This window comes from Streptomyces sp. NPDC086519, assembly GCF_040686075.1.
Taxonomy (GTDB): domain Bacteria; phylum Actinomycetota; class Actinomycetes; order Streptomycetales; family Streptomycetaceae; genus Streptomyces; species Streptomyces shenzhenensis.
Map to the genome: position 1 here is coordinate 1 of NZ_JBFBJL010000033.1, position 106,924 is coordinate 106,924.

General features: G+C 70.8%; 88 protein-coding genes and 9 pseudogenes. 46 read left to right on the forward strand and 51 right to left on the reverse strand.

From position 1 onward, the window contains the following. Together AB0P24_RS28185 and AB0P24_RS28190 are read left to right on the forward strand one after the other, a co-directional pair. Positions 1-345: pseudogene (locus AB0P24_RS28185) on the forward strand (5,10-methylene tetrahydromethanopterin reductase); the annotation flags it as partial. After that, positions 342-962 (forward strand): FMN reductase, encoded by a 621-nt coding sequence (locus tag AB0P24_RS28190; protein ID WP_365798744.1) that lies wholly within the window; start codon positions 342-344, stop codon positions 960-962. The pseudogene AB0P24_RS28185 and the gene AB0P24_RS28190, both read left to right, overlap by 4 nt. Positions 963-1,368: 406 nt before the next feature. Here AB0P24_RS28190 and AB0P24_RS28195 read toward each other — a convergent pair whose 3' ends face one another. From AB0P24_RS28195 to AB0P24_RS28210, 4 genes and pseudogenes are all read right to left on the reverse strand, one after another. Beyond that, positions 1,369-3,204 carry an FAD-dependent oxidoreductase gene (locus AB0P24_RS28195; RefSeq protein ID WP_365798746.1) on the reverse strand — a complete coding sequence of 612 codons (1,836 nt, stop codon included), beginning with the start codon at positions 3,202-3,204 and terminating at the stop codon, positions 1,369-1,371. 128 nt (positions 3,205-3,332) lie between these two features. Continuing rightward, positions 3,333-3,611, reverse strand: a pseudogene (locus AB0P24_RS28200) (transposase); the annotation flags it as partial. A 115-nt stretch (positions 3,612-3,726) separates the two neighbouring features. Beyond that, the gene (locus AB0P24_RS28205) at positions 3,727-6,711 is read right to left on the reverse strand and encodes a toll/interleukin-1 receptor domain-containing protein (protein ID WP_365798748.1); all 2,985 of its coding nucleotides are present in this window, start codon (positions 6,709-6,711) and stop codon (positions 3,727-3,729) included. A gap of 37 nt (positions 6,712-6,748) precedes the next feature. Further along, positions 6,749-9,091, reverse strand: a complete 2,343-nt coding sequence (locus AB0P24_RS28210; protein WP_365798750.1) for a tetratricopeptide repeat protein — start codon at positions 9,089-9,091, stop codon at positions 6,749-6,751. A gap of 177 nt (positions 9,092-9,268) precedes the next feature. Between AB0P24_RS28210 and AB0P24_RS28215 the strand changes: the two genes are divergently transcribed. The 10 genes from AB0P24_RS28215 (at position 9,269) to AB0P24_RS28260 (ending at position 18,918) form a co-directional block, all read left to right on the forward strand. After that, positions 9,269-9,925, forward strand: coding sequence for a hypothetical protein (locus AB0P24_RS28215; protein ID WP_365798752.1), 657 nt, complete (start codon positions 9,269-9,271; stop codon positions 9,923-9,925). Beyond that, complete coding sequence (locus tag AB0P24_RS28220) at positions 9,922-11,421, forward strand: nucleotidyltransferase family protein (RefSeq protein ID WP_365798754.1); 1,500 nt, start codon at positions 9,922-9,924, stop codon at positions 11,419-11,421. The genes AB0P24_RS28215 and AB0P24_RS28220 overlap by 4 nt, the downstream gene beginning before the upstream one ends. Beyond that, positions 11,414-12,613 (forward strand): aminotransferase class V-fold PLP-dependent enzyme, encoded by a 1,200-nt coding sequence (locus tag AB0P24_RS28225; RefSeq protein WP_365798756.1) that lies wholly within the window; start codon positions 11,414-11,416, stop codon positions 12,611-12,613. The genes AB0P24_RS28220 and AB0P24_RS28225 overlap by 8 nt, the downstream gene beginning before the upstream one ends. Beyond that, complete coding sequence (locus AB0P24_RS28230) at positions 12,610-13,173, forward strand: adenylyltransferase/cytidyltransferase family protein (protein WP_365798758.1); 564 nt, start codon at positions 12,610-12,612, stop codon at positions 13,171-13,173. The genes AB0P24_RS28225 and AB0P24_RS28230 overlap by 4 nt, the downstream gene beginning before the upstream one ends. Further along, the gene (locus tag AB0P24_RS28235) at positions 13,170-13,856 is read left to right on the forward strand and encodes a class I SAM-dependent methyltransferase (protein ID WP_365798760.1); all 687 of its coding nucleotides are present in this window, start codon (positions 13,170-13,172) and stop codon (positions 13,854-13,856) included. Before AB0P24_RS28230 ends, AB0P24_RS28235 begins: the two co-directional genes overlap by 4 nt. A 9-nt stretch (positions 13,857-13,865) precedes the next feature. Continuing rightward, positions 13,866-14,402: an NUDIX hydrolase gene (locus AB0P24_RS28240; RefSeq protein ID WP_365798762.1), complete on the forward strand. Its 537-nt coding sequence runs from the start codon at positions 13,866-13,868 to the stop codon at positions 14,400-14,402. A 39-nt stretch (positions 14,403-14,441) separates the two neighbouring features. Then, entirely contained in the window at positions 14,442-15,233 is a 792-nt protein-coding gene (locus AB0P24_RS28245; RefSeq protein WP_365798764.1) for a hypothetical protein, read from the forward strand. Positions 15,234-15,297: 64 nt separating this feature from the next. Further along, positions 15,298-17,268, forward strand: a complete 1,971-nt coding sequence (locus AB0P24_RS28250) for a PEP/pyruvate-binding domain-containing protein (protein WP_365798766.1) — start codon at positions 15,298-15,300, stop codon at positions 17,266-17,268. Further along, complete coding sequence (dcd, locus tag AB0P24_RS28255) at positions 17,265-17,924, forward strand: dCTP deaminase (protein WP_365798768.1); 660 nt, start codon at positions 17,265-17,267, stop codon at positions 17,922-17,924. Before AB0P24_RS28250 ends, dcd begins: the two co-directional genes overlap by 4 nt. 454 nt (positions 17,925-18,378) lie before the next feature. Beyond that, positions 18,379-18,918 (forward strand): helix-turn-helix domain-containing protein, encoded by a 540-nt coding sequence (locus AB0P24_RS28260; RefSeq protein ID WP_365798770.1) that lies wholly within the window; start codon positions 18,379-18,381, stop codon positions 18,916-18,918. Positions 18,919-19,783: 865 nt separating this feature from the next. Here AB0P24_RS28260 and AB0P24_RS28265 read toward each other — a convergent pair. Continuing rightward, on the reverse strand, positions 19,784-21,715 hold the full coding sequence (locus AB0P24_RS28265) for an alpha-L-fucosidase (RefSeq protein ID WP_365798772.1): 1,932 nt from the start codon (positions 21,713-21,715) through the stop codon (positions 19,784-19,786). Between the two features lie 316 nt (positions 21,716-22,031). Between AB0P24_RS28265 and AB0P24_RS28270 the strand changes: the two genes are divergently transcribed. Continuing rightward, on the forward strand, positions 22,032-22,754 hold the full coding sequence (locus tag AB0P24_RS28270) for a FadR/GntR family transcriptional regulator (protein WP_365798774.1): 723 nt from the start codon (positions 22,032-22,034) through the stop codon (positions 22,752-22,754). 239 nt (positions 22,755-22,993) lie between these two features. Then, positions 22,994-23,617: a hypothetical protein gene (locus tag AB0P24_RS28275; protein ID WP_365798776.1), complete on the forward strand. Its 624-nt coding sequence runs from the start codon at positions 22,994-22,996 to the stop codon at positions 23,615-23,617. Positions 23,618-23,713: 96 nt separating this feature from the next. Here AB0P24_RS28275 and AB0P24_RS28280 read toward each other — a convergent pair whose 3' ends face one another. Continuing rightward, positions 23,714-24,040, reverse strand: a complete 327-nt coding sequence (locus tag AB0P24_RS28280) for a hypothetical protein (protein ID WP_365798778.1) — start codon at positions 24,038-24,040, stop codon at positions 23,714-23,716. 396 nt (positions 24,041-24,436) lie between these two features. Here AB0P24_RS28280 and ligA point away from each other — a divergent pair, with 396 nt between their 5' ends. Both ligA and AB0P24_RS28290 read left to right on the forward strand, forming a co-directional pair. Continuing rightward, positions 24,437-26,536, forward strand: a complete 2,100-nt coding sequence (gene ligA, locus AB0P24_RS28285) for an NAD-dependent DNA ligase LigA (protein ID WP_365798780.1) — start codon at positions 24,437-24,439, stop codon at positions 26,534-26,536. A gap of 421 nt (positions 26,537-26,957) precedes the next feature. Then, complete coding sequence (locus AB0P24_RS28290; RefSeq protein WP_365798914.1) at positions 26,958-27,266, forward strand: hypothetical protein; 309 nt, start codon at positions 26,958-26,960, stop codon at positions 27,264-27,266. A gap of 53 nt (positions 27,267-27,319) precedes the next feature. Here AB0P24_RS28290 and AB0P24_RS28295 read toward each other — a convergent pair. Beyond that, positions 27,320-27,529: pseudogene (locus tag AB0P24_RS28295) on the reverse strand (ATP-binding protein); the annotation flags it as partial. A gap of 505 nt (positions 27,530-28,034) precedes the next feature. Between AB0P24_RS28295 and AB0P24_RS28300 the strand changes: the two are divergent. From AB0P24_RS28300 to AB0P24_RS28325, 6 genes are all read left to right on the forward strand, one after another. Further along, the gene (locus AB0P24_RS28300; RefSeq protein ID WP_365798782.1) at positions 28,035-29,135 is read left to right on the forward strand and encodes an NADH:flavin oxidoreductase/NADH oxidase; all 1,101 of its coding nucleotides are present in this window, start codon (positions 28,035-28,037) and stop codon (positions 29,133-29,135) included. 240 nt (positions 29,136-29,375) lie between these two features. Further along, the gene (locus AB0P24_RS28305; protein ID WP_365798784.1) at positions 29,376-30,848 is read left to right on the forward strand and encodes an NAD(P)/FAD-dependent oxidoreductase; all 1,473 of its coding nucleotides are present in this window, start codon (positions 29,376-29,378) and stop codon (positions 30,846-30,848) included. A gap of 306 nt (positions 30,849-31,154) precedes the next feature. After that, the gene (locus AB0P24_RS28310; protein ID WP_365798786.1) at positions 31,155-31,346 is read left to right on the forward strand and encodes a hypothetical protein; all 192 of its coding nucleotides are present in this window, start codon (positions 31,155-31,157) and stop codon (positions 31,344-31,346) included. A 250-nt stretch (positions 31,347-31,596) separates the two neighbouring features. Continuing rightward, positions 31,597-31,992: a hemerythrin domain-containing protein gene (locus AB0P24_RS28315; RefSeq protein ID WP_365798904.1), complete on the forward strand. Its 396-nt coding sequence runs from the start codon at positions 31,597-31,599 to the stop codon at positions 31,990-31,992. Further along, positions 31,938-32,186 (forward strand): hypothetical protein, encoded by a 249-nt coding sequence (locus AB0P24_RS28320; RefSeq protein WP_365798788.1) that lies wholly within the window; start codon positions 31,938-31,940, stop codon positions 32,184-32,186. Before AB0P24_RS28315 ends, AB0P24_RS28320 begins: the two co-directional genes overlap by 55 nt. Positions 32,187-32,265: 79 nt before the next feature. Next, positions 32,266-32,487 carry a hypothetical protein gene (locus tag AB0P24_RS28325; protein WP_365798790.1) on the forward strand — a complete coding sequence of 74 codons (222 nt, stop codon included), beginning with the start codon at positions 32,266-32,268 and terminating at the stop codon, positions 32,485-32,487. Positions 32,488-33,292: 805 nt separating this feature from the next. Here AB0P24_RS28325 and AB0P24_RS28330 read toward each other — a convergent pair. Continuing rightward, the gene (locus AB0P24_RS28330) at positions 33,293-33,886 is read right to left on the reverse strand and encodes a TetR family transcriptional regulator (RefSeq protein WP_365798792.1); all 594 of its coding nucleotides are present in this window, start codon (positions 33,884-33,886) and stop codon (positions 33,293-33,295) included. 328 nt (positions 33,887-34,214) lie between these two features. Between AB0P24_RS28330 and AB0P24_RS28335 the strand changes: the two are divergent. Next, positions 34,215-34,416: pseudogene (locus AB0P24_RS28335) on the forward strand (alpha/beta hydrolase fold domain-containing protein); the annotation flags it as partial. A 113-nt stretch (positions 34,417-34,529) separates the two neighbouring features. Here AB0P24_RS28335 and AB0P24_RS28340 read toward each other — a convergent pair. Then, a complete protein-coding gene (locus AB0P24_RS28340) occupies positions 34,530-35,531 on the reverse strand; it encodes an AraC family transcriptional regulator (RefSeq protein ID WP_365798794.1) in 1,002 nt (333 codons plus the stop codon). A gap of 72 nt (positions 35,532-35,603) precedes the next feature. Here AB0P24_RS28340 and AB0P24_RS28345 point away from each other — a divergent pair, with 72 nt between their 5' ends. The 5 genes from AB0P24_RS28345 to AB0P24_RS28365 all read left to right on the forward strand — a co-directional run bounded on the left by AB0P24_RS28345 (position 35,604) and on the right by AB0P24_RS28365 (position 42,073). Beyond that, positions 35,604-36,980: an FAD-dependent oxidoreductase gene (locus AB0P24_RS28345; RefSeq protein ID WP_365798796.1), complete on the forward strand. Its 1,377-nt coding sequence runs from the start codon at positions 35,604-35,606 to the stop codon at positions 36,978-36,980. Between the two features lie 388 nt (positions 36,981-37,368). Beyond that, positions 37,369-38,583 (forward strand): pyridoxal phosphate-dependent aminotransferase, encoded by a 1,215-nt coding sequence (locus tag AB0P24_RS28350; RefSeq protein WP_365798798.1) that lies wholly within the window; start codon positions 37,369-37,371, stop codon positions 38,581-38,583. Between the two features lie 577 nt (positions 38,584-39,160). Beyond that, positions 39,161-40,669 (forward strand): FAD-dependent monooxygenase, encoded by a 1,509-nt coding sequence (locus AB0P24_RS28355; RefSeq protein ID WP_365798800.1) that lies wholly within the window; start codon positions 39,161-39,163, stop codon positions 40,667-40,669. Positions 40,670-40,935: 266 nt separating this feature from the next. Then, on the forward strand, positions 40,936-41,259 hold the full coding sequence (locus AB0P24_RS28360) for an alpha/beta hydrolase fold domain-containing protein (RefSeq protein ID WP_365798802.1): 324 nt from the start codon (positions 40,936-40,938) through the stop codon (positions 41,257-41,259). Between the two features lie 232 nt (positions 41,260-41,491). Then, on the forward strand, positions 41,492-42,073 hold the full coding sequence (locus AB0P24_RS28365; protein WP_365798804.1) for a phosphotransferase: 582 nt from the start codon (positions 41,492-41,494) through the stop codon (positions 42,071-42,073). Between the two features lie 393 nt (positions 42,074-42,466). Here AB0P24_RS28365 and AB0P24_RS28370 read toward each other — a convergent pair whose 3' ends face one another. The 4 genes from AB0P24_RS28370 to mhpD all read right to left on the reverse strand — a co-directional run bounded on the left by AB0P24_RS28370 (position 42,467) and on the right by mhpD (position 46,247). Next, a complete protein-coding gene (locus AB0P24_RS28370) occupies positions 42,467-43,051 on the reverse strand; it encodes a hypothetical protein (protein ID WP_365798806.1) in 585 nt (194 codons plus the stop codon). Positions 43,052-43,483: 432 nt separating this feature from the next. Next, positions 43,484-44,461 (reverse strand): 4-hydroxy-2-oxovalerate aldolase, encoded by a 978-nt coding sequence (gene dmpG / locus AB0P24_RS28375; protein WP_365798906.1) that lies wholly within the window; start codon positions 44,459-44,461, stop codon positions 43,484-43,486. Positions 44,462-44,502: 41 nt separating this feature from the next. Continuing rightward, entirely contained in the window at positions 44,503-45,450 is a 948-nt protein-coding gene (locus AB0P24_RS28380; protein WP_365798808.1) for an acetaldehyde dehydrogenase (acetylating), read from the reverse strand. After that, on the reverse strand, positions 45,447-46,247 hold the full coding sequence (mhpD, locus tag AB0P24_RS28385; protein WP_365798810.1) for a 2-keto-4-pentenoate hydratase: 801 nt from the start codon (positions 46,245-46,247) through the stop codon (positions 45,447-45,449). The genes AB0P24_RS28380 and mhpD overlap by 4 nt, the downstream gene beginning before the upstream one ends. A gap of 183 nt (positions 46,248-46,430) precedes the next feature. Between mhpD and AB0P24_RS28390 the strand changes: the two genes are divergently transcribed. Next, positions 46,431-47,147 (forward strand): IclR family transcriptional regulator, encoded by a 717-nt coding sequence (locus tag AB0P24_RS28390; RefSeq protein ID WP_365798908.1) that lies wholly within the window; start codon positions 46,431-46,433, stop codon positions 47,145-47,147. Between the two features lie 61 nt (positions 47,148-47,208). Here AB0P24_RS28390 and AB0P24_RS28395 read toward each other — a convergent pair whose 3' ends face one another. From AB0P24_RS28395 to AB0P24_RS28425, 7 genes are all read right to left on the reverse strand, one after another. Then, positions 47,209-48,153 (reverse strand): 3-carboxyethylcatechol 2,3-dioxygenase, encoded by a 945-nt coding sequence (locus tag AB0P24_RS28395; RefSeq protein ID WP_365798812.1) that lies wholly within the window; start codon positions 48,151-48,153, stop codon positions 47,209-47,211. Beyond that, a complete protein-coding gene (locus AB0P24_RS28400; protein ID WP_365798814.1) occupies positions 48,150-49,856 on the reverse strand; it encodes a bifunctional 3-(3-hydroxy-phenyl)propionate/3-hydroxycinnamic acid hydroxylase in 1,707 nt (568 codons plus the stop codon). Before AB0P24_RS28400 ends, AB0P24_RS28395 begins: the two co-directional genes overlap by 4 nt. Positions 49,857-49,869: 13 nt before the next feature. Beyond that, complete coding sequence (locus AB0P24_RS28405; RefSeq protein ID WP_365798816.1) at positions 49,870-50,730, reverse strand: alpha/beta hydrolase; 861 nt, start codon at positions 50,728-50,730, stop codon at positions 49,870-49,872. A gap of 136 nt (positions 50,731-50,866) precedes the next feature. Continuing rightward, on the reverse strand, positions 50,867-51,550 hold the full coding sequence (locus AB0P24_RS28410; RefSeq protein WP_365798818.1) for a helix-turn-helix domain-containing protein: 684 nt from the start codon (positions 51,548-51,550) through the stop codon (positions 50,867-50,869). A gap of 78 nt (positions 51,551-51,628) precedes the next feature. Continuing rightward, positions 51,629-51,862 carry a sulfotransferase gene (locus tag AB0P24_RS28415; RefSeq protein WP_365798910.1) on the reverse strand — a complete coding sequence of 78 codons (234 nt, stop codon included), beginning with the start codon at positions 51,860-51,862 and terminating at the stop codon, positions 51,629-51,631. A gap of 381 nt (positions 51,863-52,243) precedes the next feature. Continuing rightward, positions 52,244-52,681 carry a hypothetical protein gene (locus AB0P24_RS28420; RefSeq protein ID WP_365798820.1) on the reverse strand — a complete coding sequence of 146 codons (438 nt, stop codon included), beginning with the start codon at positions 52,679-52,681 and terminating at the stop codon, positions 52,244-52,246. A gap of 40 nt (positions 52,682-52,721) precedes the next feature. Further along, on the reverse strand, positions 52,722-53,900 hold the full coding sequence (locus AB0P24_RS28425) for an ISAs1 family transposase (protein WP_365798822.1): 1,179 nt from the start codon (positions 53,898-53,900) through the stop codon (positions 52,722-52,724). 830 nt (positions 53,901-54,730) lie between these two features. On the opposite strand from AB0P24_RS28425, the pseudogene AB0P24_RS28430 reads away from it, so the two are divergent. Together AB0P24_RS28430 and AB0P24_RS28435 are read left to right on the forward strand one after the other, a co-directional pair. Further along, positions 54,731-55,321: pseudogene (locus tag AB0P24_RS28430) on the forward strand (helix-turn-helix domain-containing protein); the annotation flags it as partial. Between the two features lie 136 nt (positions 55,322-55,457). After that, positions 55,458-55,592, forward strand: a pseudogene (locus tag AB0P24_RS28435) (integrase core domain-containing protein); the annotation flags it as partial. A gap of 190 nt (positions 55,593-55,782) precedes the next feature. Here the strand turns inward: AB0P24_RS28435 and AB0P24_RS28440 are convergent. The 5 genes and pseudogenes from AB0P24_RS28440 to AB0P24_RS28460 all read right to left on the reverse strand — a co-directional run bounded on the left by AB0P24_RS28440 (position 55,783) and on the right by AB0P24_RS28460 (position 59,932). Further along, positions 55,783-55,995, reverse strand: coding sequence for a hypothetical protein (locus AB0P24_RS28440; RefSeq protein WP_365798824.1), 213 nt, complete (start codon positions 55,993-55,995; stop codon positions 55,783-55,785). Positions 55,996-56,304: 309 nt separating this feature from the next. After that, a pseudogene (locus AB0P24_RS28445) lies at positions 56,305-57,697 on the reverse strand (IS1380 family transposase). A 322-nt stretch (positions 57,698-58,019) separates the two neighbouring features. Then, complete coding sequence (locus tag AB0P24_RS28450) at positions 58,020-58,463, reverse strand: SMI1/KNR4 family protein (RefSeq protein ID WP_365798826.1); 444 nt, start codon at positions 58,461-58,463, stop codon at positions 58,020-58,022. Positions 58,464-58,761: 298 nt separating this feature from the next. Then, the gene (locus AB0P24_RS28455) at positions 58,762-59,106 is read right to left on the reverse strand and encodes a hypothetical protein (protein ID WP_365798828.1); all 345 of its coding nucleotides are present in this window, start codon (positions 59,104-59,106) and stop codon (positions 58,762-58,764) included. A gap of 1 nt (position 59,107) precedes the next feature. Next, positions 59,108-59,932: an AAC(3) family N-acetyltransferase gene (locus AB0P24_RS28460; protein WP_365798830.1), complete on the reverse strand. Its 825-nt coding sequence runs from the start codon at positions 59,930-59,932 to the stop codon at positions 59,108-59,110. Positions 59,933-60,550: 618 nt separating this feature from the next. Between AB0P24_RS28460 and AB0P24_RS28465 the strand changes: the two genes are divergently transcribed. Then, positions 60,551-60,727, forward strand: a complete 177-nt coding sequence (locus AB0P24_RS28465; RefSeq protein WP_365798832.1) for a hypothetical protein — start codon at positions 60,551-60,553, stop codon at positions 60,725-60,727. A gap of 377 nt (positions 60,728-61,104) precedes the next feature. Here the strand turns inward: AB0P24_RS28465 and AB0P24_RS28470 are convergent, their stop codons facing one another. Further along, on the reverse strand, positions 61,105-61,785 hold the full coding sequence (locus AB0P24_RS28470; RefSeq protein WP_365798834.1) for a hypothetical protein: 681 nt from the start codon (positions 61,783-61,785) through the stop codon (positions 61,105-61,107). A gap of 469 nt (positions 61,786-62,254) precedes the next feature. On the opposite strand from AB0P24_RS28470, the pseudogene AB0P24_RS28475 reads away from it, so the two are divergent. Then, positions 62,255-62,353: pseudogene (locus AB0P24_RS28475) on the forward strand (IS5/IS1182 family transposase); the annotation flags it as partial. Between the two features lie 295 nt (positions 62,354-62,648). Here the strand turns inward: AB0P24_RS28475 and AB0P24_RS28480 are convergent. Further along, positions 62,649-62,948 carry a hypothetical protein gene (locus AB0P24_RS28480; protein ID WP_365798836.1) on the reverse strand — a complete coding sequence of 100 codons (300 nt, stop codon included), beginning with the start codon at positions 62,946-62,948 and terminating at the stop codon, positions 62,649-62,651. Between the two features lie 161 nt (positions 62,949-63,109). Between AB0P24_RS28480 and AB0P24_RS28485 the strand changes: the two genes are divergently transcribed. Further along, the gene (locus tag AB0P24_RS28485; protein ID WP_365798838.1) at positions 63,110-63,712 is read left to right on the forward strand and encodes an isochorismatase family protein; all 603 of its coding nucleotides are present in this window, start codon (positions 63,110-63,112) and stop codon (positions 63,710-63,712) included. A gap of 7 nt (positions 63,713-63,719) precedes the next feature. Beyond that, positions 63,720-64,631 carry a DJ-1/PfpI family protein gene (locus AB0P24_RS28490; protein ID WP_365798840.1) on the forward strand — a complete coding sequence of 304 codons (912 nt, stop codon included), beginning with the start codon at positions 63,720-63,722 and terminating at the stop codon, positions 64,629-64,631. Between the two features lie 275 nt (positions 64,632-64,906). Here AB0P24_RS28490 and AB0P24_RS28495 read toward each other — a convergent pair whose 3' ends face one another. Both AB0P24_RS28495 and AB0P24_RS28500 read right to left on the reverse strand, forming a co-directional pair. Further along, positions 64,907-65,287: a toxin Doc gene (locus AB0P24_RS28495; protein ID WP_234534668.1), complete on the reverse strand. Its 381-nt coding sequence runs from the start codon at positions 65,285-65,287 to the stop codon at positions 64,907-64,909. After that, positions 65,287-65,526 (reverse strand): hypothetical protein, encoded by a 240-nt coding sequence (locus AB0P24_RS28500; RefSeq protein WP_365798842.1) that lies wholly within the window; start codon positions 65,524-65,526, stop codon positions 65,287-65,289. Before AB0P24_RS28500 ends, AB0P24_RS28495 begins: the two co-directional genes overlap by 1 nt. Before the next feature lie 517 nt (positions 65,527-66,043). Between AB0P24_RS28500 and AB0P24_RS28505 the strand changes: the two genes are divergently transcribed. Next, on the forward strand, positions 66,044-67,408 hold the full coding sequence (locus AB0P24_RS28505; RefSeq protein ID WP_365798844.1) for a glutamate decarboxylase: 1,365 nt from the start codon (positions 66,044-66,046) through the stop codon (positions 67,406-67,408). A gap of 72 nt (positions 67,409-67,480) precedes the next feature. Here the strand turns inward: AB0P24_RS28505 and AB0P24_RS28510 are convergent, their stop codons facing one another. The 5 genes from AB0P24_RS28510 to AB0P24_RS28530 all read right to left on the reverse strand — a co-directional run bounded on the left by AB0P24_RS28510 (position 67,481) and on the right by AB0P24_RS28530 (position 75,355). After that, complete coding sequence (locus AB0P24_RS28510; RefSeq protein WP_365798846.1) at positions 67,481-71,758, reverse strand: discoidin domain-containing protein; 4,278 nt, start codon at positions 71,756-71,758, stop codon at positions 67,481-67,483. Positions 71,759-72,249: 491 nt separating this feature from the next. Next, complete coding sequence (locus AB0P24_RS28515; RefSeq protein ID WP_089106991.1) at positions 72,250-72,465, reverse strand: DUF4177 domain-containing protein; 216 nt, start codon at positions 72,463-72,465, stop codon at positions 72,250-72,252. Positions 72,466-72,571: 106 nt separating this feature from the next. After that, entirely contained in the window at positions 72,572-73,078 is a 507-nt protein-coding gene (locus AB0P24_RS28520; protein WP_365798848.1) for a DUF1203 domain-containing protein, read from the reverse strand. Positions 73,079-73,131: 53 nt separating this feature from the next. Further along, complete coding sequence (locus tag AB0P24_RS28525; protein ID WP_365798850.1) at positions 73,132-74,049, reverse strand: aminoglycoside phosphotransferase family protein; 918 nt, start codon at positions 74,047-74,049, stop codon at positions 73,132-73,134. Positions 74,050-74,752: 703 nt separating this feature from the next. Then, positions 74,753-75,355 (reverse strand): helix-turn-helix domain-containing protein, encoded by a 603-nt coding sequence (locus AB0P24_RS28530; protein ID WP_365798852.1) that lies wholly within the window; start codon positions 75,353-75,355, stop codon positions 74,753-74,755. A gap of 213 nt (positions 75,356-75,568) precedes the next feature. Here AB0P24_RS28530 and AB0P24_RS28535 point away from each other — a divergent pair, with 213 nt between their 5' ends. After that, entirely contained in the window at positions 75,569-77,704 is a 2,136-nt protein-coding gene (locus AB0P24_RS28535; RefSeq protein ID WP_365798854.1) for a SpoIIE family protein phosphatase, read from the forward strand. A gap of 435 nt (positions 77,705-78,139) precedes the next feature. After that, a pseudogene (locus tag AB0P24_RS28540) lies at positions 78,140-78,376 on the forward strand (IS5/IS1182 family transposase); the annotation flags it as partial. Here AB0P24_RS28540 and AB0P24_RS28545 read toward each other — a convergent pair. Then, positions 78,376-78,792: a nuclear transport factor 2 family protein gene (locus tag AB0P24_RS28545; protein ID WP_365798856.1), complete on the reverse strand. Its 417-nt coding sequence runs from the start codon at positions 78,790-78,792 to the stop codon at positions 78,376-78,378. The pseudogene AB0P24_RS28540 and the gene AB0P24_RS28545 sit on opposite strands and share 1 nt — an antisense overlap. A 548-nt stretch (positions 78,793-79,340) precedes the next feature. Here AB0P24_RS28545 and AB0P24_RS28550 point away from each other — a divergent pair. Further along, on the forward strand, positions 79,341-79,625 hold the full coding sequence (locus tag AB0P24_RS28550; protein WP_365798858.1) for a transposase: 285 nt from the start codon (positions 79,341-79,343) through the stop codon (positions 79,623-79,625). A gap of 84 nt (positions 79,626-79,709) precedes the next feature. Here the strand turns inward: AB0P24_RS28550 and AB0P24_RS28555 are convergent, their stop codons facing one another. Beyond that, complete coding sequence (locus AB0P24_RS28555) at positions 79,710-81,131, reverse strand: MFS transporter (RefSeq protein WP_365798860.1); 1,422 nt, start codon at positions 81,129-81,131, stop codon at positions 79,710-79,712. A 233-nt stretch (positions 81,132-81,364) separates the two neighbouring features. On the opposite strand from AB0P24_RS28555, the gene AB0P24_RS28560 reads away from it, so the two are divergent. Then, positions 81,365-82,510, forward strand: a complete 1,146-nt coding sequence (locus AB0P24_RS28560) for an aminotransferase class I/II-fold pyridoxal phosphate-dependent enzyme (RefSeq protein WP_365798862.1) — start codon at positions 81,365-81,367, stop codon at positions 82,508-82,510. 206 nt (positions 82,511-82,716) lie between these two features. Beyond that, positions 82,717-83,211: a TetR/AcrR family transcriptional regulator gene (locus AB0P24_RS28565; RefSeq protein ID WP_365798864.1), complete on the forward strand. Its 495-nt coding sequence runs from the start codon at positions 82,717-82,719 to the stop codon at positions 83,209-83,211. A gap of 801 nt (positions 83,212-84,012) precedes the next feature. Here AB0P24_RS28565 and AB0P24_RS28570 read toward each other — a convergent pair. Next, positions 84,013-85,197: a type III polyketide synthase gene (locus AB0P24_RS28570; protein ID WP_365798866.1), complete on the reverse strand. Its 1,185-nt coding sequence runs from the start codon at positions 85,195-85,197 to the stop codon at positions 84,013-84,015. A gap of 671 nt (positions 85,198-85,868) precedes the next feature. On the opposite strand from AB0P24_RS28570, the gene AB0P24_RS28575 reads away from it, so the two are divergent. The 3 genes from AB0P24_RS28575 to AB0P24_RS28585 all read left to right on the forward strand — a co-directional run bounded on the left by AB0P24_RS28575 (position 85,869) and on the right by AB0P24_RS28585 (position 90,089). Next, on the forward strand, positions 85,869-86,288 hold the full coding sequence (locus AB0P24_RS28575) for a DUF485 domain-containing protein (RefSeq protein WP_365798868.1): 420 nt from the start codon (positions 85,869-85,871) through the stop codon (positions 86,286-86,288). Next, positions 86,285-87,901, forward strand: coding sequence for a cation acetate symporter (locus AB0P24_RS28580; protein WP_365798870.1), 1,617 nt, complete (start codon positions 86,285-86,287; stop codon positions 87,899-87,901). The genes AB0P24_RS28575 and AB0P24_RS28580 overlap by 4 nt, the downstream gene beginning before the upstream one ends. Before the next feature lie 334 nt (positions 87,902-88,235). Next, positions 88,236-90,089 (forward strand): arabinofuranosidase catalytic domain-containing protein, encoded by a 1,854-nt coding sequence (locus tag AB0P24_RS28585; protein ID WP_365798872.1) that lies wholly within the window; start codon positions 88,236-88,238, stop codon positions 90,087-90,089. 173 nt (positions 90,090-90,262) lie between these two features. Here the strand turns inward: AB0P24_RS28585 and AB0P24_RS28590 are convergent, their stop codons facing one another. Further along, positions 90,263-90,787 (reverse strand): MarR family transcriptional regulator, encoded by a 525-nt coding sequence (locus AB0P24_RS28590; protein ID WP_365798874.1) that lies wholly within the window; start codon positions 90,785-90,787, stop codon positions 90,263-90,265. Positions 90,788-90,826: 39 nt separating this feature from the next. On the opposite strand from AB0P24_RS28590, the gene AB0P24_RS28595 reads away from it, so the two are divergent. Next, positions 90,827-91,750: an EamA family transporter gene (locus tag AB0P24_RS28595; RefSeq protein ID WP_365798876.1), complete on the forward strand. Its 924-nt coding sequence runs from the start codon at positions 90,827-90,829 to the stop codon at positions 91,748-91,750. On the opposite strand, the gene AB0P24_RS28600 is transcribed toward AB0P24_RS28595, so the two are convergent. The 9 genes from AB0P24_RS28600 to AB0P24_RS28640 all read right to left on the reverse strand — a co-directional run bounded on the left by AB0P24_RS28600 (position 91,721) and on the right by AB0P24_RS28640 (position 98,958). After that, on the reverse strand, positions 91,721-92,659 hold the full coding sequence (locus AB0P24_RS28600; RefSeq protein WP_365798912.1) for a L,D-transpeptidase: 939 nt from the start codon (positions 92,657-92,659) through the stop codon (positions 91,721-91,723). The two genes, AB0P24_RS28595 and AB0P24_RS28600, sit on opposite strands and share 30 nt — an antisense overlap. 490 nt (positions 92,660-93,149) lie before the next feature. Beyond that, on the reverse strand, positions 93,150-93,923 hold the full coding sequence (locus tag AB0P24_RS28605) for an IclR family transcriptional regulator (protein WP_365798878.1): 774 nt from the start codon (positions 93,921-93,923) through the stop codon (positions 93,150-93,152). Positions 93,924-94,028: 105 nt separating this feature from the next. After that, positions 94,029-94,547 carry an FAD-binding protein gene (locus AB0P24_RS28610; RefSeq protein WP_365798880.1) on the reverse strand — a complete coding sequence of 173 codons (519 nt, stop codon included), beginning with the start codon at positions 94,545-94,547 and terminating at the stop codon, positions 94,029-94,031. Between the two features lie 91 nt (positions 94,548-94,638). Further along, a complete protein-coding gene (locus tag AB0P24_RS28615) occupies positions 94,639-95,259 on the reverse strand; it encodes a TetR/AcrR family transcriptional regulator (protein ID WP_365798882.1) in 621 nt (206 codons plus the stop codon). A 38-nt stretch (positions 95,260-95,297) separates the two neighbouring features. Continuing rightward, complete coding sequence (locus AB0P24_RS28620) at positions 95,298-95,468, reverse strand: hypothetical protein (protein ID WP_365798884.1); 171 nt, start codon at positions 95,466-95,468, stop codon at positions 95,298-95,300. A gap of 655 nt (positions 95,469-96,123) precedes the next feature. Next, the gene (locus tag AB0P24_RS28625; RefSeq protein WP_365798886.1) at positions 96,124-96,960 is read right to left on the reverse strand and encodes a mycofactocin-coupled SDR family oxidoreductase; all 837 of its coding nucleotides are present in this window, start codon (positions 96,958-96,960) and stop codon (positions 96,124-96,126) included. A 444-nt stretch (positions 96,961-97,404) separates the two neighbouring features. Beyond that, positions 97,405-97,917: a flavin reductase family protein gene (locus tag AB0P24_RS28630; protein ID WP_365798888.1), complete on the reverse strand. Its 513-nt coding sequence runs from the start codon at positions 97,915-97,917 to the stop codon at positions 97,405-97,407. Beyond that, complete coding sequence (locus AB0P24_RS28635; protein ID WP_365798890.1) at positions 97,917-98,102, reverse strand: hypothetical protein; 186 nt, start codon at positions 98,100-98,102, stop codon at positions 97,917-97,919. The genes AB0P24_RS28630 and AB0P24_RS28635 overlap by 1 nt, the downstream gene beginning before the upstream one ends. 226 nt (positions 98,103-98,328) lie before the next feature. After that, complete coding sequence (locus AB0P24_RS28640) at positions 98,329-98,958, reverse strand: TetR family transcriptional regulator (RefSeq protein ID WP_365798892.1); 630 nt, start codon at positions 98,956-98,958, stop codon at positions 98,329-98,331. A gap of 295 nt (positions 98,959-99,253) precedes the next feature. Here AB0P24_RS28640 and AB0P24_RS28645 point away from each other — a divergent pair, with 295 nt between their 5' ends. Further along, positions 99,254-100,906, forward strand: a complete 1,653-nt coding sequence (locus AB0P24_RS28645) for a GMC oxidoreductase (RefSeq protein ID WP_365798894.1) — start codon at positions 99,254-99,256, stop codon at positions 100,904-100,906. A gap of 155 nt (positions 100,907-101,061) precedes the next feature. Here AB0P24_RS28645 and AB0P24_RS28650 read toward each other — a convergent pair whose 3' ends face one another. From AB0P24_RS28650 to AB0P24_RS28665, 4 genes are all read right to left on the reverse strand, one after another. Next, positions 101,062-102,270 (reverse strand): glycosyltransferase, encoded by a 1,209-nt coding sequence (locus AB0P24_RS28650; RefSeq protein ID WP_365798896.1) that lies wholly within the window; start codon positions 102,268-102,270, stop codon positions 101,062-101,064. After that, complete coding sequence (locus tag AB0P24_RS28655; protein ID WP_365798898.1) at positions 102,267-103,136, reverse strand: alpha/beta hydrolase; 870 nt, start codon at positions 103,134-103,136, stop codon at positions 102,267-102,269. The genes AB0P24_RS28650 and AB0P24_RS28655 overlap by 4 nt, the downstream gene beginning before the upstream one ends. A 3-nt stretch (positions 103,137-103,139) precedes the next feature. After that, a complete protein-coding gene (locus AB0P24_RS28660; RefSeq protein WP_365798900.1) occupies positions 103,140-103,463 on the reverse strand; it encodes an acyl carrier protein in 324 nt (107 codons plus the stop codon). Beyond that, a partial coding sequence (locus AB0P24_RS28665; protein WP_365798902.1) for an acyltransferase domain-containing protein occupies positions 103,460-106,924 on the reverse strand: 3,465 nt, incomplete at its 5' end. The genes AB0P24_RS28660 and AB0P24_RS28665, both read right to left, overlap by 4 nt.

A 106,924-nucleotide genomic window follows, 5' to 3' on the forward strand; every position in this document is an offset into this window, starting at 1 on the left:
CCGTACTTCGACAACGCGCCGGTCTACGGCCACGGGCCCTCCCTGGAGGACTTCACCGAGCAGACCCCGCTGACGGTGGGCTCGCCGCAGCAGGTCATCGAGAAGACGCTGGCCTTCCGCGAGTACGCGGGCGACTACCAGCGTCAGCTGTTCCTGATGGACCACGCGGGGCTGCCGCTGAAGACCGTGCTGGAGCAGCTCGACATGCTCGGCGAGGAGGTCGTCCCGGTCCTGCGCAAGGAGTTCGCGAAGGGCCGTCCGGCGGACGTGCCGGAGGCACCGACCCACCAGTCCCTGCTCGCCGCCGCTTCGGAAGCCTCCGGGGAAGGGGCGACCGCCGTATGAGACTCATCGCTGTATCCGCAGGTCTGAGTACCCCCTCGTCCACACGTCTGCTGGCGGACCGTCTCACCGACACGGTCGGCGAGGAACTCGCCGATCAAGGCCACAAGGCGGAAGTCGATGTCGTCGAGATGCGCGCCCTGGCTGTCGCCATCGCCAACAACCTCGTGACCGGCTTCCCCCCACCGCAGCTGGCCGATGCGATCGAAGCGGTGACGGGGGCCGACGGCCTGGTCGCCGTGACACCCGTGTTCGCCGCCTCGTACAGCGGGCTGTTCAAGTCCTTCTTCGATCTGATCGATCCGGACGCCCTCACGGGCAAACCGGTCCTGATCGCGGCTACGGGTGGTACACCCCGCCACTCGCTGGTCCTGGAACACGCGGTGCGCCCGCTCTTCACCTACCTGCGGGCCGTGGTCGTCCCGACCGGCGTGTACGCGGCGTCGGAGGACTGGGGATCCGGCAGCGACGCGCACACGGAAGGCCTGCCCGCACGCATACGGCGGGCAAGTCGGGAGATGGCCTCAGTCCTGGCCGCCAGAGCAGCCGATCCCCGGCTCGAAGACGACGTCACCCTGTCCGAGAAGAGACTCTCTGGGGTCTGTTGCCGGCGAAACTGACCGGCCAGAGTGACCGCTGCGCCGTTGGTTTCGCCGGCGGCGGGCCGGTGGCGGCGATGGAGTCGTCCGGCAACCGGAACTCGGTGTGCTGGGGGTTGGAGTTCCAGTGCAGTGCTGGTCGGTAGAAGGCGGCGGCATGCGCGCAGTGGTCGGTGAGAAGGCTGATGCCGGCGAAGGTACCCGGTTCGTGGTTCAGCTGCATGCCGTCATGGGTACCGGGCTGCCAGAGTGACAGTGGTGCGTCGACGGGGTCGAGCGTGACGGCGGCGTGGCCGAGCGTCCCGACCCGGGTGGGTGCCACGATGATCCGGGCGTTTTGCGCGAACGGCGGTTGAGCTGGTCGGCGACGGCGGCCAGGTGCTCGGGACAGCGGCCTTTCCGATCCGACACCCCTCGGTACCGGGTGCTACCCCAGGTCGAAGGTGTTGGGCAGCCCCAGCCGATAGCGCACCTCGTCGACCCGCTTCAGGGGCTCCATCTCCGGCGGCCGGAACAACTCCCAGACGTGACACCGCTCGGCGCCCGAACTGTCCGCGTCCAGGAGTGCGTTGACGGCGCGTCGCGCGGACTCGTTGGCGCCTTCCATGGTCGCCAGGTCCACATCCGTGCGGACGTAGTCGCCCGCGAGGAAGAAGTTCGGCACCGCCGTCCTCGCCGACGGGCGATGATAGAGGGTGCCGGTGGGGTGGATGAGGAGCTGTTCACGGTTCTGCGGATCGGGGCCGCCGAGGCCCGTCACCGCCGGGTCCATGAACCAGCCGAGCCGGTCCCCGTCCCTGAGTGTCGTCTTGCCGGAGTCGTTCAGCCCGTCCTTCAGCTGGGCCCACAGTTCGGCGACGATCTCGTCCTTGGTGCACTCGCGGGCCGTCTTGCCGTACAGGATGCCGGGCTTGTCCCACTCGGAGATGATCGTGGACAGGCACTCGTGTGCCTGCCCGTCTCCGTAGTCGCGTGAAAAGTCCCGCCCGTCCCAGAACTGCGTCTGGCCGATTCCGGTGACCGCCCACGGTGAGTCGAGGCAGTTGATGTGGCCGTGCACCACGGGGGTGGGCGTGCGCAGGTAGAACATCACGCCGGTCATCCAGTCCGTCTTCAGCGCGTCGCACCGCCCGAGTTGCGGGTCGGCGGCACGCAGGGCCGGGCCCCAGGTCACACGCGCGTGCTCGACCGGGAGGGCGGAGACGTAGTGGTCGGCGGTGATGGTGCGCTGCCGGCTGCCGTCGCGCGCCGCCACCCGTACGCCGGTCACCCGGCCGCCGCCATAGACCACCTCCCGGACCTCGGTGCCGAGCACGAACTCGACGCCCAGGGAGCGCAGATGCGTCTCCCAGGGGTCGATCCACGCCTCGCTGGTCGGGGCGTTCAGCACCCGGTCGACGTCCGCGTCGCCGTCCATGCCGCGGCCGAGCAGGCCCCACAGGATGAGGGCCTCGATGATGACGCGGCCGACGGTGCGGGTGGAGGCGATCTCGGCGCGGGTGGCGACGAGGTTGCGGGTCTGGCCGATGCCGAGCAGCACCTGGTATTCGCGGCTCATCTCGCCGGCCCGGATGAAGTCCCACCATGCGACCTTCTCCCACTCGTCCTCGCGGCGGGCGTCGCAACTGGTGAGGTGGACCAGGAGGCGGTCGGCGAAGTAGGCGGCCTCGTGGGCCGGCAGGTGAGTGCCGAGGTCCAGCACCGACAGGATCTGGTCGCGGATCCAGGTCGGGGTCAGGTCGCCGGGGGCGGGCGGGGTGGTGACCCGGCGGAGTGGGAAGTGCAGGTCCGGGCGGCCCGAGCCGCGTGCGAACAACTCCTCTGTGCCACTTCGGAGATTGCCGTGGACGCCGTTCGCCTTGCCGGGGAAGGGGATGCGGCGCATGGTGTCCGGCAGATTCCGGTAGAAGCCGGGGAAGAAGCGGAAGCCGTGCTCGCCGGGAAGCGGCTTGCGGCCGCCGGTTCCGGTCCCGGGGACGTGCATCGAGCGGGCCTTGCCACCGAGGGCGTCGTAGTACTCGTAGACCGTGACCTCGTAGCCCCGTTCGGCGAGTTCCTGAGCGGCGCTGAGGCCGGAGACTCCGCCGCCGAGGACGGCGACGCGTTTGCCGGAAGAAGCTGCGGCAGCCCTGCCGGCAGCCCCTGAGGCGCCGACCGCTCCCCCGCCGACGACTCCGGCGACCGCTCCGCCGGTCGCCGTCAGGAAGCGCCTGCGGCTGTGTCCACCGTGCCCCTGAGACTGCTGCGCGTGTTCTGTGGTCATGAGTACCGGAGGTTAGGGAGGGTCTTTGGAAGCCGAAAGCCCTATCTCCTGTCACCTACAGCATCCTCACAATCACAAGGAGACAGTGATTTCCGATGTGGATCGTCAAGCCTGATGCAGTCGAACGCACGCTCAAGAGCCGGAAAGTACTCCAGCAGTTGGGCGCGAAGCCGGTTGATGGCGCGGGTGCGGCCCGCGGACAGGTCGTAGCGGCGGGCGGTGAGGATCCGCAGATCGACCGCGATCTCGTCCCGCTCCTGCAGGGGCTGCAGGTCACGGCGCATGCGCGCCTGGTCGGCGATGACGAAGGCGGCCTTCGCGTCCGTCTTCCCGTCTCCGCGGCAGGAACTCGGCGCGGGGTGCCCGGTCCGGCCGGGGACGTAGATGATCTGCTGGCCGTGCGCCAGGTGGGGCCGCGTTCCCCTTCGGCGCCCGGACGGGCATCCCTGGCGATGCCTGGTCGGGGACAGCCACCGGTCCCCGGCCGGCCACTGGTCGCCCCCTGTCGTCACCGGCACGCCGTCAGTCGACGGAGGTCCGTCCTTCCCCCGGCCACTCCACCGCCGCGTCGACCAACTCCTCGATCCACCGGCACAGGGACGTCGCGGTCCGGGTGAGGGGATGGTCACGTCCGAGCTCCCGGGCCAGACCCGCCTCGGTGTCCTCCGCGACGGCGAGGGCGACGTCGCGCTGCCCGTCCATCTGGTCCATCAGGGCGGTGGCATGCGCCAGCCAGAGCTGCGTCATCAGCGCCCGCACCTCGTCGTCCTCGCCGCTGTCTGCCATCAATTCCTGTGCGGAGCAGGCCAGTTCGAAGGTCTCGATCCTGCGGTCCATGTCGTCGGCCTCCAGGCGGACACCGCCGGACGCCACCCTGTGCGGAAGCGTCTGCACAGGCTCCATCCGGGGCGTCGGCAGGGGCGGACCCTCGTCGCCGGCCGGGCCGTCGGCGGCTGTCCCGCCGCGGCAGGCGACGAGGCAGTGGCGCAGGGTCGTGACCGTCGCCGGGTGGGACGGCCCCTGGAGGTCGAGCCTGCACCGGTACACCTCGCGGAAGCCCTCCTCCTCGTGGTCCGGGCCCGCCGTCCCGTCCCGGTCGGCCGACGCGGCGATCAGGCGGTTCTCCAGCGCGTCGAGGGTGTCGCCGTGCTGCTCCCCGTACAGGTCCCGGCGCAGCCGGTACGCCCGGTCGAACCAGTCGGCCGCCTCCGCGTGGTGCCCGAGCGCGTACGCGGTGGTGCCCATGCCGTTCAGCGCGTCCGCGTACTGCGGGTGCCGGGTGCCCAGCACCCGGGCCGTGCGGGCGAGCAAGGAGGTGCGCAGCCGCAGGGCCAACGCGTGGCGGCCCTCCAGGGAGGCGGCGACCGCGGCGTTGGCCAGCGCCAGCAGGGTGTCCGGGTGCTGCGCGCTGTTCCTGCGGGACCTCGCCCGGTACACCTGCCCGAACACCCGCCATGCCGTGCGGTACTCGCCGCGGTCGAGCTCGGTCACTCCGACGTTGTTGAGCGCCGTCAGGGTGTCGGGGTGGTGCGGTCCCAGGAGGGCGGCGAGCCCTTCGTACGCCTGGTGCTTGAGGCGCACCGCCGTGTCGTGGTCTCCGCACATCCCGTGGGCGACCGCCAGTCCGGCCAGTACACGCAGGGTGGTGATGTCGGACGGACCGAGAGCCGCGACGCACCCGTCGTGGAGCACGCGCAGTAGTCCGAGCCCGGTCGCGGAGTCACCGCTCTCGGAACGCGCCCGGCCCGCCTCGTTCAGGAGATGCTGGTCGTCCTGCTCCGCCAGCGCGACGGCGACCGTCCGCACGTGCGGAAGCGCCTCGAAGGTCCTGAGCCGGGCGGCGGCACCCGCCGCGGGTCCTTCCAGCCTCTCCCCGAGCACCCGGACGGCGGCCCGGCGAGCGCGTTCGCGCGCGGTGTCGTCGTGGTCGGCGAGCCGGACGGTTCGGCTGACGAGGGCGTGCACGCTCCAGCTCCCCGTGCCCTCGGGGCGGGCCAGCGCCAGCCGCTCGGCCTCGGCGAGACCGCGGCGGACCGACTCCCGGAACTCCCGCCGGTCCCGCTCCTCCCGGTCCGGCCGGTCCCGGTCCGACCGGTCCCGGTCCGCCTTCGACTCCGACTCCGACTCCGCGAGGATGTCCGTGAGCAGGTCTGGTGAGAACGGCGCCGGCGCCAGCAGGGACGCCAGCCGCATGACGGTGAGGCCGTCGGGCGTCAGCCGGTCGATCCCGCGCAGCAGGGTGGCGCAGATGCTGACGCCGTGGGCCGTCGGCAGATGGACGCCGAGCCGCTCCGCGGTCTCCAGGACGTCCGGGCTGGGCTCGGCGAAGGAGGCGAGGAGACCTGCGAAGCCGCCGGTCTCCGGCAGCGCGACGAGTTCCGCCGCGACAGCCATCGCCAGCGGATGGCGCCCCAGAGCTTGCGCCAGCCTCCGGCGTGCCTGGCGCTCCGCACCGGGGGACGGCGACAGTCTGCTCGACAGCAGCGCCAGGGAGTCCAGTTCACCCAGTTCCCCGACGTCGATGCGCGCCCCCTGACCCCCGGGTCCCGGGGCGCGGGACGTCACGAGCGTTCTACCCAGCGCCGTGGGAGCGACCAGGGTGCGGAAGACGGCCGTGTCCACCCCGGCCGGCAGGTCGTCGAGGATCCACAGGTAAGGCATGCCGGTGCCACTCAGACGCGTGCTCAGCGCCGCGCGGGCCGCCGCGGCCGGCGCATCGGGTCCGACGAGTTCCAGAAGGCGGGCGATGGCCGTGATCCGGTCGTCCACCAGGGCTGCCACCCGCAGCGGGTCCCGGGAGCCGTCCAGGTGGGAGCCGAGCCCCCCGAGGACGAACACGCCGCCCGGATGGTCCTCGGCGAACAGCCGCCCGTACTGTTCCGCGAGCATCGTCTTGCCGGTGCCGCCGCCCCCGACCAGGAACACCACGGGCGGGAGGTCGCTGCCCGCCCCGTCGTCGCCGTCGAAGGCGTCCCGGATCTGCCACAGCTCCTGTAGTCGGCCGCGGAAGTGCCGACTGCCGACGGCCGGTTCCGGATACCAGGACGGCACCGGTGGTTCGGGAGCGTCGCCGAAGGTTCGGTGGTCCATGCCGTCGACCAGCTGTTGCACGGAGTCCGACACGTCGGCCAGCGCGGCCGTGACGGCGGGCAGGCGCAGGTACTTCAGCCGGGAGGACAGCACCTGGGAGAACTCCATGCCACGCACGACCGCCATCACCCGGCGGGTCTGCCCGGACAGGTGGTAGGAGCGGGTCAGCGCCGTGTACATCTCCCAGCGGCAGTACTGGCTCTCCGGGAAACTGGGCGTGTAGAGGGCCACCAGGGTCCGTGAGCCGTCGAGGGCGGCGCGGATGACGGTCGGGATGTCGTCGTAGTCCCGCATGCCGGTGACGTCCCTGAAGACCGACAGGCCGCGGGCCTCCAGGAGTTCCTGGAGGCGCACCGCCAGGTCGATGTCCTCCCAGGCGTAACTGAGGAACACGTCGTACCTGTGCCCGGAACGCACCGCACCCTCCGCTCCCGCCGAACCCACGGCCTCCCCCTCACCCGTCCTGCCGGATCTCCCGGTCGGTGTGCGGCACCGCGCCGGACAACTCCGCCGTTGCCAGGGCGAGATGGTGCAGCGCCCTCGTCTCCTCGTGGCGGCTGCCGCACATGCGGCTGACGGCGACGGCACGCTCCAGCCGCACGGCGCCCTCCCGCGGCCGGCCGCTGCGCAGGTAGGCCTCGCCGAGGCAGTTCAGTGCCATGGCCGTGTCCAGTTGCAGGCCCAGGTCGTCCAGGGTGGCGAGCGCGGTCTTCAAATGCCCGATGGCGGCGTCGAACTGGCGCAGCTCCACCTCGGTCAGGCCGATGCCGCGCAGCGTGATGGCGACATTGCGGCGGGCACCGCTGCGCGTGTAATAGGCCAGTGCTGTGCTGAACTCCCCCAGGGCCTCGGCGTGTTCGCCCCGGTAGAAGTGCACCCAGGCCCGGTTGCCTACGGCGTTGGCCGCACCGTGCTCGTCGCCGATGTCGCGGAAGATGCGGTGGGCGCGTTCGTAGTGCGCAGCGGCGCCGTCGAGGTCACCGGTCTCGATCAGGGCCAGGCCGAGGTTGTTCGCGGTGACCGCCTCGGCGGCGGGATCGGCGGCTCGGTGCGCGGCGAGCAGGGCCTCACGGTGGCTGGCGACCCAGGCGTCCCATCGCTTGGTGAGGAAGAAGAAGTCCCGCAGGACGTACGCCAGTCGCCAGCACTCGGTGTCCATGCCGAGCCGGGCGCTCTCCCGGACCAGGGCCACGACGGTCTCCTGCTCCGCGGCGAACCACGCCAGCGACTCGTCGTGTCCGGTGACAGGCGGCAGCAGCGCGGCGGTCACGTCCAGGCCGTCGGTGACCGGGATGCGGTAGCGGTGCGGTGCCAGCACGCGCCCCATCGCGTCGGCCGCGGCGACGTAGTACCCGGCCAGCCGTGCGGTCACCGCCGCCCGAGTGCCCTGCGCGAACCTGCGGTCCGCGACCTGCCGGGCGAACACCCTCAGCAGGTCGTGCAGTCGGAAGCGGCCGGGACGGGTCCGCACCAGCAGGTGGGCGTCGGCCAGCCGGTCCAGTGCCCGCTCCGCGGCGGGCAGGTCCCAGCCGGCCATGACGGCGGCCGACACAGCGTTGCAGTCGTCGCCCGGCAACAGGCCGAGCAGCGCGAACAGGTGCTGTTCGGAGGGGCCGAGCGCGTCGAAGGAGACGGTGAGCGGCGCAACCACACTGCGCTCCCCGTCGTCCAGTTCGGCCAGTCCCCAGCGCCGATCGGCCAGCCGCAGCGCGAAGTCCGCCACCGTCCGCGGTCCGCCGGGCCGGCACCGGGTGGCCGCGATGCGCAGCGCGAGCGGCAGCCGGCCGCACAGTTCGACGACGTCGCGTACCCCCGCCGGGGGCGGGCCCCCGCCGGAAGTGCCCCGGTCGCCCGTGCCGATCCCGGAGACGCTGCTGAACAGTGCCACCGCGTCGAGTGCCGGCAGCGGACCCAGCGGGACGTGGTGGCCCTCGTCCAGGGAGGGCAGGGCACTCCGGCTGGTCACGAGGACGGGGCAGCCCGGTTCGCGGGGCAGCAGCGGCCTGATCTGGTGGGAGTCGACGGCGTTGTCCAGGACCACCAGAGCCCGTCGGCCGGTCATGGCCCCCCGGTAGACGGCGGCCCGGTCCTCCACGTGGTGGGGAATGGTCTCGGCGGGCATGCCCAGCATGCGCAGCAACCGGTCCAGGGCGTCCGCGACCGTGACAGCGGGCAGGTCCTGCGAGTAGCCGTGCAGGTCGAGGTAGAGACAGCCGTCGGCGAAGTGGGCCTCCGCTCGGTGGGCGATCCGCAGCGCCAGCGCCGTCTTGCCCACGCCGGCCATCCCGGTGATCGCGCACAGCACCGTCCCGGCACGCCGGCGGGGTCCGGGATCCAGGACGAGCGACTCGATCAGCTTCGTCTCGTCCTCTCGGCCGACGAAGTGCCCGCTCGGCTCGGGGAGGGCGTAACGCTGCCCCGGAACCTGCCGGGCCGCGTCCGCGGGCGCCCGCGCGGCGGGGGACAGATCGTCGGGGCCGAGCACGTCGCCGCACAGGCGCGCGAGCTCGGCGCTCGGTAAGACCAGTCCCCTCTCGACCTTGCTGAGGTAGCCCTTGCTGTAGTGCACGAGGCGGGAGAGGTCGGCCAGGGACAATCCCGCGGCGGTCCGCCGCCTGCGCAGTGACGGACCGAATCCGGCCGCCGCGCCCGCGCCTTGGCCGGTCCCCTCCCTTCCATACAACTCCCGGCCGGTCATGCCGAACGTGCTCCTGCCCGGCTTGTCGGCGTGCCGCTCGCGGCGGATCGCCGCCGCTGTCCCCCACGCGCCCTGCTTCCGGGTGACGGGGGGTTGCACAACTCCTGCGTCCGCTCGCGGTTTTCCGGCCGCTGAGCTGCGGCGATCCGGCCGCCAGTGTTTCCCCGGGTTTCCTGTGGCAGGAAACCCGTCGGCAGTGCGCCGCTGCGGGGCGCATGGTGGGTGCCGTGCGGTCGGCAGTGCGCGGGATCGAGCGCGTGAGGGCGAGGAGAAGACATGGACAGCGCCACCAGAGGACTCTTCATCGTGCTGCTCGGGATCGACGGAAGCGGCAAGACCAGTCTCCTCTCTGCTCTGCGCGGCGGCACGTTCGCCACCGTCGGCTGGCGCGACCTCCGCAACCACGAACTACCCGCCGTCATGGCACCAGACGCACCCAGCGCCATCAAGGACCGGCTCTCCGACATGCCGCGCGCGATGTTCATCGGGGGTCACATTGTGGCCCAGTACGAGTACTTGGTGCGACCGGAAGTCGTCGAAGGCCGGAACGTCCTGCTGGACTCGTACTGGTACAAGGTGCTGGCGAAGGAGCGTGCCCTCGGCCGCCTGAGCCCGGCGCTCGACGAGTTGCGCCAACTGCTGCCGGTGCCGGACGCGGTGGTGCTGCTCGACGTGGACCCGCGCACGGCCTGGGCGCGCAGGGGCGGGACCTGCGCACCGTACGAGAGGTTCGACGATCCGGGCGGGCAGGCGGCCGGCTTCGTCCGCTTCCAGGAGTGCATGCTCGCCCAGTGGGAGGCCGACTTGAGGGGTCATCCCGCGGTGTACCGACTCGACGGCGAGCGGCCCTTCGACGAGGTGCTCATGTCGCTGCGGGACACCCTGGAGCTCTGCGCTGTACCGCGCCTGCCCGAACTGGAGGCACTGTCGTGAGCGGGCGGGCGAGGGGCGGCAACCGGTTCGCGTCGTCGGTGCTCGACACCTGGGCGACGATGTTCGTCGACCCGGAACGGACCGAGCACGCGGCGGCGGGACTTCACCGGCTGGAGGGCCGGCGCAGGGCGGTCGGCGACGTCCTGCGGGTGCACAAGGCCATTCCCCAGTTCCAGTACGGGCTGGGCCAGTTGGCGGTCTCGGGGCCCCAAGCCCACCGTGCGCGGGCCGCCGCCGCCAAGTCCTGGTACGCCGCCGAGGCCGCGCGTCTCGATGACCATCTGCGGCTGCTGCGCTCGGAGCTGGCCTGGCTCGCCGGACAACCGGAGGTGGCAGGCGCCGGCCTGGCGGTCATCAAGGGCTTCAACAACGCCCGTTTCTACCGGGATCCGTCGCCCCGCTGGAGCCGCGACATCGACGTGTACGTCCCCGACTGGGCGGCCTGCCTCGCCGTGGTCCGGCTGCTGCGCGAACGGGGCTACGTCTTCGACGAGGAGGAATGCCCCTGGTTCAAGGCGGAGTTCGAGCACGGACGGGCCGAGTACGGCCAGCTCTTCCTGGTCCGCGTGGACGGCGCCCGGTTCTCCCGGGTGGACATCCACTTCGGCACCTACTCGGTGGGGGCCGGGGACTACCTCGACTTCCCGCTGACCGACTTCTACGAACCCGTCGCACCGGACCTCGGATACCAGGGCGTCAATCCCACCGGGACCCTGCTGGTGATGTTCGCCCACGCCCTGTCCGACGGGTACGTGTCGGTCAAGGACGCCAACGACACCGTGTCACTGGCCCTGACGCGGGACGACGTGGACTTCCACCGCCTCGCACGGGAGATCCGGCGGCACTCGCTGGAGCCTCAGGCGCTGCTGCTCGCCGACCACCTGACCAGGCTCTACCGCGACCCGCGCATCGGCGGCTTCGCGCGGGCCCTGCGCCGCGCGGCGGGCGGCGGGCGCACCTCGCCGCTCTGGCGCATGCACGACCGCAACTGGCACCGGCGTGCCGCCGTCAACGCGGTCCACGCGTACCGGTCGGCGCTGCGCCGGCGCCGGGGGTCGCTCGTCGCCGCCCGACGAGCCGGCCAGTGCGCCGTGTTCTACAACCGGCGGCTGTCCGTCACGCTCAGCGACCGCACCCTGCCGCAGCGGCTGCTGGTGCGGCTGATGGCCCGGACCGACCTGACCCGATGGCGGCTGCGGTCGGACGCCTGCCCGACCATGATCCACACAGGTCACCCGGCCCTCACCGGAGTCGCACCGGACTCAGCCGCGCCGGACGGCTCTGCCAGGGGGCTTCCGCAACTCAGGCCGACGCCCGCCACGGGGGTGCGGGTGGGCGGCACGTTCCCCGACCGGCAGCTGGTGGCCATCGGTGATGACGTCTTCCTCTGCTCATGGGACCAGGTGGTCAGCCGCCGGGACGCCGCACTGGCGAAGCACCTCGCGTCGTTGCAGGGCGCCACCGCCCGGCGGAAGGGGAAGCCGGCAGATGACTGAGCACGCCGTGCACGACGACGATTTCCGACCGGCGTCCGACACCGGCCGGTTCTTCGACTGGGCCTCGACCGCCCCGCTCTCCCGCGCCTGCGTCCGGGCGGTGGCGGAGTTCTCCGCGGCGGCGGCCGCCCACCGTTCGCCGCCGGACTTCCAGAGCGAACGGACGGCCGGCCTGGACGCGCTGCGGGCGCGCATCAGGACGGTATTCGGCGCCCGACCGGACGCTGAGGTGGCGCTCGTCCGCAGTGTTTCCGAGGCTTCCTCTGCCCTGGCCGGCGGGCTCACCGTGCCGCCGGGCGGCGAGGTGCTCGTCACCGCGGCGGACCATCCCGCGCACGCCGCGCCGTGGTGCCGGCTGGCGGGACGGCGCGCCGACGTTCGGCTGCGCACCCTGCCGTGCCTGCCCAGCGGACTGGTCGACCTGGAGCGCGCCGCCCTCCTGCTGTCGGAGCGCACGGCTGTGGTGGCCTGCACCCACCTGACACATCTCGACGGGGTACTGCAACCGGTGGCCGAACTCGCCGCCCTGGCAAAGAGGTTGTCACCCGCCGTGGTGGTCGTGGACGCGGCGCAGTCGGTGGGCCGCGTCCCGGTGGACTTCGACGCCCTCGGGGTGGACGTCCTCCTCGCCTCGGGCCGCAAAGCGCTGCTCGGCCCGATGGGCGCCGGATTCGTCATCGCCGCGCCCGGGGTTCTGGACGGGCTCTCCCCGCTGCTGCTGTCCCCGCGCAACTGCGAGGCACGTACCGCGGCGGACGGCGCGTGGCAGCCGGGGCCCCGCGAGCGCGGAGGAGCGGCCGCCCTGGAGGGAAACCTGCCGGACCTCTCCGCGCTCGACGGCCTGCTGGCTTCCCTGTCCGCCTACCAGCGGGCGGGCCCGCGGCACCTGGCCTCGGTGTGCCGGACGACGGCCGCCGACGTGCCGGTCGCCGCCGTGCACGCGGGTTTCCGCATGTTCGGCCCGGCATCGGCCCCGGGAGGGTACGGCATCGTCCGGGTCTGCTCGCCCCGCGTCGCGGACCACCGTGCCGTGAAGTCCCGCCTGCGCGCCCGGGGCTGGTCGGTCGCTGCGACCAAGGAATGGCTGCGCGTCAGCGTGCACGCCTGCACCGCACCGGGCGACGTCGCCGCGCTGTTCGACAACCTGGCGCCGTTCGGCGCCCCCGGACCGACCGCACGGAGTGTGCCGTGAACCCGCGATGGACCGTGATCCACGGGCGCTTCCAGCCCTTCCACCTCGGACACCTCGAATACCTCGGCATCGCCGCCCGCCGGAGCCGGAACGTCGTCGTGGGCATCACCAACCCCGCCCTGGGCCGGCTCGCCGAGGAACGGACCTCGGCCCACCGGCACACCAAGGACGCGAACCCCTACACCTACTTCGAACGGGCGGAGATGGTCACCGCCTCCCTGCCGGAGGCGGTGCCGTCCGACGCGTGCACCGTGCGTGTCGTGCCGTTCGACGTCTCGGACCCCGGCACGTGGGACGACTACCTGCCCCGCGGCTGCCTCCACCTGGTCACCCTCAACGAGCCCTGGGACGAGGAGAAGTACCGGCGCTTCGAGGCCGCCGGGTACGCCGTCTCCGCGGTAGCCGGAAATCCGCGCCGGGTGACCGCGACCGAGGTGCGTCGGCGCATGGCCGCCGGGGAGGACTGGCGCGCGCTGGTGCCCCGTGGCACCGCCCGCGTCATCGACGGCCTGACCGCCGCCGTGCCGCCCGAGGGAGCCGCACCGCCGCAGTCGCCGTGAGCAGTACCAGCAAGCCCGCACACACGCTCCCCCTGGAGATCACCGAACCGATGACTGCCACCTTCTGGAACACCAAGCACCGCTCGTATCGGGGCACCGACTGGATCCGTACCCCCACCTACTTCGCACAGGAGGTCGTCGGCCGCTTCCCGCCCGGCTCGGCGGTACTGGACGCCGGCTGCGGGCAGGGGCAGGACAGCGCCTACTTCGCCGCGGCCGGACACCGGGTGACGGCGATGGACCACTCGGACTTCGCCCTCGCCCAGTTCCCCGAGGAGGCCCTGTCCGCGTCGGTCCGACGCGTCACCGCCTCCCTGGCGGACTTCCCTCACCCCTTCGACGACCGGTCCTTCGACGTCGTCTACGCGCACCTCAGCGTCCACTACTTCGACCTGCCGACGACCCGGGAGATCATGACCGAGTTCCAGCGGGTCCTGCGCCCCGGCGGCCTGCTGTGCGTCATGGTCAACTCCGTCGACGACCCCGAGTGCGGCGAGGGCAGACAACTCGGCCCTGACTACTACGAGCTGGAACCGGGGGACACCAAGCGGTACTTCAGCCGCCGCACGCTCTACGACCTCACCTCCGACCTGTTCGTGCCCTACCTGCTGGAACAGCACGGCCGCACCCACAAGGACCCCCACCAGTCCTTCGTCCGGCTCGTCGCCGAACGGAACGAGTGAGGAGGAGCCATGACCGACATGCCCGCCCCGACCGTCAACGCGTCGGACGTCAGGACCACTTCGTTCGGCGACTGGATCTCCGTGGACTCTCGGACCGTTCAACTGGCCGGAAGCCAGAGCATGGAGACCCACGTCGTACGGTTTCCCGCCATCGCCCTGATCGTCGCGCTGGACGGCGACGATCTCGTACTGATCCGCCAGTTCCGCTTCCCGCCGCAGTCGTGGGTGATCGAGGCCCCCGCCGGCCGGGTGGAGCCCCGCGAGGACCCGGCGCGGACAGCCGTCCGGGAACTGCGCGAGGAGACCGGATTCCAGGCCGGCCAGGTCGAGTTGGTCGGCACCCTGCGGATCAGTCCGCACCTGTCCGACGAGACGACCTACGTCTACGCGGCCACCGGTCTGGTGCCGGGGCCCGCGCACCCGGACAAGGGCGAGTTCATCCAGCGCTTCCTGGTGCCGCGCGGCGACGTGCGCGCAATGGTGCGCGAAGGCCGGATCGTCGACGCCAAGACCATCGCCGCCCTCGCCGTGTGCGACGTGATCTGAGTCCGAACAACGCCCGGCGGTAAAGGAGTTGTGACGCCGATGGGATTCTTTTCCCGGATCGTGGGGGCAGTCCGCGCACGACGGTATCCCGACGCGTACACCGGGTGCCTGCTCGCCGTCCTGGTCACCGTGCTCGAGATCGTCTCCGGATTCACGCAGAACCGGAAGTGGATCGACGTCCTCTTCTCCGCAACCGTCGTCCTGCTGCTCGGCCTGATCGCGCTCGCCACGGCCGACATCCGGATCCGGCAGAACACCGTACTGAAAGGCGCCCGCGGCGGTCTGCTGTTCACGGGCCGCTCCCAACTCCCGGCGCTGGGTGAACAGCTTGAGGGAGCTCATCGGACCGTCGAGATCTACGGGCTGCAACTGGGCCACGTCGTCCATCACATGCTGCCCACCATCGCCGACCGGGCGCTCTCCGACTGCCATTTCAGGCTCGCCCTGCTCAGTCCCGTCGACGCCAACGGCGACAAGGTGCCGTGGATCGGCGACATGGGGGCGGTGCACGGCTTCCCGAACCTGGAAGCCGTGCTGCGCGCGAACCTGGCGCACCTGCGGCACTGGCACGCGGGCCTGACCCCCAAACAGCAGCGCAACATCGAGATACGCGCCTACCCCGTCATCCCGACGGCGTCGGTGATCCTCTTCGACGTCAAGAAGCACTCGGGGTACGCGCACGTGGAGCCGATACTCCACACCCTCCCGCCGATGGAACGGCCGACCTTCTGGATCTCCGAGAAGGACGACTTCAAGCTGTTCCACCTGCTCGTCGACCACTACCAGGAGCTCTGGCAGCAGGCGATCGCCCTGCCGGACCTCGCTCTCTGATCCTGGCCGGCCCATCCCCCGCCTTCCGGGCGACAGACCGGAGCGGAACCACGAAAGGTACTTCATGGACATCCCCGCCCTGAGTTCCCTGCGCGCGGCCGACAGCGGCCGTGTCGGCGGCAAGGCCGCAGGCCTGGGCGAACTCCTCGCGATCGGCCTGCCCGTCCCGCCGGGATTCGTGCTGCCGGCCGGTGCGCTGTCCTCCCTCCTCTCAGACCGGGACGGGCTGGCGCGGCTGCTCGCGTCGCTGGTGGACGAACACGGCCTGCGCCGGCCGTTCGCCGTCCGCTCGTCGGCGGCCGCGGAGGACGGCGCGCACGCCTCGTACGCGGGGCAGTTCGTGACGGAACTGGGCGTCGGGGTCCAGAATCTGGCGGCGGCCGTGGAGCGCTGCGCGCGCTCCGGCGAATCGGACCGTGCGGCCTACTACACCGGGCGGGTGAAAGCCGACGAGTCCGGCGGCGGGACGGAGGTCGCGAGCGGGGACGGCGCGGCTGCCGGCGAGCGTGTTCCCATCTCGGTGATCGTGCAGGAACAGGTGCCGGCCGACCTGTCCGGCGTGCTGTTCACCGCCGACCCGGTGACCGGGGACCGCGAGAGCTATCTGCTGGACGTGGTTCCCGGCGCGGGAAGCGCGCTGGTCGGCGGCGAGACCGAGCCCCTCTCCGTCCGGCTCTCGGGTGACGGCATGCGGACGGTCAACCGGCCCGACTGGTGCGACGCCGCGCTGGAGACCCGCGTGCTGGGGCTGATCGCGGAGATCCGGAGCCTGGGCAAAGCCGTCACCGACCACCGGGCGGTGCCGCAGGACATCGAGCTGTGCGTCACCGCCGACAACGCGGTGATCCCGGTGCAGGCGCGTCCGATCACCTCGCTGCCCGCACCGGCGCACCGGGACTTCGATCTCCGCTTCGTCCCGGTGACGTCGGCCGACCGGGCCGAACTGGGCGGCCTGACGGGCCTGGACAAGGTACGGCTGCGGCTGATCGCCGAGGAGAACGACCTGGCGGTGGGGCGGGCCTGGATCGTCCGGGCCCGCCCCACCGCCGACTCCGCAGGACCGGACGCCTCCCCGCTGCCCGAAGCCCTGCGCGCCGCCTCTCAGGTCAGCTTCGTCCTCCAGGACCCGGCCAGACTGTCCGGTTCGATCGTCCGCCGCTTCAGCGCCGCCGGCACGAGGCGCCAGGACCTTGACGGCATCGTGCAACTGGTGGGCGCCGCCCACGACGAGTTCGCGCTGATCGCCACGGAGGTACGGTCGGCTGTCCAGTCCGGGGTGGCACGCAGGTTCGGCGACCGCGTCCTGGTCGAGATCGGGTTCGGGGCCTTCGTGCCCAAGGGGGTCGTGACCACCTCGCAGTACGTGTGCACCCTCGACGGCAAGGTGGTGCAGCGCGAACTCACCCTTCAGGAAAGGGCGTTCGTCATCGAGGACGGTCAGCCCAGGAGCGTCGTGGTCGGCAGCACGCCGGAGCTGTCCGGCCGGCAGATCGAGGAGGTCTGCCGAGCCGTCGCGGTGGCGGGCGCGTACTACCGGCAGCCCTCAGTGGAGTTCGGCATCACCTCGGACGGCTCGTTCTTCCTCATCGACTTCGTCGACGAGGACACGGAGGGCGCCGCCCCGGAGGCGCTCAACGTCATCGCTCCCGGCCGGGTCAGCGGGCGGGTGATCCGCATCGACGACGATCACGATCTGCTGATGGAGTCCCTCGACTTCCACTTCCACACCGACCGGACCGACGCGGCAGGCAGCCGGCCGGCGGACGACCCCGTCGTGGTACTGGCCCGGCTGCCGTACCTCTCGCTCGAACGGTTCATCCGGGCCCGCGACCCCAGGTCGGTCGGTTTCGTCTTCCGCAACTGCTCCTACCTCAGCCACCTGTCGATCGTGCTGCGCGAACTGGGCGTCCCCGCGCTCGTGGACCCCGAAGCGTTCGACACGCTCGCCGCGGACTCCGTGGTCCTGCTGGACAGCGCCTCGCAGACGGTGGGGCCCGTTGCCCCGCGGCAGGCCGGGCAGGGGCAGACCCCGTGATCCTCTCCGACCAGGACATCCTCGGCGCCGTCCGGTGCGGCGACATCGGCATCACCCCGTTCGACGAGCGGCTGGTCAAGCGGAACAGCTACCTGCTGCGGCTGGCGGGGCCGTTCCGCCGCATCGCGGGCGACGAGACCCTCGACACCGCGGACCCCGAGAGCTTCGCCCGGTGCGAGGGCGTCCTCGAAACCGGTGACAGCGTGGTGCTCACGCCGGACGCCCTCGTGCTGGCCGGCACCCGCGAACGGGTCAGCCTCGGGCCCTCGCTGGTCGGCCTGCTGTCCGGCATCTCCAACGTCGCCCGGCTCGGCGTCCAGGTGCACGCGACGTCCCAGCTCGTCAACGCGGGCTTCGCCCACGGCGCTCCCTCGCGCCTCGTCTTCGAGCTGTCGACGGTCGGCGGCCGCCGGGTGCGGTTGTACGCCGGCACTCCGGTCTGTCACCTCGTCTTCGCCCGGCTCTCGGCCCCAGCGGCGGCACGGCACCCCAGCGGCAGGACAGGCCAGCTCGGCACCGCTCCAAGCCGCCTGCTGGACCAGTTCGGCCACTTCTACGCGGGGGGTGGGGGCGGTGCCGTGGCTGCTCGCACACCGCTCACCGAACCCTCCTACGTCCAGGACACCCGCCGGGGGCAGGGACCGGTCGGCGGGTGAGAACTCCGGGACGTCGATGGCGCCGTAGACGGCAGTGATGGCGGTCAGCGTACGGGCCACAGCCTCCTGGTCGGTGATGTCGGCAACGAAACCGCGCGCCTCGACACCCTCGGAGCGGAGGTTCTCGGCGAGTGCGCACGGCTTGTCCTGGGTGCGGGAGACCAGCGCGACGGCCAATCCCTGACGCCGAAGACGCGGGCGATCTCGAGGCCGAGGCCGGGGCCGGCACCTACGACGGCGATGACAGGCATGCAGTGCTTTTTGCTGTAGGCAGGTCACCAGGGCGAAAGCTGCACGCCCCAAGCGGCCGCACGGCGCCACAGCCCGACCCGGCGCACCGCACGGGGCAGGGCCGTTTCCATGACAAGCCCCAGCCCACGGGCGACCACGCGGCGGACAACCGCCCGCAGCACGCCGGACGGACACGCATCCGCACCCAAGCCGAAGGAACCCGATGCACGCGGACGCGCACCGCAACCGCCAACGCATCCTGGAGACCGCTCGGGAGACGTTCGCCACCGAGGGCCTGAGTGTGCCGGTGGCCGAGATCGCCCGCCGCACAGGGGTCGGCACCGGCACCGTCAGCAGGCACTTTCCGATCAAGGAATCCGTCTATGCGGCAATCGTTCCTCATCTGACGGAGGAGATCCTGGAGCGGGCCCGGCATCTCAGCGCGACGTTCTTCGAGCTGTTCGCCCACGTGGTCGAGCAGGCGGCCGCCAACCGCGGGCCGGCGGGGGCATTGGGCGGCAACGGCTTCGACCTGGAGGCATGTGGCGCGCCCAGCCTCGTCACCGCCCAGGAAACCATGCTCGCGGCCGCACAGCAGGCCGGCTCGGTACGACCGGACCTCACCCGCGCCGACGTCAAGGCACTCCTCATCGGCTGCATCGCCCGCGAACGCGACGCCCCCGACCCGGAGGCCCGGCACCGCATGATCGCCGTCGCTCGCGCCTGCATGCAGGCAGAACGGCAGTCCACGGCCGGTACCTGAGCCCCGCTTTCCGGACCGCGGGACGGCCCTCCGCGCGCATCCCGTCGCCACGGCCGCCGTCGGTGCGGCAGACGGGACGTCCGGTTACCACTGCCGGGGGCGCGAAGCGCGTCACCGGCCCCTTACATGCTGCTCCGCGCAGAAGCGGGCGCACGAGGCGATGGAACAAGTTCGCGGTGCGTCGGCTTTCCGCGCCGACAGCCGATTGGGCCCTCCACAGCGCCATCAGGTCCCGCCGAAGTCAAGGATCACTCGGCTGCCGCCCGCCGTTGGTTCCCGGCGTCACCGACGAGCCCGCATCGCCGCACACCCGTCGGGCCGTCGCATTCGGCATCCGGCACGAGGTCCACCGCGTCACGGAGCGACGGCGGTGAACGCGTCGTCCAGAAGGCCGACGAGGTCGAGCCCGCCCTCGGAGACGGACCAATGGTCGATGGCGACGTTCAGGCAGTCCAGCACGACGGCCACCCGGACCGAAGCGGCCGCGGCGGGGCGGGGTGCGCGGGATCCGTGCGCTCAGCGAGCACCTGAGCCAGAGCGAGCCGCCAGCCGTACCCTTCCCCGGACGCCGCGCGCACAGCGAAGCAGCCTCCTCCACGAGACGGGCGACCGCCGGGGCCATGGCCCGGGTCCTGGCGGTACGACTCGGACACGGTGTCCAGTGCGCGTCCCAGCGGAGTCGGGGTCGTCCTCCTCGGCGGGTCGGCCCCGCAGAGCCTCGACGAGCCGGTCCCCGTGGGTGTCGAAGGCTCCGAGGACGGCTTCTTCCTTGCTGCCGAAGCAGCGCAGGAACCCGAGCCCCTCGGACTCATCGGCGCTGGACGCCGTGCTTCTTGGCCCGGCGCCCAGGGCGCGGGCGCCGGGGTCAGGAGGGGACGAGCCGCCACTGTTTCTGCGGAGCGGTGTCGTACGTGGCCTGGTCGATGTCGGCGCCGTCACTGGTGGATCCGCCGGCGACGTCGAGCGCCAGTCCGCTGAAGCGGTTGACGAGCAGGTGGTAGCCGTCGCCGGTGGGGGTCACGGCCCAGTGCTGCTGCGGGGCATCGGCGTCCGCCCAGATGCCGACGTTCCCGCCCTCGGCCCGGGACAGGCCGCCCACTTCGAGGAGCTTGCCGCTGCCGACGCCGCGGATCTTGAAGTAGCCGTCGCCGGTGCCGGTGAAGGTCCACTTCTGGTTGGCGGTGTTCTTCCACGGCCACTGCAGGACGTTGGTGCCGTCGGCGGTGCCCGCGCCTTCCACGTCGGCCACCTCGCCGCTGTGCCGGGCGACGAGCCGGTAGACGGTGCCGTCGCCGGGCAGGGTGCGGGAAACCAGCGCGGGCGTGGCTGTCCGGCCGCCGATCCTGAGCGCGCCGATATTGGCGTAACCGCCGGTGGCCGCGCTGGCCTGGATGCGTACGAACCCGGCGTTCCCGGCCGGCCACTCCGCGAACTTGAGGGTGCGGTCGCCGGCCCAGGTGCCCGCGGCGACCTGGGTGAAGGCGACGCCGTCGGTGCTGGTGGAGATGGTGTACGCGGTGATGTCGCCGTCGGTCGTGTTGGTGCGGTTCCACTGCTTGGGCAGGTACTCCAGAGCGGAGATGCCGCTCCAGACGCCACCCAGATCGACGGTGATCGACTGCGGCAGCGACAGGTTCCAGGTGGACCAGCAGGTCTCGAAGCCCTTGTCGCTCAGCCCGTCGATCGCGTTCAGCGGCCCCTCACCGGCATGGAAAGCGGTGGCGTAGGCGCTGACCGGCGTGACGGGATGCTCGACACGCAGCGGCTGCGCGGGCAGCGGCGCCCTGGAGGTGTCCGGGCTCCAGGCGGCGCCGACCTCGGCCAGCCGGTTCACGATGTTGGTGTCGAGTAAGCCGTCGCGATTCGGCGGGCAGTTCAGGATGAAGGAGGTGTACTTCGGTTCCAGGTCGGCCAGGTGGGAGAGGATGGCCGCCTTGCTCATGGGGTCGGTGGCCGGCGTGCTGGGGTGCCAGAACCAGCCCTTGCTGATGGTCTGCCCCTGCAGGGCGGCGTAGGTGTTGCCCGCGGGCGAGGTGACTCCGAGGGGTTCCTCGTAGTAGATGGCGTCACCGAGGAACGGCACGGACAGCGCGCCGTGGTCGACCATGACGATGCCCGGTTGCAGCGACTTCACGTGCTCGCGGATGCGCTGGTACGAGACGGCCTGCTGGCCCATCTGCCAGGCGTAGCCGTCGGTGACGAACATGTCGATGGCGCCGTAGTTCGTCAGCAGTTCCGTGATCTGGCCCAGGATGTAGGTGAGGTCGGCGGGCTGGACGGCCTCGTCGCTGCCGACGCCGTGCCGGGTGTCGTACGCCTCGACGGTGTGAGTGCGGTCCCAGACCGAGAAGTAGAGGCCGACCCGGAGGCCCTCGGCCCGGAAGGCGGTGACGTACTGGGCGACGATGTCGTGCTGGTACCCGCTGTAGGCGACGTTCTGCTTGTCGTAGGCGGTCGGCCACAGGCAGAACCCGTCGTGGTGCTTGGTGGTCAGCACCCCGTAGCTCATCTTCGCCGCGGCCGCGGCGGCCGCCCACTGGGCGCAGTCGACGGCCGTAGGGGCGAACAGCGCCGGGTCCTGGTGCGGCGCCGCCCACTCCTCGTCGGTGAAGGTGCCGAGGTTGAAGTGGTTGAACATGCCGAACCGCAGGTCGACCAGTGCGCTCAGGCTGTCCTGGGGGGTGGCCGCGGCCGCCGGGCTTGACGATCCCAGCCCGGGTGTGACCGGCAGTGCCGTGGCGGCCGCGGTGGTGGCTGCGACACCGATGAACCGTCTGCGCGACAGTCGTTCTGACACTCGTCACTCCCGGGGGATCGTGCCGCGGCGGACGGGAAGAGGCCGCGGGGCGAGGAGAGGGGGAAGGTGCTGATGTTTCCCATGAATCTCATCCGTAAGTCAGCCCGGTCAACCCTCGTGCAGGGATGAATACCTTCAAGTGGTCGACAGATTGCGGCATTTGCTTATTTCATCACCTGAGATCAGGATCAGACATCACATGTATGTAGAGGGTGACAGGAAAGGCGATCCCCATGGAGTGGGCCTGCCTCTTTGCCGACCCCAGTAACATCGGCGTCACCTTCGGCATACGGAGCCCTCACGGACGGAGTCCCTGTTGTCCCTGACGGACAAGGCCATCGCGCAGATCCGTGAGCTCATCTCCACCGGCGCGCTGCCCCCGGGCTCGAAGCTCCCGCCCGAACCCGAGCTCGCGGCCCAGCTCGGGCTGTCCCGCAATCTCGCGCGCGAGGCGGTCAAGGCGCTCGCCGTCGCGCGGGTGCTGGAGGTCAGACGAGGAGACGGCACCTATGTGACCAGCCTGCAGCCGAGTCTGCTTCTCGAAGGTCTCGGCGGGGCCGTGGAGTTGCTGCAGAGCGACTCGGTCGCGCTGCGGGAGCTGATGGAGGTGCGGCGCCTGCTGGAGCCGCTCGCCACCGCGCTGGCGGCGACCCGGATCTCCGACGCGGGCCTGGCCGAAGTGAAGCGGCACCTCGACGCCATGCGGGAGGCCCGTGACGACGTCGAGCGGCTGAACCACCATGACGCCGCCTTCCACCGGGCGGTGGTCTCGGCCACGGCCAACGAAACGCTGCTCACTCTCCTCGAGGGCATCTCAGGTCGTACGCTGCGGGCCCGCATCTGGCGCGGGCTGGTGGACGACCAGGCCTCGGGAAGGACCTTGGCGGAACACGAGGCGATCTACGACGCCCTGTCCCGACGCGACGCGCCCCTCAGCCAGGCGGCCGCACTGCTGCATGTCAGCAACACGGAACAATGGCTGCGAGAGCGCCTGCGATCCGCCGCGTCAGCCGATGACGCAACACCTCAAGGGGCGTGACCGGACCGCCCCGCCGGAACCGGGACCCCGGAGCGGGCCCGTCCGTCGAAGGCGCAGGGCCCACAGTGGGGCGGTCGTCAGCCGGCGGTGTCGGCGTACGGGACTCCGGTCAGTTCGGTCCCGTCCTCTCCGTGATGCGTGGGCTATCGGATCCAGCTTGCCTTTGACAGCCCTGGCCGACCGCACCCCTGACGTCACTGCCACGCCTGGATGGGCTCGCCAGGCCCTCGGCCGTTTTCGTGAAGCCGGCCGTCAGGGCAGGGTGGCTCTTTGGCGAGGTCGGCAGCAACCTCGACCCGATCCTGGGACCGGCGATGCGTGTGCCTCCGTCGTGGATGACGACAACTTCGGCACCACCGAATCAGCGCGGCCAGGCGTCGGCTACGGTGGCGCGCGAATCGGCCCGTGCCGACGGTGTCGCTTCGTCGGCAGTGTCTGCCCGCAGAACGCGCGACGACTCAGCGTCCAACCTGGCGAAATCCGACGAGACGATGTTCGGTCCACGGGGTGGGCGAGAGGGCGAGTTCTCGGCAGGAGCCCAGGCGGGGCAAACCGAAGACGGCACGCCCGATGCAGAAGGCATCGGGGCGAGGTCCGGCGAGGTGATGCGGGCCATCGAGCAGCTGCTGGCCACGTCCGGGGAGCCGATGCATGTCAAAGTTCTCACTGCGGCTCCCAGGCGCCCGACGGAGGGCAAGGCCGGGACGGCGGCGGTGGAGACGATCCGCGCAACGCGCAAGCGGCTGGTCGGGCACGGGCGGATCGCCGAGGTGAAGACGGCCGTGTTCGCGATGGCCAGGGCATCCGGGGCCCGGGCGGCGGACGAGTCCGGTGATGAAGCCGGGTCGAAGGGAGCCGCCTGACGACACCGCCGTTCAAAGAGCTGTCCCTCCTCCCGTCGCGGGGAGGAGGGACGGGTTCCGTTGAAATTGGCTCGTGAACAGAGCCAGGCGCCTGTCTCACATCCCGTGTGTCTGCCGCTCCTCGAGTTCCCGCCTGGCGGCAAACGCCTTCGCCAGCACCGTGGTCCGGTAGGGATGCGCGGCATCCAGGGCCGACGCCACCGCAACCGCCTCGTCCAACAGCGCCAGCCGCTGCTCGGGCAGCTCCCGCACCAACGACGACGCGCTGGCCTCCACCAGAACGTATGCCAGCTTCGACCCGTACACCTCCGGCTCGACCTGCGTCAGCAGGCGGTAGATCCGCAATCCCTCGGCGCCGCGTACCACCCGCCGGTTGGCACTGAGCAAGTGGACCCTCGCCCGCATGACCATGTCCTGATCCATCGATCCCCCTCCGTTCCCTCACCCCCACCTGCACCCGTCCCACGACGAGACAGCACGACGAACGCGTCGACACCCGAGAACGGGTGCCGACACGGACGCCGGAGAGTGGATGACGACGAGTCTGCGGGCGGACCACCACCTGGGACAAGCCTCAACGGACGTGCGCTCCGTCCTACCGCACACCACGTCCGAGCAGGCATGATGGACCTGACACTCACTCAAACCCCTGGCCCCCACCCGCGGCGCGATGCCGAGCGGCGAGTTTCCGGTGCCTGGAGGACGCAACCAGCCGGTGGTCCGTAGGGGGTTAGAAGACCGCGGACGGCGCCAGACCTGCGCTCCCCCGATCGGTTCGGGAAGTTCGGCAACGCCCCGTTGTCAGTGGTGGGAGGCAGGATGCCGGTCATGACGACACCTGCAGCAGAGATCACGGATGCCGCCACCTACGCGCAGGCGGTCGAGGAGGCCGTCGGGGCGGCGGCCGCGTACTACGCGGGCGGCACGTCGGCGCTGGACGACGACGCCTACGACCGCCTGGTGCGCGGGATTGCCGCGTACGAGGCCGGACACCCCGAGCAGGTGCTGCCCGAATCCCCCACCGGGAAGGTGGCCGGCGGCGCCGTGGAAGGCGATGTCCCGCACACGGTGGCGATGCTGAGCCTGGACAACGTGTTCTCCGCGGAGGAGTTCACCACCTGGACCGAGTCCCTGGCCCGCCGTATCGGGCACGAGGTCACCCGCTTCCACGTCGGGCCGAAGCTGGACGGACTCGCGATCGCCGCCCGCTACAGCGGCGGCCGGCTCACCCGGCTGATCACCCGCGGGGACGGGACGGCCGGGGAGGACGTCTCGCACGCGATCGGCACCATCGAAGGACTGCCCGAGCAACTGGCGGAGCCGGTCACCGTGGAAGTGCGCGGCGAAGTCCTCATGACGACCGCCCAGTTCGAGTACGCCAACGAAGTCCGCACCCAGCATGGCGGGCTGCCGTTCGCGAACCCGCGCAACGCCGCGGCGGGCACGCTGCGGGCCAGGGAGCGCCTCTACACGGTGCCGATGACGTTCTTCGGCTACGGGCTCCTCCCCGTGCCCGGTACCGACCCGGTGCTGGCCGCGCGGCTGACCGCGTCCGCGCACAGCGACCTGATGCACCTGGTCGCCGAGCTCGGCGTGCACACCGGCGCCCGCGCCCCGGTCCCGGACACCGTCGCCGAGACCGTGGAGCAGGTCCTCGCCCGGGTGGAGGAGATCGCCGCGGCGCGAGCCGGGCTGCCGTTCGGGATCGACGGCATCGTCATCAAGGCCGACCTCGCCGCCGACCAGCAGGCCGCCGGATCCGGCTCACGCGCACCCAGGTGGGCGATCGCCTACAAGCTCCCGGCCGTGGAGAAGATCACCCGGCTGCTGGCGGTGGAGTGGAACGTCGGCCGCACCGGGATCATCGCCCCGCGCGGCGTCCTCGAACCGGTCGTCATCGACGGTTCCACCATCACCTACGCCACCCTGCACAACCCGGCCGACATCACCCGCCGCGACCTGCGCCTGGGCGACCAGGTCATGGTCTACCGCGCCGGCGATGTCATCCCCCGCATCCAGGCGCCGGCCGCGCACCTGCGCACCGGCGACGAGCAGCCCATCGCCTTCCCGGAGGTCTGCCCGCGCTGCGGATCGGACATCGACAAGAGCGAGGAACGCTGGCGGTGCACGCAGGGCCGCAACTGCCACCTGGTCGCCTCCCTCTCCTACGCGGCCGGCCGCGACCAGCTCGACATCGAAGGCCTCGGCGCCACCCGCGTCGTCCAGCTCGTCGACGCCGGCCTCGTCACCGACCTCGCCGACCTGTTCACCCTCACCCGCGAGCAACTGCTCGACCTGGACCGGATGGGCGACACCAGTACCGACAACCTCCTCGCGGCGATTGCCAAGGCCAAACTGCAGCCGCTGTCGCGGGTGCTGTGTGCGCTCGGGGTACGCGGCACCGGCCGCTCCATGTCCCGTCGCATCGCCCGCCACTTCGCCACCATGGACAACATCCGTGCCGCCGACGCCGAAGCGATACAGCAGGTCGACGGGATCGGCGTGGAGAAGGCTCCCGCGATCGTCGCCGAACTGGCCGAACTCGCCCCGCTCATCGACAAGCTCGCCGAGGCGGGAGTGAACATGACCGAGCCCGGCGCCACCCCGCCCGCCCCCGCCAGCGAGGCGAGCACCGACGGCGAGACGCCCGTGGCCGCCGCAGAGGCGGGTCCGCTGGCCGGGATGACCGTCGTCGTCACCGGCGCGATGACCGGAGTCCTGGAGAAGCTCTCCCGCAACCAGATGAACGAACTCATCGAACGCGCCGGCGGCCGCTCCTCCTCCAGCGTCTCCAAGAAGACCACCCTCGTCGTCGCCGGAGAGAACGCGGGCTCCAAGCGCGCCAAGGCCGAACAACTCGGCATCCGCCTCGCCACACCCGAGGAGCTCGGTGTTCTGGTCGCCGACTACCTCAGCTGAAACCCCGGCAGAGCATGTTCCGCAGCTCACAACCGTCTGCACGACGTGAACGGGAACAAAGGTGCGGCGGTTGACCGTTCATCCACACGTGACCGCGGAGGGGACAGTGTCCCCGGGCCTCACCGATAGCCCATGGGGACGATCGTCCGGCTGAAGCCCCATGGAGCACCCCGCCGAGAGGCGACCGCCCTCCGCACGTCGCCACCCACGGCCCCGGCTGGTCTCCCCCGTCCAGCCGGGGCCCATTCACACCTCCGGCCACAGAGTGACCTCTGGGCTGCAAAGGGCGTAGGAGTCCGCGCAGCAGGTCCCAGCTCTCATCCGGTCCCGGGCTCTCCTGCTGAAGTTCTTTCAGCGGCCGCCCGCAGCAGGCGCCCTCCTCGTGTCTGTCCAGACAGAAAACCGCCTTGTGGAGGCCGCCTTGAACACCGGCACCGCGCCCAGGTCCGCGCAGAACACCGCCGACGTCACGGATCACTCCGCGAGGGCCACCGCAGGATGGAGGCAGCGCCGTGTGCTCGGGCTCGCGGCAGCGGCCGGTCTGATCGTCCTCGGCGGCGGCGTCGCCGCAGGCATCATGGCGCCCGGCGGCAACGGTCGCACGTCCGCGGCCGGCCCGCCGACCCTGGTCGCCGCGCCCGGCTCCGCCGGTGCCAAGTGCGCGGAACCCGTCCCGGACCGGCTGCGCCGGTTCCCCACGCTGTTCGTGGGAACCGTCGCAGTACGCTGACGCGGCGGCAGGGCGTCGACACCGTCGAGCAGGGGGAGCAGCAGTTCGTGCAGCCCCTCGAAACCGGCCGCGCCAGCGCCCCGTATGCCGTGACAGGTCAGTACGTCGAACCCTGACGAGGAAGCGGCCTCGACGACCGCGGACACGAGCTCGCTCTTCCCGATACCCGCTTCGCCGGTCACGAGCACTGAGGACCCCTGTCCCTGCCGCGCCGCTTCGACGAGGGCTGTCAGCTGCTCGATCTCCGGTTTCCGCCCGATCACGTGCGTACCTTTCTCAGGCGTCCAGACGTGCGGCAGTCATTCCGCAGTCGACACCGGTCGGCGAGGTTCGAAAAGTTCCGACCGGTGGGGGACGACTTGCCCAACTGCCTGTGAACTGGCCATCCTTCCGGCTGCGAAGACGGGAAAGCTCGGTCGGCCACTTCTGGAAACCGCTCCGAGGGAAGAAAACAAGGAGGGCGGCAATTCCGTTCCCGCCGGTCAGGTGGACTTCTCGCTTGCCTTATTGTCTCTCGGACAACACCGCTCGATAAAAGGGCGTCCGCCGTCGCACTGCCGGCAGGCGACGGCGGGCGGGACTTCTGATGCGGACCACCCTGCCGTGGCCCGGCCTCCGGGCGGCGGGCGGCGACGCCGTTGCTTGCAGACGCTGGTAGGCAGCGGGAATGGAAAGCCCGCGCGCGATGGTTCCCATCGTACTGTCTCGTGTCCGTCTCCGGTGGCCTCCTCATGGCCCGCCGGTCCGGTCCACTTGCAAGGAGTTCGTGTGACATCGCTCTTCACGCCCTACGCGATCAGGTCGCTGACCGTCCCCAACCGCATCTGGATGGCGGCGATGTGCCAGTACAGCGCCGAACCCGAGGGCGAGGCGACGGGTGTCCCCACCGACTGGCACTTCGCGCACCTGGCGGCACGCGCGACCGGCGGGGCGGGGCTGATCATCACCGAGGCCACGGCCGTCAGCCCGGAGGGCCGGATCAGCCCCTACGACCTGGGCATCTGGAACGACGCCCAGGTCGCCGCGTTCCGGCGCATCACCTCCTTCCTGAAGTCGCAGGGGACCGTTCCCGGCATCCAGCTGGCCCACGCCGGCCGCAAGGCGTCGGCCGAACGGACCTGGGTCGACCGCGGCCGGTGGATCCGCCCGGACGAGCCCCACGGCTGGCAGTCGGTCGCCCCCAGCGCCGTACCCTTCGACGACTCCGCCACCACCCCGGCCGAGCTGTCCGCGCAGCAGGTCCGCCACCTCGTCCGGCGGTTCGCCGAGGCCGCCGGACGCGCACTGGCCGCCGGCTTCGAGGTCGTCGAGATCCACGGAGCCCACGGCTACCTGATCCACCAGTTCCTCTCCCCGCACAGCAACCACCGCACCGACGAGTACGGGGGCTCCTTCGAGAACCGGATCCGCTTCGCCCTGGAGGTCGTCGAAGCCGTGCGCGCGGTGTGGCCGGAGGAGCTGCCGGTGTTCTTCCGCGCCTCCGCCACCGACTGGCTGAGTGAGAATCCCGAGGACGGCCGCGAGGGCTGGACCGCCGACGACACCGTCCGCCTCGCCAAGGAACTCCAAGCCCGCGGGGTGGACCTGATGGACGTCTCCACCGGCGGCATCGCCCCCGGCGCCCGGATCGAGACCGGTCCCGGCTACCAGGTGCCGTTCGCCGAACGGGTGCGTGGCGAGACCGAGATGCCGGTCGCGGCCGTCGGAATGATCACCGAGCCGGCCCAGGCCCAGGAGATCGTCGCCTCCGGCCGCGCCGACGCCGTCCTCCTGGCCCGTGAACTGCTCCGCGACCCCTACTGGCCGCGCCACGCCGCCGCCGCGCTCGGCGGCGAGGTGCCCACGCCCGTCCAGTACCACCGGGCGTGACCAGACGGTGAGCGCCGCCGGCCGGGGTGGCACACGTGTGCCCGGTCGCCCGTGGACCGAAGGCGGACATGTGTACCCGGCCGTCGCCCGCGGGCGGCAGCCGGGCTGCTGAGCCCCGGTCGGCGGTGGTGACTCCGACTTGCGCACGAGGTAAGTCGAACGTCCGTCGCGCGCTCCCCGTGACCGGCCCCTAGGCTGCCCCGCACAGGTGCAGCAGCCAGGGACGACCGAGGGAGAGCCATGACCGCGACGGTGGACCCGGACCGCTCGGAATGGGACGTCATCGTCCTGGGCGGCGCGGCGGCCGGGGAGAACGCCGCCCAGTACGCGAGTCAGTTCTCCGGGCTGTCCTCGGTGATCGTGGAGAGCCGCCTCCTCGGAGGCGAGTGCTCGTACTGGGCCTGCATGCCGAGCAAGGCCCTGCTCCGGCCGGTCGAGGTGGTCACCGCGGCCCACCATGTGCCCGGCGTGACCGCACGGCTGGACACGGCCGCGGCCCTGGCCCAGCGGGACCGCGTGATCAGCAACCTGGACGACCGCTCCCAGATCAGCTGGGCGCTCGGCGCGGGCATCGACGTGGTCCGCGGATACGGGCGGCTGACTGGGGAACGCACCCTCGCCGTGACCCGCCCGGACGGTTCGGTCAGGACGCTGCGCGCCCGGCACGCGGTGGTGATCGACACCGGTTCCTGTCCGGCCGTGCCCGACGTCGCCGGGCTGCGGGCGGCGCTGCCGTGGACGTCCCGCGACGTGACCACGATGCACGAGGTGCCGCGCCGGGTGGTCGTGCTCGGCGGCGGCGTGGTCGCCTGCGAGGCGGCCACCTGGCTGCGGGGCCTGGGTGCGCAGGAGGTGAGCGTCGTGCACCGGGGGGCGCGGCTGCTGTCGCGGTACGAGCCGTTCGCGGGCGAGATCGTCGCCGAGACGCTGAGCGGCAGCGGCGTGCGGTTGCTGCTGGGCCGCACCATCGCGCGGGTCGAGCGCACCGACGTGCGGGACACCGGGGAGGGCCACGTCCACGGCGGCGAGGTGAGCGTGACGCTGGACGACGGGACGGTGCTCGTCGCCGACGAGGTCGTCGTGGCCACCGGACGCACTCCCAACACCGACGACATCGGCCTGGAGACCGTGGGCGTCTCCCCCGGCGGCCATCTCGACGTCGACGACCACCAGGGCGTACGGGGGGTGGGCGGCGAGTGGCTCTACGCCATCGGCGACGTGTGCGGCCGGGCGCTGCTCACCCACATGGGCAAGTACCAGGCACGTGTCGCCGGGGAGGTCATCGCGGCCCGCGCCGCCGGCTCCGCCGAACTGCCCTCCGCCGCGGCCGGGCACATCGGCCTGCCCCAGGTGGTGTTCACCGATCCTGAGGTGGGCAGCGCCGGGATGACCGAACGCCAGGCGCGGGAGGCCGGTATCGACGTGGAGGTCGTGGAGTACGACATGGCGGCGCTCGCCGGGACCTGGGTGAGCCGTCCGGACTACCGCGGCCGGGCCAAACTCGTCGTCGACCGCGCCGGGGACCTCGTGGTGGGCGCGACGTTCGTGGGCGTCGGCATCGCCGACCTGGTCCACTCGGCGACGACGGCCATCGTGGGGCGGGTCCCAGTCGCCACGCTGTGGCACGTGGTGCCCAGCTATCCGACGGCGAGCGAGATCTGGCTGCGGCTGCTGGAAACACTGAACGCGCAGCGGCACGCCGCGCGCGGGTGACGAGCCCCGTTCCCGGGACCGGCCGGTAAACCGGTTACCGCCCGCCCGCCCGGCCGCGCCGGTTCCGGGCGGGCGGCCGGGCGTGATCTCCGTGCGCGGCCGGGCGTGATCTCCGTGCGCGGCCGGGCGTGATCATCCTGGTGGACCGGGCGACCGGGTGACTGGGTGACCCATATGGGGCAATTTCCCGTTCAGCCGATTCCTCTGAACTTCTTTCGGTATGCCTCGGTCTCCTCGGTCTGGCGAGCGACCGACCGACGGCTGCCGAGTACCGGCGAGCCACGGACCGCGGGTGAGGCACTCCTGGTGGCGACGGTGCGGCTGCTCGTGACCGTCGTCTACCTCGATCGCGCCCTGCGGTCCCGCACCGTGGCCCGCGACCTGACCGATCCGGTCGCCGGGCCGTTCGCGTCGCCGGGCGTCATCGTCCCGACGGTGATCACCACCGACGGCCTCTCCCCCTATGCGCCGACTGTGCGCCGACGGCCGGGCGCGTGACGGTCGACGTGTTCGCGGCAGCGACCGTTCTGCTCGGCGCGAGGTCCATCGGTCATCGGCCGCTCCCGGGCCCGTACCAGCCCCGGGAGGTGCTCGGGGCCGGGTGGACGGCACTTGCCCTCCGTGTCACGCACGGGCTACCTTCCCACTAATGACCAGATGGTCATTAGGTTCGATCGGAGTCTTCCCATGAGCGTGGAACTGCCCCGGTCCGCGGCGATCGTCGAGACCAGGCTGCTGCACAAGATGCATCGCGCGGCGACGTCCCTGCTGGCCGGGGCAGCCCCGCGGGAGACGGCACCCCCTGCCCGCTCTGGAGAAGTTGCTCGACTTCTCGGTGCCCGCCCCGCGCCATCACCACGAGAGCGAGGACCACGTGCTCTGGCCGCTGCTGATCGCGGCCGACCCTGTGGTCGAGACCGAGCTGGGGCGGCTCAACGCGCAGCACAAGGCCTTGGACGCGGCGCTGGAGGTACTCTCCGCGACCCCCTCCGCGACGACGCGGACCGACCCGCAGCAGCCGGAACGGCGCCACACGTCCGGGACCTCGTTCACGAACACCTCGGGCACGAGGAACCGGTCCTGTTCGCCGTGCTCGCCGGGCACATGCCCGACGCCGACCGGGCCGAGTTCTCCCGCTCCGTGATCGCCGACTCCCCGGCCACGGGCATCCACCTCAACTTCGGTTTCTTCGCGCGGGTGGGGACGCCGGAGGAACTCGTGGTCACCGGCCACCTGCCCCCGGCCGCGCTCGAAGCCGTCGCCGCCATGCAGGAGCAGGCCAAGGCGACACTCGACAGCCTGGAGGGGGCCGTCGGCGCCCCGGCGCCCGTCGCCTGACGCACCCGCCGCCGACCCCCCGTCCGCCGGGGCGTCCCGACGCCACCACCCGCCGCTGCGGGAAGAAGAAGGAGAAAGCATGTCCACATCCGATCCCGACGGATTCTGCGCACTGTCCGGGCTCGCGTTGCGCTACAGCGAGCAGATCGCGCGAGATCTGGAACACAACCTGCGGGAGCAGGACCGCGTCCGGCGACAGGTCGTCCCGTCCGGGACCGAGCTGGCGGAACTGCTGAACAACCACCGGTTCCTGATGAACCTGAGACGAACTCTGGACTCCTTCCTGGGGTCACCGGCGTAACCGGCGTACCCGGCGAGGGTGTCTACCCTTGCCTGAGAACGGCGCGGTGCGGATCGGGCCGATGGCCCCCGTCCGGCCGGATCAGACTGAGCCTGCTCGCGGCCCGCCCGAAACGGCGCTTCTGGGCCACCGCAAGAAGGGCGCGCAGCCAACGGGGATCCAGATCCTGGCCGGGCCGCTGTTCGGCTTCATGGGTGAAGATGTCGCACACGGTGCCATTCGCCTTACGGGGGCGGCCGGGTACGGGAGAGCCGCAGACCGGACAACGCCCGCCTGTGGTGCGGAGGACGGAGACTGAGCCGGACGGCCGGGCCACCGGCGAACTCCCGGTCGTCACTGTCCGGAATACGGCCTGGAGCGCAGTGCGGCCGACCGGCGTACACGGGCCGCACGTGTGCCAGCCTCGCGGGCCGTTGTGGAATCTTGGTGGTGGCATTCCTGACCGGTTTCCTGACCGGTTTCCTGACCGGTCGCCCGGCCCCGCTTGCCATCCGGGATAACAAGATCACGACCACCTTCGGGCCGCTCCGCAGAGGTGTGCGCCTCCTTCTCCCCTCGGTCCAACACCCGCCCGGCGCCCCCGGGCACGCGTCCAGCATACGTTTCGACGACTTCGAGACACATAACACACCTGCCGCCAGCGCCAGGCCGACGGCAGGCTCTGTGCCGCGGCCAAACATCTCAGACGTCCGCACAACAACGCGCTCAGAGGCGCGAGTTGGTCCCGGGGGCACACCTGCGCCGAGCGGCGCCCGGCCCGTGCTCGTCGTTCGGCGACGGCGGACGGGCCTGCTGCCTTCCGACGTCAGCCCGCCTCGTGCAGCAACCCGTCGATGGCGGAGGCGAGGTCCTTCGTGAAGTGTTCCTCGCTCATCTCGGCCAGTGCGCCGGCCCGGATGACGTACCGGCTGAAGGTGACGCCGATCAGCAGCGCGGCCACGAAGGGCACCCGGTGCTCCAGCGCGTACTCGCCGAGCAGACGGCGGTAGGTTTCGTCGGTGCGTGCCTGCATGGCGACGTACAGTGCGGCGGCGGCGCGCTCGTCGTCCGAAGCGCTGCGGACCAGCGCGACGAAGGGGTCGGTGCCCTCCGGGTGCTCCAGCCGGCGGACGAACTGCCCGGCGATCCGTGCGGCCAGCGGTTCGCCCGAGTCCTGCGCCAGGTGCTCGACGCCGCGCGTGCCGGGCACGGCGGCGAGGAACAGGTTCTCCTTGCTGCCGAAGTGGCGCAGTACCAGTCCGTGGGTGACACCCGCGCGCGTGGCGATGTCCCGCAGCGTGGCCCTGGCGTAGCCGCGTTCGGCGAAGGCCCGGGCCGCCGCGTCGAGGATGGCGCGGCGGTGCAGCTCCGGATCGCGTACCCGGCGCGGGCGGTCGGACGGGGTCTGAGCGGCGGACATGCGTCGAACACTACCCCGCGGCCCCGCCCCGGGGACCTCAGGTGACCAATTGGTCACCATCGCGTCCTCGCCCTGTCATGCCCTTACCGGCAATCTCCTTCCGGGAACGGTGAGGCACTCATCAAGCCGAACGGGAGCCTCCGCCCGGGCCGGGAGCGGCGCGGGGCCGTCCGTGCGCGGGGCCGCCGGCAGGGCAACCTCCGCCCGTTCCAAAGCCGTTGGAAACCGGGCGGCATCGTCCGACGCCGTACCCGGCGGCCCGCGCCCGCGTTCGGCGGGGGCCGGGCCTCCGCCATCGACGTGCGGCCCGTCCTCACTCCGCTCCCCTGAGAACTACGTGCTCCGCGACGAGGGCGAGGCGTACGCGCGCCCGTCTGACCCGGGCCGGGGTGCCCACCACCGGCGTCCGCTGCGACGGCATCGTCCACGACTTCATGATGCTGAACCCGGTCCGTCCCACCCGAGCCGCGACGGCGGCCGTCGAGCAGACCGTGCGCGCGCTGCGCAAGGCGCTGGGCACCCACGGGTGACCTGCCCCGCGTCCGCGTGCGTGGCGGGCGCGCGCGGAGGCGGACCCCGCACCAGCGCGCCGGCCGTGCCGGGGCACCGCGGAGCACGCCGGGGCACCGCGGAGCACGCCGGGTCACCGCAGAGCGCGGACCGCGCGGCGCAGCCGGGCCGGCGTCTCACCGGTGGCCACCCGGAAGGCCCGTCCGAAGGCGGATTCCGAGGCGTAGCCGACGGCGTCGGCGACGGCGGCGACCGAGCGGTCGGTGCGCGTGAGCATGTCGGCCGCGAGGAGCATGCGCAGGCGGGTCAGGAAGTCGCCCGGGTTCATCCCGGTCTCGCGGACGAAGTGGCGGATGAAGGTCGCGCGGGACGTCGCGGTGAGTCCGGCGAACTCCTCGATGCGCCAGTCGTGGGCGGGGTCGCGGAGCACCGCCTCGGTCACGGTGCGCACCACGTCCTGGGCGGACGCCAGCCACAGCGTCCGGCCGAGTCCGGGGGTGCCGCGCAGGGCCAGCGTCAGCAGGACGTCGCACAGCGCGTCGAGGACCGCCTCCGCGCCCGGGGCGGCACGGGCGGCCTCGTCCCGCATGAGACCGCTGAGCGGCGCCAGCCTGCCGAGGTGTGCCGCGCCGCGATGCCCGGCGCCCCCGTCGGCGTCCGCGTCGGCGTCCGTGCCGTTCACGAGGGACACGTGGACGACGTCGGGGAGCATGTCCATCAGGACCTGGCCCGGCCCGGCCTCCCAGGAGTAGTGACCGCAGAAGAGGTCCACGGGGGCGTCCGGGCCACCGCGCTCCTCCTCGTCACCGCCGCGGGCGGCGGCCGCGGACGCCGCGTCGGTGACCAGGGCGTACGGGCCGGCGTCGCGGCGCTCGACGTCCGTGGCCGCCCGCGGACCGCGGGCGTGCATCCGGTGAGCCACCCCCCGGGGGAGCAGTACCAGGTCGCCGGCCGTCACCTCGACACGCCGTCCGGGCAACTCGAGCACGCACGCGCCGCTGAGCAGCAGGTGGAACGGCGCCTGGCCCTTCCCGGCGTCAGGGTTGTCCAGGGTGTAGCGGCCTGCGACGAGGCAGCGCAGGTCGACGCTGCCGCGCAGACGGGCCAGGCGGATGAGGCGGCTGAGAGCATCCATTGATACTTCCTCGACAGAATCTGCGACTTACTCACCTTGTCATCGCGTTTACTGCGCGGCAAGCTCAGGCGCATGGAATCCCTGCATGTAGATCTCCTCGTCATCGGTTTCGGCAAGGGCGGCAAGACGCTCGCCGCGCGGATGGGCGCCGCCGGGCACCGGGTCGTCCTGGTCGAGCAGTCCGCGCAGATGTACGGCGGTACCTGCATCAACATCGGGTGTGTGCCGACCAAGGCCCTCATCCACCACGCGCAGTCGCGGCGCCCCGACGAGCCGGCGCAGGACAGCCTGCTCGCGGCCGTCGGCGCGACCACGACGCTCACCGACGAGCTGCGGGACCGCAACTTCGCCATGCTCGACGACATCGAGTCGGTGACGGTCCTCACGGGCCGGGCGCGCTTTCTCGACGAGAAGTCGGTCGAGGTGAGCGCCGGCTCCGACCGCCTGGTCGTCACCGCGACGACCATCGTCGTCAACACCGGTGCCGAGCCCGTCGTCCCGGACATCCCCGGTCTGCGGTCCAGCGCCTACGCCCGCACGAGCACCGACCTGATCCGAGCCAAAGGGCTCCCCGAGCGCATGGTCGTCGTCGGCGGGGGCTACCTGGGCCTGGAGTTCGCAGGCATGTACGCGCGGTTCGGGTCGCGGGTGACGGTGCTGGAGGCCGGGCCGCGGCTGCTGCCCCGCGAGGACGCCGACGTGGCGGAGGCCGCCGTCGGCACGCTCCGCGACGAGGGCGTCACCTTCGTCACGGACGCCGCGGTCGTCGGGGTCACGGACGAGGACGGGCACGCCGCGGTGCGCTACCGGGTCCCCGGCGAGGAGCACGTGGTCGACGCGGAGGCGGTGCTCGTCGCCACGGGCCGCAGGCCCGCGACGGCGGGGCTGAATCTTCAGGCCGCGGGAGTGCGGACCACGGCGTGGGGCGCGATCGAGGTGGACGAACACCTGCGCACCAGCCGGCCGCACATCTTCGCGCTCGGTGACGTCAACGGCGGCCCGCAGTTCACCTACATCTCCCTCGACGACAGCCGGATCGTCGCCGACCAGCTGCTCGGTTCCGGGACCCGGACGACGGCCGACCGCGAGGCTGTCCCGTACACGCTGTTCACCACGCCGCCGCTGTCCCGGGTGGGCCTGACCGAGCGCGAGGCGCGCGAACGCCGTCACGACGTGCGCGTCGCGTCCAAGCCGGTGGCGCAGATCGCCGCGATGCCCCGCGCGAAGATCGTCGGCGAGACCCGCGGTCTGATGAAGTTCGTGATCGACGCCGCCACCGACCGGATCCTGGGCGCCGCTCTGCTGAGCGTCGACTCGCAGGAGCTGATCAACACGGTCGCGCTGGCCATGCGGCACGGCGTCACGGCGGGCGAACTGCGCGACACCATCTACACGCACCCCAGCTCCACCGAGGCGTTCAACGAGGTGCTGGGCGCCGTCCGCCGCTAGCGGCGCGGCGGCGGACCGAGAGCACCGCCCGGGTTTCGGTCCGGCTCGCCGTGCATGGGACGCGCGTCCCGGCCTGGTGACGGGTCGCCCGCACCGGAGTCGCTGACCGTGAGCGGCCGGCCGCCACCTGCCACCGGGCAGGGGTGATGGCACGCCTTGCCACAAAGACAGGCGCCGCACCCGCGCGAGGGTTCACCCGCACCTCCCTCGTACGTCCCCTCCGGGACCGCACCTATGCTGGACGACCAGTAGCGGGCCGGTACGGGCAGGGACCGGCCCCGGCCTCCGCCACACCGGGCACCACGGCACCGGGTCCGGCCGTCCCGGTCGCCCGGTTTCCGCCAGGACGCGGGGACGCGGGGGCCGCTCTCACGCCGGAGGGAAAATCATGGACGGCAGAAGTACGGACGGCGGAAGCACGGACACCCCGCGCATCTCGCGCCGCGCGCGAGCCGTCGCGCCGTTCTACGCCATGGAGTTCGGCAAGCACGCCGCCGCGCTGGAGGCCCAGGGGCACCACGTCGTCAAGCTCAGCCTCGGCGAACCGGACTTCGGCGCGCCCCCGGCGGTGCTGGAGGCCATGCGCGAGGCCATGGACGGACGGCCCCTGCCGTACACGCCGGCGCTCGGCCTGCCCGCGCTGCGGCAGGCGATCGCCCGGTTCTACCGGGACGCGCACGGCGTGGTGGTCGATCCCGGCCGGATCGTGGTGACCGCCGGCGCCTCGGCCGCCCTGGTGCTGGCGGCCGCCGCCCTCGTCGACCCCGGGGACGAGGTCCTCATCGCGGACCCGTCGTACCCGTGCAACCGCCAGATCATGGAGAGCTTCGGCGCCCGGGCCGTTCTCGTGCCCACCACCGCGGCCGGCCGCTTCCAGCTGGACACCGCCTCGGTGCGGTCGCACTGGACGGACCGCACCCGCGGCGTCATGGTCGCCACCCCGTCGAACCCGACCGGTACTTCCGTGCCGGCCGCCGAGCTGGCCGCGATCTGCGCCACGGCCCGCGAGCGCGGCGCGTGGCGCCTGGTCGACGAGATCTACCTCGATCTGGGCGACCACGACGAGCACGGCCGCCCGCCGGCGAGCGTGCTGTCGTCCGATCCCGGCGCCGTGGTCGTCAACAGCTTCTCGAAGTACTTCGGCATGACCGGCTGGCGGCTCGGCTGGTGCGTCGTCCCCGAGGCGTACGTACCCGTGATGGAGCGCCTCGCCCAGAATTACTTCCTGTGCGCGTCGGCGCCCGCCCAGCAGGCCGCGCTGGCCTGCTTCACCCGCGAGTCGCTCGCGGTCTGCGAGGAACGTCGCGAGGAGTTCGTCCGGCGCCGCGCCCTCGCCGCCGAGGGTCTGGAACGGATCGGCCTGCCGGTGCCCGTGCGCCCCGACGGCGCGTTCTACGTGTACTTCGACGTCAGCGGTACCGGTCTCACCTCCTGGGAGTTCTGCGAACGGGCCCTGCACGAGGCACACGTCGCCCTGACCCCGGGCCGGGACTTCGGGTTCGGCACGGCGGACACCCATGTCCGGCTCTCGTGCGCCGCATCGGCGGACGAACTGCGCGAGGGGCTCGCCCGCCTCGGCACGCTGGTTGCCAAGCTCGGCTGACGTCCGAAGACCCGCGGTGCCGGTACGCGGGCCTCGACACGCCACCGGACGTGACGGCCGGCGGCGCACGCAGGTGTGCCGCCCGCGCCGCCGTGGGTCGCCCAGGCAGAGCTTCCACTCCGGGTCGCGCCGGCTCGCGAGTCCGTGGGCGTACTCGCCTCTCTCTCCTCGCCCCTCTCCTGCTCTCTCCTCTCCCGCTCTGCCCCGTTCGGCTTCGCCCGAGCGGGGGAAACCATGGGAACGGGGGACCGTGGGGCGCGGTCGGAAATGACACATGTGTGTCACTGCCCGGGTCCTCGTCTGTGCGGGCAGTCGTTCGTTTCCGTCCACGCAGGCCTGCCGCGCCCGCGCGCGGCCCGTGCGGGATCACGCCACAAGGAACACACGGACACACCTCACCCCGCGGACGCATACACGTTTCCACGTTTCACGTGCACGGGCACGGCCACGCCGTAACCCACACCTCCGCACCACATCACACGTGTTTGATTACCCACGTGCTCAGCGATACCATCCATAATGACCGTGCGGTCATTAAAGCTCGCGCGACCGACCTCTCCCCGAGGAGATGCACACCATGTCCGCAACCCGCCAGCCCCCGCCTCAGGGGACCCCGGAGCAGGTCGTCATCGTGGGAGCCGGCCCCGTCGGCCTCTGGCTCGCCCACGAACTCGCCATCGCGGGCGTGCCCGTCCTGGTGCTGGAGCGCGAGGAGCGGCGCAGCCCGCACTCCAAGGCGCTCGGCATCCAGCCGCGCACCGTGGAGGTGCTGGCCCTGCGCAACCGGCACAAGGATCTCCTGGCCATCGGCCGGGCCCTGCCCAACTGGCACTTCGGCATGCTGGAGTCCCGGGTCGACTTCCGTGCGCTGCCCACCCCGTTCCCCTTCCTGCTGGCCCACCCGCAGTCGGTCACCGAGGAGGTCCTGGAGCGCTACGCGACGGGGCTCGGCGTCGTCGTCCGGCGCGGCCACGAGGTGACCTCGCTGGCCCAGGACGACACCTCCGTCACCGTCCGGGTGACCGGCCCCGAGGGCCCGTACGAGGTGAGCGCGCCGTACGTGGTCGGCACCGACGGCGCCCACAGCATCGTGCGCAGAGAGGCCGGGATCGGCTTCACCGGCCCCGACACCTCGGCCTACGGCTTCCTCGGCGAGGTGATCCTGGACGAGCCGCCGGCCAACCCCGGCTTCGCCGCCCTCTCCGAGGCGGGCCGCCTCCTCGTCGTCCCGCTGGGCGGCGGCCGGTTCCGCGTCACCGGGTACGACCCGGCCGACCAGCACCGCGGGCCACTGACGCTGGCGGAGCTGCGTGACGCCTCCGTGCGCATCGCGGGCACCGACTTCGGCATGCACGACCCGTCCTGGCTCACCCGGTTCGGCAACGCCACGAAGCTGGCGGACTCCTACCGCGCGGGCCGAGTGCTGCTCGCCGGGGACGCGGCGCACATCCACTGGCCGGCCGGCGGTGTGGGCCTGAACGTCGGCCTCCAGGACGCCATGAACCTCGGCTGGAAGCTGGCCGCGGTGGTCCAGGGCCGCGCCGCGGAGCCCCTGCTCGACACCTATCACGCCGAACGCCACCCGGTCGGCCGGGAGCTGGCCGAGCACACGCTGGCCCAGACGGCTCTGATCGTCGGCCTGACCCCCGAGGTCACCGCCCTGCGCGCCACGCTGAACGAGGCCATCACCGACGCTCCCGGATTCTCCGCCCTGCTGGCGGGCAAGCTCTCCGGTCTCGACATCGTCTACCGCTCCGACGACCCCGCCGCACACCCGCTGACCGGCGCCCGGGTGTACGACCCGGAGGGCGAGGGGGTGTTCCCGCTGCTGCACCACGGCCGCGCGGTGCTGCTCGTCATGGGAGACGCGCAGGTGGACGACGAGGTGACCGACCGGGCCGCGGCCGCCGGCATCGACGTCCACGCGAGTCGGCTCGCCGAGACCGGCGGCGAGGCCTGGTCCGGGGTGACCGCCGCGCTCGTCCGGCCTGACGGACGCGTGTGGTGGGCTACCGGCACCGCCCGTTCTGCCGGGTTCACGGCCGAGGTGAGCAAGGCGCTGGAGAGCATCCCGGCGGTCTTCTGACCCACCGGCCCGGTACGGCGCACACGGGCGGTACCCGTGCGGGGCCGTACCCGGGCCGTGCGCGGCGGATGCCGGCCACCACCCGCCTGTGCGACGTGCAACGGCTGCCCGCCGGGACGGGCTCGGCTCTCGTCCTCCTCGGCGCCGATTCCGGCGGGTGACGCCTCCCCCGGAGCGGGCATCTGCTGTTCCACCCCGTCAGCAGCGCGGACTCGGCACCGCCCTGCCAGCGGTTCGCCAACGGCCCTTGACCGTCCCGCAAGGCGATGCAGTGGTTCTCGGCCGCCTACCCGCCGGACAAGAAGGACCTCGACAGCCTCCTCGCCTCGCCGCTGCGGGCCGACCTCAACCAGCTCAACGACCTGCCGAAGACCCAGGGCATCACGGACGAGGCCGACGTGCTGCGCGACGTGGGCGAGGCGTTCGCCGCCAAGCTGTGCGCCGCGTGCAACGACGTCACCGCCGTCCGCTGCGAGGGCATCCTGCACGGCTTCGCCATGCTCAATGCCGTCAGCCGGACCAACGCCGCCCGGGCCGCCGTGGACCAGTCCGGCCGCTTCCTCCACGACGACCTCCACAGCGGCTCATGATTCCCGTGCCGGGGCGCGGACGGGACCCCGGGCGTCAGTCGTTACAGCAGCGGTGGCGATCAGGCACGATGAACGGATGCGTGAGTCGTCCTTGCCCGGAGGTTTCGTCAACGCGGTCGTTCGTGTCGGGGACACCGTGCGCCGTCCAGCCTCAGCTCGCACGGAGTTCGTCGGTGATCTCCTGAGGTTGCTTGAGGCCAGTGGCTGGAGGGGTGCTCCGCGGTATCTCGGTATGGACGACGAGGGCCGTGAAGTCCTCGGCTACCTCGATGGCCATGTCGCATGGGAGTCGCGACAACCTGCTTCCGTGTCATCCGACGAGAGTCTGGTGACGGTCGCCCGGCTGGTGCGTGGGTTCCACGACCTCACGGCCGGCACCCCCCTGGCCGGGGACCAGGAGGTCGTGTGTCACAACGACCTGTCGCCCAAGAACACGGTCTATCAGCTGTCCAGTGGCGGGCTTCGGCCAGCGGCGTTCATCGACTGGGACCTTGCCGCGCCGGGCGCGCGAATCCACGACATCGCTCACGTCTGCTGGCAGTACCTCGACCTGGGCCCTTCGGTCACCGACATCGACAACGCAGCCCGGCGCATGAGACTGATCGTCGACAGCTACGAGTTGTCGGACCGGCAACGCCTCGTATCCACCATCTTGTGGTGGCAGGACCGGTGCTGGCGGGGCATCGAGGCCCAGGCAGACGCAGGTGACGTCGCCATGGCCCGACTCCGTGACGCAGGAGCCGTGAGGCAGGTTCAGACGGCCTGTCAGTGGGTTACCGATCATCGGGCTGCGTTGGAACGCGCAGTGCGGTGACCGCGAGGGTGACGGCCGGCGGCCCCGGGGCGCTGACCGCGGTGCCGGTCGCCTCGAACCGGGCGAAGGCGACAAGGCCCCCACCCGGTGCCCCATAGACCGGCTGGTGGTGCGCCTACGTCACCGGCCGGGTCGCCGATGAACCCACTACCAGCTTGTCCGTTGATCCCGCCTGTCGGCGTACACGCGAACGTGCGACGAGGGGGGACCACATCCGCACCCAGATCGGCTACCACCGAACCGTCGATGATCCGATGAACGGCAAGACTGTCCTGGCCTTCGCCCGTCGAATGTCTCATCGCGGCAGGGGCTGATGAACCAGTGCCGGACAACAAGATCATGCTCGGGGGGTGACGGTATATGCCTGCCGGCCTTCGTGCCCGGCCCCTTCGCTCAGCGCCCCTGGCCGCGGCGCTGGGCGGGGCGTGAAGTGCGGCGTGGGCGGCGGGGCTGGTGGGCCTGGCCCTCGGTGGGCTGGGCGGTGGGTGAGGAGAAGCCACCGGGGACAGCCGACCGTGCAGGTCCCGACATCTGGGGCGCCGGCACCTGCCCCTCTTGCCGCTGGTTCGCGCGCGAGGACCGGGGAACGCGGGCCAGGACCCGGGCGTTGGGGATCAACGGGGCACACGCCTCGCAGACCTCTTCGAGCGTCCAGACGCGTCCCACGAAGGGATCGTGCTGGAGAACAAGTGCCACGCCGCCCGCGCAGTGAGCAGCCGTGTCGGGGTGGGCGGCGCACTGCGAAGTGCCGCAGTGGCACCATGCGTTGGCATGGACGGTGGCCACCCGCGCATGGGCGGCCGCGTGCTGAGCGGCGAACGCCCTCAGCCCGGCCACGTCCTTGGAGCGGGGCGGCATCCGGCATGCCGCGGTGCTGCAGGTGACGGTGGCGGTCCGGTCGGCGTGCCCGGTCAAGCGGATCGTCCAGACCCGGCCGGGGACACGCTCGGTGGAGGGTTCGCTGGCAGCGGTCGTCACAGGCGTCCGTTTCTACAGAGATCAATGGCATGAAGCAGTCCACTATGAGCTACCCACCATCGGTGCCGCATCACCTTCGCGCCGGCGTTCAGGGGCGCGTTCAGCGTCGTGGGGCTGCCGGGCACCACCACCTGAGCCGCGGCCGGCCGGGACCGGGCCGTGGACGCACGTGCGGCCCCGGCCGGAGGGCCGGGGCCGCAGGAGTGCTGGTGGCCGTGCGGGGCGCTCGCCTACGCGGCGAAAGGCTTCATGAGGCTTCATGAGGCTTCATGAGGCTTCATGAGGCTTCAGCCGAACGATCCGCGCGGATCACAAGGTCGAGCAGGTCCGCGTCACGGTTGATCGATACCTGCTGTACCTCGCGGGGACCTACGTGCTTGCCTGTCCGGCTCGTTCGTCAGCGCGGCCACGCGCTTCGGACCGGGAAGACGGTCACGCGACGGGGGCGGATCGCCGTGCGAGATCCAGCGCGATGTCCGTGATCATGTCTTCCTGGCCGCCGACCATCTTGCGCCGGCCGACCTCCACGAGAATCGAGCGGGTGTCGAGTCCGTACCGCTCGGCGGCGATCTCGGCGTGGCGCAGGAAGCTGGAGTACACGCCCGCGTACCCGAGGGTGAGAGTCTCGCGGTCGACGCGCACCTCGCGGTCCTGCAGGGGACGGACCAGGTCGTCGGCGGCGTCCATCAGCGGGAACAGTTCGCAGCCGTGCTTCCATCCGTGGATGTCCGCGACGGCGATGAACGCCTCGAGCGGGCAGTTTCCGGCGCCCGCACCCTGCCCGGCGAGGGACGCGTCGACGCGTATCGCGCCGCTCTCCACGGCCACCACGCTGTTCGCGACGCCGAGGGCGAGGTTGTGATGGGCGTGGATGCCCATTTCCGTCGCGGGGTCGAGGACGTCGCGGTAGGCCCGGAAGCGTGCGCGGACGTCGTCCATGGTCAGGCGCCCACCCGAGTCGGTGACGTACACGCAGGTGGCACCGTAGGACTCCATCAGCGCGGCCTGGCGGGCCAGTTCGGCGGGTTCGACCATGTGGGACATCATCAGGAACCCGGCGACGTCCATCCCCAGCTCCCGCGCGGCGGCGATGTGCTGGGCCGAGATGTCGGCCTCGGTGCAGTGGGTGGCGATCCGCACCGAGCGGATGCCGAGCCGGTGTGCCTGCTTGAGGTCGTGGACCGTCCCGATGCCGGGCAGCAGCAGCGTGGTGGGGATCGCCTGCTGCGCGGCGCCGGTGACGGCCTCGATCCATTCCCAGTCGGTATGGGCGCCGACGCCGTAGGTGAGGGAGGAGCCGGACAGGCCGTCGCCGTGTGCGATCTCGATCGCGGCGACGCCCGCCGAGTCCAGTGCGGCGGCGATGGAGCGGGCCTGTTCGACGGAGTAGCGGTGCCGCACCGCGTGCATGCCGTCCCGCAGGGTCACGTCCTGGATGTAGAGATTGCTGGTCACTTGGCCTGCACCTCCTGCTTGTGGTGGGCCGCGATGCGCTCCGCGGTGCGCAGCGCGGCGGAGGTCATGATGTCGAGGTTGCCCGCGTAGGCGGGCAGGTAGTGAGCGGCTCCCTCCACTTCCAGGAAGACGGAGACCTTCCAGGCCGTGGCGTCGCGCTCGCTCTCCGGGAGCAGGCCGCGCTGGGGGTCGTCGGCCGGCACCTGGTCGAACTGCACATCCTGCTTGAGCCGGTAGCCCGGCACGTACTCCCGGACCGTGCGTTCCATGGTGCGAACGGCCTCGCGCACCTTGCCGGTGTCGCAGTCGGAGACGAGGCAGTAGACCGTGTCCCGCATGATCAGCGGAGGCTCGGCCGGGTTGAGGACGATGATGGCTTTGCCGCGGGCCACGCCGCCGACCTTCTCGATGGCGGCCGAGGTGGTCTCGGTGAACTCGTCGATGTTGGCGCGGGTGCCGGGGCCCGCCGAGCGGGAGGAGATCGACGCGACGATCTCGCCGTAGTGGACCGGGGTGACCGAGCTGACGGCGGCGACGATCGGAATGGTGGCCTGGCCTCCGCAGGTGACCATGTTGACGTTGGGCGCGGAGAGGTGTTCGGTGCCGTTGACCGGGGGGACCACGTAGGGACCGACGGCCGCCGGGGTGAGGTCGATCAGGGTGCGGCCCAGCGGGCGGAGGACCTCCTCATGGCGCCGGTGGGCACCGGCGGAGGTCGCGTCGAAGACGATCTCGACGTCCTCGAACTCGGGCATCCTGACGAGCCCGTCGATCCCCTCGTGGGTGGTGGCGACCTTGAGGCGCCGGGCGCGCGCCAGGCCGTCCGACGCCGGGTCGATACCGGCCATGGCGACGATCTGCAGGGTCTCCGACAGCCGCAGCACCTTGATCATGAGGTCGGTGCCGATGTTGCCGGAGCCGATGACGGCGACTTTGGTGGTCACTGGGCAGCTCCTTCGGGGGCGAAACGGACGCGGACGGAGCCGAGTCCTGAGATGCGGGCCTCGAACCGGTCCCCGGGAGCGGCCGGGACCATCGGCCCCAGGGCCCCGGTGAGGATCACGTCGCCCGCCTTGAGCGCGTCCCCCCTCTCGGCCAGCGTCGCGGCCAGCCACACCGCGGCGTTGAGGGGGCCGTCCAGGCAGTCGGCGCCGGTGCCCGACGAGACGTTCTCCTCGCCGCGCAGCAGCGTCATGGTCACCTGCCGCAGATCGACGGCGGTGAGCGGGACGGGGGTGTTGCCGAGGACGAAGAGTCCGCTGGAGGCGTTGTCGGCGACGGTGTCGGTGAAGGTGATGTCCCAGTCGGCGATCCGGCTGTCGACGATCTCCAGGGCGGGCAGGGCGAAGTCGGTGGCGCGGATGATGTCCGCGATGTTGGGCTCCGTGAGGTCCAGGTCGGTGCCGAGCACCAGCGCGACCTCCGCCTCGACCTTCGGCTGGAGCAGCCGGCCGGCGGGGACGCTGCCGTTGTCCGGTACGGCCATGTCCGACAGCAGGGCGCCGAAGTCGGGCTGGTCCACGCCCAGTTGTGCCTGTACGGCGGGAGAGGTCAGCCCGATCTTGCGTCCGACGATCCGGCGGCCGGCGGCCAGCTTCCGCTGCACGTTGAGTCGCTGCACCGCGTACGCCGCGTCGACGTCGTGGACGGGAAGCCGGTCGCGCACCGGCGGCACCGGTTTGCCGGACCGCTCGGCCTCGGCCAGCAGGTCGGCGGCCTCGCGGACCGCGGGGGTGTTCATGGCGGACAACCTCCGGGGGGATGGAGCTGGGGTCGGGGAAGGAGGGGTGGTTCGATGAGGCAGGTATAGACGGCGGGCCGCCGGAGGCCAAGGAACGTTCCGCCACATGGAACATGCGGGCCTGGACCAGCCCTTCCGTGTCAGGCTGGAGACGTGACAAGGAACGACTTCGTGCAGGGCAGCATGCTCGACAGGGCCGTGGGGCTACTGGACTGCTTCCGCCCCGAAGGCGGCAGGCGACGTCTGTCCGAGCTGGCTGCCGGCACCGGACTGGCCAAGAGCACCGTGCACCGGCTCGCCGCCGACCTGGTGCGCCTGGGGCTGCTGGAGCGTGTCGGGCAGGAGTACCAGCTCGGCGGTCTGCTCTTCGACCTCGGCGGTCTGGTGCCGCGCCGCCGGGATCTGCGGGAGGTCGCGCTGCCGTTCCTGCAGGACCTGTACGAGGCGACCCGGGAGACGGTCCACCTGGGCGTCCGCGAAGACCGGTCCGTCGTCTACCTGGAACGCATCCACGGCCACGAAAAGCTCCCCCTGCCCTCCAGGGTGGGTGGCTCCCTGCCCCTGAGCTGCACCGGTGTGGGGAAGGCACTGCTCGCGTTCTCCCCGCGCGAAGAGACCGACGACCTGCTGGCCGGCCCGCTGCCCCGGCTCACTCCTCACTCGGTGACCGATCCCGTCCGGCTGCGCGTACTGCTGGACCAGGCCCGGCTGGCGGGCCTGGCCTACGAGGAGCAGGAAGCGGTGGTCGGCGTGAACTGCGTGGCGTCCCCCGTCTTCGCCGCGGACGGCACGGTGGTCGCCGCCGTCTCGGTGGCCGTGCCGGTGACTCGCTGGTATCCGGCCCAGCTCGGCACCGCGGTGCGCACTGCGGCGCTGGGTCTGACCCGGGCACTTCGCTGACGGTGTCACGGCGCGACCCGCCCCGCGGGCCCGGCGCCGCGGTCTGCCCGGTGCGATCCGGTCACGGTGACGAGCGCGCCGTCATCACGCCGAATCCGGCGATGTACTCCTTGATCGGACGGTAGAAGGAGTACGTCACCTCGTAGGGGCCCGCGGCACCGAGAGCCGCGAAGGCGGCGACCCAGGTACGTACCTCGTGGGAGGAGTTGCCGGCCTCTTCGGCCATACGCGCGGGGTTCATGGCGTCGATCGGGGACAAGTCGCCGGAGGCGAGGACGGCCATCAGCGCCCGGTCCCACGCGGGGTTGAGGTCCTGGATCGTGGCGGTGCCCGCCGCGAACGCCTTCGCGGTGTCGATGACGCGCTGCTGGCGCAGATCGCGGGCCGCGGCCGTGGGGTGCCTGCCGTTGAGGAGCATGGCGCGGGCGGTGTCGTCGGCGGTGGCCCACTGGGGCACCGGCGGATCGTGGGAGAGGCCGCCGGAGCCGACGACGAGGACCCGTTCGTCGGACAGACCCGCCAGGAACGCGCCGATCGCCTCACCGAGCCGGCGGACGCGGCGCATGGGCACGAACGGCTGCGCGACACCGTTGACGAAGACGGGAATGGTGGGAACGGCGTCGATGCCTCCGAAGAGGATCTCCAGCGGCTGGACCGCCCCGTGGTCCACCTCCATGCGGCGCGAGACGGCGACGTCCAGGTCGTGATCGGCCAGCCACTGAGCCAGGTCCTCCGCCCGTTCGCCCGGCACGTCGAGGGGGCCTTCGGCGGTGCCGTAGTCCCCGACTCCGACCGCCGCACAGCCGACGCAGAACGGTGGCATCAGATCGTGGAAGAACCCGTTGTAGTGGTCGGGGGCGAACGACACCACGAGGGTCGGTTCGTAGTCCCGTACGAATGCCCGCGCCTGGTCGAACGCGCCCTCGACGGCGTCGGCCACCTCTGCGGGCGGATCGGCGAACTCGAGCAGCGGGCTGTGCGACATGGTGACGAGGGCGAGACTCATCCTCGGTCTCCTTCCCGGGTGAGAGATGCCGCGGTGGCGACTGCGGCAAGGGCTCGTGGGGCCTGGGCGGCGAGGGACGCGGCCGCCACGAAGCGGTCGGGGCGCAGGACGACCAGGCCACAGGCGCGAAGGTCGAACCAATCCTTGAGGGCCCCGGTGAGGTCTCCGACCACGGTGACCGGCGCCGGGGAATCGGCGTGGCGTTTCTCCGCCCAGGCACGCTGCGGCTCGGGCATGAAGGAGACGAGCTTGATGCGATGGCGGCGGACCAGGTCGAGGTCGGCCGCGGAGAGGTGCGCCGTCGGGTCGGTGCCCCAGGTCGCGAGCGTCCACCAGTCGCCGATGACCTCGTCGAGCAGGGTGTCCGCGGCGTCCGCGGTGGAGACCCGCGGCTGGATGAACTGCAGCCCGACCGGCGAGGTGCCGCCCGCGGAGTCGGTGAAGGGGGCCAGCCGGCCACGTTTGAATCCGGCGTCCGCTCTGCCGGGTGTCAGCGTCACCTGATCGACCACGACGCCCGTGGCGTAGCGCGGCATGGGCTTGAAGCGCAGTTCGGTGAAGTACGACTTCCACTTCGGTACGAGGTTGAGCGCGGCGGCGGACACGTCCCGGAGCCGGCCTCCGACGTGGCCCATCTTCATCACGGTACCGGCCGCCATGTTCACGTCGATCATGTCGGAGGCATGCTTGCGGCGCTCCGCGGTGTAGGTGTCGAGGAGGGACTCGTCGGCTTCGCCCCGCAGGACGGCGGTGAGCTTCCAGGCCAGGTTGGTGGCGTCACGGATGCCGGAGTTCCAGCCCTGGCCGAGCCAGACCGGCATCAGGTGGGCGGCGTCTCCCGCGATGAAGACGCGGCCCTTGCGGAAGTCGGTGGCCACCCGGCCGTGATGGGTGAAGGTCCGCTGGTTGATGATGTTCAGCGCGGCCGGGTCGGGCACATGCCGGGCGAGCAGGGAATGCATGAAGGCGGGGTCGTCGACCAGCTCGGTGGGCTCGTCGTCGCGGAGCATGAACTCCCAGCGCCGAACGCCCTGGGGAAGGCCGATCGACACGTACGGCCGGCGCGGGTCGGCGCCGAGGTAGACGGACGGGGTGCCGACGGGGTCGTTCTCGACGTCGATGACCACCCAGCGGGTGGAGGGCGATCTGCCTTCGAACCCCACGCCCATCCACTTGCGGGTGAAGGAACCGCCGCCCTCGCATCCGACGACATAACGGGCGGCGAAGGAGACCGTCCTACTGGCACCGCCGTCCGGGTCCAGCTGTTCGGCGCCGACCACGACACGGTCACCGTGGTCCTTGATGTCGACGACCCGGTGCCCGTAGTGGAGCGCGGTCTTCGGGAAGCGGGAGAGTCCGGTGGCGAGTTCCCTGTCGACGAGCGGCTGGATGAAGCCGTGCTTTCGGGGGTGGCCGAATTCCTGCGTCTGCGGGTCATTGGTGGCCAGCACTTGTCCCCGGCCGTTCACGAGGCGCACCACGTGGTGGGGGACGGTGAAGGGCCGTACCTTCTCCCACAGTCCTGCCGTGACCAGTGTGCGGATCGACTCGTCGTCGAGCCCCACGCCCCGCGGGTAGTCGATGAGTTCGTGGCGGGCCTCCAGCACGGTGGCCGCCTGGCCGCGTGCCCCGAGCAGGTTCGCGAGCGTGAGGCCGACCGGCCCCGCTCCGATGACGACGACGTCGGTGTCGTAAGTGTTCATGGCGGTGCCCGGATCAGTTGTGCGTCAGGAAGTCGACGACAAGCCGGTTGAACTCCTCGGCGTGCTCGATCATCGCCCAGTGACCGCAGCGGTTGAGCAGGACCAGCCGGGAGTTGGGAATGTTGGCCAGCAGCCAGAGACTGGTCTCGTAGTGCAGGACCCGGTCGTCCTTGCCGTGGATCAGCAGGGTCGGCGTCTGGATGCCCGGGATGGCGTCGCGGTCCACCCTGACCGGGATCGGGGCCCCGTGGGCGAGGCCCTCGACGTAGTTGCGCAGATGGTCGGGGCGGGCGAGCGCGGCCTCGGAACGGGCCCGGGTCAACTCCGGTGTCGCGAACCGGTCCTTGTCGAAGGTCATGATCTCCACGAGCGCCTTCATGTTCTCGGGACTCGCGTCCTTGTACGCCTTGACGAGGACCTTCAGTCCCTCGCTCGGGCCGTCGCCCGCTCCGAAGAGGGAAGCGGGACCGCGCCCGAGCGACGCCCCCATCGTCACGAGATGGGTGATGCGCGCGGGGTGCAGAGTGGCGAATCGGATGGCGGTGTGCGCACCCATCGAGTTGCCGACCAGGGCCGCCGTGGGGAGCCCGAGCGCGTCCAGGAACTCCACGAGGGTCGCGTCGTGGTCCATGTCCTTGGTCGCCTGAGCGTCGGAGTCGCCCCAGCCGGGCATGTCCGGGGCGAGAACGTGGAAGCCGGCGCCGGCGATCGCGTCGATGTTGCCCGCGAAGTTCGACCAGCCCGTGGCGCCGGGGCCCGAGCCGTGCAGGAGCACGACCGGCGTGGCGCCGGGTAGGCCGGCCTCGTAGTAGCGCATCCGGAGGCCGGACGGGAGGGCGATGTCGCGGGATGCGGCTTCTTTGCTCAGTGACATGACCTACAGACCTTCTCGTGCACTATATGCACGCTAGTGCTTGATAATTGCACAGCGAACTTCATGGAACGCTCAGGTCAGGAGAATGTCAACAGTCGACCGAGGCCGGCCGGAGCCGTCGCGAGCCGGACGGGCCTCAGCCGAGGATGTCGGCGCGCACCCGTGCGGCCGCCGCCACGAGCGCCGGGCCGGCACCCTCGGCGGTCTCGGGGCGGTACGTGATGAGATTCAGGCAGGCGGGTGGAAGGCCCTCGACCGAGATCGGGGCCGCCACCCCGTACGCCCCGGGTTCGACCTCGCCGAAGGTCGACGCGAAGCCCCGTTCACGCGCCTCGGTGACGTTCGCGGCCTCCCCGGGCGAGGCCGACTGGGCGGCCAGCAGCGCGACACCGGCGGAGCCCCGGCCGAGGGGATGGCGACTGCCGGTCTTGAAGCTGAACACGTACGACGCACCGGGCGGCTCGACCACGGACAGCGCGACCGCCTGGCTGCCCTCGATCACCAGCAGCGAGACCGTGGCGCCGAGTTCGGCCGCCAGGTCGTGCATGACAGGTTCCGCGGCCGACCGCAGCGTGGCCTGGATTCCCGTGGCGAGGGCGGCGAGCCCGGCACCGGTGCGATAGCGGCCGTCGCCGCCGCGGGTGACGAGGTGGAACTCCGCGAGCGTGGACAGCAGGCGCGAGGCGATGGACCGGTGGACATCCAGCCGGGCGGCGACTTCCTGGATGCTGAGGCCGTCGCCGGCCATGCTGACGAGTTGCAGAACGCGCAGACCACGAGCGAGCGTCTGCGTTCCGGCGGCGCGAGGTGAATCCGTCACGCTGCGAAGCCTAGAGCCGCAGGCGCGGGCATGCCGAGCCGGTCACACCCCCAGCGCCTCTTTGCCGACGCTCGGCGATCACGGGAGGCCGGAGGTCGCGGGGTTCGCCGACGCGACGCCGTCGGGGACGTCCACGCCGAGGAACGCGCACAATGGCTGCCAGCCCTGCGCGGCCTCGTAGCCGAGTAGCCGGTCGGCCGGTGCCTTCTCCCGCGCTCTCCGGTTGCGCGCGGTGCACGCGGCGACGACATGCTCCCTGTCGTCGAGCCGGCCGCCGAAGGTACCCGTGGTGATGCGCCGCACCAGTGCCAGGTGCTCGCGGAACTCCGGCGAGGGATGGTCGTGCGCGGCGGTGTCCGTGCTCCCGGTGGTACTGGCGCGGGGAGCCGGGCCCGCCACAGTCTGCGGCAGGTCGACGGAGAGCGAGCCAGCCGCGTCGGTCACCACGTCCGTCTCACCGACCACCTCGTCCAGCGCGCCGATCACCTGAGCCCGGATCCACCGGCTTGATTCCGGAGTGAGCGTTCCGGGGTTGTCCTGGCGGTCGGCGAGTGCGACGGAGCGCTTCAGCCGGCGAGCTGGGCATTGGGGCGAAAGCGCTCAGCCGTAGTCGCCCGCGCGAGAGGGCTGCCCTCACGGGCCGAAGGCGGAGATGCCCGGCGTCGGGTCGAGCGCGAGAGCGAGCAGCACGGGTCAGTTGCGGCGGCCGTCGTACCGCAGCGCCGGTCGGCGCAGGATCTCGCCGAGCCAGTCGATGGTGAAGGCCGCCAGGTCCTCAACCGGTCCGGTACGCTCACGCGGCACGATGTCCGGGCGCTCCTGCGTGAACGCGAAGTTGCAGATGTGTAGTTCAGTGCACCGCACGGTGTCCGCCTCCAGGGAGGCACCGAGCGCGAGAAAGTGTGATCGCTGATGGCTGAGGTCCACCACTAGGCGCATCTCATCGTGCTCCGTGGTGTTGCCATCCTCATCGGGTTCGTCGCGGGGGAAGAACAGCACGAAAGTGTCGCTGGGCGGGCAGGGCCAATCCTGGGCGCCCTCCCGGACCAGGCGCAGGAACTCGCGCTGGAACGGGTCACAGTTCTCCGGGACTTTGTCGTGTTCGTCGAACTCAAACCAGAGCGGGTCCATGGCAGGGCTTCGGCGTAGTCGCATGGCGTCCGGTTCGTGATCATCCGAGGCCGAGGAGCGCGAGGGGGCGGCGAGGGTTGCGGGCGTTGCGGCGGAGGCTGGCCGCGATGTTCTTATCTCCGGCCATGCGGAGGGCTCCGATGGCGAGGTTGCGCCAGGTGGCCATCGTGCGGGGCGCGTTGCCGGTCCGCAGCTGGGAGGCGTCCTCGGCGAAGGTGGTGTCGCGGACATGGTGCAGGGCCTCGGTCTTCCAGTGGCTGCGGACGAGTTCGGCGAGCTGGGCCGCGGTGGCCTGCTCGGCGGTCAGGCTGGTGACGGCGTAGACCGTCTTGACGGTGGTCTTGCCGGTCTTGCGGTCGGTGCGCCGGCGCTTGATCTGGACGGCTTGGCGGGCTCCGGGAAAGAGGAGGCTGTTCACGGTGGCGGCCTTGATCCGGCGGATCTCGGAGCGGCCGTGGCCGATGCCCCGGGTGCGTCCCTGCAGTGGGATGTCCTTCCAGGGAAGGGACTTGAGCTGTCGGCGCAGCTTCTTCTGGTTGCCCTTGACGATCACGATGTAGTGGGCGCCCCGGCCGAGGAGGTAGTCGGCATGCTCGCGCTGGGTGTGCATCGCGTCGCTGGTGACCACGACCCCGGTCAGGCCAGGGACGGTGTCCAGCGGCTGGAAGCACGTGATCTCGTTGGTCTTCTCGCCGACATCCAGCTGAGCCAGGACCAGGCCGGTGGCGTGCTCCAGTGCGGCGAGCAGGTGGATCTTGCGGCCCTTCGCCTTGGTCGCGCCGCGCAGGCTCTTGCCGTCCACTGCGAGGCCGCGCAGCCCGGGAGTTTTCGGGCGGCGGTCGGCGAGCCAGCGTCCGACGGCTCGGTCCAGCGCGTCGCCGTCGACGCGGGCCAGCAGCCGGCGGACCGTGGTCTCAGCGGGCAGGACCCGCCTGGGCAGAAGCGGATCGGGATGAGCACCGACCTGTTCCAGCACGTGCGCCGGGGCATCGGCGATCCACTCGCCGACCGCCAGCAGCGAGGTCGCTCCGGCCAGCACCGCGCACGCGGTGAGAGCGAGCACGACGGCCAGACGTTGGCGCACCCCGCGTGGGTCACGCGGGTCCGGCACCCCGGCCAGCCGCTCCAGCAGGCCCGGGACTTCCTCGGGTCCAACCTGCGGATTCTCGCGCAGTTGGTCAAGGGCAGGCGGGATCAGAGAGGATGCGTTGGCAGGCACGGTCTTCCACTTGGATCACGGGGCGTAGAGAACTCCATGATCTTGGGAGCCCTTGCCTGTCAACTCCCGGATGACTGCCCAGTCGGCGGATCGTCACGAACCGGACGTCCGTGCGGCAACGCTGAAGCCTGCCGTGAGCCGCCCTGCTAGGGCAATCGCCTGAGCCACAACCCGGCAAGGCCGTAGGCGAAAGCCGACACAGCAAGTCCCGCGAGGACCGTAGCGGTGTACGCCCAGGCGGGCAGCGTCTGCCTGAAGAACCCGAACGTGACGTCGCGAGTGATGAGGAATGCTGCGACGGCGGCGAACGTCGCACCCGCTGACTGCCGGGTCCAACGTCCCGGCTTCGGCGCGACGCGGCCATCCGGGCGAGGAGCAAGAGGTTCTGTCACTCGTCACTTGTACCGGTCCCGATACGACTCATCAATGGCAGCCGGCCCAAGCCCGCACGCGGCAGGGCTTCGGCGCCGTCGCACGATCACGAACCGGACATCCTGCGACTATGCCGAAGCCCTGGGGTTCATGGGCGTCATCGTAGGGTCCGGCAGCCCTGCCGTTTCGACGGGGTTTCGACGCGGTGACCCGTTGGTCCAGGCGGGAACGACCATGTGGCGAGAACCGGACTCTTCCCCTTTTCCGCGGCCACTGCCCAACCTCATTTGGCGCTGGCTGCCCAGCTCCTCTGTCGTCTAAAACTGCCGATCATCGTTGACACCTGGGTCTCTCATCACTAGGAGATCCACATGTCGAAGACACCCCCGCTCGATCGCGAGGCCAAGCGACGCCTGGCCGTCATACGCCATGTCGAAGAGGTCACCGGTAACGTCGCCATGAGTTGCCGGTACTTCGGCATCAGCCGGCAGGCGTACTACATCTGGTACCGCCGCTACCAGGCCGAGGGCATCGAAGGGCTGCGCACTCGCTCGAAGGCGCCCAAGCACAGCCCGAACGCCACGCACGTTGAGGTCGTCGGTAAAATCATCTATCTCCGGCAGAACTACCACTTCGGGCCCGAGAAGATCGCGATGTACCTCAAGCGGTATCACGACGTCACGATCAGCAAGTCGGGCGTGTGGCGGATCCTCAACCGGCTGGACATGGGTCGCCTGCCGGCCTCCCAGCGCTACAGGCGCCACGACCGCCGGTGGAAGCGCTACGAGAAGCAGCTGCCCGGCCACCGCGTGCAGATCGACGTTAAGTTCATCGAACCGCTCGCCTCCATGCCTCAAGGTCGGCGCGGCGGCCGCAACAAGTACTACCAGTTCACGGCGATCGACGACTGCACCCGGCTGCGCGTCCTGAAGATCTATCCGACGCTCAACCAGGCCACTGCCATCCAGTTCGTCGACTACGTCCTGCAGAGGCTGCCGTTCCAGGTGGAGGTGATCCAGACGGACAACGGAGCCGAGTTCCAGTCCGCCTTCCACTTCCACGTGCTCGACAAAGGCATCGGCCACGCCTACATCAAGCCCCGCACACCGCGGCTGAACGGGAAGGTCGAACGCTCTCACCGAATCGACGGCGAGGAGTTCTACCGGCTCCTGGAGGGCGTCATCATCGACGACGCCGAGGTCTTCAATGACAAAGCTGCGCGAGTGGGAGGACTGCTACAACTACCATCGCCCGCACGGGGGCCTCGGTGGCCAGACTCCTTATGAACGCCTCAAGCAGAAGACCGCGCCCCAGGCGTAAACGATCATCTTCGGTTGCACAAGGACGAAGCTGCTCAAGAGGCAAGGATTTGGACGAGCCAACCTCGACTTCCTCCGTAAGCGCGTACTCCTCACGCCCTGACCCAGATCAGCGCCAGAGCCGAATTACCTGACCGTCGACACATGCTGATCCTTTGAGAACAAAGAGTGTTCCCAACGGCCCTATCTCTTCAGCTTTTGGCCCAGCTCGGTACCTCAGCTGTCGATTCGACCCAAGCCAGCAGGTGCCCGATGATCACATCAAATTCGCCCTGTGACTCCGGGTGAACCTCTGCCTGCCAAACTGCTTCGGTCAAGTCATCAATCCCCATGAGACGGCCCCAGCCCTCGGCACACACGGCGGCGTTGCCCCACCGGCTGCCCGCTTCGGCGGTCAACCTCACGTCAGCAGTCGGCTTACGGCCTCGACGGTCAGGGGGCCCATCGGCAGGCCTAAGCCACAGCACCATTTTGGTTCCACGCGCTCGACACCCGGCCTCGTTCTCTGCGAACCACAGCTCAAGCCACCGTGGCAGCCCGCCCATGTCGCCCCCTCATTACGGCGTCCGGCACAAGCCCATCCTGGCACCAGTCCGGACTTGAGCATCCACCGGCATCACAAGATCAGCGACAGAGCCGAATTGCATGACCGTCGACACTCCTCCACGTGTTCGGCGCTCTCGGGCCCTTGCGGGTGGGGTGGTCAGGGCTTCTCAGGCAGTGGGTGGTGGCGCGTGCACCAGATCGAAGAGCCGGGTGAAGTCGTCGGCCCAGGGCCAGTGTTCGGGCAGGTGGAAGGTGAGGCGCCGGGCCGAACTGGCCAGGCGGGCAGGCACGTTGATCAGGTGGCCACGGATCGTGGCGGTGGTGGCCTTGGCGTGGAACGCGGAGGCCAGGGCGCCTGCGGCGCGGGTCAGATTGTGCGCGAGCGCGGCCAGCGCGAGCCATGCGTCGTTCGCCTGGAAGTGTCCCGAGGGGGCGTGGGCGAACGGGCCGTTCTTCAAGTCCGCGATCACCTGCTCCACGACAGCGTGCCGCCTGTGATCACGTTCGGCATCGGAGAGGGAGAGCGGAGAGTCGGTGAACGCGGCGTGGTAGCGCCACGTGTCGAAGAGCGTGCCCTGCCCCTCGGGCACCGCCCGGGAGTTGAACCGTTTGACGCGGCGCACGATCAGACGGGCGGTGACCTGCTGTTTCTTCGGCTTGGAGGTGAAGGCGGTGTAGGTGGTCTCCGCTATCTCGGCGTCAGAGGTCCAGCATTGCGCTTCCTCGTCCCACACCGCCCTGGGGTACTTGATCGCCTTCCACGCGGCTTCGTCGATGCCCGCGATCGCGGCCTTGACCGAGGCGTTCGTCCGCACCGTGACGGAGAACCGGGCGCCCAGGGCCCGGCAGGTGTTCACGACATCGGCGCCGTAGAACGCGGAGTCAGCCCGCACGACCAACAGGCCGTTCGCGCCGCACGCTCTCGCGGTGCGGATCGATTCGGCGACGAACGCGGCCGCCGCTTGGGCGGAGTTGGACGGTCCTTTGCGCAGGCGGGTGGCGGCAATCACCGGAGCGGCCAGCGGGGTGGAGACGATCCCGATCAGCGCGTTCAAGCCCTTGACCTTGCTGTATCCGTAGCCGGCTCCCTGCTTGGCGTAGCCATAGGTGCGGCGGATGGTGTCGTCGATGTCTACGTAGGCCACCTGGTCGGCGCCGGGCAGCAGCGGGGTGTGCGCGGCCAGTTCGGGCAGGAACCGGCGGGCCACCGCGTGCAGTTGCTTCACGTGTCCGTGGCTGAAGGAGCGCAGGAAGGATCCCAGTGTGGACGGCGCCCGCACCCCGCTGAACAGCCGCTGTAGCCCACCGTGCCGCAGCCGGTCCATGTCATCGATGCTGTCTGCTCCGGCGACCATGCCGCCGACCAGCGTCATCAGCTTCGCTGCGGGGAAGGCCCCGGTGCCGTCCTTCGAGGCCGGCAGCCGGACGTGCTCGTCGACGAGTGCGGGCAGTCCGCACCGCTCGGTCAGCCGCACCACCGGGGGCCAGCCCTGCGTACCCGACCAGGTTCGCATCATCAAACCGTGCGGAGACCCTCGCCGCGGCATGGGAAGATTGCATCTCGGAAGTGCCTTGCTGATCGTGCGTGCTGGAAGCGTGAAGAACTCCCACTATCACAGGTCATAAGGCACTTCCTCGCTTCCGGAGAAGCTATCCACAAGCGTCAAGCCGGTGGATCCGGGCTGAGTCTGCGCGGGTAGGGCAACGTCGTCCGCGGCACGCAGCCCGTCCTCGACGCCCCGGTCTCAGGCGGAGGCAGTCTGCGGAAGTCGCGCGGGCTCAACCCGGTGAGCAGGGCTATCGAGGACGGTTCCGACGCCGTGCTCACACCAGCCACGCCAAGATCATCTCATCGTGGGCGACTGGGTCGTGAGGCGTGGCGTTACAGCTTGATCTGCCCTGTCAGCCACCATTCAAGGTACTTGGCCAGGCTCGGTGCTACCCAGATGCGGCTGTCGTCCTCGTGGTTCCAGGCGAAGACGTCAGGCCGGTCGATCCTGGACAAGAACGCGAACAGGTCTCCGTTACCCGCGTCCGCGAAGAAGAGCAGCGGATCGAACGGCATGTAGAGGAGGGCGAGCTCGGCGTCCTCGCGAAGCCTCTGATTCTCGGAGACGATGCGCTCGGCCGACCAGATGAGTCCGTCTCCGTATTCTCCCTCGATGCCGCTGCTCTCGCGGAGAAGAGCGGCGAGGTCCGCAGGCAGTGGATGGCCGAGGAGCGCGGTGCAGCGGATCAGCGACGACTCCGCCGCAGGGGGTTGGAAGACGGCCGTGCCAGGCAGGGCCGCAACGACTTCGGTCCACACGGTCGATTCGACCTCCATGAGCCTAGTCTGGACGGAGTCGGCGTACAGCCCCGTCGGCGCAGGCTGCGGGGGCCACGCCTTGACCAGCGTGACCGATCAACGAGCGAACAGTACGGTCCCGGCCGAGCCGGCCACTCGCCGCCCCCGTCCATGAAGTTCTTCACCCGGGCCGATCGCATCGCCGACGAGACAGGCGACGCGCTCCTGAAGGCCTGGTCCCGTACAACTTCGGCGTGGACCGGCGTGAACACCGCGACGTGCCGGCAGCCAAGGACTTCTTCAAACGATCCCTGGCGGTGGCCGACGTCCATCGGTGTCACACGGCCCCGCAGGCTGGACGCACCACCAGATGGCGGAGCTGGCGCACGACGAGGGGAACGCCCGTCAGGAGCGGGAGCACCACGAAGCTGCTGTACGGAACGGGCTCGCCTGTCACCACCACTCTCTGGCGGGCTGGAGCCTGTTTCACGTCGCCATCTGCGCTGAGCAGGCCGGCGACCTCGTACAGGAAAGCGAACACTACGGGCGTAGCTTGGGAATCGGCTCCCGAAGCCACCAGAAGTAGACGGTCCAGGAAGCCGAGAAGGCACTCGCACGGTTCGCCGGTGCGGCGGACCGCGCAACAGACCACGGCGCGTCCGGTCGCCAGGCCCTGACGCATGTCAGCACTGTGGACTGCGACCATATCCCGTCGCGCGATGCTCCAAGAGCCAACTTTGAGCGTAGTCAACAGCGTCAACGAAGCTCAGCAGTCTGCACGACGCTGATCCGACCCGGCCTTTTCGCACAGCCCCACTCGCTGACACTCGTTCAAAGTCTTCTCCGAGACGGCCGAAGTCACTGTCGTCCAAGGCTACGTCCTCGTATTCCCACCATTGCCGCAGTCCGTCTTTTCGGATGACACACCTGTATTTTCGACGGGGCGGATCAATAACGCGATACTCGCCGAGATGGAATGCCGTACAGCGATCGAAACCGACGCCGAGCAGAAGCACATGCGCCCGCATGTCGTACAACCGCGCAAGGGGAGAGTGCTTACCTAGGTGACAGTCGAGGCGGTGACCTTGGGTGATCTTTGCAGCCTGGGCGCCCAGCGCAGCAAATGATGTCTGCGGATGGGCGCTGCGGGTGGAGTTCGTGTGGCATCGGACCGTCTCGGCCAGCACACCCATGCCGGTGGAGGGGGTAGTTGCCGGATCAAAAGGTGGCATATTTTCGCAAAATTTGACGCGAGCCTCGTCGCTCAGGCCTCGAATCTTTTCCTGGTGAGCTGATGAGGTGTCCGAGTTGTCTGAAGTGAAAGTCGGAACCACGAGCGTGCCGTCCGGACCCAGCAGGTGCCTGAGTGCGTTCAGAACAGAGACCGGACCACCTTTGACCTTCCCGACAGACCTCATCGAAGCATGCATCAACACGGTGCCACCAGGCTCGATTCCCAGTTCAGCCAGCTGTTCGGTGATTTCGGACTCGGTGAGCTCTTCTTCCATGACAGAGCCAGTGAGCACAGCTCTCCATCCCTGCCGCCCCACCGGCAAGAGGAGCGACGACGTAGTCAGTGATGGCTCATCGTAAGGACTCGCGGCCGACCGGTTCCGCCCAATGAGAGCATGGTGACCTCCGAACATAGTTATCATGTCCATATCCGGGTCGTCGGTAACCTGATACTCCAGCCGGACCTCTGTATTTCTCCTGGTCAACCGCCTGACGGGGGAAGCGTAGCGGGGGTTGGGCATGTGCGGGACGGTCTTGAGCAGGCGTCCCACCAACGGGTGCCCGCGCCGCATGCAATGACGGTGCGGTGAGCAGTCCGCTGTCGTGATCCACGGTGTACCGACGAACGCCTGGGATCTGGAACTCGAAGAACTCTTCCCGCAGACCGGAGCGCGCTTCTCCCGCGTTGCGGCGCGTGGAGGCCCGGCGCCGGATGCGGGACTACGTCCGGCTTCCTGCCCGGCCCGGTCGGCCGCGCAGGAAGCCGCCGCTCGCCGATTACGCCGACCACCCCACACGGCCCGCAGAGCCTGCTCTCCCACCGCTGGGACACCGACGGCCTGCGCGACGGCCTCCAGGCATACGTGGCCGGACAACTCGGCCAGGCGAGTGGTGTGTTGATCGAGGCATGGCAGCGTCTGTCCGCAGGGCTCGGCGCAAAGGGCGAACAGTTTTACGATTGGGTGGCCGCTCGCCTGCCCACCGTGCAGGAACCCTGCGGCGATGAGCCGACCCGGCAGCGGTGGATGCCGGGCCGCCGCAGCATCAGCAAGCGCGACGCGATCGCCTGATACCCCGCCTGCGCCCCGCTGGAAGCCACTGTTGCCGATCTGGTCCGCGTTGCCGGCTGCCGCTGGCTGAGCGAGGAGTACTTCCGGAGCATGAAGAACGGCCGACACACCCGAGCTCGTGGACCTCACACCAGCCGAAATCCGTCGTCTGCCGGCAGCTCACCCCCGCCGCCCTCCTGAACGCCACGACCACGCGGTGATCTGGTCGCGATAGCGACGCCGCCACCAGGCCCGTGCCCGACGCTGCCATTGCATGCGGCGCGGGCACCCGTTGGCGAAGCGGCCTGCCCAAGGCCGTCCCACGCATGCCCAACCCCCGCTGCACTCCCCACCGCCAGGCCGTTGACCAGGAGAAACACAGAAGTCCGGCTGGAGTGCTAACTGCGCGCCGAAGCGCTGCGAAGTTCCGTCTCTGCTCCTCTCAGGCAGTGCAGTGTCCTTTCGTGGCGATCACCCACAGCGTCGGTCACCCGCACACGGATCTCAAACTCCTCCAGCAGCTTGGTGGCTTGCTCAGAAAATCGTCCAATGTAGACGGTACCCAGGACGGCACCCTGTCCGATGGTATTGAGATCGAAGTCCTTGCCGATCTCCAGATTCAACCGCTCAAGCCCCTCAACCATTGATTGGTGCCCGACCCACTCACCACCCCATCCCTGCCTGTGGCGAAGCCGATAGCTGACCTCGTCTACAGCCGCGCTGTGCGTTCCTCCGTTCCGCATCTCCACGTGCCAGATATGGCGCCCGTTCATCCCGAACTCGTTGCCCTGAGCCTGTGCGGTCCATCCGATCAACGGGCGGACCGCGCGTGCGTACTGCGCACGAGCGAAAGTCAGTCCCATCGCGACGGCAAGCAAATTGGCTGCTGAAGGACGATCCAAAATAGTCAGGTGCCAGATGCCTGAATTCCTGACGCTGGGTTCAAGATTCACCCGGACGGTCTCCCACAGCAGCATCAAGAACAGCAGGACCACCAGTCCCATCGGAATCTTGAAAAGCACGAAACTCCGGCCAATCTTGCGCGTAAGTTCTTGACCGCCGAACGTGTCCCGCTGCATGCCAAGCCCCCCGACTCGCGCCATACACTGGTCTGTTCTCCCAGGATGCAGTACACGGGAATCCCCGCCAAGGGGACGCAACTCTTTACGGCCACTGTCCAGTTCGACTCCGTCGGGGATCTTGGAATTTACCGGCGCGACGGCGTGATCAGCGGGAACGCTCGGGCTGTGTCGAAGATCGATCGAGGTGTCTTTTGTCGCTCCGTCCCCGTTCCGGCGAGTAACTGATCATTTCGGAATGAGATCCGAAGGCGGCGAAGAAACAGACACGGTGTCCGCTCTCGTGAAGCCTTCTGCTCGGAAAATGTTGGCGGGACCGCCGGCCGCTCCAGTAGCACGATGGCTGTGACGTGGGTGGCGAACGTGATGATCTCTGCTGACATGGCCGACACCGCGCCGGTGGAGGCGTTGAGCGAGCGGATGCGGGCAGAAGCCCCTCGTCGCGCTCAGCCGGAGACCTCTGGCGTACTCGCACATCCGGGCTCTCAAAGGGGACCACGTCGGCCCTTCGCCCCTCGACCGCGCTCACGCCGGCTCCCAGCACCGCCTAATGGCCGCAAGCTCCGGCACCTGTACGACGCGGTATCGCCCATGGCTCCGGGCTGCGCGACGCGCGGTGGGTGGCGGAGCGCGCCTTCGCCTGCCAGGGCAGTCGGCGTCGCAGAGCGCGCCAGGTGTGTCCGCCGGCCAACTGGCCCAGGAGCCCGAGCTGAGCCAGAGGCCGGGAAAGACCGTGACCGCGCCGCCGACAGCGCATCCGTACCGTAGGCCTACAGGCTGCCTCGGCGGCTGTGCGGCCGGGTGTGTTCACATGGTCCGGATGCTCGTTTTTCGAAGCCACGGTTCCAAACAGCGTCGAGATCTCAGTCCTCGGCTGGCACGTCATGTCGCGCCAGCCAGTTCGGATCATCCCGATCTTTGAGGACCTCCTCCGACAGCCGGGCAAGTCCGGCACCGCGCCCCCGGGCGAAACATCCACGAGCCTCGCACCGGGCGTGCGCCAAGGCAGCAGCCCGGGCGGCGTCTTCGCTGTCGTACCGCGTCACTTTGCGCCGCTCGTACCCCTCCTGCGCATCGGCGGAGGTCTGCCCGGCTCGAAGGGCCCAGCATCCTTCCCAGCCGTGGTACTTGTCGCCCTGGTCGCTCACCCAGAAGTACGTCATGCCGCTGAGTCTGCCACCGGGAGATGCCGCGACAGCTATGGCAAGAGGGCACGGTGCCGAACACGCGGCGGGGGGCACGCCTCCCGCTGTGACCGGATCGGTCCGCCCTTGGACCCGATGAGGCCTGTCGCCGCTTCCGCCTCGCCGGTCAGGCTTGGGGCATGACCCGAGCACTGATCGTCATCGATGTCCAGGAATCCTTCCGCGCCCGCCCGCTGTGGCAGACCATCTCCAACCCGAAGATCGCCGACCAGGTGGACCGGCTGGTCCGGCTCGCCCGCCAGGCCGGGGACCTGGTGGTGTGGGTGCTGCATTCCGAACCCGGTAGCGGTGATGTCTTCGACCCCGCCCTCGGACATGTGCGGCTGCTGGAGGAGTTGCAGCGCCGGGACACGGAACCGCTGATCCACAAGACCTCGCACAACGCCTTCACCACCACCAACTTGCAGCAGCTCCTCACCGAGCGCGGCATCCACGAGCTCACCGTCTGCGGCATCCGAACCGAGCAGTGCGTGGAGACCACCACCCGCGTCGCGAGCGACTTCGGCTACCAGGTCACCTTCGTCAGCGACGCCACCGCGACCAACCCCATCCCGCACCGTGACGCTCCCCCTGGCCAGAGCGTCGACGAACTGCTGTCGGATCCTCGCACCCTGGGTGCCGAGGAGATCATCAGGCGAACCGAGTACGCCCTTGCGGGACGCTTTGCCACCATCACCACGGTCGGGGAACTGGAAGCTGCGGCCGGGTCTCGGGCACGATGACCGGATCGTGAGCCATATCGCCTTTCTCCTGGTGCCCGGACTCCACCTGCTGGACCTGGCCGGCCCCGCGCAGGTCTTTTCCACGGCCGCCGACTTCGGGCATTCCTACACACTCAGCTACGTCGCCGAGCAGCCGCTGGTCCCCACCGCTCAGGGCCTGCCACTGGCGGCCCAGCCCGACTGGCCCGAACTCGGCCCCGAGGACTTGATCGTGGTGCCCGGCTGGCGGGCGCCCACCCTGGCCGGCAGCCCTGCCATCGGCGCGGCCTTCCAGCAGGCTCTCCGGGACCACCACGCCAGGGGCGGCACCGTTGCCAGCGTCTGCGCCGGAGCCGACGCGCTCGGCCGAGCCGGCCTGCTCGACGGCCGCCGCTGCACCACTCACCACGATGTGCAGGACGAGCTCGCACGCCGCTACCCCAGGGCGACAGTCATCCGCGATGTCCTGTACACCGCCGACGACCGGGTGATCACCTCGGCCGGCATCGCCAGCGGCATCGACCTGGCCCTGTACCTGGTCGCCGCCCGGCACGGCCCCGCCGTCGCCGCACAGGTCGCCCGGGACATGGTCGTCTACGCACGACGCAACGGCCATGAACCCCAGGCCAGCGCAATGCTCAGGTACCGGTCCCACCTCGACGACACCGTGCACCATGCCCAGGACCTGCTGGACGCCCGCTTTGACCAACCGTTGCCCCTGTCCGCCCTGGCCACGACCGTGGGCGTGAGCGAACGCACCCTCACCCGCCGCTTCACCCGCGCCACCGGCGGCGTCACTCCACTGCGCTACCAGCAGACCCTGCGTCTCGAACGCGCCGAACACCTCATCAGTCACGGCGCCACGGTCGATGCCGCCGCCCGCGCGGTCGGCTTCGAGGACCCCCGCATGCTGCGCCGCCTACGAGCCCGCGGGCACTGACCGGTAGCAACGCACGCCAGAGCTGCTCCACAGCCCGGTTGGCGGCCGCGTTCGCGACCGACGCGTGGATCCGCCGGTCGCAGACCCGATGCCCTTCACTGCGGAATGGTCGGCCGGTGGGCCCTCCGCTGGGGTGTGCGTGCCGTACCGGGCCCCGCCGGTGCCGCACGGCCGGATCCACGGCCTCTTGAAGGGACCGCACCGGCGACGCCGCGCTGCCGGCCGGATGCTGAACGCGATCCGCCTGCTTGCCGCGGCCGTCCGTCCCGGGAGACCTACAGCTTCCAGCCGCGCAGCTGGTCAGCGACGTCCTGAACGCTGATACGGGTGTCGCGGACCTTGCGGACCAGATCGGGCAGCGCGCCGTAAGGGGGATCGATGCCCTCGCCGGCCTGTGCCATGTACTGGGCGGCGAGGAACGCCGCGTACAGGCTGTTGCGGTGCGGGAGCGGTTCCAGGCGCACGATCGTGTGCAGCAGGGCCGCCGCGCGCCAGGCCGTGTCCGGGTCGGCTGTCGCGAGGGTGGGCAGCCGGGTCTTGTGGCGGGCGACGGCGGCGACCAGCGCCGAGTAGTCGGAAACGGTCAGGTCGTCTTGGCCGAGCGCGTTCTCCTGGACGTCCAGCAGCCAGGAGACGTCGATATAGAGGGGCGGCATCAGGCGGCAGCGGCCCCGTTGCCGCGCTCGGCGGGCGGCACTTCGTCGGGGAAGGCTTCGTCGAACTGGCCGCGCAACCGCTCGGCCCATTCGGTCGCGCCGGCGACGAACTGCTTGCGCTGCATCTCGCGGATTCCGAGGTCGTGCAGGTACTGCTTGAGGCTCTTGCCCTCGGCGGCGGCCGCGGCCCGGACGCCTTCGAGTTCCTCGTCGGTGAAGGACACGTTCAGAGATGGCATACCTGCAATGGTACCTAATAGGTGCCTGCCGGTGAAGCGGGATGCCGGACCGGCCACCGACCCCCCGCTCGCCGTCGAGCACAAGGCATCCGGGGCCGAACCCGGCTCACCCGGGAGCGCCCCCGATGAGCCGGCCCCGGCGCGCTGTCGCCGCGGGCAACCCGTCGGCACCGGCCGGTCTTCGGTGCGCCCCTCACCATGAGCCGCACCACATGACGCACGAGCGGCAACGTTCGCTCGGGTGTGCGGCGTTCGGGTCCTCGGCGTGGCTGTGCTGCCCCTCCGAAGCGGGGGATCGGACGCGGTCCACGTGTCCGGGACCCCTGCCGGCAGGCCGAACTCCTCGAGGGCGATACCTGACCAACCCCATCCACCCGTATACGCAAGGGAAAATTCAGTTCATCGGTCCGCAAACCGGTCGCTGGATCGGTGTAATCGGCACACCCGCCGCACCGCGTGGCGATCTAGCGTCGGGAGCGTACGGGGGCCACACGGATCAGAAAGCACCGAGGCACACATGCCCATCCCGGATACCGACGTCATCTCCACGACCGCGCTCGACACCCTCATCCCGCCCGCCGCCGCCGATCCGCTCCTGCCTGTCGACGAACTGCCGCGGTCGGCCACCTCACCGGACGTGGTACTGCGACGGGTACGCGACGAGCTCACGCGCGACGGCGACGCACAGCTCAACCTCGCCACCTTCGTGACCACCTGGATGGAACCGCAGGCACGGCAGTTGATGGCCGACACCGCCGAGAAGAACCTCGCGGACCGCGCCGAGTACCCGCAGATCACCGCCATGGAGGAACGCTGTGTGCGGATGCTCGCCCGGCTGTGGCACGCACCGCACCCCGAGCGGGTCCGCGGCTGCTCCACCACCGGCTCCAGCGAGGCGGCGATGCTCGGCGGGCTCGCGCTCAAGCGGCGCTGGCAGCAGCGCCGGCGCGCGCAGGGCAAGGACACCGGCCGTCCCAACCTGGTGATGGGCGCCAACGTCCAGGTCTGCTGGAAGAAGTTCGCCAACTACTTCGAGGTCGAGCCGCGTTACGTCCCGATGGAGCCCGGCCGCTACCACCTCACCGCGGACACCCTCACCGCCTACTGCGACGACAACACCATCGGTGTCGTCACCGTCCTCGGCTCCACCTACGACGGCTCCTACGAACCCGTCGCCGACGTCTGCATGGCCCTGGACGGCTACCAGGCCGCCACCGGCACCGACATCCCCGTGCACGTCGACGGCGCCTCGGGCGCGCTGGTGGCGCCGTTCCTCGACCCGGGTCTGATGTGGGACTTCCAGCTCGAAAGGGTCGCCTCCATCAACACCTCGGGGCACAAGTACGGGCATGTCTTCCCCGGCCTCGGCTGGGCCCTGTGGCGCGATTCCGAGGCCCTGCCGGACGAGCTGGTCTTCGAGGTCGACTACCTCGGCGGCCGCTCCCCCAGCTTCACCCTCAACTTCTCCCGCCCCGGCGCCCACGTCGTCGCGCAGTACTACAGCTTCCTGCGGTACGGCTTCGAGGGGCTGCACGACCTCGCGGTCCAGAACCGCACGACGGCCCGTGCCCTGGCCGCCCGCATCCAGGGCATCTCGCCCTACGAACTGGTCACCGACGGATCGGAGCTTCCCGCCATCGCCTTCCGGCTCGCGCCCGGCGCTCAGGGGTTCACCGTCTTCGACGTCTCGCACGCGATGCGCGCACGCGGCTGGCATCTGCCGGCCTACACCTTTCCCGCCCCCTGCGAGGACATCTCCGTCCTACGCCTCGTCGTCCGCACCGGATTCACCCCCGACCTCGCGGGACGGTTCATCGCCGACCTGACAGAGGTCACCCGGCAGCTCCGGCCCGGCCTCTCCGTGCCCACTCCCCTGCGGTGACGGTGACGGATCGGTGACAGGACGGGGCCGACCCTGTCGAGGCCGACCCCGTACCCCTCGTCGCCGTTCGGGTCACTCGATGTTGATCTTGAATGTGCTGGTCGTGTTCCGGATGTCCTGGGCGTTGCCGCTCATGCGCAGGTCGCGGAAGGTGGCTTCGCCGACCGCGGGGCCCTGGCCCGGTTCCGGGAGTTCGTTCGCCCAGATGCCGAAGCCGGACTTGGCGTCGAAGGTGTCTCCGCTCTTCTTGCTGTCGGTGATGGAGATGTCGGTGAAGATGGTGTCCTTGACCGGGAACTGGGGCTGGCCGCCGACGTAGTTGGTCTGGAACATGACGCCTCCGTACGTGGAGTCGTCGATGTCGACGTCGTTGACCCGGATGCCCTGGAAGACCTTCGAGGCGGAGAACGCCCAGATGGCGGGGAAGACCTGGGAGCCCCAGAAGTGGCCGCCGGTCCGGTCCAGGGAGACGTTCTCGATCGTCGTGGGATCGGTGCCGAAGCCGTTCATCGGGTAGCCGAAGTCCAGCGAGGAGATCGTGATGCCCGAGTAGACGAGGGTGTCGGCGACGCGGATGTTGCGGAAGGTGTTGTCGTAGCCGCCGTAGACGGCGATGCCGGCGGCTCGCCAGGTGAGGGTGGACGTCAGGTTCTCGTAGAGGTTGTTCTTCTCGTCGGTGCCGCCGGCGTCAATGGCCGAGAAGAGGGCGAAGCTGTCGTCGCCCGTGGCGCGGGCGTCGTTGTTGACGACGTGGTTGTCCGTGGAGCCGTTCGTCATGTTGATGCCGTCGGCGAAGGTGTCACGGATCCGGGAGTTCTCGATGGTCATGTTGTCGGTGTTGGCGCCCCAGTAGAGGCACACCATGTGCTCGGCCCAGATGTTGTCGATGGTGATGTCCGAGACGTTGGAGAAGTCGAACACCTTGCCCGGACCGTCGATCCGCGATGTGTAGTTGCCGAAGTAGGCGAAGCCGGCGAACGTCGAGCCATTGGCGGTGGCCTCGGCACGGAAGCCGACGTCGGTGTTCTCCTGGGAGGCGGGGGCGTGGAAGCGGGTGAACCAGGGGCCCGCTCCGACGACCTTGACCGCCTTGCCGTAGACCTGGAACTTGCTGGAGGTGTCGTAGTCACCGGCAGGCAGGTAGACGCCGACGAGCTTGCCCGTGGTGTCCATGCGGACCTGGTCGAGCGCGTTCTGCACGTCCTGCTGGGTGAAACCGGCCGGGACCGTGTAGGCGGCCGGGTCGGGGTTGGGGGCCGCCGTCGCCTGTTCGGTGTTGATGAAGTCGATGGCGTAGTAGCCGGCGGTGTTGGCCGAGTCCTTCTGGAGGCGGATCTTCGAGCCGGCGGGGACGGTCCTGCCGAGCAGCAGGTTCGCCTCGTCGTAGATGTGGCGCGGGGCACCGGAGCCGGGCGAGTTGCCGGGCGCGGTCTCGCTGCCGTAGAGCCAGGCGTACTTCGAGGTCAGGTCGATCGCCTTGAGGAACTGGCCGTCCACGTAGACGTCGAGGGTGGAGTCGGTGCCGTCCGGGATGGCGAAGCGGGTGACCAGGGTGTTGGTCGCGGCGCGGGTGGTCCACTCGACGTACTGGCCGGTGGCGTCGAGGGTCACCGCCTTGCGGCCGCTCGCCTCGCCGGCGGTGTCGCCGACGGTGCGGTTCGGGCCGACGACCTTGGCGCCGCCGCCGACCGTGCCGTCCTCGGCCTCGTACATGTCGTACGGCATGTCGGCGCCGCGGCCGACGAACAGCGGCTGTGTGGTGGTGTTGTTGGCACGCTTGACCGGCAGTTCGTTGGTGTCGTCGGCGATGACCGTCTTGACGGTGTACTTGCCGTTGACGGCCGTCCAGGAGCCGAGGCTGACCGGTGCGGTCGTCCGGCCGGAGCCGATGGTGCCGCTGTAGGAGCCGGTGAGGGTCTTGACGGTGGCGCCGTTCGCGTCCTGGATCGTCAGCGTGACGCCGTGGGAGCCGGAGGCGGAGTCCAGCGTTCCCTGGTTCTTGAGGGCGACGGTGAAGGCGACGTCGTCACCGGCCGAGGCGCTGGAGGGTGTCCAGGCGACGGGTGCGGCGACCAGGTCGGAGCTGGAGACGGGTTTGACCACGAGGGCGTCGGGGCGGGCGAAGGCGTTGTTGCCCTCGTTCTGCTCGATGATCTTGTTGGACGGGTCCACCTCGGCGCCGACCGGGTAGCTGCCCGCGTCCCGGGTGCCGATGCTCGCGGTGACGGTCGTCGAGTCGCCGGCCGCGAGGGCCGGCACGTCGGCCGTGGCGGCCTTGGTGCCGCCGAGGGTGAAGTTCAGGTCGGTGGCCTTGGCCGCCTTGCTGCCGCTGTTGGTGACGGTCGCCGAGAGACTGATGGCGTCCGACTCGACGGGCGCTGCGGGGGTGTTGGTGATGCCGGTGACCTTGAGGTCCGGGTTGGCCGCCGGGGTGCCGATCACCTGGAGCTCGCCGACCTGTCCGCCCGGGGCGCCGGTGTTGGAGGCGAACTTGAGCTGGATGTCGGCGGCGGCGCCGGAGACCGGGATGGTCACGGTGTTGCCGGTGGCCGGGTCGAACGTGTAGTCCTTCGCCGCGACGAGGCTGGTGAAGGACGTCGCGTCCTGGTCACGGCCGAGTACCTGGATGTTCTGGGTGCGGGTCGACCAGGCCGGGTCCGGGTTGAGTTTGACGACGACCTGGCTGAGGTCGGCGTTGGCACCCAGCTTGGTGGTGAGGGTGGCCGGGTAGGCGCCGCCCGCACTCTCCCAGTAGGTGCCGACCTGGCCGTCGTTGGCGTTCGCGGCGACGTAGGTGAAGGTGTACGAGGACGCCTCGACGGGTTTGCCCTGGGCGAGGTCGGAGCCGGCACCGGAGCCGGGCCGGGTGACGCTGTTGCTCGCCACCGACACGTTCCCGGCGGCGTCCTTGGCCTTCACGTAGTAGGTGACCGTGGCCGTCGCCGACGGGGTGTCGGTGTACGTCGTCACGTCGCCCGCCACGGTCTTGACGAGCCGGCCGTCGGCGTAGATGTCGTACCCGGTGACCTGGACGTCGTCGCTCGATGCCTGCCAGGTGAGCTTCACGTCGCTGCCGGACTGCGTGTAGGCGAGGTTGCCGGGCGCGGTGGGGGCCTGGGTGTCTCCGCTCGTCCCCTTGCGGGTGACGCTGTTGCTGTTGGCGGAGACGTTGCCCGCGGCGTCCTTGGCCCGTACGAAGTAGGTGATGTCGGTGCCGGCCGGCTGGGTGTCGGTGTAGGTCAGCACGTTCCCGGCGACGCTCGCCCGCAACTGGCCGCCCGCGTAGACGTCGTAGCCGGTCACGGCCGTGTCGTCGGTGGCCGCGTTCCAGGTCAGCCTGATCTGCCCGGTGGCCGGCTCGGTGTAGCTCAGGTTGGACGGCGCGGTGGGCGCCTGGGTGTCGCCGGTCGCCGGTCCGTAGACCTCCAGCTCGGACGCCTGCCCGGCGGGCCAGCCGTCGTTGGCGGTGAACAGCGCCCGCACGTACCGCGTCGTGGTCGCGTCGAAGGCGATGGTCGTCGACTGGTCGTCGGAGCTGTCGAAGGTGTAAGCCTTCGAGGCCGTCAGATCGGTGAAGTTCTGGTTGTCGGTGGAGCCCTGGATCTTGAGTGTCTGGCTGCGGCTCGGCCAGCCGCTGGGCAGCCGCAGCGTCACCTGGTTCACCTGGAGGGACGAGCCGAGGTCGACCTGGAGCCACTGCGGGAAGGAGTTGTTGGTGCTCTCCCAGTAGGTGTCGCGGTTGCCGTCACCGGCGTTGGCCGCGCCGTAGACGTCGGCGTGCCCGCTCTCGCTGAAGGGTCTGCCCAGGGCGAGGTCGGGGGTCGAGGCGGCGGTCGTGAGGACCTGCATCTCGGCGAGCTGGGCGGTGCGGGCGACCGAGTTGGCGCTGAAGTCCGCGCGGACGTACCGGGCGAGGGTCGCGGGGACGGCGACCTTCACGGTGTTGTCGTCGCCGGGGCTGAAGACGTACTGCGTCGACGACTTGAGCGTGGCGAAGCTTCTGCCGTCGGCACTGCCCTGGAGCGCGAGGGTCTGTGTGCGCGTCTGCCAGTGCTCGGGCAGGCGTAGTACGACCTCACGGACGCGCTCGGTCCGTCCGAGGTCTGTCTGGACCCACTGGGCCGACTTCTTCGCGGCCTGCCAGTAGGTGTCGGTGTCGCCGTCGGTGACGTTTGATGCCGCGTGGGCGGTGCGGGCACTGCCGGCCGTGGTCGCGGCGTCCGCGGCGGCGTCGGGGCCGCCGGCCGCGTGGGCGCCGACGGCGGGCAGGCCCAGAACCATCACGGCGGAGGCGAGCACAGCGGCGGCCGCGCGGCGTCTCAGGGATCTCGGCTTGTGTCGAGGAGTCATGCGGGTCACTTCCTGCGGAGTTTCGCGCGCCGAGGGGGCGGCGAGGGCGGCTCGTTCCTGGCGGAGTGGTGCAGAAAAGTGCGGTGCGATGCGACATGAAGACGGTGCGACAGTGCGCAGAATATTGCATGGTTTCATCGAAATATTGCAGAGCACTGTGAGTCCGTCTACTGACAGGACGGCACAAGTTTCACCAGAAGAGCCCACGCCTCAGCGACAGGAGCGCCGTTCGCACAACCCCCAGGACGCTGCGGCAGCCAACGAGTGGGCAGCAAAGGGCACTTCATGGGCCACGCGCGACTCGGACCCACACACGCCACAGACACTGCGCTTGCGTCCCGCGTCGCAAGCGAGCGCAATATACGCAAATTCTTGCGCTGCCCTGCGCGCCCCTTGCCTAACTCTGGTGCGGGCAGGGCGGCGGGTGCGACGAACGCCCCCGAGCCCTCGGTGGGCTGGGGGGCGTTCGGCTTACGCAGGTCGGGGCGGGGTCAGCCGCGCGGACGCTCGAAGGTCAGGAGCAGGCCCTCGACGGCTCCGGGGCCTATGCGGCCCTTGACGTCGGCGGAGGTGATGGCCTTGAGGGCCCAGCCGTCCTCGGCGTGCTTGTTGAGAACCTTCTCCAGCTTGTCGCTGTCCAGCGCGTCGCCGATCAGCGACTCCCGGAAGGTGACGACCTTGTACTCGTACGCGTAGGCACTGCTCATGACTGCGAGGTCCTCCTGCCGGCAGAGCCGGTTCGGGGTGGGATTGGCCAGGGTCAGACAATCATCCCCGGGGGCCGTGGCGCACCGCGGGCCTGTGTTTTCTCGTTCAGGGGCGGTCCACCCGGAAGTGGTAGCAGCCGTATTCGACGGCGCGCACGTGCACTTGGGCGGTCTCGGGGTCGGCGAAGGCCTCGGCCAGCGCGTGGGCGAAGGCCGCCTGGGCGTCCTCGGGAAGCTCCAGCATGCGACCGCCCGTGATGTGCCCTCGGCTGTCGTAGCGCCGCAGGACGCGCAGGGCGCCGGGGCGGGCCCACGGATAGCGGCCGAGGTTCTCGCCGGCCGGGCCGCCGCACTCCTCGGCGTGGATGAAGACGGGGCCCTGCTCGTCGTAGGCCCCGGGGTCGGCGTCGGTCCGCGCCGCCCAGCGGCGCAGCGGGGCGTAGGAGATCAGGACGATCCGCTCTCCCGCGGTGCTGGACCGCAGGCAGCAGCGCAGTGGCGCGTCGCCTTCGTCGTCCGTGTACGGGCGTGGCGGATTTCCGGCGTCGTCGCGGACCCGGAGTTCCTTGAGGGTCGTGGACGGAATGGGAAGGGGGGAAAAGGAAGCGGTCATGCCGTTCAGCGTGGCGTGGGACGGGCCGGGTCGCTGGCGGGTATCGGACGCGATCACCGGTGGGCCGTCGCGGTGAGGCGTTGCAGTGCGGCCTGGGCGGGTGGCCCCCAGGTGGGCTTGCCTCCGGGGCGGCCGTGCACCCCGGCGTCCGCGATGTGGAGGCAGGACAAGGCGCGCAGCACCGCCCAGCCACGGGCCCGGCGCAGGGTCGCGGCGTCCGGGCTCGGCCGGTACGTCTCGTGGAAGAGGGCGGCGGCGCCGTCCGGCAACAGGATCCAGGCGGCGGCGAGATCGAAGGCCGGGTCGCCGGCGAAGAGGTCGCCGAAGTCGATCACGCCGCAGAAGGTGCCGTTCGCGGTGAGGATGTTGGCCGGGTGCAGGTCGCCGTGGAGCCAGAGGCGGGGGCCTGCCCAGTCCGGCGCGGCGACGGCGTCTTCCCAGACCGCGCGGACGGCGTCCGGGTCGCGGATCAGCCCCAGTTCGGTGGCCGAGGCGAGCCCCTCGGCGAAGGATCCGGCGGTGTCGGCCAGCGGGCCGCCACGGTTGCGGCCCGTCGGTGCCTCGTCGGGGGCGGGGCGGTGCAGAGCGGTCAGGAACGCGGCCAGCGTGGCGGCCGACTCGGCGGGGCGCGTCGCGGGGGCTCGGTCGGCCGGCTCGCCCGGGACCCAGGTGGTGACGAGCCAGGGCCGCGGGAAACGTTCGCAGGGCTCGCCGATGCGCTGCGGGACGGGGATCCGCAGCGGAAGACGCGGGGCGAGGAGGGGCAGCCAGGCGTGTTCCTTGCGCAGCAGAGCGTCCGCGGACCGTGTCGCCCAGGGCAGTCGGACGGCGAGGTCGTCGCCGAGCCGCCAGACCTGGTTGTCCCAGCCGAGCGCTCCGAGCTTCAGGGGGCGGTCCGCCAGGTCGGGGTGCTGCTCGCGCAGCAGCTGCCGGATCAGGTCCTCGGTGATGTCCGTCTCGTCGGCGGTCATGAAGCTGAACCCCTGTTCTTCGGGAGTGGATTGCGGCGGCGCGGGGCGCGGCCGCGGCAGGTGCCGGGGGAAACGGCGCTCGCAGTCGGAACGTCGGCTCGCCCGCCCGCTTCGTCGCGGGAGCCGGTCTCGTCGCGCTGGGCGCGGTCAGCATCCGGGAGGGCAGTACCCACGCCTGGCCAGCCAGGGCACCCGGTTGCACCAGCACTCCCGCGGTGCTGGTGCCGACCACGCAGGACATGGCACGGCTGCCGTTGCGCACGGAGTTTCCCTCCACGTAGCGCTCGGCGGGCACCAGGGCGACGAGCAGCGCGGTGTTGCACACGTCGAACAGCACGCTGAGTGTGCAGACCGTGAACGCGACCGCGTAGAGCTGGCCGAGGCCGAGACGGCCCAGAGTCCGGGCGGCCGGGAGCGTGAGGAGGGCCAGCGCCCTTGCGAGGTCGGCGGCGATCATCATGTGCCGCCGTCGCCCACCGCGGTCCGCCCAAACGCCGGTATGCACCGAGAACAGCAGGCTCGGCAGAAGCCCGGCCGCCGTGAGCCGGCCCGTCTGCGTGGCACCCGCGTCCAGGGCCAGGACGGCGCGCAGGGGGCAGAGCGAGCTGCGTGATCTGGCCGCTGAAGAGCGAGACGGTCCGGCCGGTCCAGCAACGGCGGAACGCCGGGTCGCCGAGCAGGGCGGGTAACCGCCCGGGCGCCCTCACGCGTGCGGCTCTTCCGCCTCGCCCCGCGTCTGGGTACCGGACTCCCGCGTCGGGTGCCCGAAGCGGACGTAGGACACCCGGCGGGCCGCGGCGGGTCGCTGTTCAGGGGCGTCGGCGCGGCGGATGTAGGGCCGGAGCAGCTCCCACACCTTCTCGTCGAGTTCCTTGAGCTCGGCGGCGGTGACGAAGATCGTGGCGTCCCCGAGAGGCGCCGCCTCCTGCCAGTCTGCGGGCTCGGTGTGCCGGTTCTCCAGCCAGCGGGTCGCCTCGGTGAAGTACCGCTCGACGACCGCGAGGCTGAGTGCGGTGGCGGCCTCCCGCACCTCGGGGTCCGCCGTGCAGCCGGGCCAGGAGGTGAAGGCTGTGGTCGCCCGCCAGGGCTTCTGCCGGCCCTGCCCTTCCCCGGTCTGTTCCGCGAGCCCGTACTTGGCCAGCATGCGCAGGTGGTACGAGCAGCTGGCCACCGACTCCCCCGTCAGCTCGGCAGCCCTGGTGGCCGTCACCGCGCTCTCCCGGCGCAGCAGGCCGATGAGCGTCAGGCGAAACGGATGGGCGTACGCCCGCAGGGCACGCGGGTCGGTGAGCTGCCGCCGGTCCATGATGTAAAGATATCTTTCTAAAGAAACCTTTACAGGGGTCGCCCGTCGGCACCACTGGTGGTTTGTGTTGTTTAGATCACTTTTACCCCTTCGGTGAGCAGGGTATTTGTGTTACTCATGAGATGTGCGGTCGACGGCGACTGTCGGGCCTGACCGCATGGACTCGGGAAGATCTGCCGGTACGCGCCGGAGTCAGCGAGCTGTGTGAGCTTCATGAACCCCACACCCGCCTCTGCTTCGCCGTTCGACATGGTCAGCGGCGCCCTGGGTGATTACGTCCCGAAGGGCGGAGCGACGGCGGCGGTCGCGGGGGCTCCCCGGCCGGAGGAGGCCGAGGGCGGGGAACAGATCCTCGGGGTGGTCAGTCTCGGCCAGGACCTGAGGATCCGCGGCTCCAATCTGGACGCCGCTCCGTTCGCGGGGGTGAGTGCGACGCCGGGAGCCGCCTTCGCCGACCTGCTGCCGCCCGGGGACGTGGCGACGGTCACGCAGCGGCTGCGGCGGGTCCTTCAGACACGTGAGGCCCATGTCGCCCGGGTCCAGCGCCTGCGGCGGGACGACGGGACGGAGCTGGTGGTCTCGATGAGCATCCTGCCGGCCGTACCGCCGCTGGACGGTCTGACGGTGTCCCTGATCGCCATGGCCAAGCGACTGCACCTGTACGCCTCCGCCGCCGCGATCGGGACGTCCCTGGACATCGGGGAGACAGCGCAGTCCCTGGCCCAGTCCCTGCTGGCCTGGGGGGACGTGGCCGCCGTCAACCTGGACTACGCCGTGTGGACGGGCGAGGCGGTCACCGATCAGGCGCAGGAGCGCATCCGGTTGCGGCGGGCGGCCCTGGTACCGGACCGGGCCTGGCCCGAGGGCTATCTGACCCCCGGGGACAACCTTCCCCGGGAAGCGAGCCGCCTGCTGGCCGGTGCGGTGATGCGCGACGACGTTCCACGGGCCGTCGTCTTTCCGGACCGGGAGGCGATCGAACGGGCACTCGGCGATCCCCGGCTGGTGCGCGCCTTGGTGCCGGGCAACCGGCCGGTGAGCGTCGCCTGCATCCCGCTGGTGGTGGAAGGTCCCGAAGGCGCGCCGAGGCCCATCGTGCTGGGGGTGACGGAGGTCTGGCGGCGGCCGGAGAGCCCCTTCCGCGACGGCGAGCTGCTCGACCTGCAAGAGCTCGTGGCCAAGACCGCCCGGCACGTCGACCTGGCCCGCCAGCATCAGCGTGAGCACGCCCAGGTCCTGGCACTGCAGCGACGGCTGCTGCCGCGGGCCGGCAGCGACACCATCGAGGTCGCCAGTGTCTACGAGCCCACCACCCCGGACAGTGCGGGCGTCGGCGGCGACTGGGTGAACAGCTTTCCGCTGCCGAGCGACCGTACCGCGCTGGTCGTCGGCGACGTCGTGGGGCACGGCCTGGGGGCCGCGGCGGCGATGGGCCAGCTGAGCATGGAGGCGCGGGCACTGCTGTCGGCGGGGCTGGGCCCCGGGGAGGTGCTGGAGCGGCTGGACGAGACGGTCACGCTGCTGGACGACACGGACGCGGGCCTGGCGGCCGGATACAGCGCGCTGGGCTCGACGTGCTGCATCGCGGTCTACGACCCTGTCGACCACCGGGTGCTGATCTCCAACGCCGGCCATCTCCCCCCGCTCCTCGTCCATCCCGACGGGTCCGCGGAGACCGTGGCGACGCAGCCGCACCCGGCCCTGGGCGCCGAGTTCGTCGTGCGGGAGCCGTTCGAGGTGCAGGAGTTCGCCGCGCCACCCGGTTCGCTTCTCGTCCTCTATACCGACGGCCTGGTGGAGGACCCGGGGGCCTCCATCGACGACGGCATCGGCCGGCTGACGGAGGTCGTGCGTGAGGTGCATCCCTGGGACGATCTCCAACAGGCCGCGCGTCGCGTGGTCGCCAGGCTGGCCCCGAAGGAGCCGCTGCGCGACGACGTCACCCTGCTGCTAGCCCGGCTGGCCGGCCGCCAAGGCCGCTCCACCGCCACCTGGCAGCTGCCCGCCCGTGACGACACCGCCGCCCGCGCCCGCGCTCTGGCCGCTCCGCTCCTGCGCCGTTGGCACACCGGCGAGCAGGCCCGGGACAGCGCGCTGCTGGTGATCAGCGAACTGGTCACCAACGCCGTCCGGTTCGGCACCGGGCCCATCACGGTGCGGCTGGTGCACACCGGGAGCCGCCTGACCTGCGAGGTCGGTGACACGGGCAACGGCCGGCCGCGTTTGCGCCGCGGCGACCCGCTCGACAGCACCGGGCGAGGACTGTACGTCGTCCACAAACTGACCACCCGCTGGGGAGTACGGTGGACGCACACCGGCAAGGCCGTCTGGGCGGAACTTGAGGGGTAGCGCCGGTGCCGCGATGAGCGTGCCGGGCTTCGGCTACCGGGAGTCAACCGCGGTGCTCCGGCCTTCAGACCGCCCGTGTCGGCTCGGCCGCGCAATCGCGCGGCCGACGATCGCCATCCCGCCCGCGAAGTCTCCCGACGTGAGGAAGGTCCCGACGTCGTCCCGGGCGGCCACCCACCGTGGCGGCGATCGGGTGAGCGTGCTCTGAGGCCAGCGCCTGCTTCATGACGGCCAGTTCGGCGAGGTGCGTCCAACGGAACCTGGTGGCAAGCCAGTGCACCACCTGATACGTGTCGGCGACCCGAGTCCACGCGTCGGGCCACTGCGTGGCGTGCGCATGATGGGTCGCCTTCGCCAGCACGCCGGGCAGCTTCTGAAGGACTGCCCCCGGCTCGGTGCGGTAACGGTGCTCGTTCAACCGGGCCGGTTGGCCCGGGAGGTCCTCGGGGCACGGGCCTGGTCATCCCGCACCGTCGCGAGCGCGGCCAGGACGAACTTCCTTCTTGGGCGGAAGAGCACAACACCTCCCACCCCAAAGTCCGAGCCCGCGTCGAGCACGTCTTCGCCCGCAAGAAGACCTGGAAGACCCTGCGCGACTGCGGCCTCAAAGGCGACGGTGTCCACCACGCCACCCTCGGCATCGCACGCCTGCACAATGTCGCCGTCCCCGGTCAGCCAGGCTTTGTCATCCCGCCCAAGGGAGTTCGGCGTGGCGAGACCCTGCGATGGCTGATCCGCCAGCCGTCAGCGGTGCGCACGACAGTGTCCGCGTAGGAGACGGATCCGCAGGAGCCGTCCGCCTTGACACCCAGCCCCTTGGAACGGACCTGCACCCGGCCGTCCACCCATGCGGTCACGACGACGTTGGTGACGTGGTGCGCGACAGGGTTGCCCGCTCCCAACTCCCATGCCGCTTCTCGGATCGCTGCCACCCCGGACAGCGGCTCCTGGCCGAAGTCGGTGAGGTCGTAGACCACATCGGCGGTGAACAACTCCTCCAACCGGTCAAGGCTTCCGTCGTCAACGAGGTGACCGTGCAACGAGACCAGTTCGATCACGGCCAAGCGGTCTTCAAGAGCGAGCGACACACGCGTCCTCTCCAGCCCGGCGGGGAAAGCGCCAAGCCGAGCATCGATTTGACGTCAGCACGGCACCACACCGTCCCACGCGTTCGGGCGCGTCCGGTAAGAGCAGGGCCGCGCACGTCGTGATCGTCCCTTACCGGGGCGTCAGCCTGCCACCGACTTCTCCACAACGAGCGGCTCTGCCTCACATTGGGTAGTAAGAGAACATCATCACCGACGTGCCTGATCCGGGCCCCGCGGTGCACAGTCCCAGACGCGTCATCGAGCGTACAGACGCTGTCTCGTTCTCCTAGGTGTCGTCGCCTGAGTTGACCTGGGATGCCTATGCCTACAGCCAGCCACGGCAATGACTTACGGTCACCGCCGAAACGTTCCCATGACGATCAACGCACACGCGCCGTCAGACGACAGGCGGCGAAGTTCCCGACGCGGACAGGACCGAAGAGTGCGGCACGGGGCGCACGGCTCCTCGGCCCTCACAACGATGGCTGACGGCTAGGCGGTTTCGTTTGGATCGCTCGGTCGTTGGTCCGGGTGCGCCGCTAACTGACGTGCAGTGGGCGCGGATCGAGCCGTTGCTCCCGAACCGGACGCCGAAGCAGGGCGGCCGCCGGCGGGATCACCGGGAGGTGATCGACGCGATCGCCTTCACGTTCCAGACCGGAACACAGCGGGTCCACCTGCCGGAGAAGTACGCGACTGGCGGGGCGTCTACAACCGGCTGCGCGTGCAGACCGTCGACGGCACCTGGGAGCGGGTGTTCGCCGCGCCGGCCGCTTGCACCCTGCGGCCGACCCGCGACGGCAGTGATGCTCAGCTGCCGCCTCTTCTGCTGAACGACGCCGGACGGCTGTGCTGCGCCGGCGCAGGGGCCACGCCGGGGATGGCTCGGCGTGGCCCCTGCGCCGGCGCTACGCCGGTTAGAGGTTGTTGTTTACGGCGCTTTCTTGTGCCGGTCCGGCAGGCGTCCCACTGGCGGACGGCTCCACGCCGGGCGCCGCGGTCGGTGAACCGCCGAGGGTCCTTCGGGTCTGTCGGCGCACACCGGCCAGCAGAGCGAGGGTGATGAGCAGGCAGAGGGTCATGACTGCGAACGGCAGGGCGCCCGTGGGATCCGCGCTCTTGAGCCAGCCGAAGGAGTACGGGCCGGCGAAGCCCGCGATGTTTCCGGTGGCATTGATCAGGGCGATGCCGCTGGCGGCCCCGGCTCCGGCCAGATAGCCGGTCGGGATGGTCCAGAACTGCGCCTGGGTGGTCAGGCTGGCCGCGATGGCCACGCACAGCAGCGCCAGCGTGACGGTCGGATGCCCGATGAGGAGGGCGACCAGGGCGAAACTGACCGCGGCCACGGCCAGCGGGCCGAGGACGTTCCAGGTACGGGCACCCGTCCGGGAGACGATGCGGCCGACTGCGTAGATCGCGATCAGCGCGCAGGCGAACGGCAGGGCCGATATCAGGCCGACCCGCGTGGAAGACATCCCCGGGGTGGCGTCCTCGATGACGGAGGGCAGCCAGAAGGTGAGCGCGTTGCTGCCGTAGCAGATCAGCAGGAAGGCCAGGGACAGCACGAGGACGCGGCGGTCGGTCAGTCCCTTCCGGAAGGAGTGCGGTGCCGATTTGTCCTTCTCTGCTTCCTCCGCAGCAAGGGTGGAGATCAGCCAGCCTCGCTCCTCATCGCTGAGCCAGCGGGCCTCGGCCGGACTCTTGGTGAGCCGGACGATGGCCAGCGGGGCCAGCACCAGTGCGGCGGCCCCCTCGATGACGAACACCCAGCGCCAGCCGTCGATCCCGCCGAGCCGGTGGGTGACGTCCAGGAGCCAGCCGGTGAGGGGGCTGCCGATCACCATGGCCAGCGGAATGCCCAAATAGAACGCGCTCAGCGCGCGGCCGCGGTGGCGGGCGGGAAACCACTGGGCGATGCACAGGAACACCGCGGGAGCCATGCCGGCTTCGGCGATGCCGAGGAGGACGCGCGCCGCGTACAGCTGTGTGGGCGAGTGGACGAGGGAGGTCGCCAGGGCTACGACTCCCCAGCTGATCATGATGCGGGGAACCCATACCCGGGGGCCGAGGCGGAGGGCGAGCCGGTTGCTGGGCACCTCGCACAGCACGTAGCTGAGGAAGAAGATGCCGCTGGCCAGGCCGAAGGCGACGTCGGACAGGCCGAGCCCGGCCGACAGCTCGTTCTTCATCACACCCAGGTTGGTGCGGTCGAGGTAAGCGGTGAAGTAGGCGGCGACCAGGATCGGCATGAGCCGCCAGGTGATCTTGCGGACGGTGCGTCTCTCCAGATCGGAGACGTCGGAGGCGATGTTTCTCGGGGGCGGACTCGTGACGGACACGCTCACCACTCCTTGCGGCAACAGGGACGAAAGGGGCCCCTGCGCACGGCAACGCGGCGGGCACCCCTTCGCTTAATTGAGAGTGAAGTCTCAGAAGAGATGGCGAAACTTTTGCGCCATCTCGCTGACAGGTCAAGCCCTCGCCGCACTTGACTTCGATGGAACTGAGAATGCACTCTCAGTTCGGCTTCATCAGTTCCGGGTGTCTGACCCGATGTCGAGGAGACGCTGCCATGTCCCGTTCGTTGCATTCCGACGCCGTGCTCCGCCTGACGGCGGGCAGCCTGCGCCCCGCCGGCTCACCGCCCCAGGGGGCACCGGCACTGCTCGGCGTGGGCGAACCCGACTTCCCCACGCCCGAGCCGATCGTGCGCGCGGCGCAGGAGGCACTGGCTGCGGGATGGACGCACTACGGCGACCTGAACGGGGACCCCGAGCTGCGGGCGCTCGCCGCACATCTGGCGAGTGACGCCGCGGGCGCGCCGTACCGGCCCGAGCAGGTTCTGGTGACCAACGGCGCCACCTCCGCCGTGTCGGCCGCGGTGTCCTCCGTGGTGTCGCCCGGCGACCGGGTGATCCTGCTGGACCCGAGCTACTCGCTGTTCTCCTCTGCGGTACTGACGGCCGGCGGTGAACCGGTGTACGTCGCGCTCGACGACACGGGCCACCTTGACCTGGAGCGGATCGCGGCGGCCCTGCCCGACGCCAAGGCGCTCATCATGGTCAACCCGGCCAACCCCGTCGGCACCGTGTTCACCCGAACGGAACTGGAGGCACTGGCAGAACTCACCCGACGGCACGGCACCGTCGTCATCGCCGACGAGGTCTGCGACCACTTCGTCTTCGACGACCGCGTGTTCACCTCCGCACTCGCTGTCGGCGCATGGCGGGACCGGCTCATCTACTGCCAGTCGCTGTCCAAGACCTACGCCATGACCGGCTGGCGGGTCGGCTACCTCGTTGCGCCCACCTCACTGATCGACGGCGTGCGCATGCTGCACCGTACGTTCCTGGGAGCCGTGAACGCCGCGTCGCAGCGGGCGGCCATCGTCGCGCTGGAGAGCGGCGACGCCTTCGTCAAGCCGATGCGGGAGTCCTACCAGGAGCGCCGCGACTACATCGTCCGGCGCGTCCATGCCATGCCAGAGCTTACGGCCCGCACGCCCGAGGGCGGCTTCTTCGTCCTGGCTCGCTATGACCGCGACACTCCGTCGCTGGAACTCACCCAGCGACTCAAGGAGCACGGTGTCGTCGTCCGCCCGGGCCGCGAGTTCGGGCCGGCGGGCGAACACCACCTGCGCATCTCGATCGCCGCGCCGCAGGACGTCCTGACCGCGGGCTTGGACCGCATCGAGCACTACTTCCGCGGCACCCGCTGACCGGCGCCCGCCTCGCCCCGGTAGTCTCGGCTGCTGGGGCCACACGCCCCTGAAGCGGTACATACGCACTGGCGGGGAGCGAGGCACTGAGCAACAACCGGCACACGATCGGCACGACGGGAAGCCGGCGGCGCAGTGACGCCCAGCGCAACCGCCAGCGCCTCCTGGACGCGACCGGAGAGATCCTGCGCAGCGATCCGGACAACGTGTCCGTTGCCCGGATCGCCCAACGCGCAGGCCTGTCATCGGCCACCGCCTACCGCTACTTCCCGTCCCTCGACGAACTCCTCACCACCTACCTCCACGACGTGATCGTGAGGCTGCGCGATTACAGTCACGACTGCCCCAAGACCAGCACCGCCCTGTTCGAGGACGTCGTGCACGAGTGGGGGCGTCTGCTGACGATGTACGGCACCGCAATGATCCAGCTCCGCTCGCGTGAAGGCTTCCTCCACCGCCTGCGAAGCAACGACGCTGTGATCAGCACGGTCAGGGACGCCTGGGAACGCCCCGTCCGCAGTGTGATGCGCAAACTGGGCGTCCCCGACGACCAGTTCGATCACGCCTTGTTCCTCTACAACGTCCTCTTCGACCCACGTGAGGTTCTGGACCTCGTGGGCGAAGGTCTCCCACTCGACGATGCCCTCGACCGGCTCATCGCCGCGTACTACGGCGCGTTGCGCGGGTGGGCAGCGCAATGAGGCAGATGCTGCGGTCGAATGGCCGGCCGCAGCATTCGCGTCCTGTTCTCCGGGTGAGCAGCCGCGTCGGCGCCACCTGTGCCTCCGGACCTCGGATGTGATCGTCCATGCCGCCCGGACTCGTTCACCGCCGCACGAATTGCGCGACATCCGAAGCGTGGTTGCCGCCCGTCGGCCGACGAGGTGTCACCGAGGTCCACGGACAGGTCAGCTTCCCGGTCCGCGGACGCACTGCGCGCGAAGGGCGTCGTCCAGGGCCCGGGTGGCGCCTCCTGAAGGTCCAGTGTCTGAAGAAGGGGATGAACGTTCACGCGCTCACCACCTCTTCGCGCCAGGTGGAGGTGTTCGCGCCGGTGAGGCGCGGATCATGACGATTCAACTCCGCGAGTTGCGCGGCGTCGTCCGCCGGTGATGTCGAGCTTCTCCAGTGCCTTGAGCGCCAGGTCCCGGGTGAAGGCTTCGAGCGGCTCGGCGGTGATGGCGCGCGTGCAGGTCCTTGGCGATGGCGCCGGCCGTCTCTCCGTCCGGGAAGCGACGGAAGACCTCCCGGCCGACCTCGGCTTCCTCCTTGGTCACGGTGCAGCCGTCCTTGGCGTAGCCGTAGCGGCGTCCGCCGTGCGGCTTCCCGGCGCGGGCCCGGTCCTCCAGCGTGGAGCGGGTGCGGCGGGAGGTGCCGTCGGAGATCGGCAGGCGTGCGCCACCTGGATGCGCAGGATGAACCGGTCATCCGGGTCCGACGGGTCCTTGGGGTTGGCCTGTCCGTGCAGCACTGACTCCTCGGATTCCACCCCGAGGAGCAGGTCAAAGCCACTCCCCCTCGACGGCCGTGGCCGTCAGGCCGGGGGCGGCCGCGTACAGCACCGTACGGCTGCCCGATTTCTGGCCCGCGTCGTGCGCGCGGCGCAGGATGTCGAGTACGGCGGCGCCGCCGCGGTTGCCCGTGGTGTAGCTGTCCCGGCTGTAGGCCAGCAGCCCCTCCGGCCAGTCGGCGGGCATCGTCTGTTCCATGTACTCCAGCACCCGTGTCCCGCCGGGGTGCGCGAGCAGCAGGTCGGGGTGCCAGGAGTGCCCGTCGTCCTGGTGGCGCAGCCGCAGCCACTCCCACATCGCGGCCACCGTCTCCTGCACGGCGCGCGGCCCTCGGCGGTCCATGACGAAGTGCGTGCCGTCGTCGCGGGTGTCCAGCCGGTGCAGGTCCATGGTGCCGGGCAGGGTGTGGTGCCAGGCCGCGTCCAGTCGCAGGACGGACTCCGTCCTGGGGCGGCCTGTGACCACCACGGCGACGGCGGTGTCCGCGAACAGCAGCCGGACGATGAGCGATTCCAGTGTGTCGTCGGCGGGCTGGTAGGTGGTGCTCAGCGCCTCCGATATCACGACCAGCACCACCCGGCCGGGGTCCGCGGCGACCAGCTCGGCCGCCAGCGCCAGCGATCGGGTGCCGGCGATGCACGCCCACTGGGTGGCCGGCAGCAGCAGTACGTCGCTGCGCAGTGAAAGGCGGTTGAACAGGGAGAGGTCCAGTCCCGGCAGGGCCGGGGTGGTGGAGTGACTGGTGATCAGGCAGTCGACGTCGGCGGTGTCCAGTCCGGCGCTTCGAAGGGCTTCGCGGGCCGCGCGTTCCCCGTACGTCTGCACGGCCGCCCAGGCGGGCGCGGTGCGCTCCTGGATGGTCTGCGGCGCAGGTATCGCCTCCAGGGCGGCGATCGCGCGGTTCACCTCATGGTCGGTGAACCCGGTGCGGGCCAGTGCCGCACGGGCCGGGCCGGTGCCCGGAGTTCGCAGGCCCGTGCCGCTGCCGGGCGCGGCGGCCGTCTCCAGCGGCAGCATCCATCCGCGGGAGTGGATGCCGGTACTGGCCGCGATGCCGTCGATCCGCGGCAGCCACGGCGCCTGCGGCTGCCGGCTTCTCACCTCCGCCAGGATCTCGCCGGTCTTCACGGCATGTTCACCTTGTACGACGGCTGGGGGAGACAGATAGGCACCCATAGCACGGATCTTTCGCAGAAAGCCGGTAAATGATGTGAAGTGTCCGAAACCTGCCAGGTTTTACGGAGCGAGGTCAAGACGGTGTCATCGCAATGTACTTCGCATTCGCCCGTTCTCGGGCGTCTCATGTGCCCGTGGAGCCATGCCGGTTCTGGCCGACGGCGCCGGGGCAGGGAGTTCGGGAGCGCCCAGCCAGATCATCGCTTCCGCAAGTCAGCCGGGCCTTGGGGCAGTTGGGCTTCGTACCGGTCGAGCCGCCGGCCGAGTCCGACGGCACCCATGAAGTGCGTCACAATTCCGCTCCGCCACGGCCGGGCCAACGGGCGGGCGGCCCGGGGCTCCTGAGGTGTGCGACGGCGCACTTTTCGAAGCAATCGCGCCACCCCGCGCTCCGCCCATGCTTCAGCACCCCCTGCCGGAGATCCCGACGTCAGCCCGACACGCCGCGAACCGTTCCCGCCCACCACGGCCGCACCCCTGGCGGACAGCGCCCCCGCCGGAGACCATGGCGCCCTGATCACCCGACCGCGACGCACGAGACGGCGTCCTGGACGACCGGCGCAGACGGTTTCCCCCGACCTCCCGGCCGCACGGCGTGCGGTCGCCCGAACCACGCTCCCCGCTCGCGGCCCGCCACGGCCGACCCCGGTCCCCACCGAGGAGTTGCCGAAATGTCCTTTGATGTACCTGATTTACCCTCGGAGCGGTCGTCGTACGACCGCCCGTCCCCGACCTGGTCGACCGGTCCGGAGCCGGACGGCGCCCGTCCGGCGGGCCCCCGCTCCGGCGCCCACCGCACCCTGCGCCTGCTGCGGCGGGCGTATCGCTGGCACCGGCGGGTGGCGACGATCACCGCGCTCGGCTACTTCGCCGCCTTCCTCGCCCTGACCGTCAAGGCCCCTTCCCTGATGGCCCGCCCCGGCCCCGGCGGCCTGCCCACCGGGCTGCTCCTGGCCCTCGCCCAGATCCCCGTCACCTGGCTGGCGGTCCTCCTCTACGAAGCCGCCGCGCACCGCTTCGTGGATCCCCTGGCGCGCCGCGCCCGCCGTCAACTGCGGGTGCCCGCCCTGGACCGGGAGCAGTCGCCGTGACCGGGTTCGGCGGCTCCGCCCAGTCGTGGTCCCTGGTCGCGTTCTGCGCGGTCGTCGCCCTCACCCTGCTGCTGTGCGTGCTCACCGGACCGGAGGCGGACGACCTCGCCGAGTTCTACACCGGCTACCGGTCCCTGTCGCCGTTGCGCAACGGACTGGCCGTCGCCGGCGACTACATCTCCGCCGCCACCGTCCTCACCATCGGAGGGATCATCGCCCTGTGCGGTTACGACGGCATCGTCCTGGCCCTCAGTGCCCTGTTGTCCCTGCTGTTGCTGATGTTCCTGCTGGCCGAACCCCTCCACAACACCGGCCGTTACACCATGGGCGACGCGCTGGCCCGCCGCCACCCGGCCCGGTCGGTACGCGTCACCGCCTGCCTGGTCACCCTCGCCGCGCTCGTCCCGATGATGGTCGTCCAGCTCGCCGGGGTCGGTGAACTCCTCGCGTACGTCCTCGGGTTCACCGACGCCAGCATGAAGAACGGGTGCGTGGCCGGGGCGGGTGTCCTCATGATCAGTTATGCGGCGCTGGGCGGGATGCCCGGCACCGCCCTGGTCCAGATCATCAAGACCGTGGCGCTGCTCGGCTCCGGGCTGGTCGTGAGCGTGCTGATCCTGCGCGCGTTCGACTGGCAGCCGCAGGCCCTGTTCCACACGGCGGCCCGGCAGAGCGGGGCCGGCGACGCCTATCTGACCTGGGGGCTGCAGTACTCCAGCAGCCCGCATCCCGCCCTGGACATGGCCAGCACCCAGTGCGCCATCGTGCTGGGCGGTGCCTGCCTGCCCCACGTCACCATGCGGATGTACACGGCGGGCACACCGCGCCAGGTCCGCCGTGCGATGTCCTGGGCGGTCTCCTCGGTGACCCTGTTCATCCTGATGCTCACGCTGATCTGCACCGGCGCGACCGCGCTGGTCGGGCACGACCGCATCACCGCCGCCGACGCGCACGGCACGACCGCCTATCTGCTGGGCGCCCGCGCCGCGTTCGGCGCCGACCTGTCCCGGCCGGAGAGCCTGCTCTTCGCCACCGTCACCACCGCTGTCTTCCTGACCCTCCTCGCCTCCGTCGCGAGCATGACGCTGGCCTGCGCCAACACCCTCGCCCACGACCTGACGGCGTCCCGCGCGGTTCCCTGGGCGCCGGCCCGGGAACTCGCCCTCGCCCGGTGCGGGGCACTCGCCGTGGGCATCCCCACCATCCTTCTGGCCGTCCTGGCCCAGCACCGCAGCCTTCAGCCCCTGGCGACGGTCTCCTTCACCCTCGGCGCCTCCGCCATCGCCCCCGCGCTCCTCTACACCCTCTTCTGGCGCCGGTACACGCGCACGGCGCTGCTGGCCACCCTCATCGTGGGCTCGCTGAGCGTGCTCGCCCTGGCCCCCGGCACCACGCTGGTCTCCGGGACACCGCTGTCCGCGTTCCCGGAGGCCGACTTCGACTGGTTCCCCTACAACACGCCGGCGCTTGTCTCCGTGCCCGCGGGTTTCCTCGCCGGCTGGCTGACCACCGTCCTGGCCGGCCGGCGCGCCGCCGACCGCGAACGCAGCCGCTACGCGTCCCACGAGCACCACCTGCTGACCGGCCCGCCCCCGCGCCGCTCGCCCCAGTAGGGCGTCGTCAGGCGCGGGCGGACGGGCAACGGGGTGGACGGCGGGACCTGCCTGGCCGGGGGCGGGGCCCTGCGATCCGGTGGCCATGGACGTGGCAGCCGCGCGCAGCCCAGCGGGGCGGCGAGAGCCACGCCGTTCTGTGCTCTTGCGACCGGCACACATCCTGGCTTGGTCTGAACCAAAATAAGGAAACAAATATTGACGCGGTCGAACAGCGTGCGTAGGTTCCGGGCCGAGCCGGTCAAGAGCCGTGCCGCCGCGCCTCGGTGCGGCCGGCGCCCACTCCCGCTTCGAAGGGACGTCCATGCGTGGTTCCTGGTCAGTACGGAATGTCATGACCTCGCCAAGAACGTGGCTGCGGAGGTCCCGGGTGGTGGCCGTGTCGGCCTGCCTCGGTCTCGCTCTCGGGCTGCTGCTCGGGTTCCCGGCCGCCTCGCAGGCCGCCGGCTCGCTGCCGTGCGACATCTACGCGGCGGCCGGCACCCCGTGCGTGGCCGCGCACAGTGTCACCCGCGCGCTGCTCTCCTCGTACGACGGCCCGCTCTACCAGGTGACCCGCGTCGCGGACGGGGCGAGCGTCGACATCGGGCCGCTGACGCAGGGCGGATACGCCGACGCGGCGGCCCAGGACACCTTCTGCGCGGGCAGCGGCGGCTGCCGGATCACGAAGATCTACGACCAGAGCGGCCGGCACAACGACCTCGTCCCCGGGCCCGCCGGCACCTCCGGCATGGGTGCAGACCGGGGTGCCGACGCGTCCGAGATCGCCGTCACCGCGGGCGGGCACAAGGTGTACGGGCTGTGGATCTCGCCCGGAGTGGGCTACCGCTACACCGGTGTGGCCTCGGGGGTCGCCGTCGGCGGTCAGCCCGAGGGGGCCTACATGGTGGCCAGCGGCACCCATGTCGGGTCCGCCTGCTGCTTCGACTACGGCAACGCCGAGAGCACGCCGGCCGACACCGGCAACGGGCACATGGACGCCGTGTCGATCGCCACCACCTGCTATTTCGCGCCGTGCACCGGGAGCGGCCCGTGGGTGGAGGCCGACCTGGAGAACGGCATGTTCCAGGGCGACAACGGCTCCGACACGGCGAACCGGGGCAACAACAGCACCTTCGTCACCGCCGTGCTGAAGAACAACGGGCAGACCCGGTACGCGCTCAAGGGCGGTGACTCCCGGTCCGGCGGGCTCACCACCTGGTGGGACGGGGCGCTGCCGACCCGGGGCGGCTATCAGCCCATGCAGCAGGAGGGCGGCATCATCCTGGGCATCGGCGGCGACAACAGCAACTGGAACCGGGGCACCTTCTTCGAGGGCGTCATGGTCTCCGGCTATCCCACCGACGCCGCCGAGAACGCCGTCCAGGCGAACATCGTCTCCGTCGGCTACAGCGGCGAGACGGACGTGCCGAACGGTCCGCAGGGGACGGTCACCGGACCGGGCGGCAAGTGCGTGGACGTCGCCGCAGACGACACCGGCACCGACGGCGCCGCCGTACAGCTGTGGGACTGCCAGACGTACGCCGAGGACCAGCACTGGACGCACAACCCGGACGGCTCGCTGTCCACCCTCGGGCGATGCCTCGACATCGAGGGCAACGGCACGGCGGGCGGGGCCAAGCTCGAACTGTGGGACTGCAACGGGGTCGGCGGCCAGAAATGGGTCCAGCAGGCCGACGGCTCCCTCCTCAACCCCCAGTCCGGCCGCTGCCTCGACTCCCCCAGCGGCGCCACCGCCAACGGCACCCGACTGCAGATCTGGGACTGCAACGGTTCCGGCGCGCAGAAGTTCTCGGTGAACGGCGGCGGGCCGGTCAAGGGGCCGGGCGGCACATGCGTGGACGTGGCCGCCGACGACACCGGCACCGACGGCGCCGCCGTACAGCTGTGGGACTGCCAGTCGTACGCGACCGACCAGCACTGGTATCACGGCTCGGACAACTCCCTTTCCACCCTGGGGCGTTGTCTGGACATCGTGGGCAACGGCACGGCGAACGGCACCAAGGTCGAGCTGTGGGACTGCAATGGAGTCGGCGGCCAGAAATGGGTCCAGCAGGCCGACGGCTCCCTCCTCAACCCCCAGTCCGGACGCTGCCTCGACTCCCCCAGCGGCGCCACCGCCAACGGCACCCGACTGCAGATCTGGGACTGCAACGGTTCCGGCGCGCAGACCTTCGGCCTGACCTGAGCGAACGCCCGCCCTGAGGAGGCGGGAGGCGAGGGACTGTGGTGTGGGTGCGCAGTTCACGGTTCCAGTCGACGGTGGTGCGCAGGGCCGCGTGCCGTGGCGGCCGGACGGGCGCCGGTGTGCGTGAGCCGGTCACGGCCGTTGCGCATGGTCGGTGGCGGCCTCGCACCGGGTCACTCGCCGCCGGGAGCGCGTCGATCCTCCATGCGGGAGAGCCAGGTGGTGAGGAGGGTTTCGAGGGACTCGGCCTCGGCGGGTGTCAGCAGGTCCAGCAGGTTGCGTTCGTTGCGCATGTGGTCGGTGAAGGCCCGGTCGATGAGTTCGCGCCCGGGTGTGGTGAGGGCGACGATCCGGCCGCGCTGGTCGTCGTGGGAGCGGCGGCGGGTGACGAGGCCGGCCCGCTCCAGGCGGTCGATCCGCTTGGTCATCGCGCCGGTGGTCACCATGGTGTGGGCGGCGAGCTCGCCGGGCGCCCGCTCATAGGGCTCCCCCGCACGGCGCAGGGCGCACAGGACGTCGAACTCTCCCTCGCTGAGGCCGTAGTGGCCGTACACGAGACAGAGCTCCTCGGTGAGCCGGCCGGCCAGGCGGTGCAGTCGGCCGATCACCCCCTGCGGCGTGATGTCGACGTCGGGGCGCTCGCGGCGCCAGTCGGCCTGGATCCGGGCCACGTGGTCGATGGGTTCATCCTGCTTCATGCACCCAATATAGCTTCCCGGGAAGCTATATTGGCTTCCATGGAAGCTAATTTGCGCTGGGTGGCGATCACCGCGGTGGCGCCGGTGGCCTGGGGTGCCAACTACTACGTGACACACGAGTTCCTGCCGGCCGACCGCCCGTTCTACGGGGCCGCCCTGCGGGCGCTGCCGGCCGGGCTCGTCCTGCTGGCCGTACGCAGGCGGCGGCCGCGCGGCGCCTGGTGGTGGCGGTCCGCGGTGCTCGGGCTGCTCAACATGAGCGTGTTCTTCGTCCTCGTCTACGCGGCCTCCCAGCTGCTTGCGACGAGCGTCGCCTCGACCGTCATGGCCGTGTCCCCGCTGACGATGATGCTCATGGCCTGGCCCCTGGTGTCCGAGCGGCCCCGGCCCGCCCAACTGGCCTGTGCCGTGCTCGGGCTGGGCGGGGTCTGCCTCATGCTGCTCACGGGGGTGCGGGGCGCGAGTGTGCCGGGCGTCCTGGCGTCGTCCGCCGCCATGCTGGTGTCGGCCTTCGGGCACGTCCTGGCCAAGCGGTGGAACGCCGGTGCCGACGTGCTCGCCTCGACCGCCTGGCAGCTCACGGCGGGAGGCCTCTTCCTGCTTCCGGTCGCCGCGCTGGTGGAGGGCCCGCCACCGGTGCTCGGCGCCCCGGCGCTTCTCGCGTTCGGCTACGTGTCCCTCGTCGCCACCGCGCTGGCCTTCGCCGCCTGGTTCGCCGGGCTACGGCACCTGTCCGCGGGGACGGTCGGGCTGATAGGCCTGCTCAACCCGGTCACGGGCGTCCTGCTCGGCACGGCGGTCGCCGGAGAGGTGCTGACCGTTCAGCAGGTGTGCGGACTTGTCCTGGTCCTGGCCGGAGTCGTCCTGGGCAGGCCCAGGCGGGAGGGCGCGCCGACTCCCTCGGAGGAGAGCCGGCGCCCGTCCCGCCGCGGGTCACAGTGCGGTGGTCGTCTGCTCTCCTGACGCGCTGCCCGTGAGCCACTGGTCCCAGCCCAGGTTGAAGTCGGCGTACCCGTTGTCGGCCGGGGCCTTGCCCCGGGGGGAGCCGGTGACGGTGACGGGGTCGCCCTGCTTGACCTGGCCGTAGAACCACTTGGCGTCCGACAGCGACAGGTGGACGCAGCCGTGCGAACCGCGGGCGCTGCCGCTGCCCGGGTTGGGGTCGCCGGTCGAGTAGTGCACGTAGGTGCCCGACTGGGTGAGGTGGACGTCCCAGGGCAGCGTCAGGTCGTAGAAGTTGGGGCTGCCCTTGTCGCAGCTGATGCCGACGCTGCAGGAGGTCATGTGGACCTTCTCCTGCTTGTCGATGACGGCCATCGTGCCGTCCCAGGTCGGGTACTGGGCGCTGCCCGCGTTGATCGACAGGGTGCGCACCGTCTGGCCGTTGCGGGTCACCTTCATGGTGTGGCCGGTCACCGAGACGTCGGCGCGCACATCGTCGCCGATGGTGAAGGTGTGCGTGTATCCGTGCACGCCGTAGCGTCCGTTGCCGTTGCTGACGCCGGTCATGTCGGCGTCGATGCGCACCTTCGTGCCGGAGGGCCAGTAGGTCTTCGGCCGCCAGTCGGCACGGCGGTCGCCCATCCAGTGCCAGGCGCCGACCACCGGCTGCGAGGTGCTGACCTTCATGTGCTTCTCGACCGTGGCCCGGGCCTTCGCCGCCACCGGGTTCGTGAAAATGACCGAGATCGGCATGGCCACGCCGACCGTGGTACCCGTCTGCGGGGTGATCGTGTCCAGCAGCATCGGCGGCCCCGAGGGCTTCGTGGGGCTGGGCGAGGCGCTCGCGCTCGGCTTCCCCGACGCCTTGGCGTCACCCCCGCTCGCCTTGTCGCTGCCGCCGCCCCCGCAGGCGGTCACACCCACCAGCATTGCGACCGTACCGACTGCGATGCCTATGCCGCCCTTGCGCCGTCCCACGCCCTGCCCCACTCATCTCGCTCCGCGGCCTCGACAGGCCCCACTGTCCGTCAGACAGCTACAGCACGGGTTTCCGTTCCCGACGGGACGTAAAACTTGGATCAAGAAACGCTTCACGGCAGCGGACGGGAACCGGAACCGGCGGACTTGGGCTTGCGCTGCACGGTGAGCCTGGGCCGGTCGAAGCGGCGGGGGCGGTGAGGTCGGCGGCGGGGACTTGATCCGAACCCCCAACAGGTCGTGCTTCGGTCCGATCCCGGCCTTCAGCGGCGCGGTGCGGGTAAACACCCGAGCTGAGCAGGCTCTTGAGCCGGCACCGCGCGGTCGGCCTCTCCGTTCTCGGCCTCCTTCCCACCGTCCGCTGCCTCGCCTTGCGCGTGGGCGGTGGTCCGGACCGGCGGGCGTGCGCGCGCCGACGACGCCCCGCGCATCCGTTGCGAGCTCAGCAGGACGCGGCCTGCACTCGATCCGGTAAGGACGCCTCGTGGAATGCGGCCCCGGCGGCGAAGTACTTGTCGGACACAGCCCGGACGGCGTTCACGACCAGGGGTGCGACGCGTTCCACCGTGGGGCGCGCGTCGCCGACGACCGAGATGGCACCGACCGGGCCCTCGGGACCGCGGACGGCGAGTCCGAGGCAGGCGATGCCCGGGAAACACTCCCCCTCGTCGAGGGCGAGCCCGCCCCGCCGGCGTACGGTTCCGAGTTCCCGGTGCAGGACGTCGACCCGGTCGATGCTGTGGGCGGTGCGCCGCTGCATCCCCGGCGCGTACCGGGCGTGGACCTCCTCCGGGTTCAGCCAGGCGAGCATCGCCTTGCCGAGGCCCGTGCAGTGTGCGGACTCTCTGCCGCCGACCTGCGAGGGGACGTCGACGGCCGCACGGCCCCCGATCTTGTCGAGGTAGTAGATCTCGTGCCCGTCCAGGACCGCCAGATGGACGACCATGCGGGTACGCACGGCCAGTTCCAGCAACTGGGGCGCCGCGGCGGCGCGGAGGGCACTGTGCCCGATCTCCCGCCCTCCCAGCCCCAGCGCCCTCGGCCCCAGGCGGTATCCGGTCTCCGTGTGGTGGAGCCAGTGCAGGCGGACCAGCTGATCGAGTATCCGATGGGCGGTCGAGCGCGGCAGCCGTGTCCGGCGGGACACCCCTTCGAGGGTCAGACGTGTCTGCGGGTGCTCGAAGAGATCCATGATCAACGTTACGCGCTCCATCATCGACGGAGGCAGTACGGGCCGTTCGGACTCTGGACGGGAGCCGAGGTCAAGGGCGGACGTCATCGTCGGCGCCTCTCTGCTGAAACTAGAATCTATTTCAGTTTGTTACGACGCCAAGGTACCGCCGCCGCGGTCGCCGACCAAGAGGTGTGCACCGACGAATATGGCGACTCCCCCTTCGCAGAAGCGATGTGACGTCCCGTCACCCCCGTCAGGCCCGCGCCGACGCGGTGCGGGTGGCCGTCCGGCCCGCACCGCGCATGGCCGCAAGGTATGTGGACGTGGCGCTCGATCCGATCGCGGTCCCCGTACCGGGGTAGCAGGGCTCGGCCTCGCGGCCGTCGTGTTCCCTGCCGCGCACGGCCCGGCGACGGGCCGGCCGTCCGTGTCCAGCACCCGGGCGTGTTCGCCGGTCACCAGGCCGCCCTGGGTGCCGAGGTCCGTCGGGACGACGGTGGCGGCGCAGGGCCACCGACGGGCGTGTCCCGGACGACGGTAAGGAGACGGCACGAGAGAGGACCGGCGGCCGTCTCGGTCAGCGAGACGCGCCGCGCGCGGAGCGATGCGGTCCGCCGCGCGGTTCGGGCGCGCGCGACCGGGGGTGGCCGGGTGCGGCACGGTCACCGACGCCGAAGGTCCCGACGAGTCGAGGAAGCGAATGCCGGCGGTCAGGAGGACATGATCGCCGGCATCGCTGGCGACCTGGCCCAGGAGCTCAGGTTGCGCTGTACGGCGCGGCGATGAGCCGCGCCGCCAGCCGTAGGTCCGACTCCGCCTGTGGGGCGGTGATCTCCTCGGTGAGCATGGCCACGAACAGACCCCACCAGCTGTAGATGAGCAGTCGCACCACACTGCGGTCGACTTCGGCCGGTTCGGGTACCCCCAGGACCCGGAGCAGCGTCCGCCCCAGGCCGGTCTCGACGACGTCGAACCGTCCCGGCAGCGCTCCCGCGTACTCGGTGAAGGCGGAGAGCGCGGCGGCCGACGCCAGCAGCGGGGTGTCCAGCAGTTTGAGGCTGAGCGCGACGAGGGTGTCGCCCACCTGGGCCGCCCGGTCCGCCGTCGCGCCGAGGGGCCGGTCCTCGCCGTGGCCCTGGAGGATCGTCTCGATGTGCCATTCGAAGACCGCGCTGAACAAATAGGGCTTGGAAGGGAAGTAGCGGTACAGCGTGCCGAGCGCGACCCGAGCCTCCTTGGCGACGTCCTGCATCTGGACGCTGGCGAGCCCGTCGCGGGCGGCGAGTTCGGAAGCCGCCCGCAGGATGCGGACCCGGCGGGCGACCTGCCCGCGCGAGACGGGAGCGGCCGGCTGTCGCGGCTCGGTGCCTCTCCCCACGTCTCCCCCAAGCGGTCGGGTGCGCCCGTCCGCGCTCTTCATGCCCCGGGCCGGGTCAGGAACGCCAGGACCACGCTCTCCCAGGCCGCCTGCCGCTCGATCGCCGCCCGGTACCCGCAGTCCGGCAGAACACGCAGTTCCGCCCGCGGGACGGTGCGCGTCGCCGGCAGGGGGTTGTGCAGGGGGTGACCCGAACGTCCCGCCCCCACGTTAGCAGCGTGGGGGTGCGGTGATCTTGTGGAGCGCGGCCGGATCTGCTGGTCGGAGGCGGACTGTGCGGGGAGGGTGGCGGCCGTCGCCTGCCTGCCGCAGGTCCGCCGCGCGGCTGGAGGCCGGTCGCGACCAGTCGGCCGAGGGAGTTGCCCACGACGTCGACACGGTCCAGGCCGAGCCCCTCCGGGAACCGGAGCACCGCCTACGTCACCTGCGCCGTGACAGCGCAACGTGTGCTTTTCGGTGGGTGGTTCGCGCAGGGTCTCGGCACTGATGAACGTCATGGCGCGATGGCCTCCGGTCGCGTAGGCGAAGCGGGCGCTCTCCCCGGTGCTGTCGGCGCCCGCGGAGGCGATGCTGCCCTGCACGGCGGGCCGGTGCGGGTCGCCGTCCCACTTGGCAGGAGCGGGCCCCCGGGCGGTCTCCCGATCAGTGGGACGGTGCCGGAGGCGGACCTGGCCTGCCGGCTGCGCTCGCGATGCTCCGACGTGTGGGCTGGACGCCGACGGCACCGACCGTGAACGGGTCGCCGGCCCGGTCCGGTGAGAGCGGCATCGACGTCGGTCCGGTGCTGTGGCGGCGGACGGCGGAACAGGGCCGGCCGGGGCTCCACGAGATTCGGACCGAGATGGGACAGCGGCTTGCCGTCCGTCACTTGAGCAGGGCACCGAGGTCGATCGGCAGTGTCACACCGGTGATGCAGCGGGATTCGTCGGAGGCCAGGAAGAGCACCGCGTTGCTGACGTCCTCCGGCTCGACCCAGGGAACCGGCAGTGTGTGGGCCAGCTGGGAGACAGGAGCGAAGTCGTCGGCGGTGGGGTTCTCCAGGTCCGGGCGGAACATCCGGAAGGTGGCGTCGTTCATCACCATCGGCGTGTTCACCTGGGTGGGGTGGATGGAGTTGACCCGGATGCGGTGTGGTGCGAGCTCCATCGCGAAGGTCCGCATCAGACCGACCACGCCGTGTTTGGCGGTGACATAGTGGCCGATGGAGGGCATCGCCTTGAGCCCGCCGACCGAACTGGTCAGGATCACCGAGCCGCCCCGTCCGCCCTCGATCACATGCCCGGCCGCCGCCTTGACGCTCTGCCAGACACCGGTGAGGTTGATGTCCAGCATGTCCTGCCAGGCTCTGGTGGACATGTCGGCCAGCGGGCTGCCGACGCTGCCGATGCCGGCGTTGGCCACGACGACGTCCAGGCGGCCCAGTTCCGCGACCCCGTCGTCGACGACCGTCTTCAGGGCCTCGTAGTCGCGCACGTCGGCCCGCGCCGCGATGATGCGCCGGCCCTCCCCGCGCACCAGGGCCGCCGTCTCGTCCAGGTCCTCGGGTGTCGGCATGGCGAACGGAACGCCCTCGACGTCCCGGCAGATGTCGACGGCGATGATGTCGGCTCCTTCCTGGGCCAGCCGCACCGCGTGGCTGCGTCCCTGGCCTCGGGCGGCGCCGGTGATGAAGGCGACCTTGCCCTCGACACGTCCGGTCATCGTTGCTGCCTCTGTTTCTGATCAACGAGATCCGCTTCCGTACCGGCCGGTTCGGTCATTTCCGCTTCCTCGGACCTGACCGTGCGCGGCGGCACGACGGGAGTGGCGATCTTGCGGACGAAGTACGCCCCGGGGGGAAGGACGTCGGCGAGCGGTCCGGCCCGGGAACAGGAACACCCCGGGCCTGGGGTACGGGGGCCGGACCGGCGCGGGAAGACGAGCCGCGGACGCCGGTCCAGGTGCCCCAGCCGCCTTCGATCCCGCGAGTCGGGATGCCGGTCACGGCAGAGAGCGGGGATTCGAAGGCGACGGTCGGCGCGATCAGCGGCATGGGGCCGCCGATGGCGGAAGCGGCCGCGGGCCCGACCAGCGGCCCGGATTCGCGCCAGGACGACCGGAGTTCCGGTCTGGTCTGTGCTGGGACTTGTGCATCAGCAGCTCCTGTCATCCACCGGTCAGGCGGTCCAGCACGAGCAGAGAACTGGAGAGGTAGTCTCCGTATCCGCCCCTGAAGAACAGCAGTGGGGTGCGCATGGACTCGATGCGCAGGTCGGCGACCCGGCCCACGACCAGCAGGTGGTCACCGATCTCGACGACGGTCTCCACCGTGCAGTCGACCCAGGCGACGATGCCGTCCAGGACCGGATTGCCGAGCGGGGAGGGCGTCCAGCCGACGCCCTCGAACCGGTTTCCGGCGGCGGCCATCTTCCGGGACAGCCGCTCCTGGTTGCCGGCCAGCGCGTTGGCGCAGAACCGGCCCGCGTCGCGGATGCCGCGCAGCGTCACGGAGGAGCGGTCGACGAGGAAGGACACCAGGGGCGGATCGAGAGAGACGGATGTGAAGGTGCCCACGACCAGTCCTCGGGGCCGGCCGTCGGCGTCGGTGGTGGTGATCGCGACCACGCTCGTGGGGAAGTGGCCGAGCACGTCCCGGAACAGCCGCTGCGCATCGCTCATCAGATCAACACCTGCATGGCACAGGGCAGTTCAAGGCCCGTTCGGGCGGGTCTGTCAGCGTGGTGGGCAAGGCGGAGCAGCCCGGCGGTCTGGTCGCTCAGCCTGCCGAGGCTCTCGTTCCCGCCCGCGGGCGCGGCGAGTCCGGATGCCGTCTCCTCGATACGGGCGACCACTTCATGTGCCACGCCGCACACCTCCTGCTCACGGGTCCAACGCACGTGCCGCGCGTCGGCGGCGTGCCCTCAGTGTGTTTTCCGGGACAGCGGGCCCGTTGTCCGCTTTCCGCTGACCGGGACGACGGGGCCGGCACCGTGGGCGAGTTGTCGCCGGGGCGGTGCGGCGCGGGCTGCCGTGGACCGCGGCCGGGACGAACGGCCGGCACGACGCGAGACGGGGTGGACGCCGGTGCGGTCAGCTCGCGCTGTCGAAGTACCGGGTCGCAGTGTGCAGGGCACGGGTCAGGGTCTCGGCCAGGGGCGGGTCGGAAGGCCGGTCGGGGCGCAGCGCCCAGTCCTCCATCGCGATGCGCAGAGCGGCGTTCAGCATGCCCGCCTCCATGCGTACCGCCAGGTCCTGTGCGGACCGGCCGGTGCCTTCGGCGATCAGCGAGGCGAACACGGCTTCGGCGTCGAAGTGGGCCTCCAGCCAGACGGCGCGGAGCCCGGGTTCGTCACGGCTGAGGCGGACGAGGTCCCGCAACGCCTCCAGGGGCTGCGCGGAGAGCGCGCCGGGGTCGTCGACGCACGCGAGAGCACGGGCGAGCGAGCCGTCTCCTCGCCAGTAGGCCTGGAGGCGCTCCGTCGCGATGTCCATGCCCGCCGTCAGCAGGGGGCGTACGCAGTCCTCCTTGGACCGGAAGTAGCGCCACAGGGTACGGGTGGAGATCCCCGCGGCGGCGGCGATGTCCTCGGCCGTGGTGGCTGCCACGCCCCGGGCGGCGAAGAGCCTCAGGGCCTCCTCGGCGATCTCCCGGCGCGTCGCCTCGCGGCGCCGCTGGGTGAGTGGCTGCCGCCCGGCGCGGCCATCGGCGTGCGCGACCATGTGTCCCCTCTCCGGCCTGTAGGTCTCGACCCTAACGGGCTTGTGCCCCGACGGCAGTTGAGGCGTCGCGTACTCCGCCTCCCCGGCGGGCGGCGGTCTACGCCGCAGCTTTCTGACGCGGTGCGACACCATGGCACACCGCGACACAAGGTGCTACGGTGTCGCGTCATCGCGGATGCATGGACGCGTCAAGCACGCGCCACGCCGCTTCGCGTTCGGGACGAGATCGCGTCCCCAACAGCCCGGCCCTCGTGGGCGCGTGGCCCACGATCACCTCTTTCGACGGGAGTCCCCCATGCCCCGTAACGCCTCTTCTTCTGTCCCCCACCCCCCACCACCGCGCATCAGCCGACGCGAACTGCTGGGCACGACCGTCACGCTGGGCGCCGCGGCCGCACTGGGCGGTGCCTCCGTGCTGGGCGGTGCCGGTACGGCGGGAGCGACGACGTCCGCCACTCGCACCAAGGCCGACGTGACCGAACTCCAGGCCCGTGCCGTGGTCGTGGGGACGGGCTTCGGCGGCGGCGTCACCGCGCTCCGCCTGGCGCAGGCCGGGGTGCGCACGCTGGTCCTGGAACGCGGCCGGCGCTGGGTCACCGGCCCGAACTCGACCACGTTCTGCCGCTTCGCGAACATGGACAACCGCTCCGCCTGGCTCACCGACCACTCCATCGTCCCCGGCGTCGACAAGACCTGGACGCCCTATACCGGCGTCATCGAGGCCGTCGAGGGCAACGGCATGACGGCCAACGTCGGCGCGGCGGTCGGCGGCGGCTCGATCACGTACCACGGAATGACCCTGCAACCCACGAAGGAGAACTTCGTCCGTTCCATCCCGCTGGCCGCGGACTTCTACGACTACCTGGACAAGGTGGCCTACCCCACGGTCTCCCGCATGCTGGGGATCTCCCCGGTTCCCGACGACCTGCTGGCCTCCGACGCCTACAAGTCCTCGCGGCTCTTCCAGAGCGTGCTGCCGAAGGTGGGCATGAAGCCGTTCCGGGTTCCTCTGCCCATCGACTGGAACTACGCCCGCGGGGAGTTGACCGGCGCGTACCAGCCGACGTACACCACGAGCGACATCGCGTTCGGGGTGGACAACGGCGGCAAGCACTCCATCGACGTCACGTATCTCGCCCAGGCCGAGGCGACCGGGCTGGTCGAGGTGGCACCGCTGCACGTCGTCCGCGACCTGTCGATGGACGCGAGCAAGCGGTGGGTGCTGTCCGTCGACCGTATCGACACCGCCGGCACCGTGCAGGAGAAGATCCGGGTGACCGCCGACGCGGTGTTCCTCAACGCCGGTTCACCCGGCACCACCCGGCTGCTGGTCAAGGCCCGGGCCAAGGGGCTGGTGCCGGATCTGCCGGACGCCGTCGGCACCAAGTGGGGCAACAACGGCGACCGGATCTGGGCGTGGCTGAACCCGAACGGCGACGCCGGCACCCAGCAGGGCGGCCCGGCCTGCATCGGCGCCACCGACTCCAGTGGGCTGATCCCCTTCACCCTCGTCCACGCGGGATCGCCGGCACAGACCTCGGGCGCCACCCTGATGACCGTCGTCGGCTACGGCATCGTCGAGGGCAAGGGCACCTGGGCGTACGACGCCGACAAGGACGACGCCGTGCTCACCTGGCCCAGCACCGCGGACACGTTGCTCCAGGCGCTGATCACCGCCCGGATGGAGGCCATCGCCCTGGCGGGCGGCGGCCTCATGATCGACACCAACGCCACGGCGCCCTCCACCTGGCATTCGCTGGGCGGCGTGCCGATGGGTGATGCCGTCGACCTCTACGGCCGCGTCCTCGGCCACACCGGCCTGTACGTCCTGGACGGCGCGCGCATTCCCGGCTCGACCGGGGCCTGCAACCCGTCCTACACGATCGCCGCGCTCGCCGAGCACAGCATGGCGACCATCGTCCGCCAGGACGTCGGCAGCGTCTTCTGACGCTCAGCCAGGCTCCGAACCCGCACACCAGGGGCAGGTGGCGCGGCGTGGTTCGGAGAAGCGGCCGACGCCTCCGGCGAGGTCGGCCCGACAGGCAGGGTGCAGTGAGGCGACCCGCTCGGCACGGCTCGATGCCTCGGAGCCGGGCGGGTCGCTCACGGCTGCTGCTCGTCCTCGGACAGGCGGCTGCCGGCCAGCCGTTCCAGGTGGGTCGCGGCGGCCTCGCTGCCACCGGCCGCGCGGAACGCCGTGCGGATCCGCGCGGCCGCCGCGCGGGGGCCCGGATCGCGCAGTACGGTGTCCAGCGCGGCGCCCAGCCGCCGGGCGGTGACCCGGCCGAAGCGGACCCGGACGGCCGCCCCCGCATCGGTGACCTGTCCGGCCACCACCGGCTGGTCGTCGCGGATGGGCGCCACGACGAGGGGCACGCCGTGCCAGAGGGCCTCGCAGACCGTGTTGTGCCCGGCGTGGCAGACGACGGCGTCCACCTCCTGTAGCAGGGTGAGTTGAGGTACCGCGGGCAGCACGAGGACGTCCTTGTCGCCGCGCCCGGCCGCGCCGTCGAGCGCCCGGCCGGGGTCGGCGATCACCGTCTGAAGGCGGTCGGCCCGCTCGCGCACCGCGGCCAGACACACATCGAGGAAGCGGGCACCGGCGCCGGCGTTGACCGTGCCCAGGGTCACCAGGACGCGGGGACGGGCCGGGTCGAGCCACTCCCAGGGGAAGTCGGGCCCGGTCGGCCGGTCCGCGACCGAGGGGCCCACATAGCGGATCCGCAGGCCCTGTCGGGGCGCCGGTCCGGCCAGCTCCGGGATGGTGAACGCCAGTACCAGACGCGGGGAGAAGCGCGGGTCGGCACTGCCCTCCGGGTCGCCGATCCGGTCCCGCAGCCCGCGCAGCAGCCCGTCCAGCCAGAGCGCGACCTTCGGCATCCCGGCGAGCGGATCGCTGAACTCGGCCGACGTGGTGGCGGAGGTGGCCCAGGGCACCCCCAGCCGCTCGGCCACCAGCCCACCGGCGAGAGCCTGCTGGTCGGCGACGACGGCGTCCGGGCCGAAGTCCTCGACGGCCGCCCTCACACCGGGGGCCATCTGCTCGGCGAGCGGTACCAGGAACCACTCCCACAGGAACTTCATCGCTTCCGGCCCGCGCAGTTCCGGCGGCCGTACCCGGTCGTCCCGGTCCGGAACCGGCCCGGCGCACGGGAACACCACGGCGTCCACGCCCGCGAGCCGCCGCACCAGTCGCGGATCGGTGCAGGCCCACGCCACCGCATGCCCCCGTCGGGTCAGTTCGGCCGCCACACCGGCCGCCGGGTTGATGTGCCCGACCAGCGGCGGTACGACGAACAGGAACCGGCTCACCGGCCCGCCGTCCCGCCCGCGCCTGCCGCCGCGCGCCCGCCGCCAGGATCCGGGGCCCGGCTCCGGCCGCTCCCGATGGTCTCCCGGATCAGCGCCAGGACATGGCCGCCGACCTTCCCCGCCGCCTCCACCAGCACGGAGTGCTCGTGCCCGGGCACCACGACGGTCCGGCAGTCGGGCAGCGCCGACTCCAGCCACGGCACGAGCTCGGCGAGGTCGGAGTCACCGCCGTACACCCCGAGCACCGGGCAGCGCACGGCGCCGATCTGGTCCTCGGTCAGCACCCGGCTGGCGGGGATGTCGCGGGCCAGGGTGGTCTCGCGGGCGAGCCGGGCCGCGCCCTTGGCCAGCCGGGCGGTGTTGTGCCCGCGGTTGGCGGTGATCCAGGCGATCGCGCCGGGTTCGTTGTACGCCAGCTCGCGCAGCACCCGGCGCAGGATGCCGCCCAGTTTCGCCGCCCAGGCCTCGGTCGCCGGTTCCGACTCGATCAGCGAGACGGAGGCCGCCCGCTCCGGGTGACGGGCCGCGTAGGCGAAGGCGACCGTACCGCCGTAGGAGTTCCCGACCAGATGTACCGGACCGGTCACCGACAGCCGGTCCAGCAGCGCCTCCAGGTCGTCGACGGAGTCGTCGAGGGTGTAACCGGCCGGGGGGCGTCCGCTGCGGCCGTGGCCGCGCAGGTCGTACATGATCACGTCGAGTCCGGAGGCGGCGAAGACGGGTGCCACGGTGAAGTAGTAGCTGGCCAGGCTGTCGGTGAGCAGCCCGTGCACGAGAACGACCGTGGCCGCGGCCGCCGGAGGGCCGTCCCGGGGCCCCGTCCGCTGTACGTGCAGCCGGACTCGGCCGGTGTCGACGATGGCCATGGCTCAGCCCGCCTCCGTGGCCTTCAGGCTCCACACCACGTACTCGACGAGCCGTCCGACGGTGAGCTCGATGATCTCGTCGAACTCCATCCCGGCCAGGAACTCGGCGAAGTTGACCCGCTTGCCGTACCGCTCCTCCAGGAGCCCGGCCAGGGTGACCAGGTCGATGCTCTCCAGTTCCAGGTCGCGGTTGAAGGTGGTGCTCATGTCAATGGCGACGTCGTCCTGGCCGTACTCGTCCGCCAGAAGCCGGGTGAGCATGCCCGTGATGTCGGCGAGCGCCGATTCCTCGTCCGCGCGGGTCAGCGGGGGCCGGCTGGTGGTCATCGGTCGTACTCCTTCTCCTGGGTGGGCCCCGTCGTCCAGGCCACGACGTAGTCGCGGTCCGGCAGCCGTGGGGGGTTGCTCGTCAGCTCGCAGCGCACCACGTACGTGTCCGCCAGGCGTCCCGAGACCACCAGCCGGTCGGCGGTGGCCTCGCGGACCCGGAAGTCGCGCGGTCGGCCGCCGAAGCCGGTGCCCTCCGCTTTGGCGACGGCTTCCTTGGCGGCCCAGAACCGGGTGAACCACAGCGCCTGGGAGTCGTCGGTGGAAGTGGAAAGGGCGTGCAGCAGCCGGAGTTCGCCGGCGCCGAGCGCGACGTCCAGGGTTGCCGGGTCGTGTGCGGTGACCTCCTCGATGTCGATGCCCGGCCCCGGTCCGGGCGTGTGCGGGCGTGCGATCGCGACGGCGGCCTCCGCCCGGTGCGCGAGGGACACGTCCAGTGGCGGCAGCCTCCGACCGTGCAGGCCGGTGACGTACGGGCGGCCCGCCCAGTCGCCGCAGACCCGGATCTCCGCGGGGAAGACGGGCCCTTCGCCGTGCTCCCACAACCGGTGCCGCACCGCGTCCTTGACCGCGATCCGGCCGAGCAGCCACTGCCGGCGGCCGCGCGGCGGATGAGCGCCGTACTCGGCGCGCTCCGCGCCACCGAGCGAGTTGCGCATGACCAGTTCGCGGGAGGCCAGGTCGGGCCACCGTTCGTGCACCAGGACCCAGCCACCGGAGCGCGCCTCGGAGAAGGTGTGGCGCTCCGGGAAGCGCTCGGCCGGCCGGGTCTTCGGGTCGTTGTCGAACCGGCGGTCCTGCCAGCCGGTCACCTCGGCCCACACCCGGCCGTCCACGGTCAGCTGTACGTCGGCTTCCAGGGCGGTGTCGGTGAGGGAGACGATCCGGACCAGGCACCCGACCTCCCTGCCAGGGCTCGGGTGGGGGCCGTAGCACCGCAACTCGCCCAGGTGCACGGGGAACACGACGGTCCGCTCGGTGTGGGTCGCCATGATCCAGTAACCGAGCAGCTGCCCGACGTTGTCGAGCAGGGCGCCGGGGGCGGCGGGCGCGGTGATCACTCCGCGGACGTGCCCGCTCCCGATCGCGGTGAGTTCGGTGATGCCCTGGAAGGCAGGGCCGTGGAACATCCAGCGCTCGGTGTAGAGCTGGGCGGCGGTGTGGGCGGGGAGCCGTTCGGCGGCGGGATCCGTCGGCCAGGGGGCAGGTACCGCGGCGGGGTACCGGGCGGCGAGTTCGACCACGGCCCGAGCCCAGCTGCCGAAGGTGACGGCGACGTGCTGCGGACCGTCGGCGGTCACCGTGACCGGCACGTCGACCGGCGGGATCGCTGTCAGCCACTGGTCGAACCGGGCCCCGCGCACGGCGACGGCGCGCTTGCCGGGAGCCGCCTGTTCGGCCGCCGCCATGATGTGGTGGACGATCGTCGTCGCGGGGACCACCGGAAAGCGGTCACCGGTCTCCGGCCAGTCCGGGCGCTGCGGAAAGAAGCAGTGGTCGAGCAGGTACGGCATGGTCTCCAGGGAGACGCGGAGGGTGGTGCGCCAGGGTGCGGGGGGAGTCGGCGAGAGGGAGGAAGCGGGGGGCATGGGGGCCCCGGAGACGGCACGGACGGGGAGGGGGACGGGGGTGCGGACCGGGCTCCGGGCGGCTGGGGGGTGGGCGGTGGTCGGGCGAGGGCCGCCCACGGTGATCAGTTCCGCCGCTGCGTCCGCGGTGTCCCGTAGCAGGGCGGAGAGTTCGGCGGCGGCCGGCGAACGACTCGCGAGCGCGTCCAGGGCGGACGGGGCGGGGAGCCGGGCCGGGGCGGAGCGCAGATCCGCCCGCAGCTCGGTGCGGGTCCGCTCGTCGAGCGACACCAGCGCCCCGCCGAGATCGAGCCGGACGGGCGGCCGCTGCTGGCTTCCGGCTGGGGTTCGGCTGGACGGCACCGGCACGACCTGTGCGCCGGCCGTCCACAATGCCACCGCCACCCGCCGGAGTTGGGCCACTCCCGGGCGGTGCGGGGAGTTGGCGGCGACGGCGAGGTGGTCGCGGTCGCCGAGGATGTCGCCGATCAGGGAGGCGAGCCGGCCGGAGCCCATCTGGACGAAGGTGCGGTGTCCGGCGGCGTACAGCGCCTCGATCAGCTGCCGGAAGCGGACGGGTTCCAGCAGGTGCCGCACGAACAGCTCCCGCACGTCCCTCTCGGCCTCGGGGTACGGTGCGGCGGTCGTCGCCGACCACAGCGGAACCGTCTGCGGATGAAGCCGAAAACGCCGCGCGGCGGCCTCGATGGGGGCGAGGTACGGCTTCAGCATCGGTGTGTGGAAGCCGGATCGGAAGGGCAGCACCTGGCACAGCACGCCCCGAGCCCGCAGGGACCGCAGAAACGCCGTCACCGCTTCGTCCGGACCGCACACCATCGACTGGTTCGGCGCGTTGTCGTGGGAGAGCACGATGCCGGCCTCGGCCCAGTGTCCCCTGTCCAGGTCGGCGAGCACGCGCTCCGCCGGGGCGCCGACGGCACCGAAGGCCAGGCCTGGGACGGCCAGGCTGCCGGGGTCGAACGACGCCATGAAGTCGCCCACGTCCTCCTCGGAGTAGACACCCGCCGCCGTCATCGCCGTCCATTCGCCGATGCTGTGCCCTGCCACCGCGTCCGGGACGACACCCATCCGGCGCAGCACGGTGTCGAGCAGCCGGCCGACGGCGACGACCTGGAAGCCGTGTCGGCCCACGTCGCCCACCTGGGCACCGGAGAGGGTGCCGGGCAGGCCGAAGTGAGCCGCGACGTCGTCCACTTGGGGATGGAAATCGGCCTCCAGGCCCGGGAAGACGAAGGCCAGCCGACCGCCGAGGCGCCCCGGCACGAACCAGACGTCGTTCCGCCCCTGCCAGACACGCCCCCTGGCGACCGCCCGGCGCGCGACCAGCAGCCTTCGCGCGGTGGGGTCGATGATGCCGAGGCGTGCCGGACCGGCCTGCGGGTGGGGGCGGGAGGGGTCGAGACCGGCGGCGAGGAGGGCGGCGTCGGACGTGTCCAGCAGCTCGGTGAGGTCGTTCGGGCTGTCGGCGGCGAGCAGGAGGATGCGCTCGGGTTCGGTGACCTCCGCGCGGCGGGGGGCGGCGGCTTCCGCGCCGCGGGCGCCGATGACTCCCGCGCCGCGGCTGACGGCGGCGGCACGCCTGTGCGGGGCCTCCTCCAGGACCACGTGCGCGTTGATCCCGCCGAACCCGAAGGCGTTCACCCCGGCCCTGCGCACCGGCTGTTGCGGAACGGTCTCCCAGGGCCGGGCCCGGTCCAGGGTGCGGAAGCGGGTGGCGGCCAGGGCCGGGTGCGGGTCCTCGCAGTGCAGGGTGGGCAGCAAGGTCGCGTGGTGGAGCGCGAGGGCAGCCTTGACCAGCCCCGCGACCCCGGCGGCCGGCATGGTGTGCCCGATCATCGACTTCACCGAGCCCAGCACCGCCCGCCCCGCACC

What these genes read in the sequence shown, in the direction of transcription:
- AB0P24_RS28190 (WP_365798744.1), top strand. Translation starts at nt 342, where the DNA reads ATGAGACTCATCGCTGTATCCGCAGGTCTGAGTACCCCCTCGTCCACA.
- AB0P24_RS28195 (WP_365798746.1), bottom strand. Translation starts at nt 3,204, where the DNA reads ATGACCACAGAACACGCGCAGCAGTCTCAGGGGCACGGTGGACACAGC.
- AB0P24_RS28215 (WP_365798752.1), top strand. Translation starts at nt 9,269, where the DNA reads ATGGACAGCGCCACCAGAGGACTCTTCATCGTGCTGCTCGGGATCGAC.
- AB0P24_RS28225 (WP_365798756.1), top strand. Translation starts at nt 11,414, where the DNA reads ATGACTGAGCACGCCGTGCACGACGACGATTTCCGACCGGCGTCCGAC.
- AB0P24_RS28240 (WP_365798762.1), top strand. Translation starts at nt 13,866, where the DNA reads ATGACCGACATGCCCGCCCCGACCGTCAACGCGTCGGACGTCAGGACC.
- AB0P24_RS28245 (WP_365798764.1), top strand. Translation starts at nt 14,442, where the DNA reads ATGGGATTCTTTTCCCGGATCGTGGGGGCAGTCCGCGCACGACGGTAT.
- AB0P24_RS28250 (WP_365798766.1), top strand. Translation starts at nt 15,298, where the DNA reads ATGGACATCCCCGCCCTGAGTTCCCTGCGCGCGGCCGACAGCGGCCGT.
- AB0P24_RS28260 (WP_365798770.1), top strand. Translation starts at nt 18,379, where the DNA reads ATGCACGCGGACGCGCACCGCAACCGCCAACGCATCCTGGAGACCGCT.
- AB0P24_RS28280 (WP_365798778.1), bottom strand. Translation starts at nt 24,040, where the DNA reads ATGGATCAGGACATGGTCATGCGGGCGAGGGTCCACTTGCTCAGTGCC.
- ligA (WP_365798780.1), top strand. Translation starts at nt 24,437, where the DNA reads ATGCCGGTCATGACGACACCTGCAGCAGAGATCACGGATGCCGCCACC.
- AB0P24_RS28305 (WP_365798784.1), top strand. Translation starts at nt 29,376, where the DNA reads ATGACCGCGACGGTGGACCCGGACCGCTCGGAATGGGACGTCATCGTC.
- AB0P24_RS28325 (WP_365798790.1), top strand. Translation starts at nt 32,266, where the DNA reads ATGTCCACATCCGATCCCGACGGATTCTGCGCACTGTCCGGGCTCGCG.
- AB0P24_RS28330 (WP_365798792.1), bottom strand. Translation starts at nt 33,886, where the DNA reads ATGTCCGCCGCTCAGACCCCGTCCGACCGCCCGCGCCGGGTACGCGAT.
- AB0P24_RS28340 (WP_365798794.1), bottom strand. Translation starts at nt 35,531, where the DNA reads ATGGATGCTCTCAGCCGCCTCATCCGCCTGGCCCGTCTGCGCGGCAGC.
- AB0P24_RS28345 (WP_365798796.1), top strand. Translation starts at nt 35,604, where the DNA reads ATGGAATCCCTGCATGTAGATCTCCTCGTCATCGGTTTCGGCAAGGGC.
- AB0P24_RS28350 (WP_365798798.1), top strand. Translation starts at nt 37,369, where the DNA reads ATGGACGGCAGAAGTACGGACGGCGGAAGCACGGACACCCCGCGCATC.
- AB0P24_RS28355 (WP_365798800.1), top strand. Translation starts at nt 39,161, where the DNA reads ATGTCCGCAACCCGCCAGCCCCCGCCTCAGGGGACCCCGGAGCAGGTC.
- AB0P24_RS28360 (WP_365798802.1), top strand. Translation starts at nt 40,936, where the DNA reads ATGCAGTGGTTCTCGGCCGCCTACCCGCCGGACAAGAAGGACCTCGAC.
- AB0P24_RS28365 (WP_365798804.1), top strand. Translation starts at nt 41,492, where the DNA reads ATGGACGACGAGGGCCGTGAAGTCCTCGGCTACCTCGATGGCCATGTC.
- dmpG (WP_365798906.1), bottom strand. Translation starts at nt 44,461, where the DNA reads ATGCACGCGGTGCGGCACCGCTACTCCGTCGAACAGGCCCGCTCCATC.
- mhpD (WP_365798810.1), bottom strand. Translation starts at nt 46,247, where the DNA reads ATGAACACCCCCGCGGTCCGCGAGGCCGCCGACCTGCTGGCCGAGGCC.
- AB0P24_RS28390 (WP_365798908.1), top strand. Translation starts at nt 46,431, where the DNA reads ATGCTCGACAGGGCCGTGGGGCTACTGGACTGCTTCCGCCCCGAAGGC.
- AB0P24_RS28395 (WP_365798812.1), bottom strand. Translation starts at nt 48,153, where the DNA reads ATGAGTCTCGCCCTCGTCACCATGTCGCACAGCCCGCTGCTCGAGTTC.
- AB0P24_RS28400 (WP_365798814.1), bottom strand. Translation starts at nt 49,856, where the DNA reads ATGAACACTTACGACACCGACGTCGTCGTCATCGGAGCGGGGCCGGTC.
- AB0P24_RS28405 (WP_365798816.1), bottom strand. Translation starts at nt 50,730, where the DNA reads ATGTCACTGAGCAAAGAAGCCGCATCCCGCGACATCGCCCTCCCGTCC.
- AB0P24_RS28420 (WP_365798820.1), bottom strand. Translation starts at nt 52,681, where the DNA reads ATGGACCCGCTCTGGTTTGAGTTCGACGAACACGACAAAGTCCCGGAG.
- AB0P24_RS28450 (WP_365798826.1), bottom strand. Translation starts at nt 58,463, where the DNA reads ATGGAGGTCGAATCGACCGTGTGGACCGAAGTCGTTGCGGCCCTGCCT.
- AB0P24_RS28455 (WP_365798828.1), bottom strand. Translation starts at nt 59,106, where the DNA reads ATGCGTCAGGGCCTGGCGACCGGACGCGCCGTGGTCTGTTGCGCGGTC.
- AB0P24_RS28460 (WP_365798830.1), bottom strand. Translation starts at nt 59,932, where the DNA reads ATGGAAGAAGAGCTCACCGAGTCCGAAATCACCGAACAGCTGGCTGAA.
- AB0P24_RS28470 (WP_365798834.1), bottom strand. Translation starts at nt 61,785, where the DNA reads ATGCAGCGGGACACGTTCGGCGGTCAAGAACTTACGCGCAAGATTGGC.
- AB0P24_RS28480 (WP_365798836.1), bottom strand. Translation starts at nt 62,948, where the DNA reads ATGACGTACTTCTGGGTGAGCGACCAGGGCGACAAGTACCACGGCTGG.
- AB0P24_RS28485 (WP_365798838.1), top strand. Translation starts at nt 63,110, where the DNA reads ATGACCCGAGCACTGATCGTCATCGATGTCCAGGAATCCTTCCGCGCC.
- AB0P24_RS28495 (WP_234534668.1), bottom strand. Translation starts at nt 65,287, where the DNA reads ATGCCGCCCCTCTATATCGACGTCTCCTGGCTGCTGGACGTCCAGGAG.
- AB0P24_RS28500 (WP_365798842.1), bottom strand. Translation starts at nt 65,526, where the DNA reads ATGCCATCTCTGAACGTGTCCTTCACCGACGAGGAACTCGAAGGCGTC.
- AB0P24_RS28505 (WP_365798844.1), top strand. Translation starts at nt 66,044, where the DNA reads ATGCCCATCCCGGATACCGACGTCATCTCCACGACCGCGCTCGACACC.
- AB0P24_RS28510 (WP_365798846.1), bottom strand. Translation starts at nt 71,758, where the DNA reads ATGACTCCTCGACACAAGCCGAGATCCCTGAGACGCCGCGCGGCCGCC.
- AB0P24_RS28515 (WP_089106991.1), bottom strand. Translation starts at nt 72,465, where the DNA reads ATGAGCAGTGCCTACGCGTACGAGTACAAGGTCGTCACCTTCCGGGAG.
- AB0P24_RS28520 (WP_365798848.1), bottom strand. Translation starts at nt 73,078, where the DNA reads ATGACCGCTTCCTTTTCCCCCCTTCCCATTCCGTCCACGACCCTCAAG.
- AB0P24_RS28525 (WP_365798850.1), bottom strand. Translation starts at nt 74,049, where the DNA reads ATGACCGCCGACGAGACGGACATCACCGAGGACCTGATCCGGCAGCTG.
- AB0P24_RS28530 (WP_365798852.1), bottom strand. Translation starts at nt 75,355, where the DNA reads ATGGACCGGCGGCAGCTCACCGACCCGCGTGCCCTGCGGGCGTACGCC.
- AB0P24_RS28535 (WP_365798854.1), top strand. Translation starts at nt 75,569, where the DNA reads ATGAACCCCACACCCGCCTCTGCTTCGCCGTTCGACATGGTCAGCGGC.
- AB0P24_RS28560 (WP_365798862.1), top strand. Translation starts at nt 81,365, where the DNA reads ATGTCCCGTTCGTTGCATTCCGACGCCGTGCTCCGCCTGACGGCGGGC.
- AB0P24_RS28570 (WP_365798866.1), bottom strand. Translation starts at nt 85,197, where the DNA reads ATGGGTGCCTATCTGTCTCCCCCAGCCGTCGTACAAGGTGAACATGCC.
- AB0P24_RS28575 (WP_365798868.1), top strand. Translation starts at nt 85,869, where the DNA reads ATGTCCTTTGATGTACCTGATTTACCCTCGGAGCGGTCGTCGTACGAC.
- AB0P24_RS28585 (WP_365798872.1), top strand. Translation starts at nt 88,236, where the DNA reads ATGACCTCGCCAAGAACGTGGCTGCGGAGGTCCCGGGTGGTGGCCGTG.
- AB0P24_RS28590 (WP_365798874.1), bottom strand. Translation starts at nt 90,787, where the DNA reads ATGAAGCAGGATGAACCCATCGACCACGTGGCCCGGATCCAGGCCGAC.
- AB0P24_RS28595 (WP_365798876.1), top strand. Translation starts at nt 90,827, where the DNA reads ATGGAAGCTAATTTGCGCTGGGTGGCGATCACCGCGGTGGCGCCGGTG.
- AB0P24_RS28600 (WP_365798912.1), bottom strand. Translation starts at nt 92,659, where the DNA reads ATGCTGGTGGGTGTGACCGCCTGCGGGGGCGGCGGCAGCGACAAGGCG.
- AB0P24_RS28605 (WP_365798878.1), bottom strand. Translation starts at nt 93,923, where the DNA reads ATGATGGAGCGCGTAACGTTGATCATGGATCTCTTCGAGCACCCGCAG.
- AB0P24_RS28625 (WP_365798886.1), bottom strand. Translation starts at nt 96,960, where the DNA reads ATGACCGGACGTGTCGAGGGCAAGGTCGCCTTCATCACCGGCGCCGCC.
- AB0P24_RS28630 (WP_365798888.1), bottom strand. Translation starts at nt 97,917, where the DNA reads ATGAGCGATGCGCAGCGGCTGTTCCGGGACGTGCTCGGCCACTTCCCC.
- AB0P24_RS28640 (WP_365798892.1), bottom strand. Translation starts at nt 98,958, where the DNA reads ATGGTCGCGCACGCCGATGGCCGCGCCGGGCGGCAGCCACTCACCCAG.
- AB0P24_RS28645 (WP_365798894.1), top strand. Translation starts at nt 99,254, where the DNA reads ATGCCCCGTAACGCCTCTTCTTCTGTCCCCCACCCCCCACCACCGCGC.
- AB0P24_RS28655 (WP_365798898.1), bottom strand. Translation starts at nt 103,136, where the DNA reads ATGGCCATCGTCGACACCGGCCGAGTCCGGCTGCACGTACAGCGGACG.
- AB0P24_RS28660 (WP_365798900.1), bottom strand. Translation starts at nt 103,463, where the DNA reads ATGACCACCAGCCGGCCCCCGCTGACCCGCGCGGACGAGGAATCGGCG.